Genomic DNA, 112,330 nt, shown 5'->3' with positions numbered 1-112,330 from the left:
GTAGTATTAACAGCATTAATCGTATTTCTATCAAGCGTATTAGTATAATAGAAGTTTTAAATCAAACAAAAATGGAAGGAGAATGAGGGATATGAACAGTGAACAAGTGTTTCAAGTAACAAAAACGGATTTATTAGGATCCTTAGGTGGAGCGGTAATATTAACATCATTTATTCTATTCCTTGCAAGTGTATTAGTATGATATATGTAAATACAACCATTCAAAAAAAATAAAGACTCTAACGTATTAGTAAGTAGTTAATATGTTGGAGTCTTTTTTATTTTCTTCTTATATACCTTCAAGTATTAAAGTTACCTCATTATTTAGCATCCATGGCTAATTAGACGCTGCGGTTGCAACTTGATTCAACGAATAATCAAAAATCAACTGAGTAAAAGCCTGATTGGTGAGGGCTGATTAAAGTTTCACTTTATTTCAAAGAGAAAAAAGTCGAATTTTATATGTAAGAAAAAAAGAGGAATTTGACAGAAAAGATAGAAAATTTTAAAGGTCAGAATTTGTTAGCTTGCTAACTAATTTCTATTTATTTATGTTGGAAGCGTTTTCGGTTGGTTTTAAGTATGGACCATTTAATCTATTTACAGGGGGATGAAGATATTATGAAACAAAAATCTATGGATACGCTAGCTGCACAAATGGAGGACTTTTTTCCAGTACGTGATGTAGATCATTTAGAATTTTACGTAGGGAATGCAAAGCAATCGAGTTATTATCTTGCGAGAGCATTCGGATTCAAAATTGTGGCTTACTCTGGATTAGAAACTGGAAACCGTGAAAAGGTATCTTATGTTCTTGTGCAAAAAAATATGCGTTTTGTTGTGTCTGGAGCTTTAAGTAGTGAAAATCGTATTGCAGAGTTTGTAAAGACTCATGGTGATGGCGTGAAGGATGTGGCACTACTTGTTGATGATGTTGATAAAGCATACTCAGAAGCAGTGAAACGTGGTGCCGTCGCAATTGCTCCACCAGAGGAATTAACAGATGAGGACGGTACATTGAAAAAAGCAGTTATTGGTACGTATGGTGATACAATTCATACGCTTGTAGAGCGTAAAAATTATAAAGGGGCATTTATGCCAGGATTCCAAAAGGTAGAGTTTAATATTCCATTTGAAGAGTCTGGCTTAATTGCTGTCGATCATGTAGTTGGTAATGTTGAAAAAATGGAAGAGTGGGTTAGTTATTACGAGAATGTCATGGGCTTTAAACAAATGATTCATTTTGATGATGATGATATTAGTACAGAGTATTCGGCTTTAATGTCGAAAGTTATGACAAATGGAAGCCGTATTAAGTTTCCTATTAACGAACCAGCAGACGGAAAGAGAAAGTCACAAATTCAAGAGTATCTAGAATTCTATAATGGAGCTGGTGTACAGCATCTTGCTTTATTAACAAGTGATATTGTTAAAACGGTTGAAGCGCTTCGTGCAAATGGGGTGGAGTTTTTAGATACACCTGATACTTATTATGATGAGTTAACTGCACGAGTTGGAAAAATCGATGAAGAAATTGATAAATTAAAAGAATTAAAGATCTTAGTAGATCGTGATGATGAAGGTTACTTACTACAAATCTTTACGAAACCAATTGTAGATCGCCCGACTTTATTTATTGAAATCATTCAACGTAAAGGTTCTCGTGGATTTGGTGAAGGAAACTTTAAAGCGTTATTCGAATCAATTGAAAGAGAACAAGAGCGTCGCGGAAACTTATAAGATTTATATCCACCAGCAAAAGTCCCTTTGCTGGTGGAAATTTCATTTTTATAAGGAGGAATCAGGATGAAATTTGTTACATTTCGTCTTCCTTCAAAAGAAATACGGGCTGGATGGCTTGAAGGTGACAAAGTAATAGATATGAATCTTGCTAGTGAAGGGAAAATCCCTTCTTCTATAATGGCTTTTTTAGAGAAAACGGATGAGTATGTAGAAGTAGTGCGGAATATTAAGAATCCAAATAAGGGTATATATGCTTTAGAAGAAGTACAATTGACAGCTGCTCTTCCTAATCCGAGTAGTATTCGAGATTTTTACGCATTTGAACAACATGTAAAAACAGCTCGTGGACGAAGAGGACTAGATGTTGTGCCTGAATGGTATGATATTCCGGTTTTTTATTTTACTAATCATCGTGCTGTAATTGGTTCCGGTGATTTTGTAATTGGTCCGAAAAAGTCTAAAAAGCTTGATTATGAGTTGGAGATTGCTTGCGTAATAGGAAAAGAAGGGCGAAATATTTCTCGTGAGCAAGCAGAGGAATATATTTTTGGTTATTGTATTATGAACGACTGGAGTGCGAGAGACTTACAAGCAACAGAAATGAAAGTAGGTCTCGGTCCTGCGAAAGGAAAGGACTTTGCAACTTCGTTAGGAGCACATCTTGTTACGAAAGAGGAATTAGATGTTTATCGTAATGGTGATCGATATGATTTAGAAATGACTGCTCATGTAAATGGAAAACTATTATCAAAGGGAAACTTCCAAGATATTTACTATACATTTGCTGAAATGATTGAACGTGCTTCAGAGGACGTGACGTTATATCCAGGAGATGTGATTGGTTCTGGGACAGTAGGAACAGGCTGTATTTTAGAACTTGGTACAGAAGAGTGGCTACAAGATGGAGATGTTGTAGAGCTGTCGATTACTGGTTTAGGTACACTACGTAATACGATCAAAAAAGAAAAGGAAGCGGGTGATGGGCATGTTTTATCGTCACATGGGAGAACTACCTCATAAACGACATGTACAATTTCGTAAAAAAGATGGATCGCTTTATCGTGAACAGGTAATGGGAACGAAAGGATTTTCTGGTACGCAGTCTATTTTGTATCATCACTATATGCCAACAGAAGTAGGTCATTCTGCATTATCGCATTCTTGTCAGTTGCAGTATGAAGAGGATGTTGCCCTTTCTCATCGCCACTTCCGAACGAAAGAAAATAAAAAAAGTGGTGATGCAATAAGTGGACGAAATTTCATACTTGGAAATGAAGATTTGTTAATTGGAGTAGTGAGCCCAACAGAAAAAATGGATTATTTCTATCGTAATGGTGATGGCGACGAAATGTTATTTGTTCATTATGGAACAGGGAAAATTGAAACGATGTTTGGAACGATTCACTATAGAAAAGGCGACTATGTAACGATCCCAATTGGAACGATTTATCGTGTTATTCCAGATGAAGGAGAGACTAAGTTTCTTGTTGTAGAGGCGAATAGCCAAATTACAACGCCGCGTCGTTATCGAAATGAATACGGACAATTGTTAGAGCATAGTCCGTTTTGTGAAAGAGATCTTCGTGGTCCAGAAAAATTAGAGACATATGATGAAAAAGGCGAGTTTGTCGTAATGACAAAATCAAGAGGCTATATGCATAAACATGTTTTAGGACACCACCCGTTAGATGTTGTTGGATGGGATGGCTATTTATATCCGTGGGTATTTAATGTAGAGGATTTTGAACCAATTACAGGGCGCATTCATCAGCCACCGCCAGTACATCAAACATTTGAAGGGCATAATTTTGTTATTTGCTCTTTCGTACCACGTTTATACGATTATCATCCAGAGTCAATTCCGGCACCATATTATCATAGTAATGTTAATAGTGATGAAGTTCTTTACTATGTAGAAGGAAACTTTATGAGTCGCAAAGGTGTGGAAGAAGGTTCTATTACACTTCATCCGAGCGGGATTCCCCATGGGCCGCATCCGGGGAAAACAGAGGCAAGTATCGGGAAGAAAGAGACACTTGAATTAGCTGTTATGATAGACACATTCCGTCCGCTTCGTATTGTAAAACAAGCACATGAAACAGAAGATGAAAAGTATATGTATAGTTGGATTGAACAAGGTTCATATACTGTGAAATAAGTAAAAAAAGGCATGCTCTCAATAAGGGAGCATGCCTTTTTTATGGAATCGACATGTATAATAATACCAAAAAGAGTTGTCGAAAGATATATAGAAAGAATGATAAGGATAGTGCATATTCAGAAGAATTTCTACTTGTTTCGACAAAAGTATTGACTAGGAAAAGCGTAATGAGTAAAATAAAAAGCGAATTAAAAATTTTCAGAAAATTTAAAACTTGGAGGAGTGAAAGATGAAGCAAATTTTTCAAAAGAAGCCAATTGCAAAGTTAATGCAAGAAAGTAAGCAAAAAACGTTAGCAAGAACATTGGGCGCGCTAGATTTAACTATGCTTGGAATCGGAGCAATTGTTGGAACTGGTATTTTTGTTCTAACGGGTGTTGTGGCAGCGAAACATTCTGGGCCAGCTATTATATTATCATTTGCGATTGCCGCGCTAGCTTGTGCCTTTGCTGCATTTTGTTATGCTGAATTTGCTTCTTCAGTTCCTGTCTCGGGCAGTGTGTATACGTATACATACGCGACGATGGGGGAAGTATTCGCATTTTTAATTGGCTGGGACTTAATGCTTGAATATTTACTTGCTACATCTGCTGTAGCAAACGGTTGGTCTGCATATTTTCAATCTTTATTAAAGGGGTTTGGAATCCACATTCCGACTATTCTCTCCTCGGCTCCTGGTACAGGAAAGGGTGGAATAATTGATCTACCTGCAGTTCTAATTATTTTAGTGATGACAGTTCTTTTATCTAGAGGTGTTCGTGAAAGTGCACGAGTAAATAACATTATGGTATTTATTAAAATAGCAGTTGTTCTTATTTTTATTTTTGCTGGTTTTAATTATGTGAAACCTGAAAACTGGACGCCTTTTATGCCATTTGGTTTAGATGGTGTAATGGCTGGAGCGGCCACAGTATTCTTCGCATTTATAGGATTTGATGCAGTTTCAACAGCGGCAGAAGAAGTGAAACGTCCGCAACGTGATTTACCAATTGGTATTATTGCATCGTTATTAATTTGTACAGTTCTTTATATCGTTGTTTCGCTTATTTTGACAGGAATTGTTCCATACGGCCAGCTAAATATATCAGATCCAGTTGCTTTTGCACTGCAATTTATTGGACAAGATGGCTTAGCGGGGGTAATTTCAGTAGGAGCAATTACAGGGATTACAACAGTAATGCTAGTTATGATGTATGGGCAAGTTCGTGTTTCTTATGCGATGAGCCGAGATGGTTTATTACCGAAGCGTCTTGCTAAAGTTCATCCGAAATTTAAAACGCCATTTTTAAATACATGGACAACGGGAATTATTGCGGCACTGATTTCAGGATTAATAGATTTAAATGTTTTAGCACATCTTGTAAACATGGGGACATTGTCAGCATTTGCACTCGTAGCTGTTGCGGTAATTGTAATGAGAAGAACCCATCCAGACTTACCAAGGGCATTTAAGGCTCCGCTTGTACCGTTTTTACCAGCGTTAACAGTGATTTTCTGTTTATACTTAATGCTTCAATTATCGGGGACAGCATGGATTAGTTTTGGGATATGGATGGTTATTGGTATAGCGGTTTACTTCTTATATAGCCGAAAACATAGTGCTTTAAATAATAGTAAAAAAGAAGAAGATGTTGCGAATTTATAAGCGGAAAAAATCCATTCTAATTCTGTTAGAATGGATTTTTTATTTGAAAATTTACATTTTTCTGAACTTATTATAAGATAATTGTTGGCTAACTAAAGGAGTGAAATGATGAAAAATACGTGGCGTGAGTTAAGGGAGATGGACCGTAACGTATGGATCCGATTTATTGGAGAGACGTTAAATGGAATTGCAATGATGATGTTAATGCCTTTTTTTGCATTATATTTAAAAGATAAGGTAGATTCGTTGTTGGAAGTTGGGGTTATTATGGCGCTTTCTCCAATTGCTGCAAGCTTTGGGTCACTTATAGGAGGGAGAATTGCTGACATATATGGAAGAAAGCCGATTATGATATTTTCTATGGCAAGTAATGCATTATTAATGCTCGGTTTTCTATTTATAGAAGGATTTATTCCATATGCAATTTTATCTATTTTTTTAGGATTAAGTAATTCTTTATTTCATCCAGCTGCATCAGCTATGGTCGCAGATGTAACGGCACCAGAAAAAAGAACAGAGGCATATGGTTTATTACGAATGGGACACAATATAGGTGCTGCGATTGGTCCGATAATGGGAGCATCAGTAGTTGTGTTGTCAAAGAATCTTGTGTTTATTATTGCCTCTTCTACAATGCTATTTTATGCGTTACTTGTATTGCTTCTTATTCAAGAGACGATGCCAAAGAGGACAGATAAGGAAGAACATAAAGAAAAGGAATCTGGGGCAGTTTGGAAAATTGTCATGCGAGATAAGGCATTAATGATTTACTTATTAGCAGGTATTATCATTTCGATGGGGTTTTCTCAAACAGAAGGCATGTTGCCACTACATTTTGATAACGAAATGAAGCGTATTTTTGGAGCGAATAATCCATATCCATATTTAATGGCGTTAAACGGACTATTAGTTGTTTTATTCCAATTTCAAATTTCAAAATGGGCTACGGATAAACCAGTCGGGAAGACGATGTTATATGGTGCATGTTTGTTCGGGATTGGATTGTTTTTTATAGGGTGGTTACCGAAGTGGTTTGGAGAGTTTAATACAAATGCTACAGTTATTTTAATAACACTACTGTTCGTTTATGCTATATATACGTTAGGTGAGATGATTATGTCGCCTGTACAGATGACATTTGTAGCAAACTTGGCCCCTGAGCATTTGAGAGGGACTTATATGGGCGCTGCAAGTTTGCAGTGGATTACAGGAAGCGCATTTGGTCCACTTTTGGGAGGTTTTTTATTAGATCGATTACTTGGCCACTTGCTATTTACAATTTTAGCTGTAGGATGTGTAGTTGCAGGTATTGTATATATTTCTTTAGATCGCCTTGTTGAGCAAAGGCAAAAAGATACACTAACCAAGCAATCTTCTTAGTAAATAGGTGACATACACAAAAAAGGGGATTTCTACATATTTTAGGTACATAACTAGATAGGATTACCATTTCATTTTAAAATTCACCTTTGTATAGTAGTGGAATAGAAAAAGTGTAGAAAACCAATAAGTGGTGTCATTTAATTATTTGTGGAAGTTACATTTTATTTCAAATAGGAACTACCTATTTTTATAAAAAGTGCTAAAATAGAAAAATGAAAACAATTGGTTAGGGTGATTTCAGTGACAAAAATTAAATTAGGTTTATTATATGGTGGAAAATCAGCTGAGCATCAAGTTTCGTTACAGACGGCTCTTGCTGCTATTAAAGCGTTAAATCAAGATAAATTCGAGATTCATCCAATTTATATTACAGAACAAGGTCAATGGGTACGTGGTGAGCGTATTGAAGGTGAAATAACAGATGTTGAAGCTTTAAAAATGAGTGGTGCAGAAAATGCGATTTCTCCGTTATCATTAAGTACAGAGATTATTCCATCTGCAGCTTCTGAGGAAAACGCTATTGATGTTATTTTCCCATTACTACATGGACCAAACGGTGAAGATGGAACGGTTCAAGGATTATTAGAATTGATGAATATTCCGTATGTAGGAAATGGTGTTCTAGCATCATCTGCTGGTATGGATAAAGTTGTTATGAAAAACATCTTTGCAGAGGCTGGTTTAAAACAAGCAAAATATGCGTCTTTCATTCGCAGTGCATGGGAAAAAGATCGTCAGGAAGCTTATTCTAAAGTAGAAGATAAGTTAGGATATCCTTGTTTCGTAAAACCAGCAAACCTTGGTTCAAGTGTTGGTATTAATAAGTGTAAAAATCGTGAAGAACTTGAGAATGCATTTGTAGAGGCATTTCAATTTGATCGCAAAATTATTGTAGAAGAAAATATTGTAGGTCGTGAAGTAGAAGTTGGGGTACTAGGTAATGATGAGCCGAAATGTTCAGTTGTAGGTGAAATCGTTCCGAAAAAGGACTTCTATGATTATAAGTCGAAATATATCGATGGTGATACGGCGTTAATTATTCCAGCTGAAATGACAGAAGAAGAATCTGATGTGATTAAGCGTGATGCAATTATTGCGTTCCAATCATTAGATGGTGCAGGCTTAACGCGAGCTGATTTCTTCTTAACGAAAGACGGAGAAGTGTATATTAACGAAGTAAACACTATGCCAGGATTTACACCGTTTAGTATGTTCCCTCTATTATGGCAACATACTGGGTTACCGTATCCAGAGTTAATCGAAGAGTTAATTCGTTTAGCGATTGAACGTCACGAAGAAAAACAAAAAATTAAATATACAATCTAACAAAAAAAGGAGGAAGCACTATTCGTAGGAATAGTGCTTCCTCTATGTAAGGAGCGTTTCTATATGATAAAGCGAATGTTAAAGCAAGTAGAACAGATGGTAAATGGTACTGGATTAGCAGAGCAATATGAGGGAACTATTATTCAAGGCGTGTCTATTGATACGAGAAAAATTGAAAAAGGAAACTTATATGTTCCGATTCAAGGGGAGCGTTTCGATGGACATGCTTTTGTAGATAAAGCAGTTGAAAATGGAGCTGTAGCTACATTGTGGATGAAAGATGTAGCAAATCCACCCGAGAATCTTCCGGTTATTTTTGTAGAAGATACGCTATCTGCACTGCAAATGTTAGCGAAAAACTATCGCGATCAATTGGATGTTAAAGTTGTTGGTGTGACAGGTAGTAACGGTAAAACATCCACGAAAGATATTGTGACAAGTATTCTCGCGACTAAGTTCAAAGTTCAAAAAACAGAAGGAAATTTCAATAACCATATTGGGTTACCTCTCACTATTTTAAACTTAGAAGAAAATACAGAAGTAGCTGTATTAGAAATGGGTATGTCAAGCCGAGGAGAGATTGAATTTTTATCTAAGTTAGCTCGTCCTAATGCAGCTATCATTACGAATATTGGTGAAGCACATTTAATGGATTTAGGATCTCGTGAGGCCATTGCTGAAGCGAAATTAGAAATTGTTACAGGGTTACAAGAAGGTGGCGTGTTCGTATATAATGGAGATGAGCCGTTATTAACGAATCGTGTTCCTGAAATGAATTTAGCAGCGGAAACAGTTACGTTTGGTGATGCAAGAGCCAACGATTACTATCCAACAACTGTAACATTACAGGCAACTGGGACACATTTTAAAATGAATAGAGATGAAAATATTTCATTCTACCTACCGGTGTTAGGAAAACATAATGTGTACAATACACTTGCTTCAATGGCAATTGCGACACATTTTGGTGTGACGTGGGAAGAAATGAAACAAGGTTTAGTAACACTTCAAATGACGGGCATGCGTATGGAGATTGTAAAAACGGATAGTGGATTAACAATTATCAACGATGCTTATAATGCAAGTCCGACGGCTATGGAGGCAGCATTCCATTTAATGAATGGTTTAGATGGATTTACTAAAAAAATCGTTGTGCTTGGTGATATGTTAGAACTTGGAAATCGAGAAGTGCAGTTCCATTATGAGGTAGGTAAATTAATTGATCCAGCAAAAATCTCACATGTATTCACATACGGTAGATTAGGAGCTCAAATTGCTGAAGGAGCAAAAATTAATTTCCCTAATGAACGTGTAAAGGCGTATGATAATAAAGAAGAGTTAGTAAGAGATTTACAAGCAGTAGTCGATGCGAAAGATGTTGTATTAATAAAAGCATCTCGCGGTATGAAATTAGAAGAAGTAATTACGATGTTGAAATAATTGGTGTATATAAATAGGGATGATAGTCACGAAAATAGAAGAAACTTATAATAAGCGCTTACAGTAAATGATAAAAAAATAAAAGTAAAGAAAAAGGCCCTGAATATAAAATAAGGTAACAGTTGGGTTTGCTTTTTACACATACAAAACTTATAATTGATAAAGTGTAATAACGTTTAGAAGTATTTTCGTGAAGAATATACGCCCGGTTATATACGTGAGCATTCAGGAAAAGGGCTTTTCCGCAAATTCGGAAAACGCCTTTTTTTAAATGATAAGTATAGGATAGAAAAGGAGAAGTAACATTGACAACATTTCGAGAATTAGGATTAAGTGAGTCTTTACTGCAATCGGTTGAAAGTATGGGCTTTGAAGAGGCTACGCCGATTCAAGCTGAAACAATTCCACATGCATTGCAAGGTAAGGATATTATTGGGCAAGCGCAAACAGGTACAGGGAAAACAGCAGCATTCGGATTACCACTATTAGATAAAGTGGATACAAATAAAGAAGCAGTTCAAGGTATTGTTATCGCGCCAACGCGTGAATTAGCAATTCAAGTTGGAGAAGAGCTATACAAAATTGGTAAACATAAACGTGTTCGTATTCTACCAATTTATGGTGGTCAAGATATTAACCGCCAAATTCGTGCTCTAAAAAAACACCCACACATTATTGTTGGTACGCCGGGTCGTATTTTAGATCATATTAACCGTAAAACACTTCGCTTACAAAACGTAGAGACTGTTGTTCTTGATGAAGCGGATGAAATGTTAAACATGGGCTTCATTGAAGATATTGAAGCGATTTTAACAGATGTGCCAGAAACACATCAAACATTATTATTCTCAGCGACAATGCCAGATCCAATCCGTCGTATTGCTGAGCGTTTCATGACTGAGCCTCAACACATTAAAGTAAAAGCAAAAGAAGTAACAATGCCAAACATTCAGCAGTTCTATTTAGAAGTGCAAGAAAAGAAAAAGTTTGACGTGTTAACACGCTTACTAGATATTCAATCTCCAGAGCTTGCGATCGTATTCGGTCGTACAAAGCGTCGTGTTGATGAATTATCAGAAGCATTAAACTTACGTGGTTATGCAGCAGAAGGTATTCATGGTGACTTAACACAGGCGAAACGTATGTCTGTATTACGTAAATTTAAAGAAGGTGCTATTGAAGTTCTTGTTGCAACAGACGTTGCTGCACGTGGTCTTGATATTTCAGGCGTAACACACGTATACAACTTCGATATCCCACAAGATCCAGAATCATACGTTCACCGTATCGGTCGTACTGGCCGTGCAGGTAAAAAAGGTATTGCAATGTTATTTGTAACACCACGTGAATCAGGACAATTAAAAAATATCGAGCGTACAACAAAGCGTAAAGTTGATCGTATGGAAGCACCGACACTTGATGAGGCATTAGAAGGTCAACAACGTTTAATCGCTGAAAAACTTCAAAGCACAATCCAAAATGAGAACTTATCATACTACAAGCGTATTGCAGAAGAAATGTTAGAAGAGAATGACTCTGTAACAGTAGTAGCTGCTGCTTTAAAAATGATGACTAAAGAGCCGGATACAACTCCGATCGCTTTAACATCAGAACCACCAGTTGTTTCAAGAGGTGGCGGTTCTAAAAAACGTGGCGGTAACGGAGGCGGATACCGTGATGGTAACCGTAATCGTAGTCGTGACGGACGTGGCGGTGGCGATGGTCGTAACCGTGATGGACGTAATCGTGACGGAAACCGTGATCGCAATCGTGATGGAAACCGTGATCGTAATCGTGATGGTGGTAGTCGTGGTCGTAGAGGTGAAGGTCAAGGTCGCCCAGGATCTTCAAATGGACGCGGCGAAAGAAAACATCATAGCCGTCCACAAGCTTAATAAAAAAGAGAATGCCCTTTGTTGGCATTCTCTTTTTTTATTTCTGTAATTGTGCATACTACATAGTAGTTATGATAGAAAAGGGGCTGTTATATGCTTGTAAGGCTTGGTTACGTTGCGATGAGTGTGCATTTGAAGAATGCATCCCCATCTCAAACGATGACGTACGCACAGTTTCAGAAAATAGATGATCGTGATGCTGCAATTCGTAAACTTGAAAGAATTGCTAATTCCAATTTGGAAAATTGTTTACGTTTATTAAAGCATAATAAGGGACATGACATATCTTTCTTTCGGCTTAGTTCTAAGCTCATTCCTTTAGCGAATCATGAGGAATTGCTAGAGTGGAACTATATTCGTCCTTTAAAAGAAAAATTGAAAGAATTAGGTGAATATGCAATTCATATGAATATGCGAATTGATTTCCATCCAGATCATTTTGTTGTACTAAATTCACCTGAGGAGAGTGTTTTTAAACAATCTGTAAAGACATTGCAGATGCACAAAAAATTATTAAAAGGCATGGGGATTGAACATAAGCAACGATGTGTACTACATGTTGGAGGAGGGTATAAAGATAAAGAACTTGCATTAGAGCGTTTTATAGAGAATTGGTCTAATGTCCCAAGGGGTATTCAAGAAATGATTATATTAGAAAATGATGATACAACTTTTACGTTAGAGGAAACATTATATTTAGGAGAAAAATTAGATATTCCCGTCGTGTTTGATTTGCATCACCATATGATGAATAATGAGCAAGAAGATTGGTATGAAGATTGGGCACGTGTTGTTCATACGTGGGAAACATCTTTGTTACCGGTTAAAATGCATATCTCTAGCCCTAGAGAGGGAAAAGATCCAAGAGCTCATGCAGATTATATTAATGTAGACGCATTTTTATCTTTTTTAAGAAGGATAAAGGGAAGTGTTCCGCAAATTGATTGTATGATTGAGGCGAAGATGAAGGATGAGTCTTTATTTCAATTAATGAGGGATTTAAACGAACAGGTAGATGTAGAAATTATCGATGGTGCAAGCTTTTATATTAAATAAGCTTTGCACCATCGTTTTTTTTTGTTAAAAAGGGAGTTAAAATGCCGCCGGTTATTAAACCTGTTAAATGACTGATCGGATTGGCGGAAGGATTAAAGAAAGTAAATAGCAGTAATAGAAGTATCACAATTGAGAAAATGGCAATTTCTTTTGGTTTTGAAGAGCGGTATCGATTGTACAATAAAAATAATTGTGCGCCTAATAGTCCGAAAATACCACCTGATGCACCTGCGTGAATATATTCAGGAGGCATAATAATATAAGAAGAAATATTTCCGGAAATTCCAGAAAGAAAAAATAGAATAAAAAAAGAAAAGTGTCCGAGTTGCTTTTCGATAGAAGAACCAAGTGCAAACAAAAAAATACTATTAGAAAGAAAATGTTGTAAGTCTACGTGTACCAGAAGGGAAGTTATGACACGCCACCATTCTCCTTTAGCGATATATTCATTAGAGGCTGCCAGTGGGAAGAGGAAAAAGTCGCCTAATATCATCATGACTAAGTGAATAAAAAGTAAGGTGAGAATAGTCGGTTGTAAAGAAATCTGAGTAGATCTTATTAGCATACGGTTACTATCACCCCTTTTGCATCAGAAAGATTCTCTGTTATTCTTATCAATATGAAAGAAGAAAGTTAAATAGAAGAAGGGGATTTTGAAATGATTATAGGGATTGGAATCGATATTATTGAATTAAATCGTATTGAAAAAATGCTAGATGGAAAGCTTAAATTTATGGAACGTATTTTAACAGAAAATGAACGTAATGTTGCTATGGAGCTGAAAGGAAGTCGTCTTACAGAGTTTGTAGCTGGAAGGTTTGCAGCGAAAGAGGCGTATTCAAAAGCTGTAGGTACTGGTATCGGGAAAGAAGTGAGCTTTTTAGATATTGAAGTGGAAAATGATGAAAGAGGTAAGCCGATTCTGATTACAAGTACAGAGTGTGTTGTTCATTTATCAATTAGTCATAGTAAGGAATTTGCTGTTGCTCAAGTTGTTTTAGAAAGCTCGTCACGCTAGTCTGCATATTTTATATCTTTGTCTCATATATTTGAGGTAGCGATAAGGAAGGTACATCTTCCATTCATTTATAGGGGCAAAGGGGCTGAAGTGATGAAAAGGCGTCTGTTTTTAGTTCTTGTCGGTTTGTTGACCGTTTTTGTGTTGGCGGGTTGTGTGGAAAAGAAACAAGATGATGTCGTGAGAGATTTAGAGGCAAAAGTAAAAGGGATGAAAAGTTATCAAGCTGAAGCGAAATTATCTATTAAAACAGGAAATGAGCCTCAGGAGTATAATGTAGAGATTTGGCATAAGGAACCGTCTTTTTATCGTGTGAATTTAAAGAATGCAAAAAAAGATCAGAGCCAAATCATTTTAAGAAATGAAGAAGGTGTATTTGTATTAACGCCAGCACTTAATAAGAGCTTCCGTTTTCAAAGTGATTGGCCGCAAAATAGCAGCCAGGCTTATTTATATGAATCACTTGTAAGAGATATTTTGCAGGATAAGAAAAACCTTACTTTCGAGAAAACAGATAAGTATTATATTTTTAAAACAAAAACAAACTATCAACATCAAAATATGTTGCCGAAACAAGAGATTACGCTGAAGAAGAGCGATTTGACTCCAGTTTCAGTGAAGTTAATGGATAATGATCAAAATGTTCTTGTAAAAGTAGATTTCTCTAAGGTGAAATTCGATGCGAAATTTGATAAAGGTGCATTTGATACGAAACAAAATATGTCTAGAGCGCAGGTAGATGTTCAAACAACAGCGAAAGAAGACAAACCGTTTGCTATTTTGTATCCACTTGATACACCGCAAGGTATGACTCTGCAAGATGAAAAAGAGTTGAAGACAGACAGTGGCAAGCGTGCGATACTCACATACACTGGAAATAAGAAATCCTTTACTTTAATACAAGAAAAGGCAAAAGTTGCAGAGGCTTCATCAGCGGTAAGTGTAAGTGGAGAACCAGTTGATCTTGGGTTTACGATTGGTGCATTGACGAAAGACTCTGTAACGTGGTCGCATAACGGAGTAGAATATATGCTCGTGTCTAAAGGTTTAGAGCCGAAGGAGCTACTAATGGTTGCTCGTTCAGTTACAGCGAAGCAGGTGAAGTAGACTTCTTAGACGTGGTGATATATGTGCACCACGTCTTTTCTTAGTTTGAAGGTGGATTTCATAAAAGAAGCATATAAAAGAATAAGCTTCGCATATCGTGTATAAGGAAGTGTATTTATGGAAGAAGCACCATTTTACCGTGACACTTGGGTGGAAGTGGATTTAGATGCCATTTATAACAACGTTACACATATTAAAGAGTTCATCCCAAGTGATGTAGAGATTTTTGCTGTAGTTAAAGCAAACGCGTATGGGCACGATTATGTACCGGTGGCTAAAACGGCATTAGAAGCGGGTGCAACAAGGTTAGCTGTGGCTTTTTTAGATGAAGCTTTAGTGCTTCGGAGGGCTGGTATTACTGTGCCGATTTTAGTGTTAGGTCCCTCGCCGCCGCGTGATGTAAATGTAGCTGCTGAAAATGATGTAGCGCTAACTGTTTTTCAAAAAGAATGGGTGGACGAAGCAATTAAACTTTGGGATGGTTCATCTGTGATGAAATTCCATATTAACTTTGATAGTGGTATGGGGAGAATTGGAATACGTGAAAGAAAAGAACTGAAAGCATTTTTAAAGAGTTTAGAAGGTGCACCGTTTTTAGAGTTAGAAGGAGTATACACGCATTTTGCAACGGCAGATGAGGTTGAGACTTCGTATTTTGATAAGCAATATAACACGTTCTTAGAGCAGTTAAGTTGGTTGAAAGAATTCGGAGTGGATCCTAAGTTTGTCCATACAGCTAATAGTGCTGCCACGTTACGTTTTCAAGGGATTACATTTAATGCAGTGCGAATTGGGATTGCAATGTATGGATTATCTCCTTCTGTAGAAATACGTCCTTTTTTACCATTTGAATTAGAACCGGCGCTATCACTGCATACGAAAGTAGCTCATATTAAACAGGTGATTAAAGGTGATGGAATTAGTTATAACGTCACTTATCGAACGAAAACTGAAGAATGGATCGCGACTGTAGCGATTGGTTATGCAGATGGATGGCTTAGAAGATTACAAGGATTTGAAGTGCTTATAAATGGTAAAAGGGTACCGATTGTAGGGCGAGTAACAATGGATCAGTTCATGATTCATCTTCCTTGTGAAGTGCCGCTTGGTACGAAAGTTACGCTTATTGGAAGGCAGGGAGATGAGTATATTAGCGCTACAGAGGTTGCGGAATATTCAGGGACTATTAATTATGAAATTATTGCAACGATCAGTTTCCGTGTGCCAAGAATATTTATACGGAATGGTAAGGTTGTAGAGATAATTAATTACTTGAACAATATATAGAAGGTAGTATGATTGCTTCTTGTCATTGGAGTGACTGTTCATTGCTGGATAATAAGCTCTTTTTGATGAGAAGCTTTTTACTTATAATCATTTTTTATATAAGTTACACGTAAGTTTTGAAGAGGAGTTCTATTGTTTTTAGTTAGTTATGAGATAAAAAATTTAAGAAGATGAATGTTTTGTTTATGAATTGGAAAACATAAGCAAGGAATAAGGAAGTCTTTGCAACAGGCTCCATACAATGGTATTATTACAATAGGTGTCATATATATATTTGGGTGTGTAGTTGACGGTGGAGGTGTATTTTTGTGTCCGAATCAAGTGTAACTACTGAAATCGTGGTTCGGTTGCCAAAGCAAATGGTAACGGAATTGGACGGAATTGGAAAACAAGAGAATAAGAATCGCCATGAACTAATTTGCCAGGCAACACAATTGTTATTGCGTCAACATAAGACGAAGAAACGCTACCAACATGAATCAATGCGACGTGGGTATATTGAAATGGGAAAAATTAATCTTGGTATTGCATCTGAAGCTTTCTTAGCGGAGTATGAAGCAGCTCATACAGTAGAACGCTTAGTTAGCGGGGGGTAATATTTTGATTGTAAAACGCGGCGACGTGTATTTTGCAGACCTTTCCCCAGTTGTTGGTTCTGAGCAAGGAGGCGTTCGTCCGGTTCTTGTCATTCAAAATGACATCGGAAATCGTTTTAGTCCAACGGTGATTGTAGCGGCTATTACTGCACAGATTCAAAAAGCGAAATTACCCACTCATGTGGAAATTGATGCGAAAAAGTATGGTTTTGAGAGAGATTCTGTTATTTTACTTGAGCAGATTCGAACAATCGATAAGCAACGCTTAACGGACAAAATCACTCATTTAGATGAAGTGATGATGAGTCGTGTAGATGAAGCGTTACAAATTAGTTTAGGACTAATAGATTTTTAAATCGGCAGTTTAAGTTGCTCTCTTTGAAGGGCAACTTTTTTTTATTATAGAGGAGGTTACGGTTGTATATGGAAATGGTAGATAATCGACAAGCGTTAATGAAAATGTTAGTGAAAGAATTAGGCTTTAGCGAAAAGCAAGTTCGTCATGTTATTCAATTAACAGAAGAAGGTAACACAGTTCCATTTATTGCTCGTTACCGAAAAGAATGGACAGGCTCTTTAGATGAGGTGCAAATTCGTGCGATTTTAGAGAGATGGCAATATATGATGCAACTTGAAGATAGGAAGGAAGAAGTTATTCGTCTTATTGATGAGAAGGGAAAACTGACAGGAGAGCTGAGACAGCAAATTGTTAAAGCTACAAAGTTGCAGGAAGTAGAAGATTTGTATCGCCCATATAAAGAGAAAAGAAGAACGAAAGCGACGATTGCAAAAGAAAAAGGGTTAGAACCGTTAGCTGAATGGTTGTTGTTATATAAGAAAGAAGATCCGGCTAAAAAGGCAGTGGAATTTATTAATGCAGAGAAAGAAGTGCAATCTGCAGAAGAAGCTTTACAAGGTGCACAAGACATTATTGCAGAAATGATTTCAGATGAAGCTACGTATCGTAGTTGGATTCGAAATATTACTTTTAGAAAAGGTATTATGTCTTCGTCTGTAAAAGGTGAAGAAAAAGATGAAAAGAATATATATGAAATGTATTACAGTTATGAAGAACCATTGCAAAAAGTAGTACCACATCGTGTATTAGCAATGAATCGCGGTGAGAAAGAAGATATATTGAGAGTTTCTGTTGTCCCACCAGTAGATGAGATATTAAATTTCTTATATAAGAAAGTAATTCGTGATAACGATTCTAAAAGTGCGCATTATGTACAATTAGCGATTGAAGATGGTTATAAACGATTAATTCAATCTTCAATCGAAAGAGAAATTCGTAAAGAATTAACAGAAATAGCTGAAGAACAAGCGATACATATTTTCTCTGAGAACTTACGTAACTTATTATTACAACCTCCGATGAAAGGGAAAGTCGTGCTAGCGGTAGACCCGGCATATAGAACTGGTTGTAAATTATCTGTAGTAGATGATACGGGGAAAGTACTACATATTGATGTTATTTATCCGCATCCGCCTGTTCGTAAATATGATGACGCAAAAACGAAAGTTCTTTCTATTATAGATAAATATCAAGTTGAAATGATTGCAATTGGTAATGGGACAGCATCTAGAGAAACAGAGGAATTTATAGTAGATGTATTACAAAGTGTGAAACAGGAAGTCTTTTATATTATTGTAAATGAAGCGGGTGCTAGTGTATATTCAGCTTCTGATTTAGCTCGTGAAGAATTCCCGAATTTACAAGTTGAAGAGAGAAGTGCCGTTTCTATTGGAAGACGTCTGCAAGATCCACTGGCTGAACTTGTGAAAATTGATCCTAAATCAGTTGGGGTTGGACAATACCAACATGATGTATCTCAAAAGAGATTGAATGAGTCATTAACATTTGTAGTAGAGACAGCTGTTAACCAAGTTGGGGTTAATGTAAATACGGCTTCGGTTGCATTGTTACAATATGTTTCAGGTTTATCGAAAACTGTTGCGAAAAATATTGTGGCAAAGAGAGAAGAGGATGGGAAATTCACAAAGCGCACGGAATTAAAGAAAATCCCACGTTTAGGTGCAAAGACGTACGAACAATGTATAGGTTTCTTGCGTATATTAGAAGGAGCGAATCCATTAGATCGAACAGGTATTCATCCCGAACAATATAAAAATGTTGAATTGTTATTGAAGAGTTTAGGGTTATCGATAGATGACGTAGGACAACCGCAATTACAAAAGAGATTGGAAGAAGTAGAGATTCCTAAGTTGTCTCAAGAAACGGGGGTTGGGGAGCCGACGTTAGTTGATATTATAGATGCGCTCATTAGCCCAGAACGAGATATGAGGGATGAGTTGCCTAAACCACTTCTGAAAAAAGGGATTTTGAAATTAGAAGATTTAAAACGTGGTATGGAACTAGAAGGAACAGTGCGTAACGTTGTTGATTTTGGTGCTTTTGTTGATGTAGGCGTAAAGCAAGATGGTTTAGTGCATATTTCTAAGCTTAGTAAACAGTTTGTAAAGCATCCGTTAGATGTTGTATCAGTAGGACAAATTGTAAAAGTATGGGTAGATGATATTGATACAAAAAAAGGACGCGTTGCACTATCTATGTTGCCGATTGAATAGTAAGAGAAGAGAGCAGATGAAACTGCTCTTTTTTTATAGAATAAAAAGTGTAATGGATTATGAGTTTTGATGTATTTTGCTATAATAAAACCAGCATTCATTTAGCAATTTAATTTGATACCGGTTTTTTTCGAAATATGCACGTTGCATCTGTTTTTTTAGCCACGTAGGCATAGGAATCCCTCCTTGTTTAATCCTACTCTCAAAAATCTAAAGTGCTATTGATGAGAGGTTGGTGAGTGGATTTCTATTCATGTTGTGTTTTTAGAAACCACGCGTCTTGAATGAGGATGGGTATATGTACTATTTAATATATGTATAAGAAGCGTGAAAAGTGTAAAAATATTTTTTTGTTTAGGAGGAATGAGAATGGGCGAGGGAGAAATTCAACGGCTAGTGGAAGAAGTATCGCTACAATACTTCGGAATGCCGTTTTTACATAAAGCAACGTTCAATAGTAGGCTGCGTACAACTGGTGGGCGTTATTTGTTGAAGAGTCACAATGTTGAACTGAATTATCGATATTACGAAATGTATGGTAAGGAGGAGTTAATCGGAATCATCAAACATGAACTGTGTCATTATCACTTGCATATTACAGGAAGAGGGTATAAGCACAGGGACAGAGATTTTCGTGAGTTGTTAAAGAAAGTTGATGCACCTCGTTTTTGTAAACGAATGATTAATGAAGAGAAGGAAAAAAAGATTTATAAGTATGAATGTATGGAGTGTTTACTTCAATATGTAAGAAGGCATCAAATAAATACAAAAAGATATGTCTGCGGAAAGTGTAAAGGGAAACTCAAACCGATATCGAAAACATCTTGACAGTAAAAACGCAATCCAGTATATTATAAACATGTCACGTTTGAACAAGATGTTGTTAAAAACTTCTTGACTTACAGAAAGAATTTTTATAAGATACAAATTGTCTTCATTATTCCGCAGTAGCTCAGTGGTAGAGCTATCGGCTGTTAACCGATCGGTCGTAGGTTCGAGTCCTACCTGCGGAGCCATACAGAGAAGTACCCAAGTGGCTCAAGGGGCTCCCCTGCTAAGGGAGTAGATCGCTAACGCGGTGCGAGGGTTCGAATCCCTTCTTCTCTGCCATACATATTGGCCCGTTGGTCAAGTGGTTAAGACACCGCCCTTTCACGGCGGTAACACGGGTTCGAATCCCGTACGGGTCACCACTTTGGAGGATTAGCTCAGCTGGGAGAGCACCTGCCTTACAAGCAGGGGGTCGGCGGTTCGATCCCGTCATCCTCCACCATATGAATTTTATATGAATAGTATTATCGCGGGGTGGAGCAGTACGGTAGCTCGTCGGGCTCATAACCCGAAGGTCGCAGGTTCAAATCCTGTCCCCGCAACCAAATGGTCCCGTGGTGTAGTGGTTAACATGCCTGCCTGTCACGCAGGAGATCGCCGGTTCGACCCCGGTCGGGACCGCCATTTTAATAAGGCTCGGTAGCTCAGTCGGTAGAGCAGAGGACTGAAAATCCTCGTGTCGGCGGTTCGATTCCGTCCCGAGCCACCATTTATTTCAATAAAATACGCCGGCTTAGCTCAATTGGTAGAGCAACTGACTTGTAATCAGTAGGTTGGGGGTTCAAGTCCTCTAGCCGGCACCATGTAAGTTTCGGAGGGGTAGCGAAGTGGCTAAACGCGGCGGACTGTAAATCCGCTCCTTCGGGTTCGGCAGTTCGAATCTGCCCCCCTCCACCATTTACATAGGGGCATAGTTTAAAGGTAGAACTGAGGTCTCCAAAACCTCCAGTGTGGGTTCGATTCCTACTGCCCCTGCCAAATATATTTACACAACATGGCGGTTGTGGCGAAGTGGTTAACGCACCGGATTGTGGCTCCGGCATTCGTGGGTTCGATTCCCATCAGTCGCCCCATTTTTATTTTAAAAATTACAAATAATTTAATTGATACTTACATATAATTAAGTAAGAATTCGATGGGCTATAGCCAAGCGGTAAGGCAACGGACTTTGACTCCGTCATGCGCTGGTTCGAATCCAGCTAGCCCAGCCATTTTTGCGGAAGTAGTTCAGTGGTAGAATACAACCTTGCCAAGGTTGGGGTCGCGGGTTCGAATCCCGTCTTCCGCTCCAATAAAATTTAATATGGCGGCATAGCCAAGTGGTAAGGCAGAGGTCTGCAAAACCTTTATCACCGGTTCAAATCCGGTTGCCGCCTTTTCTTTTGTGCCGATGTGGCGGAATTGGCAGACGCGCACGACTCAAAATCGTGTTCCTTCGGGAGTGTCGGTTCGACCCCGACCATCGGTATCATGAACGTCGTAAAAAAACTCTATACAATTAGTATAGAGTTTTTTTGTGTTTTCTTTTCATTACATGACAAAATAAGCACAAAAAGTGTACGGTGAGTAAACTGCGAAACATTAAAAGGATAAAAACAAACATTCAATTTTATCCTTTTAATTGCGGTATTCTATAATATGCCCTTCGAGCACTCTAGAGAGAATTTCTCCACCCGGGTGACATGAAGTTAAATCCGACACCACCAGTAGATATTAGTACATGATCAGCTGTTAATTTCGTAATTTCTAAAAACTTCTTTTCAAACTTTTCTCTGTTGTATTTGTACATAGTTGAGTGGCACGACCACATGTGCGTTGAAGTACTCAACCAGTCCCTTAATTCCTTCAATTCAGGAAACGCCTCAAATTGGATTGGTTCATCTAATTTCATGAATCTTACTTGATAGATAGTTGGGTTTAACTCCTCTCCTATTCCTTTAAAAGCATGTAATTTTTTCTCATTTGAATGTGTCATAATTCCCCCTTTACCTTTTCTTCAAATTTTTTCCTATTTTTATTGTACAACAATAGAAAGTAATTATGGGGATATTATGGAAATCGGTATCTGCAATATAAAAAGACTCTAATAGAAATGTTAGAGTCTTTTTTGTTAAATTATATTATGTGATGCTAAAATTCGTAATAAACTTAGGAATTCATGTATAATATAACTTGTCGAAAGAACAAAATGATAGTGATTTATATTATGTCTGTAATATGAATCAAAAATGAACTTTTTATATTTCTTTTAAAAATGTGTTGAACACACATTATATTTCATATTAATATTTTTATGTAGATTTAAAACGAGAAAGAGAGTGGAAAGTATGGGCCGTAAATGGAACAATATTAAAGACAAAAAAGCATCAAAAGATGCAAATACAAGCCGTATATACGCGAAATTTGGACGTGAAATTTATGTGGCGGCAAAACAAGGCGAGCCAGATCCAGAATCAAATCAAGCGCTTAGAGTCGTATTAGAACGTGCGAAAACATACAATGTACCAAGAACAATTATTGATCGTGCAGTTGAAAAAGCAAAAGGCGGTTCAGAGGAAAATTATGACGAGCTTCGTTATGAAGGATTTGGACCAAATGGAGCTATGGTTATTGTAGATACACTTACAAATAACGTAAACCGTACTGCAGCAGATGTACGAGCTGCATTTAGCAAAAACAGTGGTAACATGGGTGTAAACGGTTCTGTAGCTTACATGTTTGATGCGACAGCTGTTATCGGCCTTGAAGGTAAAACATCAGATGAAGTTCTTGAAATTTTAATGGAAGCAGATGTAGATGCACGTGACATTCTAGACGAAGAAGATGCTGTTATCGTGTATGCTGAACCAGATCAATTCCATTCAGTACAATCTGCACTTAAAGGTGCTGGTGTTGAAGAATTTACAGTTGCAGAATTAACAATGCTTGCACAAAGTGATGTTACACTTCCTGAAGATGCTCAAGTACAATTTGAGAAAATGGTTGATGCATTAGAAGATTTAGAAGATGTACAACAGGTTTACCACAACGTAGACTTAGGAGAGTAATACGATGAAAGCCCCTTTTCGTTTAACGAATAGGGGCTTTTTTTATGAAGTTAATTAAGGTGATGAATTATTAAAGGTATTTTGGTGTAGATAGGGAATATGCTTATAGGGATATATGAAATAACCATTATTTCTAGGAGGCTTAGTATGGAACATAAGACACCAAAGCATATAGTTGCCGTAGCAGGTTATTTAACAAATGAGAAAAATGAAGTGTTATTAACAAAGGTACACTGGCGAGCTGATACGTGGGAAATGCCAGGAGGACAGGTAGAAGAAGGAGAAGCACTCGATCAAGCTGTCTGTAGGGAAATAAAAGAGGAAACAGGGTTAACGGTGAAGCCTATCGGAATTACCGGGGTTTATTATAATGCCTCTATGCACATTCTAGCTGTTGTTTTTAAAGTAGCATATGTGAGTGGCGAAATAAAAATTCAACCTGAAGAAATACAAGAGGCTAAATTTGTTGATTTAAATGAAGAGAACATAGATGAGTATATAACTCGTCCTCATATGAAATCCAGAACGCTTGATGCAATGAGTGCAACACATTGTATTCCGTATGAAACGTGGGAAGTACAGCCATATAATTTAATAGGAAGATTGTAAAGAAAAGAGTAGCTGATTTGAGATACATTCAAATCACTACTCTTTTTTGTATACTGTTTAAGAAAAAGGTCAAAATAATAATAGTGTTAGTATTGATTTATAGAACGTTTGTTCTGTATAATGTATATGTTATATACATTAAGATTACTAGATACTCAAAAGTACATATATTTGTAGATGATATAATTAAAGTATAAAGTGAAAATATAATAGCCTTAAGGCTTACTCTGTTATTGGTTATTCGTGATTGAATATAATCTATAATCTATATTCAATATTTCAGATGAATAGTAGATAAAAAAGGTCTGTGATACAATACTTTTTTACCCCGCTATTTGCCGGGAACGTGATTGGTGAGGGCTGATTAAAGTTTCACTTTATACCTTACAATGATGTAAGGTACGTGTAAGAGAAATCGATGGGATATTTTTTTACAACAATGTATTCTTAAAGTAAGAGTTATATGCTGTGTGGAAAAGAGGTGTTCAAGATGAAAGAACGAGTATTATCTAGGGTGAACTATCATCAAAAAGTTGCATTAAATCCAATGACTAAACTTTTTTATAAAGCCATTATATTATTATTATTGTTAAGTTGTACGTTATTATTCATTGGAAATGTAATGATTGAGAAAAGTGACATTAGTAAATTACATGTACCGGCTAATTTAGAGGTGCCAGAATCATTAACACATGCATTTATTGCGACAGAAGATAAAAGATTTTATCATCATAACGGTTTAGATTATATAGCAATTATTAGGGCCTCTGTTGAGAATATAAAGGCTGGTGGTGTCGTGCAAGGAGGAAGCACGATTACACAGCAGCTATCTAAAAATGCTTTTTTAACTAATGAGCGTACATTTTCTCGTAAGTGGAAAGAGATTTTTTATACGAAAAAAATTGAACGCACATTTACGAAGGATGAAATTTTAAAATTATATGTAAGTAACATTTATTATGGTGAAGGAGCATGGGGAATTGAAAAAGCAGCAAACCTTTACTTCGGTAAAAAGGTGAACCAATTAACGTTGGCGGAAAGTGCAATGATGGCTGCTGTAGTAAAAGCACCTGCTTATTACTCACCTGCCCAAAATTATGATAAAGCAGTAGAGAGACGAAATGTTGTGTTGAGACTAATGGAGAAAGAAGGCTATATAAGCCATGATGAGTATGTTCAAGCAGTTAGTGAGAAATTAGTAATTCGTCATGATATAAAAATAGAGCAGTCGATGTTAAATAGTGCGCGTAAAAAAGCAGTAAGTTAAGAGAAGTTCCTACAGAGGAGCTTCTTTTTTTGAATAAATTGTGACAAATTGTGACACAATATCGTCACAATTATTGTGTTTTTGTAATTTATGTGAGCGTGTTCATTGCGTGACGTATATAAGTGTTGATATTATGTGTATTGTGTACAATGCTGTATACAGAATATGAATTTAAAGAGGAATGTATATGAAATCAAATAAACTCATGGCTCTTGGTATAGTTTTTTCTATCGCAGTATTGATTGTAATTGGAACAATTGCGTATAGCATCATAAATGACAAAAAAGATAAAGGGAATGAGATGTTTGCTTATTCCACGCAACAATCTTTAGGGAAAGATGATGCTCCAGTTAAGGTAGTTGAATTTGGAGACTTTAAATGTCCTGCTTGTCGTACTTGGGATGTAACAGTATTACCTCGATTAAAAGAAGAGTATATTGATAAAGGCAAAGTGCAGTTATATTTTATTAACTTCCCATTTATCGGAAAAGACTCGGATTTAGGTGCAGCAGCTGGTGAAGCAATTTATAAACAAGATAAAGATTCATTCTGGATTTTCTATGATGAGATTTATCAAAATCAAAAGAAAGATACGGAAGAATGGATTACAGAAGATTTGCTTCTTAGCATTGTGAAAGAGAAACTTCCAAAAGTTGATGTAGAGCAATTTAAGAAAGATTTACACAGTAAAGAAATTACAGAAAAAGTACGTAAAGATTCAGATCGTGCTCAAAAATTAAAAGTTCAAGGTGCTCCTTCAGTATATGTAAACGGAAATCTTGCAAACCCTGATTTCGATAGTATGAAGAAGGCCATTGATAAAGAATTGAAAAAGTGATGAGGTCTCTCATCACTTTTTCGACTTTTTTCGATAAAATTCTTGCCTCTATTTTTTTAACATGCTATACTACTTTACATAAGTTATTCTAATATCTTATATGTAATTCATATTTGCGGGTGTAGTTTAGTGGTAAAACAAGAGCCTTCCAAGCTCTGGTCGAGAGTTCGATTCTCTTCACCCGCTCCAAATTTTATTAAATGTTTTTCTATAAATTGTGATCAACGCAGTGTTTCGTTTCCGAGATAAACGAGGCATTGCGTTTTTTAATGTTTGAAAAATATAATTACATGCGAAAATAGAAGTAAATAATAGTATTCCAAAAGTGAATTACTAACCAATAAAGTCGTTACATAAGGGATGATGGATTCATCTGAGGAGGCGATTAAGAGTGGATTTTGAACAATTAAAGCAAGATGTAATTGCGTATAGTAAAACAATTGGCATAGATAAAATAGGCTTTGCGAGTGCTTCTCCTTTTGAGGAATTAAAGCAGCGCTTAATCCAGCAACAACAATTAAATTATCAATCTGGATTTGAAGAGCCTGATATAGAGAAGAGAACGAATCCGCAACTTTTATTACCGGGTGCTAAATCAATTATTGCGATTGCTTTAGCATATCCTTCAAAATTAAAAAATGCACCATTAAGTAAGCGTGGAGAACGCCGTGGAATTTTTTGCCGTGCTTCTTGGGGACAAGATTATCATCTTGTTTTACGAGATCGTTTGCAAAAATTAGAAGCATATTTAATTGAAAAACTTCCAGATATAGAAGTGAAGTCCATGGTTGATACAGGTGAATTAAGTGATCGAGCTGTATCAGAGCGTGCAGGCATTGGCTGGAGTGGGAAAAACTGTGCTATTATTACACCTGAATTCGGTTCGTACGTATACTTAGGGGAAATGATTACAAATGTTCCATTCCCGCCAGATAAGCCGATAGAAGATCAATGCGGGGGCTGTACGAAATGTATCGATATTTGTCCTACAGGTGCTTTAATACAGGGGGGACAGTTAGATTCGAAGAAGTGTATTGCGTTTTTAACACAGACGAAAGGATTCCTACCTGAAGAATATCGCGATAAAATAGGAAATCGTATATATGGATGTGATACGTGTCAGACTGTTTGCCCGAAAAACAAAGGAATGGATTTTCATAATCATCCTGAGATGGAGCCGGATCCTGAGCTAGTTAAACCATTATTAACGCCACTTTTAACAATTAGTAATCGTGATTTTAAAGAGAAATATGGGATTATGTCAGGGTCATGGAGAGGGAAAAAGCCACTGCAAAGAAATGCGATTTTAGCATTAGCACATTTTAAAGAAGCATCGGCAATTCCTGATTTAATTGGTGTTATGAAAGATGACCCAAGACCGGTATTGCGCGGAACGGCAGCATGGGCACTTGGGAAAATTGGGGGAGATGGAGTAGGCGAAGCGATTGAGAAAGCGATGGAACGTGAGAAAGATGAAGAAGTACTTCATGAAATGAATCGCGGGCTTGAATTGTTAGCACAGAAAAAAGAGTAGATAATATTTCCCTTTTTCATATTGTAATATGGGAGGGAAACGAAATGGCTGTAAAAATGAATATTGAAAAGCAAGTACAACAGTTTTTAGCATATATCACAGAGAAACGAACAGACGTGGATGGTATTGCTGAGGATTTACTACAAATGGCACAGAGAAAGAAACAATTGTTTCAAAGGCGTAGTGCACATATAGTGAAAGCAATTGCGGATGTTTCTTTCATTAGACAATTAAATAGTAATGACCATCAAGAAATTGATTATCAAATACATTTTAAATATTTAATTAAGCATAAAGAATTATTTTATATTGAAGAGGAACAATTAAAACGAAGAGTTTGTTTAAATAATAGTCGGATTATAGGCGATTATGATATTGAAGTGTCAGAAGAAATTAGAATGGGTGAGACATTAGAAAGGGAAATTACGAAAGAGAAGTACGGTTCTTATCAGTATAATCGTTTAGAGGCAGTGAAATATGCAGAGCGTTGGTGGGATGACCGAAATCCTATGTATCGTAATTTCCCTGATAATTGTACGAATTTCATTTCTCAATGTCTTCATACTGGAGAAGTACCTATGAACGGATATCCTAATATTCGTAAAGGATGGTGGCAAAGGGAGAATCAGTGGAGTTGGAGCTGGGCTGTTGCACATTCTTTTTATTGGTATTTGTCAGGTGCTACAACAGGACTTCGAGCAGAGGCGGTAGAGAGGCCAGAAGAACTTATTCTTGGAGATGTAATTGCTTATGATTTCGAGGATGACGGAAGATGGAATCATACGACGATTGTAGTAGCAAAAGATGCAGATGGTATGCCGCTTGTAAATGCACATTCAGCAAATAGCCGTCGACGTTATTGGAACTATGAAGACTCTAGTAAATATACACCACAAATGAAATATAAATTCTTTCATATTATTAATGGGTAGAGATTTTTCGCTCAAGTGGTATAATACGTAGTAGACAAAAAACAGAGGTGAATATCGCGTGGGAGTACATGTTGTTTTATATCAGCCAGAAATTCCAGCAAATACAGGAAATATTGCTCGTACTTGTGCAGCAACTGGAACAGAATTACATTTGATTAGACCGCTTGGATTTTCAACGGATGATAAAATGTTAAAGCGTGCCGGATTAGATTATTGGCAGCACGTGAAAATTACGTATTATGATTCAATTGAAGAATTTTATGAAAAAAATAAAGATGGTGAATTCTTCTATTTAACGAAGTATGGCGAGAAAGCTCATACAGCGTTTGACTATAGCAAGCGCGAGAAGGATTACTATTTTGTATTTGGAAGAGAAACAAACGGCTTACCAGCTAATGTAATCGAAGAAAACTTTGATCATTGTTTACGTATTCCAATGACAGATAAAGTACGTTCATTAAATTTATCTAATACAGCAGCAATTTTAATTTATGAAGCATTCCGTCAACAAAATTACCCTGGATTAGATTTAGAAATCGTTTATTAAAAGTCGCCATATGGCGACTTTTTTTTATAAAATAAAAATAATATGTGATCATACGTTTAAAAGAGAGGACATAATCATATAGAATGGGATATATGATTAAAAATAGATAAGACGGGTTGAGATAAATATGAAGGAAGAATATAGTAATCAAAATACCTTTTTAAGTATGATAGATATGGATTTAATTAGACAAGGGTTATTACATGCTATTCAAGATTTAGTATTTATATTGAAAGTTATTGATGATGAAACGTTTAAATATATGTATGTGAATAAAATAGGAATGGATTATGCTAGGTTAAGCGAAGAGTGCTATGGAAAAACTTTTGCAGAAGTATTACCGAAAGATATAGCGGGGATATTGCAAAGGCAATATGAAAAAGTAGTGAGAGAAGCGAAAGCACACACTTTTTGTGATGTAGTCAAATTACCAAAAGGTGAGATACATTATGAATCTTCACTTAATCCTGTCTGCGATGAAGAAGGAATATGTCAATTTGTTATTTGTATTACAAGAGATATTACAGCTCAAATTGAGGAGAAGACAGAGATAGAGGAAAAACAAATGTTATTTAAGTCGTTACTGGAATATAATAATGACTCAATTATATCTATAGATTCTATAGGGAGAGTTACATATGCAAATCCGGCAACGTATGAAATATTTGGATACCGGTATGAGGAATTAAATAATAAATTTATTTTTGAATTTATTAATAAAGAATATGAAAAAGATTTTCAAATTATATTTAAGGGATCGATGCAAGGAAAAGCAAAACAAATTGTTTCAAAGAAATATGTTCATAAAGAAGGGTACGAGCTATATATTTCTTTGAGAACTATCCCGATTATTGTGAACGGTGAAATTGTTGGAGTGTATATTGTTACGAGAGATGTTACAAGGCAAGTATTAAACGAAATGCGAACAGAATATTTAGCTTACTATGACCAGTTAACAGGATTAATGAATAGAATTTCATGTACAAATAAGTTAAATACTTTTTTAAAAGAGAGTATAAATTTTGCGCTTGTATTTATAGATTTAGATGAGTTTCATCGTATTAATGATACATTTGGTCATAAAGAGGGAGATAAAGTATTACAAAAAGTGACAGAATGTTTAAGCAATCTAAAAATAGAAGGTATGCACTTATTTAGAGAACACGATGATCAATTTGTTATGTTGATAGAAAATATAACGAAAGAATGTGTAGAGGAAGTTGCAAAAAGCATACTGAAAAATATTAGTGAATATTTTGTAATTGAGAAAGAAGATGTATATTTAAGTGCGTCAATTGGAATTGTAATGGCTCCAGCAGATGGAGAAGATGAAAAAATACTATTTCAGAGAGTCGATGCTGCCTTAGAAAAAGCAAAAGACAAAGGAAAAGGACATTATCATTTTTATTGTAGTGGATTAGACTGTGAGCGTGAACAAAGGTTTATAATAGAAAACCAGTTACATCGTGCTATAGAAAAAAATGAATTTTTCTTATATTATCAGCCACAAATTAATATTGAGACGAAAAAAATAGCTAGTATGGAATCTTTAATAAGGTGGGAGAATAAGGAATTAGGATTTGTTTCTCCAAACCAATTTATTCCGTTGGCAGAAAGAACAGGATTTATTATTAAGCTCGATGAATGGGTAGTAAATCAAGTGTGTCAGCAACTGCGCGAATGGTTAAATAAAGGATATGAAGTGGTCCCAATTGCAGTTAATATTTCAGCTAGACACTTTCGCTCTATTACATTAATAGAGATGATTACACGGGCTTTAAATAAGTACAATGTACCAGCTCATTTATTAGCGATAGAGGTTACAGAAGGAGCTCTTATACATAAAGATATATCGAAGAGAGTGTTACTACAATTAAAAGAAGAAAATTTAAAGATTCATTTAGATGATTTTGGAACAGGTTATTCATCTTTAAGTTACTTAAAAACATATCCAATTGATACTTTAAAAATTGATCGTTCTTTTATGGAAGGTATACATATAGATGAACGTGATACGAATATTACAGCTGCAATTATTCATTTAGCTCATACTTTAGAATTGAATGTAATTGCAGAGGGAGTAGAAAAAAAGGAGCAAATACAGTTTTTGAAAGAAAAGAATGTGAAGCTTGTACAAGGTTATTATTATAGCCGACCACTATCCAAATATGATATGGAAAATATGTATTATAAATAATGCATAAAAAATGATGTGCTAAAAGCACATCATTTTTTATGTGTACCTGGTTTGTCATTGTAACCGGATGTAAAAATCGCTGTAAGAAATGTGAGTGATACACCTAAAATTAATAATAATTTCATACTAATATCCTCCTTACTTTTTTCGGTTCACGAGTTTTATTTATTACCCAAAATGTATGTAAGGTTCTTAGAAGAAAAGAATTTATTTATAATGAATAGCAGTGTAAAAACGTTAATACCTATATTATACAGAATTTTCTTTGAATTTTGGAGAGAATTTTAGCGTGCTATTATATATTTCGTTTTGATTTAAAGAATGTTTAAGGACATCCTAGCATACCTTTTATAATAATCCGATTGAACAAGGAGATGGGGGAGGAGCTATAATGGATATTCTAAAAAAGATTGAACAGCATCGAGCAGCAGAAGAACGTTTACAATGGGAAGGTACGTTTGCGGAGTATTTGGAGCTTGTGAAAGAAAGACCATGGGTGGCTCAAACAGCACACTCTCGCATTTACAATATGATAAAAGATGCCGGAATTGAAGAAGTTGATGGTAGAAGAAAGTATAACTTCTTTAGTAATCAGCTCTTTGGATTAGAGGATGCTCTAGAACGTCTTGTAGAGGAATATTTTCATCCATCTGCAAAACGATTAGATGTTAGAAAAAGAATTTTATTATTAATGGGTCCTGTTAGTGGAGGGAAATCAACGTTAGTTACGATGTTGAAACGAGGATTAGAAACATATTCAAGAACAGATCGCGGAGCAATTTTTGCAATTAAAGGATGCCCAATGCATGAGGATCCACTGCATTTAATTCCACATCATTTACGAGATGATTTCTTTGATGAGTATGGAGTTAGAATTGAAGGGAATTTATCACCACTAAATGTCATGCGTTTAGAGCAAGAATACGGATCAAGAATTGAGGATGTAGTTGTAGAGCGTATTTTCTTCTCTGAAGATCGCCGTACAGGGATTGGTACATTTAGCCCGTCTGATCCAAAATCACAGGATATTGCAGATTTAACAGGTAGTCTGGACTTTTCTACGATTGCAGAATATGGTTCAGAATCAGATCCCCGTGCGTATCGATTTGATGGAGAATTAAATAAGGCAAACCGAGGAATGATGGAGTTCCAAGAGATGTTAAAATGCGATGAGAAGTTTTTATGGCACTTATTATCGCTTACGCAAGAAGGGAATTTCAAAGCGGGAAGATTTGCGCTTATTTCAGCAGATGAATTAATTGTAGCGCATACGAATGAAACAGAGTATCGCTCATTTATAGCAAATAAGAAAAATGAAGCATTACACTCAAGAATTATTGTAATGCCAGTTCCTTATAATTTACGAGTAAGTGAAGAAGAACATATTTATGAAAAAATGATTCGTGAAAGTGATGTGTCGAATGTTCACATTGCACCACATACACTTCGCGTTGCAGCAATGTTCACTATTTTAACTCGTTTAAAAGATCCGAAGCGTCCGGATATTGATTTAATTAAAAAGATGCGTTTGTATGATGGAGAAACGGTAGAAGGTTATAATGCGATTGATGTAGAAGAATTACAACGCGAATATCAAGATGAAGGTATGAAGGGTATTGATCCTCGTTATGTCATTAACCGAATTTCGTCTACAATCATTCGAAAAGAGGTACCATCTATTAACGCGTTAGATGTACTTAGATCTTTAAAAGATGGGCTGGATCAGCATCCATCGATTAGTAATGAAGACCGTGAACGTTATATGAATTTCATCTCATTAGCGAGAAAAGAATACGATGAAATCGCGAAGAAAGAAGTACAAAAAGCGTTTGTTTATTCATATGAAGAATCAGCTAAGACGCTTATGGATAATTACTTAGATAACGTCGAGGCGTACTGCAATAAATCGAAATTACGTGATCCGTTAACAGGGGAAGAAATGAGTCCAGATGAAAAACTAATGCGCTCAATTGAAGAGCAAATTGGAATTTCAGAAAATGCTAAGAAAGCATTCCGTGAAGAGATTTTAATTCGCATTTCTGCTTATGCCCGTAAAGGAAAACGCTTTGATTATAATTCACATGAACGTCTTCGTGAAGCGATTCAGAAAAAACTATTTGCTGATTTAAAAGATATAGTGAAAATTACAACATCAACGAAAACACCGGACGAAAATCAGCTTAAGAAAATCAATGATGTTGTTGCACGTTTAATTGATGAGCATGGCTATAATTCTTCTTCAGCAAATGAATTACTACGCTATGTAGGTAGCTTGTTAAACCGATAGTTTGATAACAAAACGCTGTCTCTTGTATTTTGCGGGACAGCGTTTTATTATCCGTTCATATGTGTGTAAAGTGTCATACCTTGTCCAAATGTAATAAATTAAGATGCAATTTCATGAATTTATTGTCAATTATTTTTACAATATGCATATGATAGAGTAACCAACCATTCATACGAAAAAAGCCAACACAATACAATATGTTGCAAAGTAAAAATGTGTGCAACAATGCATTGTGTTTCTTTCTTATCAGTGGCTGAATATTTCTTTCTATTATGTGAGTGGCAAAATTTTGTTTAGGATGCTCGGGGTATTGTATGAAAAACGTTATAAATGTTTATGGGATGATTTTCTATGGGCAGTTACCTTTCAAATATTCTAGCTTGCACATTACAGAACAAAATTTGTAGCTTGCTGTTCATACAGGAAGACAATTACAGTAAGGAGGGAAAGGAATGGGCGAAGAAAATCAACCAAATTATACGATTTCACAGGAAAACTGGTCCCTCCATCGCAAAGGATATGACGACCAACAGCGCCATCAAGAAAAAGTACAAGAGGCAATTAAGAATAATTTACCCGATCTTGTAACAGAAGAAAGTATAGTTATGTCTAATGGCAAGGATGTTGTAAAAATACCAATTCGTTCTCTAGATGAATATAAGATTAGATACAATTATGATAAAAATAAACATGTTGGGCAAGGAAACGGTGACAGCAAAGTTGGTGATGTCGTTGCGAGAGATGGATCAGGTGGTCAAAAACAAAAAGGGCCAGGAAAAGGGCAAGGAGCAGGAGATGCAGCTGGGGAAGATTACTATGAAGCTGAAGTCTCTATTTTAGAATTAGAGCAAGCGTTTTTCAGAGAGTTAGAGCTGCCTAATTTAAAGAGAAAAGAAATAGATGAAAACCGGATTGAACATGTTGAATTTAATGACATTAGAAAAACAGGATTATGGGGAAATATCGATAAGAAACGAACAATGATATCCGCATATAAACGAAATGCGATGCGTGGTAAAGCATCTTTCCATCCAATTCATCAAGAAGATTTAAAGTTCCGTACTTGGAATGAAGTATTAAAGCCAGATTCAAAGGCTGTTGTGTTAGCGATGATGGATACGAGTGGATCGATGGGAATGTGGGAGAAGTATATGGCACGTAGTTTCTTTTTCTGGATGACAAGATTTTTACGCACAAAGTATGAAACAGTTGATATTGAATTTATTGCTCATCATACAGAAGCGAAAGTCGTTACAGAAGAAGAATTTTTTTCAAAAGGAGAAAGCGGTGGAACAATCTGCTCCTCCGTATACAAAAAAGCACTCGAGCTAATCGATAATAAATATTCACCAGACCGCTATAATATTTATCCATTCCATTTTTCAGATGGTGATAATTTAACATCAGATAATGCTAGATGTGTAAAGCTTGTGGAAGAATTAATGAAGAAATGTAATATGTTTGGATATGGGGAAGTGAACCAGTATAACCGCCACAGTACACTCATGTCAGCCTATAAAAATATTAAAGATGAAAACTTTAGATACTATATTTTAAAGCAAAAAGCAGACGTATTTCATGCGATGAAAAGCTTTTTTAGAGAAGAATCAGGTGAGAAAATGGCATAACCTCTTTTAAAGAGGTTCTTTTTTTGTAAACTTTTTATTTTTTCAGTTGACAATGATAATGAAAATCATTATCATTTATTCGAGAAATGATTACATTTCGAATTATATATTTCAGAGGAGATGTAAAGTTGAAACAAAATAAAAGAAAACGTATAAATGCAATGATTATAGTGGCGACGTTATCACTTCCGTTTGCTGTTTATTCAACACCTGCTTTAGCGGCAGTAGCAATTGAGACGAATAAAACGGGACAAGGTTTAGAAGATGGTACATATGACGCTGTTATTAAAGCGTATAAAGATAAAACGAATGAAGAGTCTATGGCAGCTGTTTATATAAAGGATCCGAAACTAACAATTGAGAATGGAAAGAAAATTGTAACAGCAACGTTAAGTGATAGTGATTTCTTTCAATACTTGAAAACAGAGGATATTCATACTCCAGGTGTGTTTCATGATGTGAAAGTAATATCAGAAGATAAAAAGAAAAATGGAACGAAAGTGATTCAGTTTGAAGTAGGGGAATTAGGAAAAAGGTATAATATGCGAATGCATATTTATATTCCAACAATGGCCTATGACAATAAGTACCAAGTACAGTTTGAAGTAAATACATTGAATTTAGAGAACAATGTTCCAGAAAAACAAAAGGAAAATAAAGAGGATAAAGTGGATCAACAAGATGAAATTGGAAATGTAATAGTAGATAAGCAACTACAAAGGCATATTAATAAATATAATTTGAATAGAGAAAATCTAGATACCCCAATAACTAAGGAAGATTTATTAAAAGTTAAATCTTTAATAGTCGTTGAAGCTAAAAATAAAGGAATACAAGACGTAAGCGGTCTAGAATATATGACGAACTTAGAAAACTTAAAGTTGGAAGAAGTTAAGTTAAAAAATATAAAATTTATCTCGGAATTGAGACAATTAAAATCATTAAGTATAACCTATGGTGAACTTGAAGATATTGGACCTTTGGCTGAGTTAGAGCATATTGAGTTTTTAACTTTGAGAAACAATAAAATCTCAGATTTAAGCCCATTAAGCCAAATGAAGAAGATTAAAATGCTAGATTTAAATAGTAATTATATAAAAGATATTAAACCATTATTTACAGTGAAATCTTTAAGGACTTTGACTGTGGCAAATAATCAAATTAGTAATGATAACCTTGCTGGAATTGAGCAATTGAAAAATGTAAAAAACTTATCTTTAAGTAACAATGGACTTACGAATATTGAACATATTACATCAATGAAAAAATTAGTAGAGTTAGATCTTGCTAAAAATGAATTAGAAAACATCGAACCTTTATCAAGATTATCTACTGTACAATCACTTAATTTAGAAGAAAACTATATTTCAGATATAACGCCACTTAGTCACTTAACAGACTTATATGATTTAAAGCTAGGTTCAAATGAAATTCGTGATGTTAGACCTGTTCAAGAGCTAGGAAAAAGAATATATATCGATATTCAAAGACAAAAAATCTTTTTAGATAATGTAGAAAAAGATAAGGAAGTTAAAATACCTATCTATAATTTACAAGGAGAGCCACTTGATACTATTCAATTGAAGAGTGAAGATGGGATAGTTAATAATGGTTCTGTTAAATGGGGGACTACTGGTGAAAAAACATACGAATTTACGTTGGATATAAAGCCAGAAGAGAATCGTATTAAGTTTAATGGAACAGTAATTCAAAATGTTGTTGAAAGATTAGACGAAATCAAGGAAACAATAAAAGAGGATAATGAACAAAAGGAAAATGTAATTCTCGATAAAACTTTACAACAACATATTAATAAAGAGAATTTAGGTAGAGAGAATTTAAACGCTTCTATTACAAAAAAAGATTTATTACAGATTAAAAAATTAGAGATACTTAAAGAAAATGGAAATGAGATAAAAAATATAACAGGTTTAGAGTACATGACGAACTTAGAAAAACTCACTTTAGAAGGAGTAGGCCTGAAAAATATTGAGTTCATCTCAAACTTGAAACAATTGAATAATGTGAATGTATCTCATAATCAAATTGAAGATATAACACCACTATCTTCATTGGAAAATTTACAGTGGTTAAATCTTGCGGACAATCATATTAAAGATGTAACGGTTATTGGTTCCATGCTAAACTTATTTAGCTTAAATTTAGCTGGAAATGAGATTCGTGATGTAAGGCCGTTAATACAATTAGGTCAGTGGTTTACAATTGATGTTGGAAGACAAAATATCATTTTAAATGATGCAAAAATAAACGAAGAAATTCAAGTTCCTGTATATGATTTAGAAGGAGAAAGTATTGAAAATATTCAATTGGTAAGTGAGGGAGGGACGTTTAATAACGGAGTAATAAAATGGAGTACCCCAGGTGAAAAGGTGTATAAATTTGATTTAGATTCTGATGAAATTAGCATAAGGTTTAACGGAACAGTTATACAGAATATAGTGGAAAAAGAAGAAGAAAAAGAGCCGGTAAAAGAAATTGAAGAAACAAAAGAAGAAGTGAAAGAACCGGTAAAAGAAGTTGAAGAAGCGAAAGAAGAAGTAAAAGAACCGGTAAAAGAAGCGAAAGAAGAAGTAAAAGAGCCAACAAAAGAAGTTGAAGAAACAAAAGAAGAAGTAAAAGAACAGGTAAAAGAAGTGAAAGAACCAATAAAAGAAGTTGAAGAAATAAAAGAAGAAGTGAAAGAACCGGTAAAAGAAGAAGTGAAAGAACCGGTAAAAGAAGTTGAAGAAACGAAAGAAGAAGAAAAAGAATCAGCAACAGGATTGGATCAAGAGCCAAAAGGGAATAATCAAGTTGTTGAAAAAGAGAGAAGAAAAGCAGATACTTTAAATAAACAACATGCTAATAAGTCTGAGGAAGATAAGAAATCTTTACCATCAACAGGCGGTGAAGCTAGCACATCGACTTTACTTTCTGGAATAACACTTGTTCTTTCCGCACTAAGTATGTTCGTATTTAGAAAGAGATTATTTAAGAAATAAATAACGTTTAATCTTATTATTATATATAATTAATTTTTACTTTTTTGAGAAGACATTATCATGGCAGTTTCATTAGAAACATGCATATGATGATGTCTTTTTGTATGAGAAATAGAGTGAAAAACCCATTCGTATGAAAATAATATTTCATATGAATGGGTTTTATTAATTTACTTTTTTCCTCAGTCATCACGGATTCAGAAGTAATTTGAGGTGCCAATTGTTACATAACTTTTTTTATTTTTTGAGATACTTCTTTCGTTTGCGAATTAACATCTTCTTTTCGCAGCTCTTTAAAGAGCGAAGTAACCATAAGAACGACTACGATAGAAAATGGTAGTGCTGCGATTATAGCTGCGATTTGTAGTGCATTTAATCCTCCAGCTTGTAATAAAATAGCGGCAATTATCGCGATTGTTAATCCCCATATAAGTTTTAAACTATTTTTCGGTGATAAGCTTCCGTTACTCGTTTGCATGGAAACAACAAATGTTGCTGAATCGGCAGAAGTAACGAAAAATGTGGCTACTAAAATTAACCCGATAATCGTTAAAAATGTAGAGAATGGTAGATGTGAAATAACAGCAAATAATCCAATCTCTGTACCATTTTTTGAAATTTCATCAGCTATTCCAAGCGATTGGAACATTTCCATATGAATTGCGGTACCACCAAATACTGCAAACCAAAATGTACAGATAAGAGTTGGGACTAATACAACTCCAAAAATAAATTCTTTTATTGTACGCCCTTTAGAAATACGTGCGATAAATGTGCCGACGAATGGAGACCAAGAAATCCACCATCCCCAATAGAAAATAGTCCAGTTTTCAATCCAAGAAGAAGATTTTTCATTAAATGCTCCTAAATTTAATCCCATACTAGGCAAAGCTCCAATATAAGAACCGAGTGTAGATGTGAAATATTTCATAATAAATACGGTTGGCCCTAAAAGTAAGAAAGAGATGAGTAAAATACCTGCAAGAGAGAAATTCAAGTTACTCAAATATTTAATCCCACGATCTAAGCCAGTTTGTGCACTTGTTAAATATAAAACAGCGAAGATAGCTATAAGTACGAGCTGGGTAAGTAAAGTGTTATGAATGGAAGGGAATAAATAGCTTAATCCTCCAGCAATTTGTTGAGCACCAATCCCAACAGATGGTACAATGCCAAACACTGTGGCTAAAACAGCTAAAATATCAACTGTTTTTCCGATACGAGAATTTTTCGATCGATTAAATAATGGAGTAACTGTAGCCCCGATAGTGCTACCTTTTTGTTTGCGGAATGTGAAATATGCAATTGTTAAAGCGACCATTGCGTATAGTGACCACGGAAAGAGTCCCCAGTGGAAAAATGAATATTGCATAGCGAGTTTGGCGCTTTCTTCTGTACCTGCTTTTCCTGTTAATGGATCTGTAAAATGTGAAATCGGTTCAGCGATTCCATAAAAGAGGAGTCCAATTCCCATTCCTGCCCCAAACAACATGGATAGCCAAGATGGATAATTATATTTTGGCTTTTCTCCATCTTTACCAAGACGAATAGAACCGTACTTAGAAAATGCTAAATAAGCAGCCAAAATAATCATTGTAGTCATAAGTAGAGAGTAAAACCACCCAAATTTATTGAGGATAAATGAGTTTAAAGAAGATGTAACACTTTGTAAATCGTAGCCTTGTATCCAACTTGCTGGGGTAATTCCCCATATAATGAATAATGTTGTTAGCAAGAAGGAGATATAAAATACACTGTTTTCTTTTTTTATCATAGAATCCCACCCTTATTTAATAAAGTTAACAATTATAGTAATCATAACAATTAAGTTTTTAATTGTCAAAAAACTCCCTTTTTTTAACATGAAAGGATGTAATTTGTTTTAGGGAGGTAAAGAGCAATGCGTTCACGATATGTACAAATTATAGGAAGAAATAATATGAAATATTGCATTTTATATTGTTACATCCAGATTTTATGTTAAATTCTTGAATGGAATATTAAAATAGGGGGCAAGGATATGAACAAGAAATCAAAGATCAATAAAGTGATGCTTAGCATTAGTACAATGGCTTTATCGTTAGGCGCACTTCAAACTCATGCAGCAGCGGAAGAAAAAGTACCGTATAACGTGTTGAAAACGAAACCGGTTGGAATTGAAAAGTCGGTAGATGAAGTTGGACATATTTCAAAAGTTGATGAAACTTTATCATTTCAAGAACGTTTAAAAGTAGGAGATTTTTCACAGCGACCAGCATCTATTACGAAGAAAACTGCAGTAAAGCAAGTTAAAGAAAGCTATTCAATGGCTGATTTAAACAAAATGAATGATCAAGAATTGGTTGAAACGTTAGGCAGTATTAAGTGGCACCAAATTACAGACTTATTTCAGTTTAATGAAGATGCAAAGGCTTTTTATAAAGATAAAGGAAAAATGCAAGTCATTATAGATGAATTAGCTCATAGAGGTAGTACATTTACAAAAGATGATTCAAAAGGAATTCAAACGTTTACTGAAGTGTTGCGTTCAGCTTTTTATCTTGCATTTTATAATAGTGAATTAAGCGACTTAAATGAAAGAAGCTTCCAGGATAAATGTTTACCTGCTTTAAAAGCAATCGCAAAAAATCCAAACTTTAAGCTTGGTACAGTTGAACAAGATACAGTCGTATCTGCATACGGTAAATTAATTAGTAATGCTTCAAGCGATGTTGAAACGGTTCAATACGCATCGAATATTTTAAAGCAATACAATGATAATTATACTACTTATGTAAATGATCGAATGAAGGGACAAGCAATATACGATATTATGCAAGGTATTGACTATGATATACAGTCGTACTTAACTGAGGCTCGTAAAGAAGCGAATGAAACGATGTGGTATGGAAAAGTAGATGGGTTTATTAATGAAATAAATCGTATTGCTCTTCTAAATGAAGTAACGTCAGAAAATAAATGGCTCGTTAATAATGGCATTTATTTTGCTAGCCGTTTAGGGAAGTTTCATAGCAATCCAAATAAAGGATTAGAGGTTGTTACACAAGCCATGCATATGTACCCGCGCTTAAGTGAACCTTATTTTGTTGCGGTAGAACAAATTACAACAAATTATAATGGTAAAGATTATAGTGGGAATACAGTAGATTTAGAGAAAATACGTAAAGAAGGAAAAGAGCAATACTTACCAAAAACGTATACATTCGACGATGGATCAATTGTGTTCAAAACAGGAGATAAAGTATCAGAAGAAAAAATTAAGAGACTATATTGGGCTGCGAAGGAAGTAAAGGCACAGTATCACCGTGTAATTGGAAATGACAAAGCGTTAGAGCCAGGAAATGCGGATGATGTATTAACGATCGTAATTTATAATAGTCCAGATGAATATCAGTTAAATAGACAATTGTATGGATATGAAACAAACAACGGTGGAATTTATATTGAAGAGACAGGAACATTCTTTACATATGAGCGTACGCCAGAGCAAAGTATTTATAGTTTAGAAGAGTTATTCCGTCATGAATTTACTCATTATCTGCAAGGGAGATATGAAGTTCCTGGTTTATTTGGAAGAGGAGATATGTATCAAAATGAAAGGCTAACTTGGTTCCAAGAAGGAAATGCAGAGTTTTTCGCAGGATCTACTCGTACGAATAACGTTGTACCAAGAAAGAGTATAATTAGCGGATTATCATCTGATCCTGCAAGCCGTTATACAGCAGAGCGTACACTATTTGCTAAATACGGTTCTTGGGATTTCTATAATTACTCGTTCGCATTGCAGTCTTATTTATATACGCATCAGTTTGAAACATTTGATAAAATTCAAGATTTGATTCGTGCGAATGACGTGAAAAATTATGATGCATATCGTGAAAATCTAAGTAAAGATCCTAAGTTAAATAAAGAGTATCAAGAGTATATGCAGCAGTTAATTGATAATCAAGATACATACACTGTACCAGAAGTAGCTGATGATTATTTAGCTGAACATGCAACGAAGTCATTAGGAGCGGTGAAGAAAGAAATTAGTGATACGTTGCCTATGAAAGATACAAAAATGACAAAACATAATTCTCAATTCTTTAATACATTTACATTAGAAGGTACGTATACAGGTAGTGTCACAAAAGGTGAATCAGAAGATTGGAAAGAAATGAGTAAAAGAGTAAATGAATCTTTAGAACAATTGGCGCAAAAAGAATGGAGTGGCTACAAAACTGTTACAGCATACTTTGTCAATTATCGTGTGAATAGCTCAAATGAATTTGAATATGATGTAGTCTTCCATGGAATCGCAAAAGATGATGGAGAAAATAAAGCTCCAACGGTTAATATAAATGGCCCTTATAATGGTCTTGTAAAAGAGGGAATTCAATTTAAAAGTGATGGCTCAAACGATGAAGATGGAAAAATTGCTTCTTATTTATGGGAATTTGGAGATGGAAGCACAAGTGCAGAAGTGAATCCAGTACATGTATATGAAAGAGAAGGTTCTTATAAAGTATCGTTAAGAGTAAAAGATGATAAGGGAAAAGAGAGCAGAAGCGAAACAACTGTTACGATTAAAGATGGAAGTTTAACAGAATCAGAACCAAATAATCGTCCAGAGGAAGCAAATCGTATCGGGCTAAATAGTACTATAAAAGGTAGTCTTATTGGTGGGGACCACACTGATGTTTATACATTTAATGTAGCATCAGCGAAAGATATCGACATTTCTGTTTTAAATGAGTATGGAATTGGGATGACATGGGTACTTCACCATGAATCAGATATGCAAAATTATGCGGCTTACGGTCAAGCTAATGGGAATCATATAGAAGCAAAATTTAATGCAAAACCAGGTAAGTATTACTTGTATGTATATAAATATGATAATGGCGATGGAACATACGAATTGTCAGTAAAATAAGTGCTTTTCCAATGTATGTTTAACTTTACTTTTTGTGGAAAATAGTATATTATATAGATATATAATATATCGGTTATTTTCTAGGAGGAGCCTGTCACAATAGGTTTCTCCTGTTCTTTTTTAGAGGCCTGTCTTACAGGCTTTTATTTAAAAGGTAAATAACTGAAAATTAAGAACAATGATCTTTGAAAGAGGTGGGGCATACACATAACAAAAAAGGATTGTTTAAGAGAGGGGGATAAGAAATGGCTTTGTTTGGTTATCCACTTGAAACAATTTATTTATATGGATTTATTATTGCTACTATACTCACTGTTATTTATATCTTTTTTGGAGATATATTTGAATCGATATTTAGTTTTGGGGGCGGATCTGTATCCGTTGTTACTTTATTACTTAGTTTTTTCGCCATGTTATGTGGGCTTAGTTATATAGGAGAGTACTTATTCTCCTTTAATAGTATTACTATTTTCGGGGCTGCATTTGCTATATCTTTTATCGGTGTTTTCATCATGAAAATACTAATTTTAAAACCGATTGCAGAAGCAGAACAAAATACGATGCAACGTATGGATGAATTTATCGGTTGCAAAGGAGAAGTCATTACGACAATTCCTACAGAAGGATTTGGTGAAGTATTAATTTCATCCCAATTTGGAAGTAATGCAATCCCAGCTAAAACTGTTGGAAAAAAAGATATTTCGCAAGGAACAGAGGTTATTATCGAGGGAGTCCAAGATGGTGTTTTACTTGTACAAAACATCGCTTATTCTTTAAAGAAACCAAAATTATAAGGGGGAATTTACATGACGATTCCATTAATTATCGGTGGAGTTTTACTCGCAATTTTAATTCTACTCATTTTAGTATTTATTACGAAGTATCGTACGGTTGGTCCGGATGAAGCGTTAATTGTTACAGGGAACTGGCTTGGTGGAGGAAAGAATGTAGTTACCACTGATGATGGAAAGAAGATTAAGATTATTCGCGGGGGCGGTACTTTCGTAGTTCCAATTATGCAAAGAGCAGAGCCTTTAAGCTTATTAAACTATAAATTAGAAGTTGGTACACGTGATACGTATACGAAACAAGGTGTACCGATCACAGTAAACGGTGTTTCTATTATTAAAGTGGGATCAACAATTGAAGAAGTTTCCACAGCAGCTGAACAATATTTAGGAAAAGAAACAGAAGAGTTAAAAATAGAAGCAAAAGAAGTTTTAGAAGGGCATCTCCGTGCTATCTTATCTTCTATGACAGTAGAAGATGCGTATAGTAATAGAGAGCAATTTGCTCAAAAGGTACATGAAGTAGCTTCTACAGATTTAAAGAAGATGGGACTTCGCATTGTTTCTTTCACAATTAAAGAAATAATGGATAAAAACGGATATTTAGATGCGCTTGGTCAGCCGCAAATTGCGACCGTTAAGCGTGATGCAACAATTGCGAACGCAGAGCGTGAAAAAGAAGCACGTATTGAAAAAGCACGTGCTGAAAAAGAGGCAAAAGAAGCAGAATATCAACGTGATGCACAAATCGCTGAAGCTGAAAAACATAAAGAATTAAAAGTACAGTCCTATAAGAGGGAACAAGAACAGGCACGTGCAGACGCTGATCTTTCTTACGAATTACAACAAGCGAAAGCACAACAAGGTGTTACAGAAGAGCAAATGCGCGTTAAAATCATTGAGCGTGAAAAGCAAATTGAGTTAGAAGAAAAAGAAATTGCGCGTCGTGAAAAGCAATATGATGCAGAAGTTAAGAAAAAAGCCGATGCAGATCGCTATGCTGTTGAGCAATCAGCGGAAGCAGAAAAAGTAAAACAAATTAAAAAAGCCGATGCGGATCAATATAAGATTGAAGCAGAAGCGAGAGCACGTGCAGAAGAAGTACGTGTAGAAGGTTTAGCGAAGGCGGAAATTGAAAAAGCACAAGGTCAAGCGAAAGCGGAAGTACAAAAAGCGCAAGGTACAGCAGAGGCAGATGTTATTAGATTAAAAGGTTTAGCAGAAGCAGAAGCGAAACAAAAAATCGCAGAAGCATTTGAATTATATGGTCAAGCGGCAATTATGGATATGGTTCTTAAAATGCTTCCAAGTTATGCGAAGGAACTTGCAAGTCCGCTTAGTAATATTGATAAAATCACAGTTGTCGATACAGGCGGCGGTGGTAAAAATAGCGGGGCCGGAAAAGTTGCGGGTTATGCGACTGATTTAATGGCAACGATGCAAGAAACGTTAAAAGCTTCTTCTGGCATTGACTTAAAAGAGCTATTAGAAGGATTTGCAGGAAAAGGAGCGGTACAACAATTATCAAGCGATAAACCTGTTGTATCTGTAGTAGAAGATGAGAAAAAAGAAGTAGATAAAGAATAGTAAGGTGAAAAGAACCTCTAGTAAGTGAAATACTAGAGGTTCTCCTATGAATTATAATATTTCGAATAATATACATTTTTATACATTGTTTTAATTATTTAATTTATATAGAATGAAAAAGATATGTATCAATTCTTTAGATGTATAAAAAGATAGAGAGTCTCATTGATACATTTAAATCGTATTATTTTTATAGAAAGATTAAATGTTAATTAATTACATTTAAAACGGTATGGAGGGGTAGAAGTATGTTTCAAGGGAAATTAAGGAGTAGTAGTTTAAAAACAAAGTTACTTGTATCATTTATTATTATTTTAATTCTTCCAAGTATTGTAATTGGTTGGACGTCTTATCAACAGGCGAAGACGAATTTTAATGAAACAATTTTAAACTCGGCGAAAGATAATATAAAAATTTTGGATAATGTAATTAATAAGGAATTGGATAGTAAAAAAATAGATGCAACTTATTTTACGAAATTATTTACACAATCAAGTTACCAAGCAGATCAAATTCAAAACATACAAAATAAACTAGAAGAATACAATAAACTGCATCCAGAAATGGAAGCAATCTATACAGGATCTAGTAATGGACAGTTCATTCAATCACCAGCTATTCAGATGCCAGATGGATATAATCCTACAGAAAGAGATTGGTATAAAGAGGCAGTGAAGAAAAGCGGAGAAGTAATTGTAACTGCTCCATATAAGTCAAAAACGACAGGAAATATTGTTATTACACTAGCAAAACAAAACGAGGATAAAAGTGGAGTTCTTGGGATTGACTTAATCATTAATGATATCGTTACTACTTCTAAGATGGTTAATATCGGTAAGGAAGGATATGTAGCGATATTTGATCAAGATAAAAATGTAGTAGCGCACCCGAAAATGAAGCCAGGAGAGAAATTAGAAGAGAAACTTAGTAAAGAATTGTATAAACAGGAAGCTGGGGATTTTCATTATTCATTAGATGGTGAAGATCGCAATATCACTTTTAAAACGAATAAGAAAACTGGATGGAAAATAGCAGGAATTATGCCTTCCAAAGAAATTATCGAAGCGGCTGAACCTATTTTCTATAAAACAATAACTGTTCTTGGAATTTCACTAATAATCGGTGGGATTGTAATTTACTTCATAATTGCGTCTATTATTAAACCGTTAAAACAACTTGTCATATCATCGAAGAAGATTAGTGAAGGTGATTTAACAGAATCAATTACAGTTCATTCTAAAGATGAAATTGGACAGCTAGGAGAAAGTTTTAACGAGATGGCTGCATCGTTACAAAGTGTCATTTCTAATATAAACACTTCAGCAAGTCATGTAGCGGCATCTTCAGAAGAATTAACAGCTAGTATGAAGCAGACAAGCGAAGCAACGGAACAAATTACACAGGCTATAGAGCAAGTATCAAGTGGTGCAGAAATACAAACGAAAGAAGTTGAAGAAGGAGCAACATTGTTAGAAGAAGTTACAGAAGGAATTCAGCGTGTTGCAGATAGTTCTTCATTAGTATCTACAGCCTCTATGTATACGAAGAAAAAAGCTGAAAATGGTGGGAAGTTAGTTGAACAAACTGTGAATCAAATGCAATTAATTCATGAGTCTGTTTCACAGTCAGACAAAATCATTGGTTTGTTAGACGATAAGTCGAAACAAATTGGAGCAATCCTTGAAGTAATTCAACATATTGCAGAACAGACAAATTTATTAGCGTTAAATGCGGCAATTGAGGCTGCGAGAGCTGGAGAGCAAGGTAGAGGATTTGCAATTGTAGCAGATGAAGTGCGAAAGCTAGCGGAACAATCAGGACAGTCTTCTACGGAAATTGGGAAACTAGTGAAAGAGATTCAATTTGATATAAAAGAAACAGTAAGCTCTATGAATCAAGTTGGAGCAGAAGTACAATCAGGACTTGTAGTTGCAAATGAAACGAAGCAAAGCTTTGTCGAAATATTGAAGTCTACAAATGATACAGTTGTACAAATTGATAGCATGGTAGATGTAGCAAAACAAATGACGGTAGATGCAAAACAAGTAAGTGCATCTATTAATGAAATTGCAGCTACGATTGAAGAAAATGCCGCAAGTGTTCAAAATATTGCTGGTTCCTCTGAGGAACAATTAGCTTCAGTAGATGAAATAAATGCAGCAGCAGTCCATTTATCACAAATGGCAGAAGAATTACAAGAGATGATTGGTAAGTTTAAAATATAATAATAAACTGTTAAGAAACGAAGTAGTACTTATGCTTCGTTTCTTTTTTTATGAAGATAAAAAAGAAAGAAATATATAGTAACCGTGTTATGATAATAAAAAACTGTATTTTCTTTAAATTCTATCTTTAATCATGTTAGGGGAATGGTTTTGAAATTTAAAAAATTAAAACTCCAACCGAGAATTACATTAACTATTAGTACACTTATTTTAGTTGTACTTATGCTAACGAGTTATTTATTTTATTACATATTATCTGAAACGGTAGAAGAGCAAATTGGTAAACGGGCTTTGCATGTTGCGAAAACAGTTGCCGCGATACCAGAAATTCAGGAAGCTTTTCAAAAAGAAAATCCAGCTTCTATTATTCAGCCAATCGCAGAAAAAATTCGAATTGATACAGAGGCTGACTTTATTGTAGTTGGAAACAAAGAGGGGATTCGTTATGCGCATCCTGAGCGAGATAAAATAGGAGAAAAAATGGTTGGCGGAGATAATAAAGGCGTTTTATTAGAAGGGAAATCTTATGTTTCTAAAGCTAATGGATCATTAGGCCCTTCGTTGCGTGGGAAAGTCCCAGTCCGTAACCAGGAAAATGAAATTATTGGTGTGGTGTCTGTTGGGTTTTCAATGGCTGATATTCATGGAGCGGTAGAAGTGTATGGAAAGCGTGTATTTTGGATTACAATAATAGGTCTTTTAATTGGAATAATCGGCTCTATATATTTAGCGGCAAGTATAAAAAGAATGATGTTCGGGATGGAACCAGAAGAAATTTCATCTTTATATGAAGAGCATAGTACAGTGATTCAATCTGTACGTGAAGGGATTATTGTAATCGATAAAAATGGCATGATTAGTTTAGTCAATCAAGCAGCTTATGATATTCTTTCGCTAGATAAGCAACAAAATATTATTGGGGAATTTATTTTAAATGTAATTCCTAATTCAACGATACTAGATGTACTTCAAACTGGTGAAGAACAGTTTGATCGTCAATTAAATATAAAAGGACAGGCTGTTATTGCGAACCGTCTACCTATTAAAGTAAAGAATAAAGTAACTGGCGTTGTATCGAGCTTACGTTTGAAATCTGAAATGGATCAGTTAACAGCAGAATTATCTCAGACGAAGCAATATACAGAGGCATTACGAGCGCAAACGCACGAATATAACAATTTATTGTATACGCTTTCAGGTCTTATCCAATTAGAATCATACGAAGATGCTTTAGAGCTTATTCATAAGGAAACAGCGGTATATCAAGATTTTGTTCAATTTATTATGAAGCGGATTCAAAATCCATGGCTAGGTGGAATTTTAATTGGATTTTATAATAGAGCACGTGAGTTGAAGATTGATTTTATGCTAGATAGAGAAAGTGGTTTAGACAAATTAAGTCCACATATTGAGAGTAATTATGTCGTTTCTATTTTAGGAAATTTAATTACGAATGCATTTGAAGCAATTGAAAAAAATGAAGAGAATGATAAGAAAGTAAGGATGTTTGTAACTGATATTGGAGAAGAAATATTAATTGAAGTGGAAGATTCAGGGCAAGGGATTCATGATGAAATAATTACTAGCATATTCTATAAAGGCTTTTCGACGAAAGAAGGAGGAGAGCGAGGGTATGGATTAGCAAAAGTGAAAGAGTTAGTAGAAGATTTAAATGGAAGTATTGCGATTGAAAAAGGGGATTTAGGTGGTGCGTTATTTATTATTGCACTACCGAAAGAGAGAGGCGAATAGTAATGGGTGAGGAGATTGAAGTATTAATTGTAGAAGATGATATTCGGATTGCTGACATTCATCGTCGTTTTACTGAAAAAATTGAGGGATTTAAAGTAATTGGAACGGCAACGACTGGAGAACAAGCGAAAGAATGGCTAGAGCTTGTGAAGCCACAGCTCGTGTTATTAGATGTGTACTTACCTGATATGCAAGGAACGGAACTTGTCACATATATTAGGAATCATTTGCACGATACAGATATTATTATGATTACAGCGGCATCGGAAACAGATGTAGTGAGGCACGCCCTACGGGGCGGAGTAACAGATTATATCGTAAAGCCACTAATGTTTGATCGATTTAAAGCAAGTCTAGAAGGCTATCAAAAAAAGATTATACAGTTAAAGAAGAACAATCAATTATCTACGGAACAAATTGAATATTTATGGTCTCAAAGAGGCGTGAAGGGAGATCAAATAGAATATGCCCCGAAAGGGATAGATCCTTATACTTTAGCGAAAGTAAAAAAGCATATGTTAACAGTTAATGAAGAAGGGATTACAGCAGAAATGTTAAGCTCAATGATTGGAGTAAGCCGATCAACGGCAAGGCGCTATTTAGAGTATTTGATATCTGGGAAGAAAGTCCACGCAGAGCTAATATATGGAAGTGTTGGGAGACCGGAGAGACGGTATTTTCTTGCTTCTTCATAATAAAAAACAGTAGAGGATTTTATTTCTTCTACTGTTTTTTTGCATCTTATATTGGAATAATCCCAATTACAATTCCGGTAATTAACATAACCATTGTCGTTCCAACGGCCCACAATAAAGTGAAGCGTTGATGTTCACCGAAATCAACTTTGGCCATTCCGACCAATAAATAAGTGGAAGCGACAAGAGGACTTAATAAGTGAACGGGTTGCCCAAGTAAGGAAGCGCGTCCCATTTCAGCTGCACTAATTCCGTAAGTAGCAGCAGCTTTCGTCAAAATAGGTAATACCCCGAAGTAAAATGCATCATTAGACATGAAAAATGTGAATGGCATACTGAGAAGTGCTGTAATAATTGGTAGTTGTGGTCCAAGTGCATCTGGTATAAGAGTTACTACACTGTTAGCCATTGCATCTACCATTTTTGTTCCAGATAAAATACCAGTGAAAATACCGGCAGCAAATACGAGAGAAACAACTGCTAATACATTCCCTGCATGAGAAGCAATACGTTCTTTCTGTTGCTCTAAGTTTGGATAGTTAATCATAACAGCAATAGCAAAAGCGACTGTAAATAAAACAGGTAACGGCATAACTTCTAGTATGAGACAAACAAGTAATGCAGCGGTTAATAAAAAGTTAATCCATAGAAGTTTAGGGCGTTTATGCGCTGCAGCTTCAACAGTTGCAGCTTGCTCATCCATTGTTTGCATTTGTTTTAAATACTGTACATCCATAATTCCTAAACGTTTTCTTTCTTTTTTTCCAAGATAGTAGGCAACGAAAACAACCCAAATTGCACCAGCAATCATTCCTGGAATAAGAGGTGTAAATAATTCGGAAGCCTCAAGTCCAAGTGCGCTCATAACACGAGCTGTGGGTCCACCCCAAGGTGTAAGATTTGTTACCCCCGCCCCTAACATAACAACTCCAGCTAATATGAGGGGGTTCATTCCAAGGCGCTTATATAGTGGATACATTGCGGAAACTGTAATCATGTATGTTGTTGTACCATCACCATCTAGAGAAACGATAATAGTCAATATAGCCGTTCCGACAACGATTTTTAAAGGATCTCCTTTTACAAATTTTAAAATCTTACTAATGACAGGATCAAATAAACCGCTATCAATCATAATCCCAAAATATAAAATAGCGAACATAAGCATAATACCAGTAGGTGCTAATTTTTGAATCCCCTCTAACATCATAGGCCCCATATTGGCATAGAATCCGCCAATTACTGCAAAAACACTCGGAATTAATATTAAGGCTACTAGTGCTGACATACGTTTCGTCATAATTAAAAACATAAAGACAAATACCATCGCAAATCCAAGTAGTGCTAACATGTAATTTCCCCCTCAAAAGAATGATTGCGCTTTCAAAATAGAATAAAAATTCAGAAAAAGGTTTTTTATTTATAATAAAAGCAGCTATTCAAATGGTAAATAATTTGAAAAATAACATCATTAGAAGCATAATTTTTATTTTGTTCATTTTGTTCACGGTAGTTAATTTGAATTTTTAAAAAGTAAGCCACTCCTCGTAAGAATGGTAGAATAAGATGAAAATAGTGAAGTGTGAAATAGGGAGTAGATGTTATATGAAAACGAGAATAGAAGAGATTTATAGCTCTTATGAAGGAAAAGTAGAGGAGATTTTTATTAATGAATCTTCTTACGTATATGAATGGGAAAAATTACTGATGATCCGAAAAAATGACGGTGAGCTAAAAAAAATTGCAGTCGGGATTAGTGGAAATATAAGATTGGTAAATGTAGAAGTTGGACAGGAAATTAGTGCGGATACATTATTAGTTAAATTAGAAGATGATTTATTAATTACAGGTTGTGAGTGATGAGAGATGTGTAGAAATAACTACACATCTTTTTTTGTTTCCTATATTACAAAAAGCACATTGTTTTTTCACAAATCTCACACAACCTTTTGGTATTCTTTTCGTGGAGTATACGGTTTCTAGGGAGGAATATTGATGAAAGTAAAATATGTCGTACTTGCTATATGTTTATGTTTCGTATTTACAGTAGTCGGGTGTGGGAAAAAGGAAACAGCAGCTGTTGCCATTGATGAGAAACATGATAAATGTGATATTTGCCAAATTGGGGTAACAGATAATCAATTTGCAACAGAAATTATTTTAGAAAATGGAAAAGCGTTAAAGTTTGATGATATCGGTTGTATGTATAAATGGATGGAGATCAACTCAGATGAAAAGACGAAAGAGAAATTTGTCCGAGATTATGATTCGAAAGATTGGATTTCGTTAGAAGACGCTACTTACGTATATGATAAAACAATAACGACACCGATGGCTTATAATGTCATTTCATTTAAAAATAAAAAAGATGCAGAGAGCTTTGTATCTAACTATAAGGGGAAAGTTCTTTCGTATAAAGAGCTAGCAGAGCATAAATGGGAAATGAATAAAGAGATGATGGGGAAACCGAAAGCAGGAAATCATGGTGGACATCATTAATAGAAAAAGACAACTATGTAGTTGTCTTTTTCTATTATTACTCAGGTGCAAATATAGAAAAGGTGTAAAATTTTTAGCGGAACGGTTACAATGGAATATAGTAACCTAAAGCAATCATTTATGTACTTTTTAGAAATGTATACAAATGCGGTAAAAACGTGCTAAACTAATTGCTTCATAATGTTAATGATGGGGCCATCAGGCGTATCATTTCAATAGGTTGAGAAACATAGTATAAGCTTAAGATAATCCGATTAAAGAAGGAATCTAAAGGGCTTATGGATAAATGTACTCAAGAAGAGTTATTGTATGTGATGGAGGAATGGTTAAGAAAACATTATCTTTCATAGGAGCTGTAGTTGTGAGAAAACAAAAAATTTTATTATGTATTTTATTAGGACTTTTAATGACGGTAGTGGCTTGCGATAAGCAAGAAGAACCAGAATCGAAACCGGTTCATGTGAAAAATGAAAAGAAAAAAGAGAAGCATAAAGAACAGGAAGAATCTAAAGAAGAGAAAAGTATAAATTTAATGGACAAACAGTTGTTACTTTCAGCTACTCTTGGAGACACAGAGACAGCTATGAAGTTGATTCAGGATGGAGCGAATATAAACGTAGAAGGTGACAACGGAGAAACGCCTGTCCTTGCAGCGACGTACCAAAATCATGTAGAGACAGTTAAAGCATTAATTGGTGCAGGTGCTAATATTGAAATTAAAGATGAGAAAAAAAGTAATCCACTTCTTTATGCAAGTAGAGAAGGATATACGGATATTGTAAAAGTATTAATTAATGCAGGAGTTAATACGAAAGAAACGACTAGGTCAGGTGGGACAGCACTTATTTCTGCATCTGAACGTGGCCATGTAGAGGTTGTTAAAGAATTATTAGAGCATACAGATATTGATGTGAATTATAAAAATGAACGTGGTGGAACAGCGCTATTAGAAGCAATTGTATTAGGAAATGGTAGTGAAAACCATAAGAAAGTAATTCAATTGCTTATTGATCACGGTGCAGATGTAAACATGGCTAACAAGGAACATCTGACGCCACTGCAATACGCTGAAAAAAGAGGTTTTAAAGATATTGTAAATATGTTGAGGGTAGCTGGAGCGAATGAAGTAGTACAGCCACAACAACCAGTAGAGTAAAAAACGAAAAATAATCCCATTTAGATAGACAGAATGAAGAAATCAGTTAGTATGATGGATTCAGTAATGTGTATTTGAATGGGATTTTTATTTTGAACATGAAAAATAGATTATGAATGGATGGTATATGGAGTAAATAAGGAGGCAACCTTATTTGGCAATTGTAAAAAATGAAAAAGTAGTTTCTGTTTGTTGCAGTGCCAGAAGTACGCCCGTAGCTGCTGAGGCAAGTGTGGAAACTTTAGCGGAGTTTCAAGGGAACGGATATGGTACTGATGTTGTTACAGCCTGGGCCATATCAATACAAGAGAAAAGGCGCATTCCACTTTATAGTACCGCTTGGGATAACTTTAGTTTGCAAGCAGTGGCAAGCAAACTAAAAATCATTAAATATGGAATGAATTTACATATTGATTGAATTTTAAGTATTGTTTCGTTCTATTTATTTATATTTTAATATCTAGATTAATGTAAAAATGATGTGGTGAATATTAACATTCGATTAACACCTAATTAACAATCTATCAAAACTGACTTAATAAATGCGTAATATAGTAAAGGTAACAAAATAACTAGGGTAGAGAATATTTGAGAACACCCACTTACATATAATGTGCCACTTTCTTAGGTGTGCTCTATTCCCTAGAGTTCAAATAAGGAGAAAGGCGTTCTATGTAAGTAGGTGTTTTTAGTTTGGATAAAAATAGAACAGTTAGGTGGAATAAATGTTTAAAGAACCTTATATTGCGATGATAAAGGGTTGGAAAGGATACAAAGCATACAAAAAATTGCCGAAAACAGTTTTTCTTATGACTGGTTCAATGCTGGAATTACCAGAGCGTGTATATGAATTGCAGAAACATGGACATGATGTATTTCTTCATTGTGATTTTATACAAGGTTTAAATACGAATACAGAGGAAGCGCTTTTGTATATTCAAGATGTTATCGGGGCACAAGGTATTATTTCAACAAAGGGTTCGACAATTCGAAATGCTAATAAAATTGGATTGAAAACAATTCAACGTATTTTTATTGTAGATACTTTATCTCTTACTAAATCAATTGAAAATTGTAAAACGACTAAACCAAATGCAGTAGAGATTATGCCGGGGATTATGCCTTCTATAATTAAACAGCTAGTAGAGGAAATAGAGTTTCCTATTATTGCAGGCGGGTTGATTCAAACGCGAGAAGATGCGGAAATTGCAATTCGTGCAGGAGCAAGTGCGATTTCAACAAGTCATTATGAAGTATGGATACATGAAGAAAAAAGGAGTGCAACTTTGTGATTGAATTGAAAAATGTTTCAAAGGTATATAAAAATGCAGAAGAGACAGCGGTTAAAGGCGTATCGGTTCATATTAAGAAGGGCGAATTTTTTGTTTTAGTTGGACCTTCGGGATGCGGGAAAAGCACATTATTACGAATGATCGCTGGCTTAGAAGAGATTTCTTCGGGAGATTTAATTATTAATGAACGTGTTGCAAATGATCTAGAGCCGAAAGACCGTAATCTATCAATGGTATTTCAAAATTATGCATTATATCCACACTTATCTGTAGAAGAAAATATTTTATTTGGACTTAAGGTAAGAAAAGTACAAAAAGAAGAGCGACAAAAGCGACTAATGGAAGCTATTGAAATGGTAGGACTGAAAGAGTATGTGAAAATGAAACCAGGTCAATTATCAGGCGGACAAAGACAGCGTGTTGCGCTTGCTAGGGCGATCGTGAGTCAAGCACCAATCTGTTTAATGGATGAACCACTTTCGAATTTAGATGCGAAATTACGTGCGCAAATGAGAATTGAAATTAGAGAAATTCAGCAGCGATTAGGAATTACGATGATTTACGTTACCCACGATCAAATAGAAGCGATGACTATGGGAGATCGTATCATGGTTTTAAATAAAGGAAGTATACAGCAAGTTGGAACACCACTTGACATATATAACGAACCAGCAAACGAATTTGTTGCAAGCTTTATAGGTTCTCCTTCTATGAATATAAATGATGGGGAAGTAAATAAAGAAAAAGGTGTATTACATATAGGACAATTGCAAATTCCATTATCTATTAGACAGTTAAAGCAATTACCAGAAGGAACAATTCGCATAGGCATGCGCCCTGAGCATATTGCACTGTCTGAGGAGGGACAAGAAGTGACGTTGCAATCTGTAGAAGTATTAGGGAATGAATCTATATTGAACTTTGCGGTAAATGGAACAACTTGGAGTGCGAAAGTTATCGGACAGTTACTCCTGAACAAAGGTGACAAAGTAAAATTATTATTCTCGCAAGAAAAGTTATGCTTCTTTAACGAAAACACGAATGAACGCTTAAAAGTGGTAGCTGAAGAAGAGTTGAAAGTGGTGGCGAAATAATGATCGAAGTAAGTAAGTTACCAGTTCAAACAAAGGTGTCAAAAAAGAAAAAATTATGGGAGAGAACGAAAGATTTAAGAATAGGATTATTGTTTTTGGCGCCATCTATTTTGCTATTTTCGATTTTTCTGTTCTATCCATTGTTTAGGACGATTTATTATAGTTTTTATTTAACCGATATACATGGAGAAGCTAATCTCTTCGTTGGCTTAGAAAATTATCAATATTTATTCTCTGATCCAGCCTTCTACAAAAGTATAAAATCAACTTTATTATTTGTTTTATATACAGTTCCTACGAGTATTATATTTGCTTTGTTTCTTGCATTGATTGCAAATGGAAAGGTAAGAGGTATTGGGTTATTCCGAGTTCTGTTTTCTTCGACGATGGGAATATCAGTAGCTGCTAGTGCAGTGATTTGGCTATTTTTATTTCATCCAAGTGTAGGATTATTTAATAATATATTAGCCTCTATGAACCTTCCTGCAATCGCATGGTTAACGAGTCCGGACTGGGCACTATTCTCTGTATCAGTTACAACAGTTTGGGTGAATACAGGTTTTGCATTTTTAGTTATATTAGGTGGTTTACAAAATATTGATACGTCTTTATATGAGAGTGCATCTATAGATGGTGCTAGTTATTTATATAAGCTTCGCCGTGTTACATTACCGATGCTATCGCCAACTTTATTCTTTATTGTAACAGTAACATTAATTAGTGCGTTCCAAAGCTTTGGACAAATTGATATTTTAACGCACGGTGGACCAAATGATGCAACGAATTTAATTGTGTACTCGATTTATAAAGAGGCGTTTGTGAATCATCAATTTGGAACAGCAAGTGCACAAGCGATGGTATTATTTGTTTTCATTTTCGTTGCTACATTACTTCAATTTAAGTTTGCTGAGAGAAAGGTGCATTATAAATGATTGTTAAACAGTGGAAACAAAATTTCCTATTATACATGCTACTCATTATTATTGCAGTGATGGTGTTTTTTCCTGTACTGTATGCATTTTTAATAAGCTTTATGACACCAGACGATATTCAAATGAGAAGGTTATTTCCGACCCAGTTTACTTTTGATAATTTCATTAATATTTTTCAAAAAGTACCGCTTTTTACATACTTATATAACAGTTTAATTGTATCGACAGTCGTTATGATTGGACAACTTATCGTATCAAGTTTAGCAGCTTATGCTTTTGTTTTTCTTCAGTTTAAAGGGAGAAACTTAATTTTCTTCCTGTTTATTTCAACGATGCTTATTCCGTGGGAAGCAACGATGGTGCCTAACTTTTTAACGATTCAAAACTTTGGCTGGATCAATAGTTTCGCCGGGATGACAGTGCCGTTTTTTGCAACAGCTTTCGGTATTTTCTTGTTACGCCAACATTTTATGACACTCCCGAATGAACTGAAAGAAGCTGCTTTTATTGAAGGGATTGGAAATATAAGATTTTTATTCAGCGTTGTAATACCGTATTGTAAAACGAGTTTTATTACGCTTGGAGTATATAGCTTTTTAACAACATGGAATATGTATTTATGGCCACTTTTAGTGACCACTGATGAAAAAGTAAGAACAGTGCAAATCGGTGTAAAGCAGCTTCAGTCTCAAGAAGTTGCAACTGATTGGGGAAGTGTAATGGCCGGTGTTACGGTTATCGTTATTCCAACATTGATTTTACTATTTTTAGGACAAAAACAATTACAACAAGGATTAACAAAAGGTGCAATTAAATAACTAAGAGAAGGTGAGCTTAAAATGAGTTTAGTAAAAAAAGGTGCTGCTCTATTAATGGCAGCAACAATGGCATTATCTAGTGCCGCTTGTTCAAATAGTAAAACAGAGGGAAAACCTGAAGCGCAGGCAAAAGTAGCACCAGTTGAAAAAAATGGTGATAAAACTGTAATTCGCTTCTGGCATGCGATGGGTGGAAAAACACAAGGTGTACTAGATGGTCTTGTTGCAGACTATAATAAGTCACAAAATAAATACGAGATAAAGGCAGAGTTCCAAGGGACATATGAAGAGTCTTTAACAAAATTTAGAACGATGTCTGCAACGAAAGAAGCGCCAGCTCTTGTTCAATCGAGTGAAATTACAACGAAATATATGATTGATAGCAAAAAAATCACACCAATTGATAGCTGGATAAAAAAAGATAAGTACGATACGTCAAAATTAGAAAAAGCAATTACAAATTATTATTCAGTTGATGGAAAAATGTATTCTATGCCATTTAATTCATCTACACCAGTATTAATTTATAATAAAGATGCTTTTGCAAAGGCGGGCTTAGATCCAGAGAAAGCTCCGAAAACATATGCGGAATTACAAGAAGCAGCGAAAAAGTTAACGATTAAAGAAGGTGGAAATGTAAAACAATATGGATTCTCCATGCTTAACTATGGTTGGTTCTTTGAAGAATTGTTAGCGACACAAGGTGCTTTATATGTAGATAACGAAAACGGCCGTAAAGATGCTGCAAAGAAGGCGGTATTTAACGGTAAAGAAGGACAGAAAGTATTTGGAATGTTAGATGATTTAAATAAAGCTGGCGCACTTGGAAAGTATGGAGCAAGTTGGGATGATATTCGTGCCGCGTTCCAGTCTGGACAAGTTGCTATGTATTTAGATTCTTCAGCAGGTGTTCGTGATTTAATTGATGCATCTAAGTTTAATGTAGGTGTTTCATATATTCCGTATCCAGAGGATTCGAAACAAAATGGTGTTGTTATTGGTGGAGCATCATTATGGATGACGAATATGGTTTCAGAAGAAACGCAACAAGGTGCTTGGGACTTTATGAAATATTTAACGAAGCCAGACGTACAAGCAAAATGGCATACTGCAACAGGTTATTTCTCAATTAATCCAGATGCATATAATGAGCCATTAGTAAAAGAGCAATATGAAAAATATCCGCAGTTGAAAGTAACAGTAGATCAACTGCAAGCGACGAAGCAAACTCCGGCAACACAAGGTGCTTTAATTAGTGTATTCCCAGAATCAAGAGATGCAGTTGTAAAAGCATTAGAAGCAATGTATGACGGGAAGAATAGTAAAGAAGCGTTAGATGAAGCTGCCAAAGCAACAGATAGAGCAATTAGCATTTCAGCTCGTACGAGTCAAAAATAAGAGAAAGCCGTATCCTTAAAAGGGATACGGCTTTCTCTATAGGGAGATAAGGGATCAAAGAAATGATGAAGTCTTATCTCTTTTATATGAGTAAAGGGTCTAGAGTGAATGTTGTCCTTTTCATTATTTATTTAACTCCATTGCGACTTGTTTACCATTTACGAAAACCTCTACTACCGCTACTACAACTTCCATTACTTTTTTCATCTCTCATCTCTCCTTATTTTTTGTTTCATTTCTTACTCTCAGTATAAGGAAATACAGTAATTACAACTATCGAATTGGATGACAAGAGACTTACATTGTTGTAAGGATAATAGTTTAGTTTGTAATAAAGTGAAACTGTAATCAGTGGGGGGCTTACTGCCCGTTAATGCGGGATTTCAATTCTGAACTTTCTGTCGTTTTGAACTATAATTAGAAAGAGGGGGGATAATATGAAAAGAATTCTTGTTATTAGTGATATTCATGGAGAGATAGAAAAGTTCGAACAGTTATTGGAAGAAGCTCAATATGATGCGAAACAGGATCAATTAATCTTACTGGGAGATTATGTAGATCGTGGTCCAAATGCGCGTGCTGTAATTGAAAAGGTAAGAGAATTGAAAGAAGAGGGAGCACTCATTTTAAAAGGAAATCATGAAGATATGATGATTAAGGCGTTAACGACAAATGAGGAACGTTCATGGAACCATTGGGTAAAAAGAAATGGTGGAGATAAGACATTATATAGCTATGGATTTGTAGAAGAGGATATTGCGGTTAATGAGAAAGACTTCCAAAAACCGATGTTACAATCTCGTGTATTAGAGGAACATATAAAGTTTATTCAAGAATTAGATCATTACATTGAAACAGAAGAGTATATATTTGTACATGCTGGGGTTGAACCGATGAAACGAGTTTCTGAATCTGAACCATATACGTTAATGTGGATCCGTAATGAATTTCATAATGGATATAGTGGTGAAAAGGTTGTTGTATTTGGGCATACGGAAACAAAAACGCTTCATGGTAGTGAGGATTGCGGAGTGTATTTTGGGAGTAATCGTATTATTGGAATTGATGGCGGGGCTGTGTATGGTGGTCAGCTAAATTGTTTGGAGTTGCCGAGTAAAAAGGTATATGTAATAAAAAATTGAAAGAGATAAGAGGAATCTTATTTCTTTCAATTTTTTATTAAGCTAAATTTAAGACAAAGTTTTTATAATAAAACTTCAAAATTTTAGAAGGAAATAGTTAAAAATGAAAATACGTAATGTAACTACATTCTTTTTTTATGAAGAGAAGAAATGTAATAATAAATAGAATTGAACTATTTGATGGAAGGTGAGAGCATGCGATTACTTGTAGTAGAAGATAATGCCTCGTTATTAGAGTCTATCGTACAAATTTTGCGTGATGAATTTGAAGTAGATACGGCAATAAATGGAGAAGATGGATTGTTTTTAGCGCTTCAAAATATATATGATGCAATTTTGCTGGATGTGATGATGCCAGGGATGGACGGATTTGAAGTAATTCAAAAAATACGTGATGAAAAGATTGAAACACCAGTCCTGTTTTTGACAGCGAGAGATTCTTTAGAAGATCGGGTGAAGGGATTGGATTTTGGTGGAGATGACTATATAGTTAAGCCATTCCAGGCCCCTGAATTAAAAGCGAGAATTCGCGCTTTACTACGCAGAAGTGGTAGTTTAACAACCCAGCAAACGATTCGTTATAAAGGGATTGAATTGTTCGGAAAAGATAAAGACGTTCAAGTAGATGGACAAAGTATTAAGTTGACATTGAAACAATATGAGCTACTAGAGTATCTCATTCAAAATAGCGGGAAGATTTTAATGCGTGAACAAATTTTTGATCGTGTTTGGGGATTTGATTCAGATACGACAGTAGCCATTGTGGAAGTGTATGTGCATCATTTGCGTAAAAAATTAGAACCATTCGGTTATCAGAAAGATATTCAAACCGTTCGAGGTATTGGATATATATTAAAAGAACAATGAAAAAGGGAAGTATGTTTCAAAAGACACGCATTCGTTTGACTATAGTGAATTCATTAGTATTTATCCTATTAATAGGTATATTAGGTAGTATTATTTATTCATACACATATAAGCGTATTTATAATGAAGTGGATCAATCTATAAAAATGATGGCTCAGTATAGAGAAAAATTAGATGTTAAAATACCACCAAGAAAACGTATGGAGAATATCCAAATTGGAGATCCGCGAGTAACTAGAATAACTTGGAATGGGAAAATAGTGAAAATAGAGGGCGATAACCGTAAATTCCGTTCTATTTTTGAAGAGAATTTGGAAAAGTTTTCTCCGGAAAAAATAGGGGAGTTACAAGATATCAAAGTACAAGGACGATATTTTAGAGCATTTTCGCTTCAAAAAGATGGAGAAATAGTTCAAATCGTGCGAGATATAACAGCGGAAGAAGGAATGTTAAATACTTTATTTTTAATTCTTATTATAGGTTGTAGCATAGGAAGTTTATGTGCAATAGGAATCGGCTTTTTCTTAGCTGGTAGGGCACTCGTACCTATTCAAAATTCATGGGAGAAACAGCAGCAATTCGTTTCTGATGCATCACATGAACTCAGGACACCACTTGCAGTTATTCAATCAAAAACGGATGTTTTATTCCAGTCACCATCCGCTACGATAGAAGAAAAAGCGATGGATATTTCTACAATTTCAAAAGAATGTAGGCGGTTATCGAAACTCGTTAGTAATTTATTATTGCTAGCACGTTCTGATTCTAATCAAATTGAGATGGATAAGAAAACATTTGAACTTGATAAATTGTTAGAAGAAATAGTAGCTCCATATAAGGAGATTGCTTCTTATCAAGAAAAAGAAATGATGCTAAAAGTAGAACGTGGTGTATCTTTTATGGGGGATAGAGAGCGGATTCATCAAATGATGGTCATACTGTTAGATAATGCGATGAAGTATACAAACGAAGGTGGGCATATTCAAATCGATTGCACGCAAACGAGTAGTTCAATTCGTATACATGTGAAAGATGACGGGATAGGAGTGAAAGAAGAAGATATTCCGAAATTATTTGATCGTTTTTATCAAGGGGATAAAGCAAGAAGTACGTCAGAAGGAGCTGGATTAGGTCTTTCAATCGCAAATTGGATTGTAGAAAAGCATTATGGAAAAATATCAGTAGAGAGCAAATGGGGAGATGGAACTTGCTTTGAAGTGATTTTCCCTAAAAATCAAAAAATATAAGTAAGAAGACGATCTTGTTTTTACAAGGTCGTCTTTTTTAAGGGAAAGTTAAGAAACTATTTATATTATGTATGGCATAAAGAAAGTTCGTTACATGAAGAAGAGACTAGGTGTATGTGAGTGAGTTTTATCAATCATAATGTTATCTCAAGCAGCGATGAGATGTATGTATAGTATTAAAAAAACTAGGGGAATGATGGGAAAGAAAGTATAAGAGGGAGGAATTAATTTTGAAAAAGAAAATGATGACGGTATTCACTATTGGAGTAATGAGTTTAAGTATATTAGGGGGTGCCTCTCCTTCTGAAACACAAAAAGGAAAGACAGATTACACACAGCGCAGTAAAGAACAATTGAACAATGGTAAGATACATGCAGTGCATACAGAAGAAAAAGCAGAGAAACTAGGTATTGAAACGGAAGGAAAAGAACAAATTACACTAGAAAAAGAAATTCATGAAACAGAAGTAGGAAGGGAAGCACAGCAGTTAGGCATATCGATTGAAGGAAAAGATGTTGGGACGCTGTCAGAAGAAATCTATGAAACAAAAGTAAAGCAAGAAGCGTTAAAGCTAGGTATATCTATAGAGAATACATCAATTGTAGATTTAATTACTCAAATTAATGCGATTAAAATTAAAGATGAAGCAGATAAATTAGGTATTTCGACAGATGGACAAGAAATCGAAGACATCGCGGAAGAAATCTACGGAAAGAAAGTAAGAGAAGAAGCAGGAAAGTTAGATATTTCTCAAAAAGGAAAAGAAATTGAAGAGTTAGCACAAGAAGTGTACGAACAAAAAGTACAGGAAGAAGCAAAAAAATATCATATTGATTTGTATGGTAAAGATATATATCAAATATTAAGAGAAATTAATGAACAAATGGTGCTACAAATGGCAGATGAGCTTAATATGGATAAAATGAATATGAATATTCAAGAGTTAGCGGAAAAGATAAAAAAAGATCAGCCTGAAAAAGGAAAAGAACTAAATTTTGTACCGATGATACGAACGGATGCTGACGCATTTTATTCTTATTTAACGAATTAATAAGGGCGTGAAAGCGATAAGAAAATTGAAGTGGTATATATGTACAGCTTTACTAGGTACAGCAATATGGAGTGTATATACAAATGGAATTCCAAAGTATGTAGAGAAGTTAACATTCTCAAATATACAAAGAGGAAAAGAAACGGAGTTTAGTAATAACGATGAAAAAGTCATCTTATCAAATGTTCCATTAATTCAGCAGTTACCAGAATTGGATAGAGGCTGTGAAGTGACAAGCTTAGCGATGATGTTACAATACGCTGGTGTTTCAGTGGATAAGATGACATTAGCAAATGAAATAAAAAAAGTTGATTTTATAGACGATGGTGTGCGCGGGAATCCAAATGAAGGATTTGTAGGTAATATTTATACATTCTCTGAATCAGGATACGGTGTATATCATGGGCCACTTTTTCAGTTAGCGGAAAAATATTTACCTAATAAAGCTGTAGACTTAACAGGGAAGAATATAGAAGAAATTTATAAGAGTGTAAAAGCAGGGAAACCTGTAGTCATGATCACGAATGCAACATTTGCACCATTAGATGAAGATGAATTTACTACATGGGAAACAAATAGTGGAGATGTTTCTATTACGTATAATGAACATTGTGTTGTACTTATTGGGTATGATCAGGAATCTGTATATATTCGAGATCCACTTGAGGATAGCTTAGATGTAAAAGTACCGAGAGAAACCTTTGAACAGGCATGGGCACAAATGGGAAGTCAGGCAATTAGTTATGTAAAGAGCGCTAAATAAATTAGGAAGAAGATTTTTAGTAATATGACTATAAGGTGAAGGATAAAACATTTGAGGATTATAAGAGAAGTTTTATAGAGTAGAAGCTGTTAAGAAATAAGAGAACTTTAGCATATATAATGCTAAAGTTCTCTTGTTTTTATGATTAAAATACTTATAGGGAGTAAATATGTAAAAATGCATAATTGAAGAAAAAATTACATTTTATCATTATATATTGTTTTATATATGTTAATTGTATAAAATGACACAAGTATCCACATTACATAAAGGAGGCTTATTATGCAAAAAGTATTTAACTGGGTTAAATGTATGAGTATCAATAAAAAATTAATCATTTCATTTTTTATTATTTTAACTATACCAGGAATTATTATCGGTGGTGTTTCATATCAAACTGCCAAAACAAATTTTGAACATCAAATGACAGATAAGGCAAAGGAGAATATTTCGATTTTAAATACTGTTATTTCTCAAAATATAGAAGAGAAATTTGTTGATGCGACGTACTTTGCAGACATCTTAACAGAGGATACATATCCAAATGGACAAGAAGAAATAGTAAGAACGAAGTTAGCACAATATATAAAGCTTCATCCAGAAGTAGAAGGTATTTATATTGGAACAGAGACGGGAAAGTTTATAAGAGAACCATTTATTCAAATGGCTGATGGGTATAATCCAACAGATAGATCTTGGTATAAAGAAGCACATGAAAATAAAGGGAAAGTAATTGTTACTGCGCCATATCAGTCAGCATCTACAAAAAATATGGTAGTGACAATTGCGAAAGAAGTAAAAGATGGTAAAGGTGTTATAGGAATTAATTTAAACTTAGATAACATCTTAAAAATTTCCAAAATGATTAACATTGGTGAAAAAGGTTATGCAGTTATTTTAGATCAAAATAAGCAAATTGTTAGTCATCCATCTAGAAAACCAGGTACAAAAGTTACTGATCCTTGGATTAAACCAATTTATGAAGATAAACAAGGAAATGTGTCTTATACAGAACAAGATGATAAAAAGAATTTAATCTTTGCAACAAATGAGAAAACAGGCTGGAAAGTAGTTGGCGTTATGTTCGATGAAGAAATTACCCAAGCTGCAAATCCAGTGTTTTATAAGACTTTAATTGTTATTGCTATCGCTATTGTATTTGGTAGTGTATTAATTTATTTCATTACAAAGTCTATTACAAGGCCATTACGAAAAATAGCTGAATCGGCACATAAAATTAGTAAGGGAGATTTAACAGAGAAAATTACAATCCATTCCAAAGATGATATAGGGAAACTAGGGAATTCATTTAATGAAATGTCTACGTCTTTACAAGATGTTATTACCCAAATTAGCTTTTCAGCAGAACATGTTGCAGCATCGGCAGAAGAGTTGACAGCGAGCGTACAGCAAGCGAATGATGCGACAGATCAAATTACAATTGCAATGGAGCAAGTATCAGGTGGGGCTGAATCACAAAGCCAAGGTGTTGAAGAAGGTGCGGCTACATTACAACAAGTAAATACAGCAATTCAAGATGTAACTGGAAGCGCAGAGTCAATTTCTATTTCCTCATTACATGCGCGAGAAAGAGCTGAAGAGGGAGAAGATTTAGTTGAACAAACCGCAAAACAAATGCAGTCTATTTCTAGGTCGGTATCCGAGTCAGATGCTATTATTAAACTTCTTGATGAGAAATCAAAGCAGGTAGGAGCTATTTCTGAAGCAATTCAAAATATCGCTACTCAAACGAACTTATTAGCTTTAAATGCGGCTATTGAAGCAGCAAGAGCAGGTGAACAGGGACGAGGATTTGCTATTGTAGCAGATGAGGTTAGAAAATTAGCAGAGCAATCAGGAGAGTCATCTGGAGAGATTGCAAATTTAATTGCAGAAATTAAGGCGGATATTGAACATACTGTTAAGGCAATGGATAATGTGAATGGAGAAGTTCAACAAGGCCTTGATGTTGTAACAAAAACGAAAGTAAGTTTTACGGAAATTTTAAGTTCTACTACACATATTGTTTCTCAAGTTAATCAAATGGTAGAAACAACGAAGAGAATTGCGGGAGATGCAAATGAAGTGACAAATGCTATTGATGAAATTGCAGCGGCTGCAGAAGAAAATACAGCTAGTATGCAAAGTGTTGCAGCTTCAACAGAAGAACAAGTTAATTCAATGGAAGAAATTAGTTCTGCTTCGCAAAACTTAGCTGGGATGGCAGAAGAATTACAAGCGATGACTAGTAAATTTAAAGTATAATAACAGCAGATAAGTAAGGTGAAAATAATATCACCTTACTTATTTTTCTATTCAGCAATTAGGGGAGTCATTAACGGGATGAAAAAAAGAAAAAGACTATGGAATTTATGGAAAACGATTACATTGTTAGTTTGTACAGTTGTGATTTTTTCTTTACTTGTGACAGATATATTAATTAGTCACAATGTAGAACGGACAACGGAGGATAACCAAGCAGAGAAAGCAAAAACAATTGCACACATTGTGGCGAATGATTCGATTGTAATCGATGGCTTGATTGGGAAAGCAGATACTTCTGCAATCCAAACGTATACAAATAGGATATTAAAAAACACAGGTGTTCAATTTATTGTAGTTATGGACATGAATGGAATAAGAAAATCACATCCAAATCCTCAAAAAATAGGTCATCATTTTATTGGGGGAGATGAAGGGCCTGCATTGAAAGGAAAGGAACATGTATCACTGGCAGAAGGAACTTTAGGTATTTCAATGCGAGTGTTTGTACCTGTATTTTCTGAAACGGGTGAACAGCTTGGAGCGGTGGCGGTCGGTATTTCAGCAGATAATGTAAAAGAGAGAGTTAAGGAAAGTAGATATATCATTTATATTGGAGTTGGAGTTGGAGTATTAGTCGGAATTATAGGAGCGATATTGCTAGCTAGACATATAAAGAAAAGCTTATTCGGTCTTGAACCTCACAGGATAGCAAAAATTCTTGAAGAAAGAAATACGATGCTACAATCTGTAAAGGAAGGTATTATTGCTGTAGATAAAGAGGCTAGAGTAACGCTAATTAATAATGAAGCGAAACGTCTATTTAAAAAAAGCGGACTTGAAGAAGATTTTATCGGTAAAGATGTTGAGTTGTATATGCCGAATTCACGTATAAAAGAAGTATTGCAAACGGGAGAAGTACAATTAAACGAAGAACAAAATATTTATGGAATTACGATTGTGACGAATCGAGTTCCTTTATATGTAAAAGGAGAAATAGTTGGCGCAATTGCAACATTTCGTGATAAAACAGAGATTCGAAAACTAGCAGAGGAACTAACTGGTATTAGACTATATGCAGAAGCATTACGGGCACAATCTCATGAGTTTATGAATAAGATGCATGTCGTATTAGGGCTTACACATATGAAACAGTATGAAGAATTACAGAAGTATATAAGCGGTATGGTATCAGAGCATCAATATGAAATTGGTGGAGTTATGAAAAGAATAAAAAATCCAGTATTTGCTGGTTTTTTACTAGGTAAGCTCAGCTATGCTAGAGAGAAGAATATCAAATTAATTATAAGTGAAGATTCTCATATGCCGGAAATAGATGATGAAAGTATTACTCATGAACTTATTACGATTGTGGGAAATTTAATTGATAATGCGTTAGAGGCAGTGACGAATTGTGAAAAGAAGCAAGTTGAAGTTGAGATACAATATGGGGATATATTAACTATTACAGTACAAGATACGGGAAAAGGTATACAAGAAAAAGAAATAGAGGCATTATTTACGAAAGGTTATTCAACAAAGGGAGATAACCGCGGTTATGGTTTGTATCTTGTAAAAGAAAGTATACAGCGAATAAATGGGGAAATTGATATACATTCATTAGTAGGAAAGGGAACAACGATAACAATTGAAATACCTAAAGGTAGGGATGAGAGGCAAATATGATTAAAGTTTTAATTGTAGAAGATGACCCGATGGTAGCAATGTTAAATACGCATTATTTAGAGCAAGTAGGAGGGTTTGAACTTGTTCAAGCAGTTAACTCAGTAAAGTCGGCGATAGAAGTATTAGAGAAATCACGAGTGGATTTAGTATTACTTGATATTTTTATGCCTGAAGAGACTGGGTTTGAGCTTTTAATGTATATTCGGAATCAAGAAAAAGAAATCGATATTATAATGATTTCAGCTGTACATGATATGGGGAGTATTAAAAAAGCATTACAATACGGAGTTGTAGATTATTTAATTAAACCATTTACATTCGAACGATTTAAAGAGGCATTAACTATATATCGAGAAAAACTTACTTTCATGAAAGAACAACAAAAGCTTAGTCAATCGGAATTAGATTCGTTAATTTTACAAAAAGAAAAAAGAGAGCCTACTGTCACTAAAGAGCTTCCGAAAGGATTAACGAAGCAAACGTTGCAATTAATTTGGCAGAAGATCGAGTCGTTGAATGGACGAGCGTTTACAACAGATGAAATGGCACAATTAGTTGGAATTTCAAGAGTTTCTATTCGGAAATATGTAATGTTTCTGACTGACATTGGGGTGTTAGAAAACGAAATGATGTACCAACATGTGGGAAGACCTGTAAGTAAATTAAGATGTGTTAATCAAAAGAAAATAGAGTTTTACGTATAAGCGACTTAGTATAAGTCGCTTATACTTTTTTTAATTACAAAATCAATTACAAAACTTACAAAAACTATTTTTACTATTGAAAGCGTTTTAATATTGTTATTAAGAAAACGAGGGGGTGCCATATGGGAATTCAAAAGAATGTGGAAGCGGTATCATTTTCTGAAGGAAATGAAGTACAAAGAGAATCTTTCGCTTCTAAAATTATGAATGTAAAAATCGGTGTTATACCTTTACCGTTATATGTAGTATTGGCTGCTATTATTTATGGGGCATCTGTATATAATAAATTGCCAGCAGATATGATTGGTGGATTTGCAGTTATTATGATCATGGGGATTTTCTTAGGCGATATTGGGATGAGAATTCCAATTTTAAAAAATATCGGCGGTCCAGCAATACTTTCGTTATTTATTCCATCATTACTTGTATTTTTTAACTGGATGAATCCAGCTTCAATGGAAGCTGCGACTATGTTAATGAAAAAATCGAACTTTTTATATTTATATATTTCTTGTTTAGTAGTCGGAAGTATTTTAGGAATGAACCGTAAAGTGTTAGTACAAGGTTTCGTTCGCATGTTTATTCCTTTAGTAGTAGGGACGTTAGCTTCTGTAGCAGTAGGGTTATTGGTCGGTTCATTATTTGGATTTGAAATGAAGCACACATTCTTCTTTATCATCGTACCAATTGTAAGTGGTGGTATCGGGGAAGGGATTTTACCATTGTCGCTAGCTTATAGTGATATTTTAAATGAATCGTCAGCAACGTTTGTATCACAGCTTATTCCAGCAGCTATTATTGGAAATATGTTCGCAATTGTAAGTGCAGGGTATATGAAGCGTTTAGGTGAGAAGAAACCGGAGCTTAGTGGTAACGGTGTATTAGTGAAAACAGACAATCAAGCAGAATTATTAAAAGAACAAAATACAGAGAAGCCAATTGACTTCTCATTAATGGGAGCAGGTTTATTAATTGCGTGTACGTTCTTCATCTTCGGAGGATTTGCTTCTAAGTTCATCGGTATTCCTGGGGCAATCATTATGATTTTTTCAGCAGCACTTGTGAAATACTTTAAATTAATGCCAGCAAAAATGGAGCAAGGAGCATTCCATTTATATAAATTTATTTCGAAGAATTTAACTTGGCCTTTAATGGTTGGATTAGGATTGCTATATATTCCGTTAAAAGACGTAGCAGCAGTTCTTTCAGTAGGATATGTTGTTGTGTGCGCATCGGTTGTTCTTACAATGGTAGCATCAGGTTTTATTGTAGGGAAAGTGATGAAGATGTATCCAGTTGAATCGGCGATTGTAACTGGATGTCATAGCGGTTTAGGTGGAACTGGAGATGTTGCTATTTTATCAGCTTCAAATCGTATGGAATTAATGCCGTTCGCGCAAATTTCTACTCGTTTAGGCGGAGCCGCAATGGTTGTAACAGCGACAATATTATTAAAAATGTTTTCATGATCAAACAAGCTAGCTATATTCATATAGCTAGCTTGTCAAATTAAGGGGAGATTATAAGTATGTTAGCAAATCAAATTAATGAAAGATCATTGTTATTGCATAAAGAATTAGTAGGGAAAATTGAAATTACAAGTAAAGTGGAAGTAAATTCAGCGGATGATTTAAGCCTGACGTATACACCAGGTGTAGCGGAGTCTTGTAAAGCAATTGCGGCAGATGAAGAAACGGTGTATGACTATACAGCACGTGGTAATATGGTGGCAGTTGTTTCAGATGGAACAGCGGTACTTGGTTTAGGAAACATTGGACCGAAAGCGGCTATGCCTGTTATGGAAGGAAAAAGTATTTTATTTAAGAAATTTGCGAATGTAGATGCTTTCCCATTATGTTTAGGCACAACGGATGTAGATGAAATCGTTACCCTTGTAAAAAATTTAGAGCCTACATTTGCAGGGATTAATTTAGAAGATATTGCAGCACCACGTTGTTTTGAAATTGAAAAACGATTAAAAGAAGAGACGAATATTCCTGTATTCCATGATGATCAACATGGAACAGCTATTGTCGTTTTAGCAGCTGTTATTAATGCATTAAAAGTTGTTAGCAAACAAATGGATAATGTGAAAATCGTTATTAACGGTGCGGGTTCGGCAGGAATTGCAATTGGAAAATTATTATTAAAGGCTGGTGCAAAGCACATTACGCTAGTTAGCCTAGAAGGTATTGTTTGTGAAGGTGAAACATGGATGAACGAAGCACAAATTGAAGTTTCAAAAAAGACAAATCGTGAACATGTGCGTGGAACGTTAAAAGAAGCGATTCACCAAGCTGATATTTTTATTGGCGTATCTGCTCCTAACGTATTAACGAAAGAACTTGTACAGACGATGAATGAGAAAGCAATTGTGTTTGCAATGGCGAATCCAATTCCAGAAATCTTCCCTGAGGATGCATTAGAGGCTGGGGCAGCTGTAGTAGGAACTGGGCGCTCGGATTATGCGAATCAAGTAAATAATGTATTGGCGTTTCCCGGAATATTCCGCGGTGCGTTAGATGTGCGCGCAACTGATATTACAGAAGAGATGAAATTAGCGGCAGCATATGGGATCGCTAACATCATTACTGACGAAGAACGTAATGCGAATTATGTAATCCCGAATCCATTAGATAAAAGAGTTGTTCCAAGTGTTGCAGAAGCAGTAGCGAAAGCAGCTATTGATTCGGGCGTGGCGCAAATTACGAAAATACCAAGTTATTAATAGCTAAAAGCAGTGCCTAAAAGGCACTGCTTTTTTGAGATAAGAAATCAAAATAATGAAGAAGTGTAGAATTATTTATGTTTCTTCACTATTTATTTAATTCCATTGCAACTTGTTTACCATTCACTAAAACCTCAGTTACTGCTACGATTACTTCTATCATTTTTTTCATCTCTCATCTCTCCTCGTTTCATTTCTTACTTTAAGTATAAGAGAAGAGAGATAATTCAACTATCGAAGTACATGCCGTAGAAATTACATTGTTGTAAGAAAGTGGTTTATTTTTGTCACTTTACTCAGCAGTGATTACAAACTGATCATAATATTTTTCATTCACATATATATTTAATAACCATAATCCAGATGAAGGTAGTGACATAGTGAGAGGGAGTTCGTTTGCAGTAGAATCGATTGTATTTGAAGTGGTCCAAGTTTGTTTGGAAGTTTCTTTTTGAAAGAGTACTGGTGTCGGAGTTACAGATCCTTGTTTTAGCGCAATAATAGACAATTTTCCAGTTGGTATTTCAGAATCTAGAAAGTACCACATTATTTCATTTTGTTCATTCGCGATAATAGGACTATCAGCCATTGCGATTTTTCCTTCGATGCCTTTTAAAGGTATTTTTCCGTCTATGAATGAGGGGGCTTCTTCCCAATTTACATCTTTTAAAACACTAAGATGAAAGAAGGAAGGTGCGTTCACTTGATTGGATGACGTTGCGACAGCTTCAGTTTTAGATGCTTTTGAATCAGGTTGTGCTGGTGTGCATCCAGTGATGAGGAAGGAGAGAAGTAGCATAGTTCCGATTTTTTTCATGGTGCCACACTCCTAGTTTTTATTGTTAGTGTAATTGTATTTGCTAGAAGGCGGGACAATTCCTTTAAAGTATAAAAAGAGGTCGTAAGTTTTGTACGACCTCTTTTGACATTTTTTATCCCGTAAAAGCCCGATTGGTGTAGGTTAATAATCAGTGGGAGATAGCCCCACTAATTAAAGTTTCACTTTATACTTGTTCAGTTGTATAGGTTGGTTCGGTTTCTTTTTGAGGCATCGTCAAAAAAATAACGGACAGAACGATACATACGCCGCCTAATAATTGATATGTTCCAAAAGATTCATTTAGCCAAGTAATTGAAACGATGGCAGCTACAAGGGGTTCAATGCTAGATAAAATGCTTGTTTCTGTTGCTGCTAAATATTTAAGACTACCGATATATAGAAGGAAAGAAAGGGTACCACTAATAATGATAAGGATAAGCATAGAAAAAGTTTTTAGTGTAAGGGTTTGTGAAAAGTGATTCCACCCGAATGAACGATTATAAATAAGTAGTGCAATTCCTCCGATTAACATCCCCCAACCAATTACTACAGTTGTCCCACATTCTTTAATGAGAGAAGCCGGATGAAGGGTATAAAATGCAAATCCAATTGCTGTTAATAGTCCAAAAATAATAGCTTCTTTAGATAAAACAACATTTTCAATTGAGCCATTTGTAATAATAAAGTATGTTCCTATTAGCGCGGCTATAATTGCGAATAGTTGCATGGAAGCAGGGAATTTTCTTTGTTCAAATGCAACATACATGGTTATAAGAACAGGACCTAGAAATTGAAATAGTGTTGCTGTGACCGCGTTACTAATATGAACTGTTTCGATAAAGGCGTATTGCGCACCAAGCATGCCGAGAATAGAGAAAATAATAAGTTGTATAAAATATCTAGGGTGTTTCCAAATTTGAAATATGTTTTGTTTCTTTATAAGTAAGAAAGACAAAATAAATATTCCTGCGAGCAACAATCGAATTGTTAAAAAATCAATTGAGGATACATTAGTATGTTGAAATAGCCACTGAATCATTGGACCAGATAATCCCCATAATGTAGCCCCTGTAATAATCATAATGAGTCCGATACGTCTACCATTGTTCATTATCATGTTTCTCCTCTCCAGTATTTGATTTTTTATGTGTGACATGATAAAAGGAATTATATATAACTTCTGGTACTGTAAAAAGTATCAGATTTTATTTTTATTAAGGGGTCAGATATTATGTTAGAATTAACGCCTAATTTAAATATGAATAGTAAAAAGGCATTGTATGTGCAATTGTATGAGTATATAAAAAAAGAAATTAAAGATGGATCGATTGTCCCTTTTACGAAATTACCGGCTAAGCGAAAGTTAGCGATACATTTACAAGTAAGTAAAAATACAGTAGAGGCAGCGTACGAACAATTACTTGCAGAAGGTTATATTGAGTCGATATCGAGAAAAGGTTATTTTGTATGCAAGATTGAGCAAATGGTTCATATAGAGGATAGCGGAGAGAGAATAGAAGAAGTACTGTTTCAGGAGAAGAGTTATAAATTTGACTTTACACAAACAGGAATTGATACAAATGCTTTTCCATTCAATATGTATCGGAAAATTGTAAATGAAATATGGCAGCCGCATAATAACGAACTTCTCTTTCTAGGACACCCTCAAGGGGAAGCGAGCTTAAGAGAAGAGATTACGAATTATTTGTATGAATCTAGAGGTGTACGTTGTTCAGCTAGTCAAATTATATTAGGAGCGGGAACACAAATATTAGTGAAACTATTGTTTCAATTGTTAAAGGGAAGCAATTATGCAGTTGAAAACCCAGGGTATCATAGAAAGATGGTTGTTTTTGAAAAGGGGGAAGCAAGAGTCCAAATGTTATCTTTAGATAGAGATGGAATTTGTATTGCAGATTTAGAAAATAGCAATGCGAATGTTGTATTTGTTACACCTTCCCATCAGTTTCCATATGGAATGATTATGCCTATTACGAGAAGGATGCAGCTTTTACAATGGGCAAAGAAAGAAGAGAGCAGGTATATTATTGAAGATGATTACGATAGTGAATTTCGCTATTCTGGAAAGCCTATACCGGCGCTGCAAGGGTTAGATACAGAGGGGAAAGTTATTTATATGGGGACGCTATCTAAAGCATTATTGCCATCGCTACGGATGAGCTATATGGTGTTGCCGAAGAAATTAATTAAAAAGTATCAACAGCAATATTTATTTTATACACAAAGTGTTTCAAGAATGGACCAAGAAGTGATTAGAAGATTTTTAAATGAAGGCTATTGGGAAAAACATATTCATAAAATGCGTGTCGTCTACCGAAAGAAGAGAGATCGACTTGTTTTTGAAATAGAGAAGTATTTCTCTAATCGTGTTGAAGTGATAGGAGAAGATTCGGGATTACACATTTTATTAAAAGTGCATAATGGAATGCGGGAAGAAGAATTAATTCAAGAAGCTGCGAAACATAGTATCAAAATATATCCTGTGTCTACGTACTATAAAGACGGTACGGCGCCTGAGAGTGTAGTTTTACTTGGGTTTGCGATATTATCAGAGGAAGAAATTGCGAAAGCGATTCAATTATTACACACGGCATGGTTTACAAGAAAGTAAAAAACATCCTCCAAACATGAGGATGTTTTTTATTATTTATTTTCATCTAAGAATAAGACCATATGCTCTTCGTCCCAATATTGTCCGTTATATTTTAATGAACGTTCTTGTACACCGAATGTTTTAAAACCTAATGATTCATAAAGTTTTTTCGCTCCATCGTTTCCAACAACAACATCAAGCATAACTTGTTCTACTTCTAAAGATTTAGCAAGCTCAAGACATTCTTTAATAAGTGCTTTTCCTGCTCCAAGTCCGCGTGCTTTTGGAGATACATATACAGAACCGATTTTAGCTTTATGTTCTTGTTTTACATATGGTTTCGTTTCCAGTGTTGCAACCCCGATTAATTTTCCATCTTTAAATGCACCTAGCGTATAGTTTTCATCTTGTGCTAATTTTTGTGCTTTATATTCAATCGCACACTCTTTATTAATAATATCTTCATAAGAAGAGCTGAATGCTTCAGGGTTTTGCTTTAATCCTTCTACGCGAAGTTCTAAGTAAATTTCTGCTTCGTCTTTTGTTAATACATGGATATCCAATTATATCACCCTCCAAATCTTTGCAAATGTACCTTTATTTTATATTGAAATAAGAATAATTTCAAAAGCTTAGCTTATATGAACTGTTTTTATGAACAAAATAACACCAGTAGTGTTTACTACTACTGGTGTTTTCACACGCATATTATTCAAAAGGTAGCTCGATTATAAAGTTTGTTCCCGCTCCTAATTGGCTTGTTACTAGAATAGAACCGTTATGCAATTCTACAATTTCCTTTGCAACAGCTAGCCCGATACCTTTTCCGCCTGTAGCTCGTGTTCTAGATTTATCGACACGATAAAAACGGTCAAATATATGCGGGATATCTTCTTCAGGAATACCTTCACCTTCATCTTGTACACTTATTGTAAAAGAATCTGTTTTTGTAAGTACACGTATCGTAATGGCTGTGTTTTCTGGCGAATGTTGATAAGCGTTGTGTAATAAATTTAACATAACTTGTTCCATACGTCTTTCGTCTATACAAACTTCTAAAACATCTTTGCAATATACATGAAGTTGCATTTGCTTATTTGTTAATGTTGTTTTTGTTTTTTCTACCATTCGTTCTAAAAATGGCTGAAGAAGCACTTTTTGTTTTTTTATAACAAATTGGTGTTGTTCTAATTGTACAAGCATAAATAAATCTTGGACGAGATCGGTTACACTATCCGTTTCATCCTCAATGATTTGTAAGTATTCTTCTCGCTCCTCTTTTGTTAAAGAGTCTCTCTTTGCTACCTTCGCATAACCTTTCATATAGGTCAATGGAGTTAATAGTTCATGAGCGACACTAGCGAGAAATTCATTGCGCTCTTTTTTCATATACGTAAGTTCACTCGATAAATCTTCAATTGTTTTTGCTAAACTTCCGAGTTCATCATTTCGTTTAATACCTAATTGAATTGGCTTGTTTAATTTTGACATTTTTTCTGTCGCTCTCTTCATTTTTACAAGTGGTTCTGTAATAACGCGTGAAAAAACAAAGACAGAAATTGTTGTTAAAATAATTGTTAAAACGCTAATGATAAGAAATTGGTTCATGAGTTTAAGCAACATATTTTCTAGGAAAGATGTTTTTAATAACATATATAGCTTTCCTTGAAACTTTGTTGTGTTAAGTGGGCTTACTGTTGTGATGAACTTTGATTTTTTCCAGTTCCTTTCAACGACTAAGCCGCCGTCAGGGACAGTTTCTGTTTTACAAGTAAGTTGTTTTTGCATATCTTTTGTTACGGGTTCTGAGGTGGAAATAATTTTGCCGTTATGGTCAGTAATAATGATAGCTATATCGGAGTTAGAAATTGATTCCGATTCAACTAAGTGTGCAGCCTCATTCGTAATATCGAACTCAGGGTACACAGGACGTTTAGGATTTTTATTATGTTCAGCGTGTTTCATTTCTTTATAATATTCATCCCGTCTCTCGCGGCTTTTAATTTTTTTACTATAGCGATTACCTTTCTCTAAAAGAGCATCTGTTTCCTCTACAATACGCATTTTTGAAAGGCTTTTATAAAAAGATACGAAAGCAATTGTTTCAATACATAAAGCTAATATTAAAAAGTATGTCCCAATTTTAAGGGAAAGTTTACTCATTTTTTCACCATACCTTATTCATAATAAAGAGTCAGTGGTATACGATTTCCCACTGACCGAAGTAATTATTCACTTTTCCATTTATATCCGACTTTATAGACCGTTTCTAGGTAATCTTCAATCGGAAATCCTTTTTTGCGTAGTTTATCACGGATATTACGAATGTGTGAGTCAATTGTTCTATATTCGATATCTGTTTCATAGCCCCAAATTTTTTCGATTAAATCATCTCGGCTATAAGCACGGTTTGTATTTTGCAAAAATAGCCCGAGTAACGAAAATTCGATAGGAGTTAGCGAGATTTTTTCATCATAAACTGTGACAGTATGTTTCGTTTTATCCCACTCAATACCATTGAAACTAACAAAGCCATCTTTTTTTGTACGGCGTAATATAGCCTCGATTCGTGCGACTAATACATGCTCATCAAATGGTTTTGTAATATAATCATCTGCGCCCATCGTGAGGCCTTTCACCATATCGTAGTTTTGGTTGCGAGCTGTTAACATAATGATAGGAACGTTGGAAATTTGACGAATTTGATAGCAAGTATCCCATCCATCCATATTTGGCATCATAACATCTAATAAAATAATATCGAATTCTTTTTGTTCGATTAATTTTAGTGCTTCAAGGCCAGAGGTAGCTTTCATACAAAAATAGCCGCGAGGGCTTAAGAACAGATCTAATAATCGTAACATACGTTCTTCATCGTCTACTAATAAAATTTTTACCATAATCTTGTGCACCCCAAACTGTTCATTCTACTTGTATAGTTTACATGAAAATAATAAAAAACTCTTTTTATGTGATTGAATGGAGGGCTGATTTTTTCGCTCAGAGTAATTGACATAAAAAATGCACTAGTTTTGCACAACTATTTTTTATAATAGAAAACGTAGCGACACAAAATACCCTATGTTGCGACATAACGTCATGTCATTTTATTTATAAAATGACAATTCCATTCTATTGTGTATGTGAGATAGAGAGGGTTTTCGTATTCACCTCGCATCGGATAAGAAAAATTTCCTATCTCACACTTTTTTTAAAAGGAGATCATACACATGAATTCAAAAGAAGAAATTTCAAAAAAAGAAAAGCAAGATCGTAATACGGTTGTCATGTGCGTTGCCGTATCTATGGTTATTATTATAAGTTGCGTAAATAAAATTTTGGGGATTTTATAATATAAAAAAAGCTGATTGCTTCTTAAGAAGCAATCAGCTTTTTTCGTTGTTAGGGGGAGTATTTCTATATAATAAACCAAGGTAAAATTGCTAATCCAGAAGTTATAATTGCTGTAGTAAATATTAAAAGCATAGCTCGTTTGTTTTGTTTCATGTCACATTCTCCTTTACATATCAAGTACATGCGATCAGTGTGAGATGTGGTTCCCCACTGAGTAAAGTGTCACTTTATATTTTTAGTATAATGAATGGTAAGGATTGGTACGATCGATAAAGGTGACATGAAGATTACATTGTTGTAATGAAAAAAGCATCTTTCTTAATAAAAAGATGCTTTTGGAAAACTATATTGAAGTATTAATCATTTAAGAACAGAACCATATGTTCCTCGTCCCAATATTGACCGTTATGTTTTAATGAACGCTCTTGTACGCCGTAAGTTTGGAAACCTAATGATTCATATAATTTTTTGGCACCGGCGTTACCAACTACAACATCGAGCATAAGTTGTTCTACATGTAATTTATCGGCATTTTCAATAATTGCTTTAATAAGAGCTCGTCCTGCTCCAAGGCCACGCGCTTTTGGGGAAACGAAAACGGAACCGATTTTTGCTTTATGTTCTTGTTTAATAAAAGGCTTTGTTTCTAAAGTAGCAATGCCGATTAAATCATCATCTTTGAAGACCCCTAGAGTATACTTATCCGGATTGCTTAATCGTTTTGCCATAGCAGCTACAGGATCCTCATGTTTCAAAACATCTTCATAGGAAGAGCTAAAAGCTTCCGGGTTCTTCGTTAAACCTTCCATACAAACTTTTAAATATATTTCTGCGTCCTCTGTCGTTAATAAGCGAATTTCCATAGTTGTAACCTCCTTGGTCGATTTCAAATAAAATAAATCCATTACTTTTATAAGATTGTGTATGTGTTTTGTTAGCAGTCTCTTTTAATTTGTAAAAGAATGAAAAGATATATGCTACAATGCTTTGTTTTTTAATATGTAATGAAATTATATATTAACTTTATTAACTATTCAAGTCTTTAATATATTACATTTTCATAACTAAAATAACTCCTCAATTGAGGAGCTATTTTAGTTATTCGATTGATAACCATCAATTCGATGTGGATGTGTGTAAATATTACAAGATTCATTTCTAATAAATCCTACGACTGTAATGCCTAAATCGTGAGCAAGTTGCAATGCTAGTTTTGTTGGGGCAGATTTAGATAGAACAATTTCACATCCGATTTTTGAAACTTTGAGTAAAATTTCGGATGAAATACGTCCGCTAAATGCGATAATTTTTCCTTTAACAGATATATCATTGCGTAAACAATGACCGTATATTTTGTCTAATGCATTATGTCTTCCGATATCCATTCTTGATAGAAGGATATTATTTCGATCACATAGCGCGGTATTGTGAACACCACCAGTTTGGCGAAAGGTAGTGGAAGATTGTTGTAAAGTATTCATTAAGTAAAAACATTCTTCAGGAGTAATTTTTACATGTATATCATGTAAGTCTTTTGCTTTTGCCGCATCGTTTACGAAAATAAAACCTTGTCTACCTTTTCCGCAGCAAGAAGTGATGTATCGTTTATTATATAAAGTTTGATAGAGCAGATTCACTTTTGATGATTTTACATGGACAATTCCGTTATCTTTTTGAACCCATAGTTCTTCAACATCGTTATAGGAAGAAATAATCCCCTCAGAAATTAAAAAACCAATTACCATATCTTCAATATAATTTGGTGTGCATACGACTGTTACATATTCTTCACCATTCAATTTAATAGTAATAGGAGATTCTGTAACAATCTCGTCAAGTTGTTTTGAAAATGTACCAGATTGATAACGTACAATTGTATAAGTCTCTTGCGTAGGCCCCATATTTAATTCCCCTTTTATATGTATTTCTCTCCCACATTTATCATAAAACAATGGGAAAATAAAAACACCTATTAACAAGAAGATCACAGATTATTTTGGTTATTATTGTATATGTACGATATAATAGAACTGTAGAATAGTGATATTTTCAAGCTTTCGTAGTTATACCTTATAACATCTAGAATCGACTTCATAAGAAAGTATTTGGGTAGAGCGTTTCAAAAATATGTACAGTAATGCGGTTTTGAAAACGGATTCATAATTGTGTTGTACAGTTGGTTGTAAGGAGAGGGGAAACTATGGCAGAACAGACAGTCCGTGTAACCGTCGATGGTAAAGAATTTTCTGCATCAGGTGAAAAGACGATACTACAATTATTTAACGAGAGTAATTTGGAACATCCTCAAATTTGTCATGTACCAGAAGTAGATCCAATTCAAACTTGTGATACGTGTATTGTAGAAGTAAATGGAAAGTTATTGCGTGCTTGTTCAACGAAATTAGAGAACGGTATGCATATCGAAAGACAGTCCCAGCGTGCAAAAGAGGCACAGACTGAGGCAATGGATCGAATATTAGAGAATCACCTACTGTATTGTACCGTTTGTGATAACAATAATGGTAACTGTAAAGTCCATAATACAGTACATATGATGGGAATTGAGGAACAGAAATATCCGTATGAGCCAAAAGTAAGTGCGTGTGAAGTGGATATGTCACATCCATTTTATCGATATGATCCAAATCAATGTATTGCTTGTGGGCAGTGTGTAGAAGTATGTCAAAACTTACAAGTGAATGAAACTATATCGATTGATTGGAGCTTAGACCGTCCACGTGTTATATGGGACAATGGTGTAAGTATAAATGACTCATCTTGTGTAAGTTGCGGGCAATGTGTAACAGTATGTCCATGTAATGCGTTGATGGAGAAATCAATGTTAGGTGAAGCTGGATTCATGACTGGATTGAAACCAGATGTGTTAGATCCGATGATCGATTTTGTAAAGGATGTAGAGCCTGGATATAGTAGTATTTTAGCAGTTTCAGAAGTAGAGGCTGCGATGCGTAAGACGAAAGTGAATAGAACAAAAACAGTTTGTACATTTTGTGGTGTAGGTTGTTCATTTGAAGTATGGACGAAAGACCGCCACATTTTGAAAGTACAGCCTGTTTCAGATGCGCCGGTTAACGGTATTTCCACATGCGTAAAAGGCAAATTTGGATGGGATTTTGTAAACAGTGAAGATCGAATTACAAAGCCATTAATTCGCCAAGGAGATATGTTTGTTGAAGCTTCATGGGAAGAGGCTCTTGAAGTTGTTGCATCCAATATGCAGCATATTAAATCAGAATATGGAAGTGATGCATTTGGGTTTATTTCTTCTTCGAAAGTAACGAATGAAGAAAATTATCTTATGCAAAAACTAGCCCGTCAAATATATGGAACGAATAATGTAGACAACTGTTCCCGTTATTGTCAATCTCCAGCAACAGACGGTTTATTTAAAACTGTCGGTATGGGCGGGGACGCTGGAACAGTGAAAGATATTGCGGAAGCTGGCCTTGTCATTATCGTTGGAGCAAATCCAACAGAAGGACATCCTGTACTTGCAACGCGTGTAAAACGTGCTCATAAATTACATGACCAAAAATTAATTGTGGCGGACCTTCGTAAACATGAAATGGCAGAGCGTGCGGATTTATTCATTCATCCGCGCCAAGGAACTGATTATGTATGGCTCGCTGGTATTACGAAATATATTATTGATCAAGATTGGCACGATAAAAAGTTCATAGCTGAAAATGTGAAGAATTTTGATGAATATAGCAAAATGGTAGAAAAGTATACGCTTGATTATACAGAAGAAATTACGGGGATTTCGAAAGAAAATCTGAAAGAAATGGCTCGTATGGTATATGAAGCAGATGGTACTTGTGTACTTTGGGGAATGGGTGTAACGCAAAATACTGGAGGAAGTACAACTTCAGCAGCAATTTCAAATCTATTGCTTGTTACGGGTAATTATCGTCGTCCTGGTGCAGGAGCATATCCATTACGCGGACATAATAACGTACAAGGCGCTTGTGATATGGCAACATTACCAAACTGGCTTCCAGGTTACCAAGCAGTTTCAGATGATGCGCTCCGTGCGAAATTTGAAAAAGCATACGGTACTACAATTCCGAAAGCACCAGGCTTAAATAATATTGCAATGTTACTTGCGGCAGATGAAGGAAAACTGCGTGGTATGTATGTTATGGGTGAAGAAATGGCTTTAGTAGATTCGAATGCCAACCATGTACAACATATTTTAGCGAATTTAGATTTCCTTGTTGTTCAAGATATGTTCTTATCGAAAACAGCTCGTTTTGCTGATGTTATTTTACCGGCAGCACCAAGCTTAGAAAAAGAGGGAACATTTACGAATACAGAGCGCCGTATTCAAAGATTATATGAAGTATTGAAGCCGCTTGGTGATTCAAAGCCAGACTGGTGGATTTTACAAAAAGTAGCTCGTGCACTTGGCGGGGACTGGAATTATGAAAATCCAAGTGAAATCATGGATGAAATTGCATCGCTTGCACCTTTATATTCTCAGGCAACATACGATCGTTTAGAAGGATGGAATAGTTTATGTTGGGGTAGCCATGATGGCAGCGATACACCACTATTATATGTGGACGGATTTAACTTCCCAGATAAACTAGCTCGTCTATCATTAGATGAATGGGTACCACCAGTTGTAGCGCCAGATGAGTATGATTTACTTTTAAATAATGGTCGTATGTTAGAACATTTCCATGAAGGGAATATGACGAATAAATCGGCTGGTATTTTATCTAAAGTATCTGAAGTGTTCGTTGAAATCTCGCCTGAACTTGCCCTAGAGCGCAATGTGAAAGATGGTGGTCTTGTAGAATTAGCATCACCATTTGGGAAAATTAAAGTACAGGCACTTGTTACAGATCGTGTAACGGGGAAAGAGCTATATTTACCGATGCATGCAACGGTAAATGAAGAGGCAATCAATATTTTAACTGGAACGGCGACAGATCTTTATACGTGTACACCAGCGTACAAACAAACGATGGTAAAGATGCGTGTACTACGTGAAAAAGGGAATCGTCCGTTACCATCTTCAAACCCGAGAGATAAAAAGCGTAATCCGCAAAACGGTGTTGAAATCCAGCAAAAATGGCAAAGAAAACAATACGTATCACTTGTGGACTAGGGGGCGGAGAGAGTGGCGAAAGAAATTACTGTAATTAAAAAGAAAGTTGTAACAGAGGAAGAACAGAAACAGCAAGTAGCAGATGAACTTCTAAATGAGCTATCTAATAATCGTGAAGCAGTAGAAGAAACGATGCAGCTTTTAGCACAGTTGCAGAAGGCTGGTATATTAGATGCGGCAATTAGTTTGCTTGCTGCGAAGGAAGATGTTTCAAAAATCGCTGTGGAGCAATTAAATCGTGAACCCGTTAAAAATGCGTTAAATAATATGATGGGGGCAGGAGAAGCGTTATCTTCAGTTGACCCAGAAATAACGAAGCAAATTACGTCAAGTTTAGTTACAGGATTGCAATTTGCAACAGATGAATTAAATAGTGGCAAAAAAACAAAAGTGATGGATTTCTTTAAAGTATTAAAAGATCCAGATATCAATAGAGCTATTACATTCGGTTTTAGCTTCTTGAAAGCATTTGGACAAGGGCTAGAGAAAAAATAGAATAAATGAAAAAGTGATGGGAAGTAGCCATCACTTTTTTCATTATATGTATAAGAGTGTTCATGTTAAGCGGAATATATTATTATTAAAAAGATGGATTAGAACTGGAAATATGGAATCCATCTCAAATACCGTTTTAGAATTTGGAGGAATATATGCAACACCGTAAAAAACTATCTATACCAGGAGTAATGAGACATTCCTTTCAAACAGTTAAATTTGCTTTTTGGAATGTATTAACTTTTCAACTTGCTTATAAATTATTAGCAGCGATTGTGTTTGTTCCGCTATTTGGAATTATTTTTAATAAGTTATTGTATTTTGGTGGTTATGCAAATGCGACAAATGATGAATTATTAGCGTTTTTAAAGACGCCTTATGGCATCTTAGCAATCGTAATTTTATCATTGTTAGCACTGTTTCTTATCTTTACGGAATTTGCGGTGCTTATTATTATTTCGTATTTCGCTCATAAAAGACAGAAGGTGAAATTACGTCCGATTTTATATAAAACGGTAACGTATTTACCTACTCTTTTCACATATTGCTTACCAGGATTTATTTTATATGCTGTCGTATTGTTGCCTCTTTTAAATATGGGATATGAAACGGCATTAATCCCGCAAATTCAAATTCCTAACTTTATTACAGGAGAACTGTTTAAGACAACGATGGGGCAAGTTGGTTATTACACGTTCTTTGCTGTAGTCGCGTATTTGAATCTTCGATGGATTTTCGTTCTACCTATTGTTGTTTTAGAGCAAAAATCATTTCGCGTGGCAGCACGTAAAAGTGCAAATTTAGTAAAGGAAAGCTTTTTTAAAGTACTACTCTTTTTAGTAGGATTTTTTATTTCAATTGGAATTGTATATGTCGTATTTTTGGGAATATATTTATTGTGCCTATGGGGTGTTTATGAATTTACAAACCCGAAAGGAACATTTGCATTATTAGCTGAATCAACGATTTCTGTATTTTTAACGAGCACATTGTATTTATTCAGCTTTATCGTGACGCCATTTTATATTATGGCGATTACGCGATTATACTTACAAAAGGTACCGGTTGAAGATGTTTTATTAGAAGAAGGATTAGATTATTCGAAAACGAAAGCAGATAAATGTTTCTTCCAAAAACATCGTTGGAAATTCATTGGCGTATACATTGTAGGGATTATTACTGCGGGAATGGTCGTTGCCTTCATTGTAACGTTTATTTCAAATTCGTATAAAGAACCGATTATTATGGCGCACCGCGGGTATATATCAAAAGGCGTAGAAAATACGAAAGAAGCTGTGCAAGGTGCTATTGATGCAAAAGCAGACTACGCTGAAATAGATGTATTACAAACGAAAGACGGTGAACTAGCGGTTATACATGATTTGAAGCTGAAACGTCTCGCAAATGCAAATGTGCATGTGTCAGATTTAACGATGGTTGAGTTAAGGCAGCTTACCCTTAGTCAAGATGGACTTTCAGGACAAATAAGTACACTTGATGAAATCATTAAGCTAGCAAATGGCAAAATCAAACTTAATATAGAAGTGAAGCTTCATGGGGGCGAAAAAGACTTTGTAAACAAAGTCTTAAAAACGATTAAAGATAATGAATTTGAGAAGCAATGTGTAATTCAAACGTTACACTATCCGCTTATTAAAGAGTTTAAGCGTGCAAATCCAGATATAAAAGTAGGGTATATATTGTATGCAAGTAGAGCTAACTTAAAGAATGTGAAGGCTGACTTTTACGTAGCAGAAGAATATATGTTAAATAAGAAATTAGTAAAAGAAGCAAGGAAGTTAAACAAACCAATTTACGTATGGACAGTAAATGATATGGAAAATTTAAAGGCATATTATAAGTTAAACGTAGATGGTATCATAACTGATTACCCTGAAGATGCACGTGAAACAATTAAGATGTTAAAAGAGCAAGAAGCGGAAGAAAGTGATCTGTTTGATAAAATTACTGAAACGACAGATGATTTGTTTTTAAAATTATTTATAAGTTACCCAGCTGCTAGCTAAATGCTAGCAGCTATTTTTTTGTGAAAAGAATATATCTCTAAAGTATTAAGTAAAGTAATAACTGTATATGTATACGTTATCGCTTAGTTTTTTACATTGTTACATTATTGTCAAATAATAAATGATTACTGTTTATTTTGAAGAAGTATAATAAAAATTGAGTGAAAGATAATGGAATGTCACGAAACCCCTAATAGAATCAATGTTTTATATATTTACACTATTCTAAATATATAAACTTTAGAAAAATGATATGTTAGCGTTTTCATAACTTTTAAGTTATGCTAGAATAAGGACATAAGTTATTAATTATTACAAAAAGAAAAAAGAATCTCTTTTTTCTGTTAATTATAAGGGGGCATTTCATTATGCGTATTGGGGTACCAGCAGAAATTAAAAACAACGAAAACCGTGTGGCAATGACACCAGCAGGTGTTGTACATTTAATTCGTAACAATCACGAAGTATTCATTCAAAAGGGTGCAGGTTTAGGATCTGGTTTCACAGACGCTCAGTATGTTGAAGCGGGAGCAAAAATTGTTGATACAGCTGAAGAAGCTTGGAACATGGAAATGGTTATGAAAGTTAAAGAACCAATTGAAAGCGAATACAAACACTTCAGTGAAGGCTTAATCTTATTCACATACTTACACTTAGCTCCAGAGCCAGAATTAACAAAAGCGTTAATTGAGAAGAAAGTTGTTGCGATTGCATATGAAACAGTACAATTAGAAAACCGTTCTCTACCATTACTTGCACCTATGAGTGAAGTAGCTGGTCGTATGGCTGCACAAATTGGTGCGCAATTCCTTGAGAAAAACAAAGGCGGTAAAGGTATCTTACTTGCAGGTGTTCCAGGAGTTAAACGTGGTAAAGTAACAATCATCGGTGGTGGACAAGCTGGTACAAATGCTGCTAAAATTGCAGTTGGACTAGGTGCGGATGTAACAATCATCGACTTAAGCGCAGAACGTCTTCGTCAATTAGATGACATTTTCGGAAACCAAGTAAAAACTTTAATGTCTAATCCTTACAATATTGCAGAAGCTGTAAAAGAGTCTGATCTTGTAATCGGTGCAGTATTAATCCCAGGTGCAAAAGCTCCAAAACTTGTAACAGAAGAAATGATTAAATCAATGGAACCAGGTTCTGTTGTTGTAGATATCGCGATTGACCAAGGTGGTATTTTCGAAACAACTGACCGTATTACAACTCATGATAACCCAACTTACGAAAAACACGGCGTTGTTCATTATGCAGTTGCAAACATGCCAGGTGCGGTTCCACGTACATCAACTCTTGCATTAACAAACGTAACAGTACCATATGCAGTACAAATTGCTAACAAAGGCTACAAAGAAGCTTGCCTAGGCAACTCTGCATTACTAAAAGGTATTAACACATTAGATGGCTATGTAACATTTGAAGCAGTTGCAGAAGCTCACGGTGTAGAGTACAAAGGTGCTAAAGAATTATTAGAAGCAGAAACAGTATCTTGCTAATAGAAGCATTATACAAAACAAAATCGAACAATATATAATACAACATGATAAGAGCTAAGAGATAATACCTCTTAGCTCTTCTTAGTAAAAGGGGGCATACATCGTGGCCAACCTATTTAAAAAGAAATCCGTTACGCAATTGTTAGGGGAAAGTAAAAGTAAAACTTTGACGAAAACGCTAGGGGCATTTGACCTAACAATGCTAGGGATTGGTGCGATAATTGGTACAGGAGTTCTAGTATTAACTGGATTAGTAGCAGCAAGAGATGCTGGTCCAGCAGTTATTTTTTCATTTATGATTGCAGCAATTGTTTGTGGATTTGCAGCATTATGTTATGCAGAAGTTGCATCTACACTTCCTGTTTCAGGTAGTGTGTACACATATTCGTATGCAACAATTGGTGAGTTTGTTGCTCATTTAATGGGATGGACATTGTTATCCGTATATGTCGTAACGACTGCCGCAGTAGCTGGCGGATGGACGGGTTATTTCAATAATTTAGTGAGTGGACTGGGACTTGAAATTCCGAAAGCGTTGCTAACAATTCCAGCGCAAGGTGGTATGGTAAACTTACCAGCAGTTATCGTTACGTTAGTGATAACTTGGTTATTATCACGAGGTACGAAAGAAAGTAAGCGTGTGAATAACATAATGGTATTAATTAAAATTGGTATTGTTGTTTTATTCATTGCAGTTGGTGTATTCTACGTGAAACCAGAAAACTGGATACCATTTGCACCTTACGGTTTAAGTGGAGTGTTCGCAGGGGGAGCAGCAGTATTCTTTGCTTTCTTAGGATTTGATGCATTAGCAACTTCTGCTGAAGAAGTAAAAAATCCGCAACGTGATCTACCAATTGGTATTATTGCTTCGTTAGTTATTTGTACAATCATTTATGTTGTAGTTTGTCTCGTTATGACGGGTATGGTTTCTTATAAAGAGCTAGATGTACCGGAAGCGATGGCATATGTGTTAGAGGTTGTAGGACAAGATAAAGTGGCTGGTGTAATTGCTATTGGAGCTGTAATCGGTATTATGGCTGTAATTTTCGCTTACATTTATGCGACAACACGTGTATTCTTCGCAATGAGTCGTGACGGTTTATTACCAAAATCTTTTGCGAAAATTAACAAGAAGACTGAAGCGCCAACATTTTCAGTTTGGTTAACAGGAATTGGTAGTGCTTTAATTGCTGGATTTATCGATTTAAAAGAATTGTCGAATTTAGCGAATATTGGAGCGTTATTAACATTCGCCATGGTTGGTGTAACTGTTATCATTCTTCGTAAAACGCATCCGAAATTACAACGTGGATTTATGGTACCACTTGTACCGATCTTACCGATTATTTCAATTGCATGTTGTCTATTCTTAATGGTAAATTTACCGTTAACAACATGGATATACTTTGGTATTTGGTTAGCGATTGGAGTAGTTGTATACTTTGTTTATTCGAAAAAGCATAGTCATTTAAAAGACGATGGAAGTTCGCAGGATAATTTAGATCAAGCTAATTAAAGGGATATAAACACAGTAAGCCTTGTGCGTCTAGGGAGCGCGCAAGGCTTTTTCTTTTGTTGAAATAAAGGGAACATATATTACTTTGTTGAATTTTTATGTCGGAATATGAAAAAAGGGTGTGCGAATTGTACATCCTTTTTTGTATGAGAATATAGAGGATGCGGAAAATATGTATATGCCTTACTAAAATGTGAACGGAATGTTCATAAAAAAAATTCAGATTTCATTGACACATATGAGTAGGCGCTCATATAATAAGAGTATAAGATATATGAATGATTGTTCATATGTTCAATTAAAGAGGTGAGCTATTATGGCTGGAAATAAAGTAGAAACACCACAAGAGACATGTTCTCAAACGATAATTCATGAAGAAGTTGTAGAGCAAGTAAAACAAACAATTCCAACTGATGAAAGTTTAAGTAAAGTAGCAGAACTATTTAAAGTATTAGGTGACCGTACACGTACGAGAATATTACATGCGCTATTTGAAGCTGAAATGTGCGTTTGTGATTTAGCTTATTTATTAGGAATGACACAATCATCTATTTCGCATCAGCTTCGTGTGTTAAAGCAAGCGAAACTTGTGAAGAATCGTAAAGAAGGAAAGGTTGTTTATTATTCGTTAGCTGACCAGCACGTAATTCATATCTTCGAGCAAGCGTTTGAACACGTAAACGAAGAAGAATAAAAAGAACGCGAGGAGGGAGAACGATGGCTGAAGCGTTAGTGAAAAAGAAACTGATGTTAGAAGGTTTAGATTGTGCGAATTGTGCAATGAAAATTGAAAAAGGTGTTGGGAATATAGAAGGAGTAAATTCTTGCTCTGTAAACTTCGCAACAAAGACAATGATCTTAGAAACAGCACAAAATAAAGAAAACGAAGTTGTTACGGAAGCAAAACAATTCGTTACAAAATTAGAACCGCATATTAAAGTGCAAGAAGAGCAAAAAAATAAAATTGCTAAAGAAGTATTTATATTAGAAGGTTTAGATTGCGCGAACTGTGCAATGAAAATTGAAAATAAAGTGAAGGAAATGCCAGCTGTCTCAGAAGCAACTGTTGATTTCGTATCGAAGAAACTACGAGTAGAAGTTGCGAATAAAAGAGAACTAGAAGCAACTGTAGCAAATATAACAAATGTCGTTCAAAAGTTAGAGCCAGATGTGAAAGTTGTTCGTGAAGAGAAGAACGGTCATGACCACGGACATAGTCACGATCATGGTGAAGCAAACGTGAAAAAGATGGTAGGGAGATTAGTGGTCGGCGGAATTTTGACAGCAATTGCTGCATTAGCGAGCTTACCACAAATGGTAACAATTCCGTTATTCGTCCTTGCTTATTTATTAATAGGTGGAGATATCGTTTGGAGAGCGGTAAGAAACATGACTCGCGGCCAAGTATTTGATGAAAACTTCTTAATGGCAATTGCAACTGTAGGAGCCTTTGCAATTCAGCAATATTCAGAAGCCGTAGCAGTAATGCTATTTTATCAAGTAGGAGAACTATTCCAAAGCATTGCGGTAAACCGCTCTCGAAAATCAATTACTTCATTAATGGATATTCGTCCTGATTATGCGAATGTAAAGATTGGGAATGAAACGAAACAAGTATCACCAGAAGATGTACAAATTGGCGATTATATTATCGTTAAGCCAGGTGAGAAAGTACCATTAGACGGAAAAGTAATTGAAGGAACATCAATGGTAGATACTTCAGCATTAACTGGTGAATCTGTACCACGTGAAGTTGAAGTTGGAAATGATGTATTAAGTGGCTTTGTGAACCAAAACGGTGTATTAACAATTGAAGTTACAAAAGAGTTTGGTGAATCAACTGTATCGAAAATTTTAGATTTAGTTCAAAATGCAAGCAGTAAAAAAGCACCAACAGAAAACTTTATTACGAAGTTTGCGCGTTACTACACTCCAGTTGTAGTTATTACAGCGGCGATCATGGCGTTTATTCCACCGCTTATTTTAGAAGGGGCTACATTCTCTGAGTGGATTTATAGAGCTTTAGTGTTCTTAGTAATCTCTTGTCCATGTGCGTTAGTTGTATCCATTCCTCTTGGATTCTTTGGAGGTATCGGTGGTGCATCTAAAAGTGGTGTGTTAGTAAAAGGTAGTAACTATTTAGAAGCTTTAAATGATGTAAAATATATTGTTTTTGACAAAACAGGAACATTAACAAAAGGTGTTTTCAAAGTTACAAAAATGGAACCGAGCGAAGGTACTACAAGCGAAGAGTTATTAGAGTATGCGGCATTTGCTGAAGTGTATTCTAACCATCCAATTGCCCAATCTATTCGAAAGGCATATGGAAAATCAATTGATGAAAAAATAATCGATGATTATAACGAAATTTCTGGTCACGGTACAGTCGTAAAAGTACAAGGAAAAGAAATTTTTGCAGGTAATGCAAAATTAATGAGAAAAGAAAATATTGAATTTAAACAACCAGAAACAGTAGGTACATTAGTTCACGTTGCTGTAGATGGAAAATATGCAGGTTATATTGTTATTTCTGATGAGGTAAAAGAGGATTCGAAACAAGCGATTCAAAAGTTAAAAGAACTAGGTATTAAAAAGACAGTAATGTTAACTGGTGATGCAAAAACAGTTGGTGAAGCTGTCGGTAAAGAATTAGGCTTAGATGAAGTTCATGCGGAATTACTACCGCAACAAAAAGTAGAAGAGATTGAAAAAATTGATGCAGCGAAGCATGGAAAAGAAAAAATTGCCTTCGTTGGTGACGGTATTAACGATACACCAGTATTAGCCCGTGCAGACGTTGGTATTGCGATGGGTGGTTTAGGATCAGATGCAGCAATTGAAGCGGCAGACATCGTTATTATGACTGATGAGCCTTCAAAAATTGCGACAGCTGTAAAAATTGCAAAACGCACAAGAAGTATAGTGTGGCAAAATATCATCTTTGCTTTAGGTGTAAAAGGGATCGTTCTATTACTTGGTGCCTTTGGTATTGCAACAATGTGGGAAGCTGTTTTCTCAGATGTTGGTGTGACACTACTTGCAGTGTTAAATGCAATGCGTGTATTACGAGTGAAAGGTTTATAAAAAAGAGGACGCAACCTGCGTCCTCTTTTTTATTGGTTATTTTGTTGAAATTGATTTAATAAAATAATATCAAATATTATTTTACTTTTAAATAATATAATATTAAAATTTACAAATAAAAAACATTCGTCGTATTATTTTAATATATTTTTTACAAATATCCATATAGTATTGAAAAAACAGAGAAGGAGAAACTTCTCTGTTTACTTTTGTATGTTTTTTTCAACTTGTTCTCGAACAGTTTGAATGTAATTCATTTTATGATCCCAACATTCTTGGCTTAAATCGACAGGATACTCTTCGGGATTTAAAGTTCGCATGTATTCTTCCCAAAATAGAGCGAGACTCTGTTCATTATATTGTTGAATATCTAATATACTTGGTAGTTCATATGTTCTTTCACCGTTAACGAAAATGTCTTTATGGAGTTCACGGGCTTCAAAGTTTGTTACAAATTTACTTATATATGTGTGAACTGGATGGAACATTTTTAAGCGCTCTTCTTTTCCAGGTTCTTCAGAATCTAACGCAATATAATCGCCTTCTGCATGATCGTTAACCCGATTGATAATACGATAAATTCGTTTCAGTCCTGGAGTGGTAATTTTTTCAGGATTAGATGAAATTTTAATCGTATCATTTAATTTTCCGTCAGTATCTTCAATTGCAACTAGTTTGTAAACAGCCCCTAATGCAGGTTGCTCAAAGGACGTAATTAATTTCGTCCCAACACCCCATACGTCAATTTTTGCCCCTTGAGATTTAAGGTGCATAATTGTGTATTCATCTAAATCGCTAGAAGCGATAATTTTTGTATTTGTAAACCCTGATTCATCTAGTAGTTTTCGTGCCTTTTTCGATAAATAAGCCATATCACCACTATCAAGACGTATACCATAGAAATCAATACGATCCCCAAATTCTTTTGCAACACGAATTGCATTTGGAACACCAGATTTCAATGTGTCATATGTATCAACGAGAAAGACGCACTTCTTATGAGTTTCAGCGTATTTCTTAAACGCAACGTATTCATCGCGATATGCTTGAACGAAAGAGTGAGCGTGTGTGCCAGCTACAGGGATCCCGAAGCGTTTCCCAGCACGAACGTTGCTTGTAGAGGAGAAACCACCAATAAAGGCAGCGCGTGTCCCCCAAAGGGCGGCATCGAACTCATGGGCACGTCTTGTGCCGAACTCTAAAAGCTCATCATTACTTGCAGCATGTTTCATACGAGCAGCTTTTGTTGCAATTAATGTTTGGTAATTCACAATATTTAAGAGGGCGGTTTCAATAATTTGTGCTTCACCCAGTGGTGCATCAACACGTAATAAAGGCTCGTTATTAAATACAACTTCACCTTCTTGCATACTGCGAATCGTCCCAGTGAATTTCATATTTTGTAAATAATGAAGGAATTCTTCTTCAAATTTTAATTCTGCTAAATAAGCGATATCGCTTTCAGTAAAACTGAAATTTTCTATGTACTCTACAATTTTCTCAAGGCCAGCAAAAACAGCGTAGCCGTTCTCAAATGGAAGCTTTCGAAAATATAAATCAAAAACAGAACGGCGATTATGAATACCATCTTTCCAATATGTATAAGCCATGTTGATTTGATATAGGTCTGTATGTAAGGCATAACTATCGTCTTTATAATGAGTCATCGCGAGAACACCTCCATAATTTGGTTATAGTATACCAATTTTTCACCATTCGTAGCAAAGAAGAGATATTGAAGTGAAGTCAAGAGAGAAAAAAATGAAATTATGCATATTTTTTAGAAAATTTATATTTATCAATTTATATTTCTCCAGATTTTATGTATTATTAGAGTAATGGGGTAATGAGAATGGAGGAGGACAATGCAACAAACATTAGAAAAAATAGGCAAACAAGTCTTTTACAAACGGCTTCAGCAAAAAATGACACAAGAAGAATTATGTCAGGGCATTTGTTCTGTCTCATACTTAAGTAAGATTGAAAATGGAAAGATCGAAGCATCAGAAGAAATTCTACAATTGCTCTGCACAAGACTAGAAATTGCCGTGACGGATTTGAGAGATGTAGAAGAAGATGTGAAGGGGAAGCTGGATGAATGGTTAAATGCACTAGTTCATTTAGACAAGCAACAAGTAGAACGTATATATGAAGAGTTGCAAGGTGAAATGAAGCATGTGTTGGATTTTGAAATTATAAATTATTATAAACTGCTGTATACACGTTATTTAATTATGAAAAGGGATTTTCCTGCTGTCGAAAAAGAGTTAGAGAGCTTAAAGAAGATGTACAAAAAGTATTCACCATTCCAAAAATTATTATATACGTATAGCAAAGGGTTATATTATTTTTTACAACATAGATATAAGAAGGCATTGGAGTATTTGACTCGAACAGAAGTAATGGCAAAGGAACAAGGTTATCATGAGAATGGAATATATTTCAATTTGGCTCTTGTTTATAATGAATTAGAAGTTGAACATATGACTTTACATTTTGCTAATGTAGCAATGGAAGGATTTAAGAATGAATATAAATTCCGTTATGTGATAAATTGCCAGTTACTTATTGCGTTGAGTTATATACAAAAAAAACAATATAATGAAGCACTATCTATTTATAATAATATTTTGAGGGAAGCAAATTCTTTTGCTGATAAAGAAAGTATAACAGCTATTGCTTTAAATAATTTAGGCTTCTTGTACTATAACTTAAAAGATTATTCAAAAGCAAAAGATTATTATTTACAATGCCTAAAGTACAAAAAGGAAGAGGATTTAAATTATATTGATGCAGTGTATGAGATCGCTTTGCAGTGTATTGAATTAAAAGAATTTGAAGAAGCGAAAGATTGGATTAATAAAGGAATAGATGTTGCCAAGAGGGATGAAAAGTATAAAAGTATGCTATATATACTTTCAATGCTTAAGAATAAATACTTTGAAACGAAAGATGTTTATAAAAGATTTTTAGAAGTTGAGGCAATCCCATTTTTTAGAGGCGAAGAAAATAAAAAGGAATTAAAAATGGTGTATTTAGAACTAGCAGGATATCACGAGGAATTACTAGAATTTAAGGAAAGTAATAACTACTATAAATTAGCAATTAATTTATTAGAAGAAAAGGGAGGAAAATAATATGAAAAAAATAATTATTGGTGCTTTGGCTTTGGTAGCTGTATTAGTGGTATTGGAACCGCAATATGCTTGGACATCGGATATTTATGGTCAAGGAGAAAAAGTAGTAGAATTAATAAATTCTTAACAGAAACCCCTTTCCAATCGGAAAGGGGTTTTTCAATATTTGTTCCTCAAAATTCTACAAAACTTGAGAAAATAATTATTTGAATTTTTAGTATATTAATAGTGGAAACATAATGCTAATATGAAACTACTCTTTTTCAAAAAAATTTTTTATTAGGGGGAAGGTTCATGAAAAAGAAAAGTTTAGCGTTAGTGTTAGCGACAGGAATGGCAGTTACAACGTTTGGAGGGACAGGCTCTGCATTTGCGGATTCTAAAAATGTACTCTCTACGAAGAAGTACAATGAGACAGTACAGTCACCTGAGTTTATTTCTGGTGATCTAACTGGAGCGACTGGTAAGAAAGCAGAATCTGTTGTGTTTGATTACTTAAACGCAGCAAAAGGTGATTACAAGCTAGGGGAAAAGAGTGCGCAAGATTCTTTCAAAGTGAAACAAGTGAAGAAAGATGCTGTAACTGATTCAACAGTAGTACGTATGCAACAAGTTTACGAAGGAGTACCTGTATGGGGTTCTACTCAAGTAGCTCACGTAAGTAAAGACGGTTCTTTAAAAGTATTGTCTGGAACAGTTGCACCTGATTTAGACAAAAAGGAAAAGTTAAAAAATAAAAATAAGATTGAAGGCGCAAAAGCAATTGAAATCGCGCAGCAAGATTTAGGGGTAACACCGAAATATGAGGTAGAACCAAAAGCGGACTTATATGTATATCAAAATGGTGAAGAAACAACATATGCATATGTTGTAAATCTAAATTTCTTAGATCCAAGTCCAGGAAACTACTACTATTTCATTGAAGCAGACAGCGGTAAAGTATTAAATAAATATAATAAATTGGATCATGTAGCAAATGAAGATAAATCACCAATTAAGCAAGAGGCTCCTAAACAGGATGCGAAAGCAGTAGTAAAACCTGTAACAGGAACAAATAAAGTAGGAACTGGTAAAGGTGTATTAGGAGATACGAAATCACTCAATACAACATTATCTGGCTCATCTTACTACTTACAAGATAATACGCGCGGAGCAACGATTTTCACATATGATGCGAAAAATCGTACTACATTGCCAGGAACTTTATGGGTAGATGCAGATAATGTTTTCAATGCAGCGTATGATGCAGCGGCAGTAGATGCTCATTACTATGCAGGTAAAACATATGATTATTATAAAGCTACATTTAATAGAAACTCTATTAATGATGCAGGGGCACCGTTAAAATCAACAGTTCATTACGGAAGTAAGTATAATAATGCATTCTGGAACGGCTCACAAATGGTATACGGAGATGGAGATGGTGTAACATTCACTTCATTATCTGGTGGAATTGACGTAATTGGTCACGAATTAACGCATGCTGTTACGGAAAATAGCTCGGACTTAATTTATCAAAATGAATCAGGAGCGTTAAATGAAGCGATTTCTGATATCTTTGGTACTTTAGTAGAATTCTATGATAACCGTAACCCAGATTGGGAGATTGGTGAAGATATTTACACGCCTGGTAAAGCGGGAGATGCGCTTCGCTCTATGAGTGATCCAGCGAAATATGGTGACCCAGACCATTATTCTAAGCGTTACACTGGTACTAGTGATAACGGTGGGGTTCATACAAACAGTGGTATCATTAATAAACAAGCTTATTTATTAGCAAATGGTGGTACGCATTCGGGTGTAACTGTAACGGGCATTGGTAAAGATAAGTTAGGTGCAATTTATTACCGTGCAAACACACAATATTTCACGCAATCTACTACATTTAGCCAAGCTCGTGCTGGTGCAGTACAAGCTGCAGCTGATTTATATGGTGCGACTTCTGCGGAAGTAGCGGCAGTTAAGCAATCGTTTAGTGCTGTTGGTATTAACTAAGGATTTAAAGGATAGCTATTAATAAAATACCTCAAAAATAAAGAAGGAGCATAGGCTCCTTCTTTATTTTTTTCTCCATTTTTTCCACAAATAATATAATCCGATACAACCTGCGATTGTCACAATCCACTTCGCTTCATTTGTTCCGTTCATGACTTGGTATGCCGAATATACTTCAATCAATAATGCCGGTATTTTACCTATTGTACTGGCAATACTGAAGGAGAGTAATGACATTTTCCCTAGAGCTGCAAATAAAGTCACGATACTTGATGGGATGAAAGGTATCAATCGAAACGATAGAACGAGTAGAAAGGCCTCTCTACCTTGTACATAAAGAAGACGCTCTACCTTTGGGTACTTATTTACTTTATCGTGAGTGAACTTTTGAAGGCCTATGCGGTAAATATAAAACGAGATAATAGCCCCTAAGGCCTCACCTGCGATTGAAATGATTGTGCCATTTGTTACACCGAAGAGCTGTATATTAATGGCGGTTAAAAAGATGCTAGGAATAACGCCTAAAAGACTAATGATGATGTTAATTAAGATACTAAGTGGAATTGCGATTGAATAGTATTCTGTTAAGAAATTTTGAATCGTTTCAGCCATTGTTTAAAATCCTTTATCTTTTTTTGCATTACACCATATTTCGTTTGTATAGGCAAGGGTAAATTTACATAATGTAGAAAAACGTTGATAAGAAGGGGTCTTTATACCTTATGTGGGTATTAGGTATATAAAAACAGGGGTATTTTAAAATGTTTTGAAAAACACTATAAAAACCTTTGTATGAAAGAGTTTTATAGTTATATTATCATTGTTTTTATATGGGAAATAATCATAAAATATAGGGGGTATATATTATAAAAGTCGAAAAATAGAGGATTGATGAAATTGCGCGGGTAAATATGGAAAAATAGATAAAAAAATGAAAACTGATAGATTTTTTCGTTGTGAAATTGACTTTTAGTGAAGTTGCGATAATAATCATGAAAGAGGTGATATGATGAAACGAATAAGTAGTCTTTTCTTGAGTGGTTTATTGGCACTAATGCTGATCTTAAGTGGATGTGCAGGAAAAGAACAAAAAACAGAGAAACAAACAGGGAATCAATCGACATCAGTAGAAAAAATTAGTGATAATATTTTAGATGAAATGGAAGGGCCACCTAAAAATGGTCATACGATTGAAAGACATGTAGGCAAATCAGAAGAAGATTTGAAGAATCGCTTGAAGACAGATAAAGTATCAGCAGCAAGTACATACTATGACAAGGAAACAGCAACGAAAGCTGTAAAAGATAGTTTGAAGCAGCATGATAAGGAAATTCAAGACTGGTTAAAAAATTCTAAAGAGGCTCGTCTCGTATTAAATACAACACATTCATTCCCGGTTGGAAAAACGGTAATAAAGAAAAATATGAGTGTAAAAGACAAGTTGGTAAAAACTGTTACTGTTTTAGCAAGAGATAAGTCAGGAGAATTAGGGTTTAAGATTATTACTTCTTATCCATCTGATAAATAAGAAGGGGGAGTACATTATGTATACGACATTACAATACTTTCTTAAATCGTACTGTACGTTAAGTATTCATGAGGATGAAATAGTAAGCGTGATGGAAGAGTTTATTGAACAAGAAGACGAAGAAATCGTTTTGAAATTACGTGATGAATTAATAAATATGAAGAAAAAGAACGTGTGGGAAGAGGCGTGTGTATTAGCTGCGAAGGAAGGGAATCGTATGTGGTCTTTAGAAGAAACGAAAGACCATCTTGAAACTTTTTTACTATTACTGCAAAAGAAAAAGGCGTGATTAAATCACGCCTTTTTCTTTATGCTATTCGGTTGATATTATCTATTCTTTTGGAGCGCTTTTATATACGCTTTTTGAAATTTGTCCATTTGATATTACTGCCCCGTTTTGTGTTACTTTTTTATACGTAACCGCTGTGATTTTATCACTAGTCCTACTAATTACTTGGGAAGAAACTTCAACATTTTTACCAGTATTTGTACCGAAAATGCGTGTAGTAATACTACCTCCATTTGAAAATGCTTGAATATAAATATGATTGCCCGTATTATTTTTAAATTTTAAATCTGGACCATAATCTGCTACTGCTGCATCTTGCCCAAGTGGTAAATAATTTACCGGCATAGAATGATTGCTTCGAGAAACAATGCCTAAATCTGCCCTTAAAGCTGCGCTGTATAAAGTACTACTGACTTGGCAAACTCCTCCGCCTGCACTTTGTATTACTTTACCTTGTGAATATACTGCTGCAGATTTATAACCATGTGCAGCATCAGTTACGCCAACGCGGCCATTAAAACTAAATGTTTCATCAGGTGCGACAATAACCCCACTTAAAGTATTGGCTGACTTATTTACGTTAAATGATTGATTTCCGTTACGGCCGGCCATTGGAGTAGAATATTCAGCGATGACTTCTTTAATACCCATTTTCTGTATGTCTTCTGTAGAACGTTCTGGTTTTATAAATGTAACTGGCAATGTAACATCTGATTTACCAGTAGTAATAGCTTCGTTTGTTAAATCGTTTAGTTTCCCTTTATCAATTTTTTCTCCGTTTTGGCTTTGACTAACATTTACTGTTGAGCCTTCAATACTCAATTCTGCATTAACAGGATTTTTTAATGTTTCATTATATTTATCTTTTATAAAGGTTTCATAAGCTGTTGCATTTAATTGTGGTGTTAATTTATAGTCACGTTTTAATTCACCGTTTTCAGCTTGCTTACGCATTTTGTAACGATCCATTACGTTTCCTTCTTGTTCTTTGAAGATTTTGTCAATAATATCTTTCTCTTTATAATTTATCCCTAAATCTTTCCATGTGTAAGTTTGTTTATCGTTTTGGAATATGTAGGTAAGGGATTTTTGATCTAACTCAGTTACCTTTTGATTAATAATTGCTTGAATATCTTTCCTATTTTTTCCTTCGAGAGAAATACCTTCAAATGTAGTATTTGGTAATGCAGTAGTATTTAATTGATTATTTAATTTGGATACATATTGATATCCCCCAACACCGCCTACACAAAGTAATATGCCCCCAGCAATTGCAGAACCAATCAGTATTTTACTTAGCTTCATTTATTTCCCCCCAGAAATTTATGTATAAATATATGTATTACATTTTTTGTATAAAAATGATGAAAATAACATTATGTACGTACTAGTATACTATTATTTTCACTGTGTGTGTAATGTTTTCATAAAAAATGTTACATAGCTGTAATAATTGTCACTTCTTGTCACAATGTGTATGAAAAATATGTTGAAAAATATAATAAAAAGGCTGTCTAGAAAGATCTAGCAGCCTTTTTATTATATTTTTTTATGTTCATTTTTATTCGTAACACCGAGATGTTTTTGAAGGGTAGTTGAAATAGTGTCGACGCTTTTTTCATTTGGAACGTAATAATAAATACCACCTATATATTTATCTGTACCTTCTACTTGCATTTTTTCCATCTTTAAATTTGAATCCATTGAATTTTTTGTAATTGTCATCATATCATCAAACGTTAAATTGGTTTTTAAATCCTTATCGACAGCGTCTAGTAGGCCACCGATTTTATTAATGGAATTAAGAGATAGTGCCTTTTCAGCAATGGCCTCTAATACAAGCTGTTGTCGTTGGCCACGCATATAATCACTATCGATATGACGAGTTCTAGCTAGCGCCAATGCTTCTTCTCCATTTAAATGTTGACGTCCTTTTTTAAGATGAATTGCATCTGCTTCATCTTTACTATTTTGCTCTGTGAACTCAACTGGAACGTCTACAGTAATACCACCAAGAGAATCAACAATTTTAATAAAGGATTTAAAGTTGAATTTTACATAGTAATCAACTGGAACATCTAAAAAGTTCTCTACCGTATCAATTGTGCTGTCTACACCACCGAATACGTGCGCATGTGTAATTTTATCGTATTTATCACGTGATTTAATGTAGACGCGTGAGTCACGTGGAATGCTTACAAGTTTAACGGATTTATCGTTTTTATTAATTGTTGCAAGTAATAACGCATCTGTTCGAGTCGCTTTTCCATAACCTTTTTCCCTAATTTCACTTTCATCAACACCCATAATAAGTACGGAAATGTTGTCGGTCATAGGTTTAACAGCTTTTTCACGTTTACTGGACTTATCTCCTCGACCTAGTTCAGCATAAGCATTATTTAAGACGGACTTTGCTTTACTGTATATATGGAAGGAGTAGCCTCCTGCTCCAAGTGCTACAATTAGTAATGGAATAAGAAGGAACCAAAGTAGGCGTTTTTTCTTTGAGCGTCCTTTTTTGGCTCGCGTATTGTTGTTCGTGTCGGATTTCATCATTTTTTCTCCTTTAAAACTATCAAAGTGTATACATTTAGAAGTGTATTCAAACACATAAAAAATATTTTACGCTAAATAAAAGCGATTGTACATGTATAAAAAATAGATGTCTTGATTATTTATAAGACACCTATTCGTTATTGTATACAAAAGATAGAGATAAGAAAATGATAAAATTTTACCTAATTACAACATAATGCTTACGATAATTGCAGATAAAATGCTAACGAGAGTAGCTCCATATAGTAATTTAAGGCCAAACCTCGCAACAACGTTTCCTTGTTCCTCGTTTAGTCCTTTTACCGCACCTGAAATAATACCAATGGAAGAGAAATTGGCAAAAGACACAAGGAAAACAGAAATAATACCAACTGTACGGGGGGAAAGGCTATTAGAAATTTTACTGAGGTCCATCATTGCAACAAATTCATTTGTTACAAGCTTCGTTGCCATAATGCTGCCAGCTGCGACAATTTCAGAACTTGGTACACCGATAAGGAATGCGATAGGTGCAAATATATAGCCGATTAATTGTTGGAACGTAATACCGAATATAATGAGGAACAGGTCATTAATACAACTAATTAATGCGACGAATCCGATGAGCATAGCGCCGACAACAATGGCTACACGAAAACCATCAAGAATGTATTCTCCAAGCATTTCAAAAAAGCTCTGTTTTTCACCTTTGATTTCTAAAATATCTTCGTCATCTTTAACGTCGTAAGGGTTAATGATGAGTACGATAATAAAACCGCTAAATAAATTGAGAACGAGTGCAGTTACTACATATTTAGGTTCAATCATTGTCATATAGGCACCTACGATAGACATAGATACGGTTGACATAGCAGAGGCACAAAGTGTATAAAGACGGTGTTTTGGAATTTGAGCTAATTGCTTTTTCACTGTAATAAAAACTTCTGATTGGCCGACAATGGCAGAGGCAATAGCGTTGTAAGATTCTAATTTCCCAAGACCATTTATTTTACTAAGAAAGTACCCGATCCAATGAATAAAAAATGGTAGTATTTTGAAATGTTGTAATATGCCAATTAAAACAGAAATAAAGACGATTGGTAATAATACATTAAGGAAAAATGGCATTTCACCTTTATTTGCAAGACCACCAAATACGAAATTTATTCCATTAGCAGCATACTCGAGTAGCTTGGTAAACAAACTGGAAATGATTCTAATTAGTATGAGGCCGACTTCTGTATTTAGTAGTAAATAGGTTAAAATTAACTGTATAATAAGCATGATAAAAATTGGTTTAAATTTAATATGCTTCTTATTATTGCTAGCAATATAAGCGAGCAAGAAAACAACAATTAGTCCGACGAAAAAAGTAATGAATTTCATGATAAGCCCCCTAAAAGAGATATTCTGCTATATATGTTTTTCATTTCAAGAGAGAATATGCATCTTTGGTAAAGAAAGGAATAGAGAGAGTATGAATATATGTAGAGTGCATCACGTTGCAATTATTTGTTCGAATTATGAGACGTCAAAGTATTTTTATACTAGAATATTAGGATTTAAAGAACTGAATGAAGTATATAGAAAGGAACGAGATTCTTATAAATTAGATTTATGTGTAGGAGAAGAGTATCAAATCGAATTATTTTCATTTCCAAATCCGCCTGAGCGCAAAAGTTTTCCAGAAGCAGCAGGTCTTAGACATTTAGCATTTGCTGTTACAAATATAGAAGAAGCTGTGAAGCATTTAAATCAATGTGGTGTTGAGACAGAATCGATCTGTATTGATGAAATAACGGAGAAGAAATTCGTCTTTTTCCAAGATCCCGATGGTTTACCTTTAGAATTGTATGAGGTTTGAAAATTGGTGGATTTTATATAGAGTTGCTTTCCAATAATTGAAGAAACTAAAGTGAAACTTCTTTTTAAAAGGAGGTGTAACTTTAGCTAAGAAAGCTAAAGGACATATGTGGATATTTTAAAATTATTGATGGTAGTCATTCTTATTGGGTTAACAGCATTTTTTGTGGCTGTTGAGTTTGCAATTATTAAGGTACGTAGCAGTCGTATTGATCAACTCGTTAGCGAAAAAAGACGAGGTGCACTGTCAGCTAAAAAGGTAACTTCAAATTTAGATGAATATTTATCGGCCTGTCAGCTAGGTATTACAATTACTGCTTTAGGGCTCGGGTGGTTAGGGGAACCAACTATTAAACATTTACTCGAGCCGTTGTTTTTAAAATTACAATTCTCACCTGCAATTTCCAGTACAGTTTCATTTATTATTGCCTTTGCAGTAATTACATTTTTACATGTTGTCATTGGGGAACTTGCTCCAAAGACATTTGCTATACAAAAAGCAGAACAAGTTAGCTTATTGTTATCGAAACCACTTATTTATTTTTACCGAGTTATGTATCCGTTTATTTGGGCTTTGAATGGTTCAGCGAGGGTTGTAACTGGTTTATTCGGATTACATCCAGCTTCTGAACATGAAGTAGCTCATTCAGAAGAAGAATTAAGGTTAATCTTATCTGAGAGCTATGAGAGCGGAGAGATTAACCAAAGGGAATTTAAATATGTAAATAATATTTTTGAATTTGATAATAGAGTAGCAAAAGAAATTATGGTACCTCGTACGGAAGTTGTAGGCTTATATGAGGACGAACCATTTGAAACACATATTAAAGTAATCGCACAAGAAAAGTACACGAGATATCCTGTATTTGGTGAAGATAAAGATGAAATTATTGGGATGGTTAATGTAAAAGATTTATTTATTCGTTATATGGATGGGAATCGGGACGAGGAGTGCTCGATTATGCCATATACAAGGCCAGTTATTGAAGTGCTAGAAAATATTCCAATTCATGATTTACTATTACAAATGCAAAGAAAACACATTCCATTAGCTGTATTGTATGATGAATATGGTGGTACAGCAGGGATTGTTACACTAGAAGATATTTTAGAAGAAATTGTTGGAGAAATTCGAGATGAATACGATGAAGATGAGAATCCACCTATAGAGCATGTAAGTGAAGGTTATAAAATCGTAGAGGGAAAAGTGCTTATTAGTGAAGTAAATGATTTGCTTGGCATACATTTAATTGCTGATGATGTAGATACAATTGGTGGCTGGATTATGGTACAAAAACAAATCGTTGCTGAAGGAGATGTTATTGAGAAACACGGTTTTTATTTTAAAGTCCTTGAAAAGGATATGCATCAAATTAAACGAGTGGAAATAAGGAAAGTAGAAGAATGATTTTCTATAAACTTTAATAAAAAGGATATACAGAAAAATAAATGTTTGCGCTTTCAAAAAAGGTGCTATATAGTGAAGGTGGATACTGAAAAATTCTTCTGAATGATACTCGTGTTTTTAGAGGGCGGATTTTTTGGATAAGGATTTAGAATGAAAAAGTATAGGTGATAAAAATGATAGCAACGAAGGATATACGTATAGAAAAAGATTTTTTAGGTGAAAAAGAAGTACCAAATGCAGCTTATTATGGTGTACAAACATTACGTGCCGTAGAAAACTTCCCAATTACAGGATATCGCATTCATCCATCACTCATTACAGCAATGGCAATCGTGAAAAAAGCGGCGGCACTTGCGAATATAGATACTGGTTATTTAGCTAAAGACATTGGACATGAAATTGCAGAAGCAGCGCAAGAAATTGTTGATGGAAAGTTTCATGATCAATTTATCGTGGATCCTATTCAAGGCGGAGCCGGAACTTCTATTAATATGAATACAAATGAAGTAATTGCGAATAGAGCGTTAGAACGTATGGGGTATGAAAAAGGGGCGTATGCGAAAATTAGTCCAAACACTCATGTGAACATGGCCCAATCAACGAACGATGCGTTTCCAACAGGGATTCATATTGCAACTCTTATGATGTTAGAAGAGCTTCTTATTACAATGGAAGCACTTCATTCTGCTTTTCGTAAAAAAGCAAAAGAGTTTGATCACGTTATTAAAATGGGACGCACACATTTACAAGATGCAGTTCCAATTCGCCTTGGACAAGAATTTGAAGCGTATAGCCGAGTGCTTGAGCGTGATATAAAAAGAATTAAACAGTCTCGTCAACATTTATATGAAGTGAATATGGGGGCGACAGCTGTTGGTACAGGATTAAATGCAAATCCTACGTATATTGAACAAGTGGTAAAACATTTAAGAACGTTTAGTGGATTCCCACTTGTTGGTGCAGAGCATTTAGTTGATGCAACGCAAAATACAGATGCATACACAGAAGTATCTGCAGCACTTAAAGTATGTATGATGAACATGTCTAAAATTGCAAACGATCTTCGTATTATGGCGTCTGGTCCACGTGTTGGGTTAGCTGAAATTCAATTGCCAGCACGTCAGCCGGGTTCATCGATTATGCCAGGTAAAGTAAATCCAGTTATGGCAGAAGTGATTAACCAAGTCGCATTCCAAGTAATCGGAAACGATCATACAATTTGCTTAGCATCAGAAGCAGGACAATTAGAGTTAAACGTAATGGAGCCTGTGCTTGTATTTAATTTAATTCAATCTATAAGTATTATGAATAATGGATTCCGTGTATTCCGTGAATATTGTATTGAAGGAATTACAGCAAATGAAGAATTGCTGAAGCAATATGTTGAGAAAAGTGTTGGAATTATTACAGCAGTTAATCCTCATATTGGTTATGAAGCAGCATCTCGTATTGCACGTGAAGCAATTGAAACAGGAAAATCTGTTAGGGAGTTATGTTTAGAACATGGTGTACTGACAGAAGAGGAATTGGATATTATTTTAGATCCATTCGAAATGACTCACCCTGAAATTGCTGGAGCTTCTTTATTAAAAAATAAAAAAATGTAATGTGAAAAACACCGATCCATTTGGATCGGTGTTTTATTTTTAAAAGATATTAAATACAGCGTTTAATTGAAGTAAGCTAATAACAGCTAAGAAGATTAAACTGTATTTCATTGCTGTTTTAAATAGAGCAGATTCTTTCCCAACTAGTCCAACTGCGGCACAAGCAACTGCTACAGATTGTGGTGAAACCATTTTTGCCATTGTACCACCTACTACGTTTAAGGCAACGAGTGTAGAAGGAACGATGTTTAACTGGTCTGCTGTTACTGCTTGAAGTGGTGCGAATAAAGAACCACTTGAAACTACTGAACCTGTAATGAATACGCCAATCCATCCTAAGATTGGAGAAAGAACTGGGAATGCATTACCAGTAGAAGAGAATGCAAGTCCAAGTGTAGATGACATACCAGAGTAGTTCTCTACGTAAGCTAAAGCGATAACGCTACAAATTGTATATACTGGAGCTTTTAATTCTTTCATTGTTTCAATCATTAATTCTTTAACCATTTTACCTTTTACGCGGTAAACGATAAGTGAAACGATAATTGCTAGTACAATCGCAGTAGTTGTAGAAGAGAATACATCGAATTTGAAAACAGCTGCGAAAGGTGTATCAGCTTTTGTAATTGGTGTAGTTTTCATAACAGCATTATGAAGACCAGGGAACTGAATGTTAAATACTAAGTTCGCTAACGCACCATCTGGAGCAAATAAAGCTTTAATCGGTTTTAAGTTAAAGATTGTTACAAATGCAGTTAAGAATACGAATGGAGACCAAGCATATAAAATTTGATTGAATGTATGTGATACTTTAGTTTCTTGTTTTTCTTCTTTAGTAGAAGATTTTGGTTGCCAAACACGTAAGAATAATGCAAGAGCAATCATACTTACAACGGCTGCGAAAATATTAGTAAGTTCTGCACCTAAGAAGTAAGTTACAGCGAATTGAGTAATTGCGAAAGAAACACCACTTACAAGAATACCTTGCCAAGTTTCTTTAATACCTTTAATTCCATCGACCATTGAAACAAGTAAGAAAGGTAAGATGATACTAATGAAAGGTAAAATAAGAACAGTTTGACGACCGATAGTTAATGCGTCAAGTTCAGTTAATTGTGCTGGTACTGTAACTGGAATACCCATAGCACCCATAGCACCACCAGCGATATTAGCTACTAAACAAATACCTGCTGCTTTTAATGGGTTAAATCCCATACCTACAAGTAGTGCAGCTGTAATAGCAACTGGAACCCCTAGACCAGCTGCGCCTTCTAAGAAAGCACCGAAAGAATAAGCGATTAATAATACTTGTAAACGTTGATCATTTGTAATGCTTGAAATACTATCGCGAATAATATTGAATTGCTCTGTTTTAACAGTTAATTTGTAAAGGAAAATTGCGGCGATAACGATAGTACAAATTGGATAAAATCCAGATAAAACACCGAATCCGGCAGATGCTACAGCTACTGTTGCTGGCATTTTATAAACAAATATTGCAAGGATAATAGCGACAATCACACTATAAAGACCAGCCATGTAACTTTTCATTTTGAATCCCATTAAACAAATGATGAAACAAAAGATTGGAAGTGCTGCGATTAGTGCAGATAGCCAAATATTGTTTAATGGGTCATAAATTTGTGTCCAAGTACTCATAATAATGACAACTCCTATCTATTATATGTGAAGAAATTCACATTATTTGTGAAACTATTCACAATCAACTTACATGCTTAGTATATTCTCCTTCAACACTATTGTCAACGTAAAAAAGTATAATTATTCCATAATAGTGTTAAAAGAAAAGCTTTGTTCATAAAGTAGACAAAAAACACACTCAAATGAATTTAAGTGTGCTGTATAAGTTATTTGCATATTATTTTGCTTATTCAGATGGCATGTTCCTTATAGGCGTATATTAGATGCATCTTTTATATCGAGTATAAAGTTTGATATATGAACTGATCTGTCCTGTTTGATCTAGTGAGGGAGGAATGGTGAGTAGATTTAATAGGAAGTTTGGCACAACAGTCCAACCGCTTGCAATACGAATAAAAAATTAGAAACAAATTTTTAATACCACATCATCTCTTTTTACTGAAAATTCCTTTTAGCGTAACAAAGAGGTTAAGTATAGTTCAGCTACATTACGATAGGTTATCAATTATAGACGGTATTTTACAATACCGTTACTGTGCATTTCAATGAGGTGAAAATATAACAAAAAGCCTGATAAAACAACGTTTGCAAGCAAAGTATTCGTAGGCCATTATTTTGCTTTTTCGTTATATCATATAGTATAATATTCAAAATCAACAAGGATTTTTTCCTGAATTTTTGTTGATGAAAATGGAAAAATTTTTCGGCTTTATAGGTTGATAAAGTTATGTCGTAACAGGAAATATAAGAACAGATATATAAATAAATAAAAAGAACATAAAAACGCAAATAAAAACGAAAATGAGGGGAACTTTATGAGCCAAAATCAATTCGAATGTCGTATTTCAGAAGAAGATGTACAAATGTTAAGAGCGTTAGCTCACCCACTTCGTCTACGTCTAGTAATGGAACTTATGCAAAGAGGAACATGTAATGTAACACAACTACAGGAAGTATTAGAAATTCCGCAATCAACGGTTTCACAACATTTAACGAAGTTAAAGCAAAATAAAGTAGTGCGCTTTGAAAGACGAGGATTAGAAGTGTATTACCAAATCCATAATGATAAAGTAAGTGCGGTAGTAAAAACATTATTTTCTTAAAATTTGAATATTATGGAAAAAGACGTGTAGAATATACGTCTTTTTTTATTTGTCAGAAAGGTAGCGAGAGAGTAAATATTAGCATGTGAGGAAGAAATGACTATCAATCAACATGCTGCTTTACGGAATATATTCTAAAAGGAAAAGAAAAAATAGAAAGGAGTGTAGTAAGCAAAAGGAGGGATATTAGTATGGATGTGAAACGTGTGAAACAAATCTTATCTTCTTCAAGTAGAATTGACGTTACATATGAGGGCGTACCAGTATGGATTGAGAGCTGTGATGAGCAGAAGGGGAGTGCTCAAGTGTATGATGTATCTAATCCTGGTGAGAGCGTTCATGTGGACGTGACAGCTTTAGAGGAGAAATAATAAAAAAGACGCTTCTAATTTTAGAAGCGTCTTTTTTTGTATTATTCCATCATACTCGCAACTTTTTTAGAGAAGAGAAGGAGTACAAGTCCTAAGACGATAACGATAATACCGATACTTGCAAATACTTCAAGGTATCCTAATGATTGTGTAAAGGAAGCAAGTTTACCTGCTAACCAGTTAGCCATACCCGTACCAGCTAACCATACCCCCATTAGTAATGATGCTAATTTTACAGGAGCGATTGCACTTACCATTGATAGACCGATTGGTGATAAGAATAACTCACCAATTGTGTGGAAGAGATAAGTGATAACGATGAATAATAAATTCGCTTTTACAGTTATATCTGCTTCACTACTTCCAGTTTTTAGAACTGCTAATGTTAAAACAAGATAACCTATACCTAGTAAAATCATACCAAATGCCATTTTTGTTGGCACGTTTAAATCACCGCGTTTTGTTTTAGAAAGTTTTAACCATAGCATAGATACAAATGGTGCAAGTAGTACGATGAATGCTGGATTAACGGATTGGAACCAAGATGTTGGAACTTCCCAACCGAAAATTGTACGATCTACAAATTTATTTGTATAAAGTGTTAAAGAACTACCAGCTTGTTCAAATCCTGCCCAGAAGAATACTACGAAACAAGTTAAAATTACAATTGCCCAAGTACGATTTTTCTCTTGTTTTGTTAAAGGTTTCTTTTCGATTACAGGTTGATCTTTTGATTTTTTACCAACAACTGTTGTTCCTGCTTTACCAAGGTAACGAGGAGCTAATAAGTTGAAAACAATTTGTCCAATAATCATACCGATACAAGCTGCTAAGAATCCGTATTTATATCCCATTACAATAACGCCATTAGCGCTTGTTTTAAAGAAATCTTCTGCTAAAAATCCACAAATAAGTGGAGCAAAGAAAGCACCTACGTTAATACCCATATAGAAGATAGTAAATGCACTGTCACGACGTGAATCATTTTCGCCATACAATTCACCTAACAGTGTAGAAATATTTGGTTTGAAGAATCCATTACCAATAACTAATAGTATTAATCCAAGGAATAGTCCTGTTTTTGTATTCATTGAGAATAGTACAAAATTGCCGATTGCCATAATGATTCCGCCGAGAGTAATGGCATGACGTCTTGTGATATAATGATCCGTTAGCCATCCGCCTATAATTGGCATGAAATATACTGCCGCTGTAAAAGTACCATATAATTGCACTGCGACTGCCTTATCAAATCCTAACCCGCCACTAACAGCAGCAGTTGTTAAATAAAGAACTAAAAGGCCACGCATTCCATAATAACTAAATCTTTCCCACATTTCTGTTAAGAACAACAAGTACAACCCTGGTGGATGTTTTTTTGGTGATTGTTGCTCTCCAGCTTTTTCTAATTTTAAAGCTGCATCCATTTTTGTTTCCCCCTAATCCTGTATAACGGATATTTATGTAATCATTTTAATTTACAAAATATTTAGAAGTCAATAGAATTATATGGAAATAGAAAGAAAATTTCTAAAAAAGTTCTATTTTTCTTCAACCGTTACTGTATTTTGCCCTGAAAACGAGATGATAAGCGTTTTCAAATGTAATAATTGAATTCTAAAAGAAAATAAAATAGTGATTAATCAGAAAATTTAGATTAAAAAATCTATTCTGATATAAAGAAAATATATTCTATTTACTTTTATAATATAACATATTGGGAATAAAAATACAAAATGAAATAATGTGACACTTCAGTGAAATGAAAAAACCAGCTCCATCAAAGAGAGAGCTGGTTAGAATAAAATTATTTAACAAAGCGTTTTTCGATATCATCTAATAGTAGGTTAGCAGCCATTACACCGCCAGCTGTATTCCAAATAACGTCATCAACTTTGTATGCTTTACCATTTTTCACTGCATTTAAATTTTTAAATAGCGGATCATTGATATATTCTTTTTCTAATTCAGAGCCTTTTTTCTCATTTCCTTTATCGAATGTGAAGTAGAATAATACGTCGCCATCCATTGCAGAAATACGTTCTTTAGATACGTTACGCTCTGCAAAGTCGTCTTTATTTTGATCGCCAGGGCGTTTAAATCCAAGCTCTTTTAAAATAACACCAGAGAATGTATCACCATGATAAATACGAACATCACCAGGCATGAAACGAACCATAGAGATTTCTTGATTTACTTTATCACCAAGTTTGCCTTTTAAATCTTTCATACGTGATTCGTAATCAGCTACAACTTTTTGACCTTCTTTTTCTTTATTTAATGCTTTTGCATAAAATTTGAAGTTATCTTTCCATTCCCCACGTAATGTTTCTGAGAACACAGTAGGTGCAATTGCTTTTAGTTGTTCGTACACTTTTTCGTGACGCATTTTGTTACCGATAATTAAGTCTGGTTTTAAAGAAGCAATTGTTTCAACGTTAACTTGTCCTTCATCACCAACAACTTTTACATCTTTCATTTTATCCTTAATATGTGGATACCATGGGTCACCCGTCCAAGACTTTACAGCACCAACTGGTTTCACACCTAATTCAAGTAAAGCTTCAGTTCCTTCATTTGTTAAGATAACTACACGTTTTGGATTAGCAGGAACCTCTGTTTTACCCATTGCATGTTCTACAGTAACCACTTCTTTTTTATTATCTTCTTTTGTAGATTCTTCTTTGTTATTTGATTTTCCACAAGC

The 112,330-nt window shown here is 34.9% G+C and carries 91 protein-coding genes, 16 tRNA genes and 1 pseudogene (1 of these 108 only partly in view); 88 read left to right on the top strand and 20 right to left on the bottom strand.

Annotated elements, in window-relative coordinates:
* Positions 1-91 precede the first annotated feature (91 nt).
* From BUA87_RS24225 to uvsE, 10 genes are all read left to right on the top strand, one after another.
* A complete protein-coding gene (locus BUA87_RS24225; RefSeq protein ID WP_001083691.1) occupies positions 92-202 on the top strand; it encodes a DUF3948 family protein in 111 nt (36 codons plus the stop codon).
* Positions 203-621: 419 nt separating this feature from the next.
* Positions 622-1,740 (top strand): 4-hydroxyphenylpyruvate dioxygenase, encoded by a 1,119-nt coding sequence (hppD, locus tag BUA87_RS24220; protein WP_000810920.1) that lies wholly within the window; start codon positions 622-624, stop codon positions 1,738-1,740.
* Positions 1,741-1,806: 66 nt separating this feature from the next.
* Positions 1,807-2,763, top strand: coding sequence for a fumarylacetoacetate hydrolase family protein (locus BUA87_RS24215; protein ID WP_000673993.1), 957 nt, complete (start codon positions 1,807-1,809; stop codon positions 2,761-2,763).
* The gene (locus BUA87_RS24210; protein ID WP_014481934.1) at positions 2,729-3,901 is read left to right on the top strand and encodes a homogentisate 1,2-dioxygenase; all 1,173 of its coding nucleotides are present in this window, start codon (positions 2,729-2,731) and stop codon (positions 3,899-3,901) included. The genes BUA87_RS24215 and BUA87_RS24210 overlap by 35 nt, the downstream gene beginning before the upstream one ends.
* Before the next feature lie 232 nt (positions 3,902-4,133).
* On the top strand, positions 4,134-5,549 hold the full coding sequence (locus BUA87_RS24200) for a branched-chain amino acid transporter BcaP (RefSeq protein WP_000809361.1): 1,416 nt from the start codon (positions 4,134-4,136) through the stop codon (positions 5,547-5,549).
* Between the two features lie 108 nt (positions 5,550-5,657).
* Positions 5,658-6,929: an MDR family MFS transporter gene (locus tag BUA87_RS24195; RefSeq protein WP_000799720.1), complete on the top strand. Its 1,272-nt coding sequence runs from the start codon at positions 5,658-5,660 to the stop codon at positions 6,927-6,929.
* A gap of 243 nt (positions 6,930-7,172) precedes the next feature.
* Positions 7,173-8,258, top strand: coding sequence for a D-alanine--D-alanine ligase (locus BUA87_RS24190; RefSeq protein ID WP_071713815.1), 1,086 nt, complete (start codon positions 7,173-7,175; stop codon positions 8,256-8,258).
* A 63-nt stretch (positions 8,259-8,321) separates the two neighbouring features.
* Positions 8,322-9,698, top strand: a complete 1,377-nt coding sequence (murF, locus tag BUA87_RS24185) for a UDP-N-acetylmuramoyl-tripeptide--D-alanyl-D-alanine ligase (RefSeq protein WP_072941033.1) — start codon at positions 8,322-8,324, stop codon at positions 9,696-9,698.
* A 305-nt stretch (positions 9,699-10,003) separates the two neighbouring features.
* Positions 10,004-11,593: a degradosome RNA helicase CshA gene (locus BUA87_RS24180; RefSeq protein WP_000206602.1), complete on the top strand. Its 1,590-nt coding sequence runs from the start codon at positions 10,004-10,006 to the stop codon at positions 11,591-11,593.
* 93 nt (positions 11,594-11,686) lie between these two features.
* Positions 11,687-12,649 (top strand): UV DNA damage repair endonuclease UvsE, encoded by a 963-nt coding sequence (uvsE, locus tag BUA87_RS24175; protein WP_000961144.1) that lies wholly within the window; start codon positions 11,687-11,689, stop codon positions 12,647-12,649.
* Here the strand turns inward: uvsE and BUA87_RS24170 are convergent.
* Positions 12,642-13,214: a rhomboid family intramembrane serine protease gene (locus BUA87_RS24170; protein ID WP_000908526.1), complete on the bottom strand. Its 573-nt coding sequence runs from the start codon at positions 13,212-13,214 to the stop codon at positions 12,642-12,644. The two genes, uvsE and BUA87_RS24170, sit on opposite strands and share 8 nt — an antisense overlap.
* A 93-nt stretch (positions 13,215-13,307) precedes the next feature.
* Between BUA87_RS24170 and acpS the strand changes: the two genes are divergently transcribed.
* From acpS to BUA87_RS24140, 6 genes are all read left to right on the top strand, one after another.
* Complete coding sequence (gene acpS / locus BUA87_RS24165; RefSeq protein ID WP_071713817.1) at positions 13,308-13,667, top strand: holo-ACP synthase; 360 nt, start codon at positions 13,308-13,310, stop codon at positions 13,665-13,667.
* A 156-nt stretch (positions 13,668-13,823) separates the two neighbouring features.
* The gene (locus tag BUA87_RS24160; protein WP_002094231.1) at positions 13,824-14,774 is read left to right on the top strand and encodes a LolA family protein; all 951 of its coding nucleotides are present in this window, start codon (positions 13,824-13,826) and stop codon (positions 14,772-14,774) included.
* Positions 14,775-14,891: 117 nt separating this feature from the next.
* Positions 14,892-16,061, top strand: a complete 1,170-nt coding sequence (alr, locus tag BUA87_RS24155) for an alanine racemase (protein ID WP_000390593.1) — start codon at positions 14,892-14,894, stop codon at positions 16,059-16,061.
* A gap of 308 nt (positions 16,062-16,369) precedes the next feature.
* Positions 16,370-16,657 (top strand): antitoxin EndoAI, encoded by a 288-nt coding sequence (locus BUA87_RS24150; protein WP_000004570.1) that lies wholly within the window; start codon positions 16,370-16,372, stop codon positions 16,655-16,657.
* A gap of 4 nt (positions 16,658-16,661) precedes the next feature.
* Positions 16,662-17,012, top strand: a complete 351-nt coding sequence (gene ndoA, locus BUA87_RS24145; protein WP_000635965.1) for a type II toxin-antitoxin system endoribonuclease NdoA — start codon at positions 16,662-16,664, stop codon at positions 17,010-17,012.
* A gap of 68 nt (positions 17,013-17,080) precedes the next feature.
* Entirely contained in the window at positions 17,081-19,249 is a 2,169-nt protein-coding gene (locus tag BUA87_RS24140) for a Tex family protein (RefSeq protein ID WP_071713819.1), read from the top strand.
* Positions 19,250-19,306: 57 nt separating this feature from the next.
* Here BUA87_RS24140 and cmpA read toward each other — a convergent pair whose 3' ends face one another.
* The gene (cmpA, locus tag BUA87_RS30580) at positions 19,307-19,423 is read right to left on the bottom strand and encodes a cortex morphogenetic protein CmpA (protein WP_001143640.1); all 117 of its coding nucleotides are present in this window, start codon (positions 19,421-19,423) and stop codon (positions 19,307-19,309) included.
* Positions 19,424-19,618: 195 nt separating this feature from the next.
* Here cmpA and BUA87_RS24135 point away from each other — a divergent pair, with 195 nt between their 5' ends.
* The 16 genes from BUA87_RS24135 (at position 19,619) to BUA87_RS24060 (ending at position 21,548) form a co-directional block, all read left to right on the top strand.
* Positions 19,619-20,077, top strand: a complete 459-nt coding sequence (locus BUA87_RS24135; protein WP_071713820.1) for a SprT family protein — start codon at positions 19,619-19,621, stop codon at positions 20,075-20,077.
* Between the two features lie 113 nt (positions 20,078-20,190).
* Positions 20,191-20,265 (top strand) — tRNA-Asn (locus tag BUA87_RS24130).
* Positions 20,266-20,268: 3 nt separating this feature from the next.
* Positions 20,269-20,359, top strand: a tRNA-Ser gene (locus BUA87_RS24125).
* Between the two features lie 8 nt (positions 20,360-20,367).
* A tRNA-Glu gene (locus tag BUA87_RS24120) sits at positions 20,368-20,442 on the top strand.
* A gap of 4 nt (positions 20,443-20,446) precedes the next feature.
* A tRNA-Val gene (locus BUA87_RS24115) sits at positions 20,447-20,522 on the top strand.
* Positions 20,523-20,548: 26 nt separating this feature from the next.
* Positions 20,549-20,625, top strand: a tRNA-Met gene (locus BUA87_RS24110).
* Positions 20,626-20,628: 3 nt separating this feature from the next.
* Positions 20,629-20,704 (top strand) — tRNA-Asp (locus tag BUA87_RS24105).
* A 9-nt stretch (positions 20,705-20,713) separates the two neighbouring features.
* Positions 20,714-20,789, top strand: a tRNA-Phe gene (locus BUA87_RS24100).
* Positions 20,790-20,807: 18 nt separating this feature from the next.
* Positions 20,808-20,883 (top strand) — tRNA-Thr (locus BUA87_RS24095).
* 10 nt (positions 20,884-20,893) lie between these two features.
* Positions 20,894-20,977, top strand: a tRNA-Tyr gene (locus BUA87_RS24090).
* Between the two features lie 7 nt (positions 20,978-20,984).
* Positions 20,985-21,058 (top strand) — tRNA-Trp (locus BUA87_RS24085).
* A 19-nt stretch (positions 21,059-21,077) separates the two neighbouring features.
* Positions 21,078-21,153, top strand: a tRNA-His gene (locus BUA87_RS24080).
* Positions 21,154-21,216: 63 nt separating this feature from the next.
* Positions 21,217-21,291 (top strand) — tRNA-Gln (locus BUA87_RS24075).
* Between the two features lie 5 nt (positions 21,292-21,296).
* Positions 21,297-21,371 (top strand) — tRNA-Gly (locus BUA87_RS24070).
* A 14-nt stretch (positions 21,372-21,385) separates the two neighbouring features.
* Positions 21,386-21,456: transfer RNA gene (locus BUA87_RS24065), tRNA-Cys, on the top strand.
* A 10-nt stretch (positions 21,457-21,466) separates the two neighbouring features.
* Positions 21,467-21,548 (top strand) — tRNA-Leu (locus tag BUA87_RS24060).
* A gap of 186 nt (positions 21,549-21,734) precedes the next feature.
* On the opposite strand, the gene BUA87_RS24055 is transcribed toward BUA87_RS24060, so the two are convergent.
* Positions 21,735-22,055, bottom strand: coding sequence for a DUF3884 family protein (locus BUA87_RS24055; RefSeq protein WP_000149819.1), 321 nt, complete (start codon positions 22,053-22,055; stop codon positions 21,735-21,737).
* A 352-nt stretch (positions 22,056-22,407) separates the two neighbouring features.
* Between BUA87_RS24055 and BUA87_RS24050 the strand changes: the two genes are divergently transcribed.
* The 12 genes from BUA87_RS24050 to BUA87_RS23995 all read left to right on the top strand — a co-directional run bounded on the left by BUA87_RS24050 (position 22,408) and on the right by BUA87_RS23995 (position 37,968).
* A complete protein-coding gene (locus tag BUA87_RS24050) occupies positions 22,408-23,127 on the top strand; it encodes a YebC/PmpR family DNA-binding transcriptional regulator (RefSeq protein WP_072941031.1) in 720 nt (239 codons plus the stop codon).
* Positions 23,128-23,274: 147 nt separating this feature from the next.
* Positions 23,275-23,736 (top strand): NUDIX hydrolase, encoded by a 462-nt coding sequence (locus BUA87_RS24045; protein ID WP_072941029.1) that lies wholly within the window; start codon positions 23,275-23,277, stop codon positions 23,734-23,736.
* 490 nt (positions 23,737-24,226) lie between these two features.
* On the top strand, positions 24,227-25,003 hold the full coding sequence (locus BUA87_RS24040) for a transglycosylase domain-containing protein (RefSeq protein ID WP_000664716.1): 777 nt from the start codon (positions 24,227-24,229) through the stop codon (positions 25,001-25,003).
* Positions 25,004-25,190: 187 nt separating this feature from the next.
* Positions 25,191-25,841, top strand: a complete 651-nt coding sequence (locus BUA87_RS24035) for a DsbA family protein (RefSeq protein WP_000841308.1) — start codon at positions 25,191-25,193, stop codon at positions 25,839-25,841.
* 115 nt (positions 25,842-25,956) lie between these two features.
* Positions 25,957-26,030: transfer RNA gene (locus BUA87_RS24030), tRNA-Gly, on the top strand.
* A 202-nt stretch (positions 26,031-26,232) separates the two neighbouring features.
* Positions 26,233-27,375: a tRNA epoxyqueuosine(34) reductase QueG gene (queG, locus tag BUA87_RS24025; RefSeq protein ID WP_000345209.1), complete on the top strand. Its 1,143-nt coding sequence runs from the start codon at positions 26,233-26,235 to the stop codon at positions 27,373-27,375.
* Between the two features lie 44 nt (positions 27,376-27,419).
* Entirely contained in the window at positions 27,420-28,307 is an 888-nt protein-coding gene (locus tag BUA87_RS24020) for an amidase domain-containing protein (protein WP_000279322.1), read from the top strand.
* A 58-nt stretch (positions 28,308-28,365) separates the two neighbouring features.
* Positions 28,366-28,854 (top strand): tRNA (uridine(34)/cytosine(34)/5-carboxymethylaminomethyluridine(34)-2'-O)-methyltransferase TrmL, encoded by a 489-nt coding sequence (trmL, locus tag BUA87_RS24015; RefSeq protein WP_000538147.1) that lies wholly within the window; start codon positions 28,366-28,368, stop codon positions 28,852-28,854.
* A gap of 127 nt (positions 28,855-28,981) precedes the next feature.
* A complete protein-coding gene (locus tag BUA87_RS24010; protein WP_072941027.1) occupies positions 28,982-31,051 on the top strand; it encodes a sensor domain-containing protein in 2,070 nt (689 codons plus the stop codon).
* Between the two features lie 391 nt (positions 31,052-31,442).
* Complete coding sequence (locus tag BUA87_RS24005; protein WP_000353273.1) at positions 31,443-33,338, top strand: PrkA family serine protein kinase; 1,896 nt, start codon at positions 31,443-31,445, stop codon at positions 33,336-33,338.
* Positions 33,339-33,790: 452 nt separating this feature from the next.
* Positions 33,791-34,966 carry a sporulation protein YhbH gene (gene yhbH, locus BUA87_RS24000; RefSeq protein WP_000503516.1) on the top strand — a complete coding sequence of 392 codons (1,176 nt, stop codon included), beginning with the start codon at positions 33,791-33,793 and terminating at the stop codon, positions 34,964-34,966.
* Positions 34,967-35,094: 128 nt separating this feature from the next.
* The gene (locus tag BUA87_RS23995) at positions 35,095-37,968 is read left to right on the top strand and encodes an NEAT domain-containing protein (RefSeq protein ID WP_072941025.1); all 2,874 of its coding nucleotides are present in this window, start codon (positions 35,095-35,097) and stop codon (positions 37,966-37,968) included.
* 223 nt (positions 37,969-38,191) lie between these two features.
* On the opposite strand, the gene opuD is transcribed toward BUA87_RS23995, so the two are convergent.
* Positions 38,192-39,742: a glycine betaine transporter OpuD gene (gene opuD / locus BUA87_RS23990; RefSeq protein WP_071714233.1), complete on the bottom strand. Its 1,551-nt coding sequence runs from the start codon at positions 39,740-39,742 to the stop codon at positions 38,192-38,194.
* 246 nt (positions 39,743-39,988) lie between these two features.
* Here opuD and colA point away from each other — a divergent pair, with 246 nt between their 5' ends.
* The 6 genes from colA (at position 39,989) to BUA87_RS23960 (ending at position 49,933) form a co-directional block, all read left to right on the top strand.
* The gene (gene colA, locus BUA87_RS23985; protein WP_071714234.1) at positions 39,989-42,886 is read left to right on the top strand and encodes a collagenase ColA; all 2,898 of its coding nucleotides are present in this window, start codon (positions 39,989-39,991) and stop codon (positions 42,884-42,886) included.
* 245 nt (positions 42,887-43,131) lie between these two features.
* A complete protein-coding gene (locus BUA87_RS23980) occupies positions 43,132-43,680 on the top strand; it encodes an NfeD family protein (protein ID WP_001173146.1) in 549 nt (182 codons plus the stop codon).
* A 12-nt stretch (positions 43,681-43,692) separates the two neighbouring features.
* Positions 43,693-45,261 carry a flotillin family protein gene (locus BUA87_RS23975; RefSeq protein ID WP_000154998.1) on the top strand — a complete coding sequence of 523 codons (1,569 nt, stop codon included), beginning with the start codon at positions 43,693-43,695 and terminating at the stop codon, positions 45,259-45,261.
* A gap of 248 nt (positions 45,262-45,509) precedes the next feature.
* Positions 45,510-47,486 (top strand): methyl-accepting chemotaxis protein, encoded by a 1,977-nt coding sequence (locus BUA87_RS23970; protein ID WP_000486195.1) that lies wholly within the window; start codon positions 45,510-45,512, stop codon positions 47,484-47,486.
* A 144-nt stretch (positions 47,487-47,630) separates the two neighbouring features.
* Positions 47,631-49,238: an ATP-binding protein gene (locus BUA87_RS23965; protein WP_003269387.1), complete on the top strand. Its 1,608-nt coding sequence runs from the start codon at positions 47,631-47,633 to the stop codon at positions 49,236-49,238.
* A 2-nt stretch (positions 49,239-49,240) separates the two neighbouring features.
* A complete protein-coding gene (locus tag BUA87_RS23960; protein ID WP_000503468.1) occupies positions 49,241-49,933 on the top strand; it encodes a response regulator in 693 nt (230 codons plus the stop codon).
* A gap of 46 nt (positions 49,934-49,979) precedes the next feature.
* Here BUA87_RS23960 and BUA87_RS23955 read toward each other — a convergent pair whose 3' ends face one another.
* A complete protein-coding gene (locus tag BUA87_RS23955; RefSeq protein WP_053565293.1) occupies positions 49,980-51,284 on the bottom strand; it encodes a CitMHS family transporter in 1,305 nt (434 codons plus the stop codon).
* 254 nt (positions 51,285-51,538) lie between these two features.
* Here BUA87_RS23955 and BUA87_RS23950 point away from each other — a divergent pair, with 254 nt between their 5' ends.
* The 19 genes and pseudogenes from BUA87_RS23950 (at position 51,539) to BUA87_RS23860 (ending at position 71,573) form a co-directional block, all read left to right on the top strand.
* Entirely contained in the window at positions 51,539-51,793 is a 255-nt protein-coding gene (locus tag BUA87_RS23950; protein ID WP_000857376.1) for a hypothetical protein, read from the top strand.
* A 135-nt stretch (positions 51,794-51,928) separates the two neighbouring features.
* The gene (locus BUA87_RS23945) at positions 51,929-52,432 is read left to right on the top strand and encodes a nitrous oxide reductase accessory protein NosL (protein WP_000865665.1); all 504 of its coding nucleotides are present in this window, start codon (positions 51,929-51,931) and stop codon (positions 52,430-52,432) included.
* A 286-nt stretch (positions 52,433-52,718) separates the two neighbouring features.
* Complete coding sequence (locus tag BUA87_RS23940; RefSeq protein ID WP_000287336.1) at positions 52,719-53,588, top strand: ankyrin repeat domain-containing protein; 870 nt, start codon at positions 52,719-52,721, stop codon at positions 53,586-53,588.
* 142 nt (positions 53,589-53,730) lie between these two features.
* A pseudogene (locus BUA87_RS23935) lies at positions 53,731-54,006 on the top strand (GNAT family N-acetyltransferase); the annotation flags it as partial.
* Positions 54,007-54,313: 307 nt separating this feature from the next.
* Positions 54,314-54,880, top strand: a complete 567-nt coding sequence (locus BUA87_RS23930) for a glycerol-3-phosphate responsive antiterminator (protein ID WP_072941019.1) — start codon at positions 54,314-54,316, stop codon at positions 54,878-54,880.
* Positions 54,877-55,974, top strand: a complete 1,098-nt coding sequence (ugpC, locus tag BUA87_RS23925) for an ABC transporter ATP-binding protein (protein WP_000571387.1) — start codon at positions 54,877-54,879, stop codon at positions 55,972-55,974. Before BUA87_RS23930 ends, ugpC begins: the two co-directional genes overlap by 4 nt.
* Complete coding sequence (locus BUA87_RS23920) at positions 55,974-56,906, top strand: carbohydrate ABC transporter permease (protein WP_000573797.1); 933 nt, start codon at positions 55,974-55,976, stop codon at positions 56,904-56,906. The genes ugpC and BUA87_RS23920 overlap by 1 nt, the downstream gene beginning before the upstream one ends.
* The gene (locus BUA87_RS23915; protein WP_072941016.1) at positions 56,903-57,724 is read left to right on the top strand and encodes a carbohydrate ABC transporter permease; all 822 of its coding nucleotides are present in this window, start codon (positions 56,903-56,905) and stop codon (positions 57,722-57,724) included. The genes BUA87_RS23920 and BUA87_RS23915 overlap by 4 nt, the downstream gene beginning before the upstream one ends.
* Positions 57,725-57,745: 21 nt before the next feature.
* The gene (locus BUA87_RS23910) at positions 57,746-59,122 is read left to right on the top strand and encodes an ABC transporter substrate-binding protein (protein WP_000060580.1); all 1,377 of its coding nucleotides are present in this window, start codon (positions 57,746-57,748) and stop codon (positions 59,120-59,122) included.
* A gap of 437 nt (positions 59,123-59,559) precedes the next feature.
* A complete protein-coding gene (locus tag BUA87_RS23905) occupies positions 59,560-60,264 on the top strand; it encodes a metallophosphoesterase family protein (RefSeq protein ID WP_000821970.1) in 705 nt (234 codons plus the stop codon).
* A gap of 195 nt (positions 60,265-60,459) precedes the next feature.
* Entirely contained in the window at positions 60,460-61,131 is a 672-nt protein-coding gene (locus BUA87_RS23900; protein ID WP_001238623.1) for a response regulator transcription factor, read from the top strand.
* On the top strand, positions 61,128-62,378 hold the full coding sequence (locus BUA87_RS23895; protein WP_080017751.1) for a sensor histidine kinase: 1,251 nt from the start codon (positions 61,128-61,130) through the stop codon (positions 62,376-62,378). Before BUA87_RS23900 ends, BUA87_RS23895 begins: the two co-directional genes overlap by 4 nt.
* A gap of 230 nt (positions 62,379-62,608) precedes the next feature.
* Entirely contained in the window at positions 62,609-63,430 is an 822-nt protein-coding gene (locus BUA87_RS23890) for a transporter (protein WP_072941014.1), read from the top strand.
* 7 nt (positions 63,431-63,437) lie between these two features.
* Positions 63,438-64,193, top strand: coding sequence for a C39 family peptidase (locus BUA87_RS23885; protein WP_071714237.1), 756 nt, complete (start codon positions 63,438-63,440; stop codon positions 64,191-64,193).
* Between the two features lie 282 nt (positions 64,194-64,475).
* The gene (locus BUA87_RS23880) at positions 64,476-66,458 is read left to right on the top strand and encodes a methyl-accepting chemotaxis protein (RefSeq protein ID WP_071714238.1); all 1,983 of its coding nucleotides are present in this window, start codon (positions 64,476-64,478) and stop codon (positions 66,456-66,458) included.
* Between the two features lie 78 nt (positions 66,459-66,536).
* Positions 66,537-68,141, top strand: a complete 1,605-nt coding sequence (locus tag BUA87_RS23875; protein WP_065229735.1) for a sensor histidine kinase — start codon at positions 66,537-66,539, stop codon at positions 68,139-68,141.
* Positions 68,138-68,845 (top strand): response regulator, encoded by a 708-nt coding sequence (locus BUA87_RS23870; protein ID WP_000598688.1) that lies wholly within the window; start codon positions 68,138-68,140, stop codon positions 68,843-68,845. The genes BUA87_RS23875 and BUA87_RS23870 overlap by 4 nt, the downstream gene beginning before the upstream one ends.
* 122 nt (positions 68,846-68,967) lie before the next feature.
* Entirely contained in the window at positions 68,968-70,314 is a 1,347-nt protein-coding gene (locus BUA87_RS23865; protein ID WP_000512721.1) for a 2-hydroxycarboxylate transporter family protein, read from the top strand.
* 59 nt (positions 70,315-70,373) lie between these two features.
* Positions 70,374-71,573 carry an NAD(P)-dependent malic enzyme gene (locus BUA87_RS23860; protein WP_000880781.1) on the top strand — a complete coding sequence of 400 codons (1,200 nt, stop codon included), beginning with the start codon at positions 70,374-70,376 and terminating at the stop codon, positions 71,571-71,573.
* A gap of 292 nt (positions 71,574-71,865) precedes the next feature.
* On the opposite strand, the gene BUA87_RS23855 is transcribed toward BUA87_RS23860, so the two are convergent.
* Complete coding sequence (locus BUA87_RS23855) at positions 71,866-72,390, bottom strand: DUF4871 domain-containing protein (protein ID WP_000719680.1); 525 nt, start codon at positions 72,388-72,390, stop codon at positions 71,866-71,868.
* Between the two features lie 187 nt (positions 72,391-72,577).
* A complete protein-coding gene (locus BUA87_RS23850) occupies positions 72,578-73,504 on the bottom strand; it encodes a DMT family transporter (RefSeq protein WP_001059049.1) in 927 nt (308 codons plus the stop codon).
* A gap of 120 nt (positions 73,505-73,624) precedes the next feature.
* Between BUA87_RS23850 and BUA87_RS23845 the strand changes: the two genes are divergently transcribed.
* Complete coding sequence (locus BUA87_RS23845) at positions 73,625-75,025, top strand: MocR-like pyridoxine biosynthesis transcription factor PdxR (protein ID WP_000891880.1); 1,401 nt, start codon at positions 73,625-73,627, stop codon at positions 75,023-75,025.
* A gap of 32 nt (positions 75,026-75,057) precedes the next feature.
* Here the strand turns inward: BUA87_RS23845 and BUA87_RS23840 are convergent, their stop codons facing one another.
* The 3 genes from BUA87_RS23840 to BUA87_RS23830 form a co-directional block, all read right to left on the bottom strand.
* Positions 75,058-75,570 (bottom strand): GNAT family N-acetyltransferase, encoded by a 513-nt coding sequence (locus BUA87_RS23840; protein WP_000351212.1) that lies wholly within the window; start codon positions 75,568-75,570, stop codon positions 75,058-75,060.
* A 145-nt stretch (positions 75,571-75,715) separates the two neighbouring features.
* A complete protein-coding gene (locus BUA87_RS23835) occupies positions 75,716-77,170 on the bottom strand; it encodes a HAMP domain-containing sensor histidine kinase (protein WP_000041025.1) in 1,455 nt (484 codons plus the stop codon).
* Positions 77,171-77,235: 65 nt separating this feature from the next.
* Positions 77,236-77,907 carry a response regulator transcription factor gene (locus BUA87_RS23830; protein ID WP_000238956.1) on the bottom strand — a complete coding sequence of 224 codons (672 nt, stop codon included), beginning with the start codon at positions 77,905-77,907 and terminating at the stop codon, positions 77,236-77,238.
* A 330-nt stretch (positions 77,908-78,237) separates the two neighbouring features.
* Here BUA87_RS23830 and BUA87_RS31975 point away from each other — a divergent pair, with 330 nt between their 5' ends.
* Positions 78,238-78,360, top strand: a complete 123-nt coding sequence (locus BUA87_RS31975; protein ID WP_001085006.1) for a hypothetical protein — start codon at positions 78,238-78,240, stop codon at positions 78,358-78,360.
* A gap of 357 nt (positions 78,361-78,717) precedes the next feature.
* On the opposite strand, the gene BUA87_RS23825 is transcribed toward BUA87_RS31975, so the two are convergent.
* Together BUA87_RS23825 and fdhD are read right to left on the bottom strand one after the other, a co-directional pair.
* Positions 78,718-79,224: a GNAT family N-acetyltransferase gene (locus tag BUA87_RS23825; protein WP_000405868.1), complete on the bottom strand. Its 507-nt coding sequence runs from the start codon at positions 79,222-79,224 to the stop codon at positions 78,718-78,720.
* Positions 79,225-79,455: 231 nt separating this feature from the next.
* Positions 79,456-80,262 carry a formate dehydrogenase accessory sulfurtransferase FdhD gene (gene fdhD, locus BUA87_RS23820; protein ID WP_000529236.1) on the bottom strand — a complete coding sequence of 269 codons (807 nt, stop codon included), beginning with the start codon at positions 80,260-80,262 and terminating at the stop codon, positions 79,456-79,458.
* A 299-nt stretch (positions 80,263-80,561) separates the two neighbouring features.
* On the opposite strand from fdhD, the gene fdhF reads away from it, so the two are divergent.
* The 7 genes from fdhF to BUA87_RS23785 all read left to right on the top strand — a co-directional run bounded on the left by fdhF (position 80,562) and on the right by BUA87_RS23785 (position 92,125).
* Positions 80,562-83,498, top strand: coding sequence for a formate dehydrogenase subunit alpha (fdhF, locus tag BUA87_RS23815; RefSeq protein ID WP_000840668.1), 2,937 nt, complete (start codon positions 80,562-80,564; stop codon positions 83,496-83,498).
* A gap of 12 nt (positions 83,499-83,510) precedes the next feature.
* Positions 83,511-83,993: a helical membrane plugin domain-containing protein gene (locus tag BUA87_RS23810; protein WP_001040540.1), complete on the top strand. Its 483-nt coding sequence runs from the start codon at positions 83,511-83,513 to the stop codon at positions 83,991-83,993.
* A 155-nt stretch (positions 83,994-84,148) separates the two neighbouring features.
* The gene (locus tag BUA87_RS23805; protein WP_001164721.1) at positions 84,149-86,020 is read left to right on the top strand and encodes a glycerophosphodiester phosphodiesterase; all 1,872 of its coding nucleotides are present in this window, start codon (positions 84,149-84,151) and stop codon (positions 86,018-86,020) included.
* Positions 86,021-86,388: 368 nt separating this feature from the next.
* On the top strand, positions 86,389-87,522 hold the full coding sequence (gene ald / locus BUA87_RS23800) for an alanine dehydrogenase (RefSeq protein ID WP_001219741.1): 1,134 nt from the start codon (positions 86,389-86,391) through the stop codon (positions 87,520-87,522).
* A 103-nt stretch (positions 87,523-87,625) separates the two neighbouring features.
* On the top strand, positions 87,626-89,041 hold the full coding sequence (locus tag BUA87_RS23795; protein WP_001284896.1) for an amino acid permease: 1,416 nt from the start codon (positions 87,626-87,628) through the stop codon (positions 89,039-89,041).
* Positions 89,042-89,357: 316 nt separating this feature from the next.
* Positions 89,358-89,735: an ArsR/SmtB family transcription factor gene (locus BUA87_RS23790; RefSeq protein ID WP_000918378.1), complete on the top strand. Its 378-nt coding sequence runs from the start codon at positions 89,358-89,360 to the stop codon at positions 89,733-89,735.
* A 23-nt stretch (positions 89,736-89,758) separates the two neighbouring features.
* Positions 89,759-92,125 carry a heavy metal translocating P-type ATPase gene (locus tag BUA87_RS23785; RefSeq protein ID WP_072941012.1) on the top strand — a complete coding sequence of 789 codons (2,367 nt, stop codon included), beginning with the start codon at positions 89,759-89,761 and terminating at the stop codon, positions 92,123-92,125.
* Positions 92,126-92,328: 203 nt separating this feature from the next.
* On the opposite strand, the gene BUA87_RS23780 is transcribed toward BUA87_RS23785, so the two are convergent.
* Positions 92,329-93,792 carry a nicotinate phosphoribosyltransferase gene (locus BUA87_RS23780; protein WP_000150177.1) on the bottom strand — a complete coding sequence of 488 codons (1,464 nt, stop codon included), beginning with the start codon at positions 93,790-93,792 and terminating at the stop codon, positions 92,329-92,331.
* Between the two features lie 198 nt (positions 93,793-93,990).
* Here BUA87_RS23780 and BUA87_RS23775 point away from each other — a divergent pair, with 198 nt between their 5' ends.
* The 3 genes from BUA87_RS23775 (at position 93,991) to BUA87_RS23770 (ending at position 97,257) form a co-directional block, all read left to right on the top strand.
* Positions 93,991-95,262 (top strand): helix-turn-helix domain-containing protein, encoded by a 1,272-nt coding sequence (locus BUA87_RS23775; protein ID WP_053565271.1) that lies wholly within the window; start codon positions 93,991-93,993, stop codon positions 95,260-95,262.
* A gap of 1 nt (position 95,263) precedes the next feature.
* Positions 95,264-95,389, top strand: coding sequence for an NprX family peptide pheromone (locus BUA87_RS31055; RefSeq protein WP_000720172.1), 126 nt, complete (start codon positions 95,264-95,266; stop codon positions 95,387-95,389).
* Between the two features lie 167 nt (positions 95,390-95,556).
* On the top strand, positions 95,557-97,257 hold the full coding sequence (locus BUA87_RS23770) for a M4 family metallopeptidase (protein ID WP_000730376.1): 1,701 nt from the start codon (positions 95,557-95,559) through the stop codon (positions 97,255-97,257).
* 63 nt (positions 97,258-97,320) lie between these two features.
* Here BUA87_RS23770 and BUA87_RS23765 read toward each other — a convergent pair whose 3' ends face one another.
* Positions 97,321-97,869 carry a TVP38/TMEM64 family protein gene (locus tag BUA87_RS23765; RefSeq protein ID WP_000852231.1) on the bottom strand — a complete coding sequence of 183 codons (549 nt, stop codon included), beginning with the start codon at positions 97,867-97,869 and terminating at the stop codon, positions 97,321-97,323.
* Between the two features lie 397 nt (positions 97,870-98,266).
* Between BUA87_RS23765 and BUA87_RS23760 the strand changes: the two genes are divergently transcribed.
* Positions 98,267-98,785, top strand: a complete 519-nt coding sequence (locus tag BUA87_RS23760) for an RNase A-like domain-containing lipoprotein (RefSeq protein ID WP_000822706.1) — start codon at positions 98,267-98,269, stop codon at positions 98,783-98,785.
* A 16-nt stretch (positions 98,786-98,801) separates the two neighbouring features.
* On the top strand, positions 98,802-99,074 hold the full coding sequence (locus tag BUA87_RS23755; RefSeq protein ID WP_000288806.1) for a hypothetical protein: 273 nt from the start codon (positions 98,802-98,804) through the stop codon (positions 99,072-99,074).
* Between the two features lie 42 nt (positions 99,075-99,116).
* Here BUA87_RS23755 and BUA87_RS23750 read toward each other — a convergent pair whose 3' ends face one another.
* From BUA87_RS23750 to BUA87_RS23740, 3 genes are all read right to left on the bottom strand, one after another.
* Positions 99,117-100,379: a VanW family protein gene (locus tag BUA87_RS23750; protein ID WP_000777370.1), complete on the bottom strand. Its 1,263-nt coding sequence runs from the start codon at positions 100,377-100,379 to the stop codon at positions 99,117-99,119.
* Positions 100,380-100,613: 234 nt separating this feature from the next.
* Positions 100,614-101,630, bottom strand: coding sequence for an LCP family protein (locus tag BUA87_RS23745; protein ID WP_069354945.1), 1,017 nt, complete (start codon positions 101,628-101,630; stop codon positions 100,614-100,616).
* A 186-nt stretch (positions 101,631-101,816) separates the two neighbouring features.
* Positions 101,817-102,995 carry a NupC/NupG family nucleoside CNT transporter gene (locus BUA87_RS23740; protein WP_000668876.1) on the bottom strand — a complete coding sequence of 393 codons (1,179 nt, stop codon included), beginning with the start codon at positions 102,993-102,995 and terminating at the stop codon, positions 101,817-101,819.
* 91 nt (positions 102,996-103,086) lie between these two features.
* Here BUA87_RS23740 and BUA87_RS23735 point away from each other — a divergent pair, with 91 nt between their 5' ends.
* The 3 genes from BUA87_RS23735 (at position 103,087) to aspA (ending at position 106,487) form a co-directional block, all read left to right on the top strand.
* Complete coding sequence (locus BUA87_RS23735; RefSeq protein WP_072941009.1) at positions 103,087-103,473, top strand: SMU1112c/YaeR family gloxylase I-like metalloprotein; 387 nt, start codon at positions 103,087-103,089, stop codon at positions 103,471-103,473.
* Between the two features lie 108 nt (positions 103,474-103,581).
* Entirely contained in the window at positions 103,582-104,880 is a 1,299-nt protein-coding gene (locus BUA87_RS23730) for a hemolysin family protein (protein WP_072941006.1), read from the top strand.
* 173 nt (positions 104,881-105,053) lie between these two features.
* Positions 105,054-106,487, top strand: coding sequence for an aspartate ammonia-lyase (gene aspA / locus BUA87_RS23725; protein ID WP_000562125.1), 1,434 nt, complete (start codon positions 105,054-105,056; stop codon positions 106,485-106,487).
* Positions 106,488-106,526: 39 nt separating this feature from the next.
* Here aspA and BUA87_RS23720 read toward each other — a convergent pair whose 3' ends face one another.
* Positions 106,527-108,146, bottom strand: coding sequence for an L-lactate permease (locus BUA87_RS23720; protein WP_000109093.1), 1,620 nt, complete (start codon positions 108,144-108,146; stop codon positions 106,527-106,529).
* Between the two features lie 818 nt (positions 108,147-108,964).
* Here BUA87_RS23720 and BUA87_RS23715 point away from each other — a divergent pair.
* Entirely contained in the window at positions 108,965-109,252 is a 288-nt protein-coding gene (locus BUA87_RS23715; protein ID WP_000081428.1) for an ArsR/SmtB family transcription factor, read from the top strand.
* Positions 109,253-109,443: 191 nt separating this feature from the next.
* Entirely contained in the window at positions 109,444-109,623 is a 180-nt protein-coding gene (locus BUA87_RS23710) for an acid-soluble spore protein H (protein ID WP_000382679.1), read from the top strand.
* A gap of 41 nt (positions 109,624-109,664) precedes the next feature.
* Here the strand turns inward: BUA87_RS23710 and BUA87_RS23705 are convergent, their stop codons facing one another.
* Positions 109,665-111,050, bottom strand: a complete 1,386-nt coding sequence (locus BUA87_RS23705; protein ID WP_071714244.1) for a peptide MFS transporter — start codon at positions 111,048-111,050, stop codon at positions 109,665-109,667.
* A gap of 380 nt (positions 111,051-111,430) precedes the next feature.
* A protein-coding gene (locus BUA87_RS23700) for an ABC transporter substrate-binding protein (protein ID WP_001010277.1) crosses the window boundary here: on the bottom strand, positions 111,431-112,330 show its 3' portion. Its footprint extends 69 nt past the window's final position; the window shows 900 of its 969 coding nt (coding positions 70-969); its start codon lies beyond the right edge, outside the window; its stop codon occupies positions 111,431-111,433.

This window comes from Bacillus sp. bc15, assembly GCF_900142585.1.
Taxonomy (GTDB): Bacteria; Bacillota; Bacilli; order Bacillales; family Bacillaceae_G; genus Bacillus_A; species Bacillus_A cereus.
Note: the sequence above shows the minus strand (reverse complement) of the source record. Positions and strands in the feature narration are given on the sequence as shown.

Excerpts from the sequence above, each read along its gene's own strand:
- BUA87_RS23975 (WP_000154998.1), top strand. The coding sequence starts at position 43,693 with ATGACGATTCCATTAATTATCGGTGGAGTTTTACTCGCAATTTTAATT.
- uvsE (WP_000961144.1), top strand. The coding sequence starts at position 11,687 with ATGCTTGTAAGGCTTGGTTACGTTGCGATGAGTGTGCATTTGAAGAAT.
- BUA87_RS24010 (WP_072941027.1), top strand. The coding sequence starts at position 28,982 with ATGAAGGAAGAATATAGTAATCAAAATACCTTTTTAAGTATGATAGAT.
- BUA87_RS24135 (WP_071713820.1), top strand. The coding sequence starts at position 19,619 with ATGGGCGAGGGAGAAATTCAACGGCTAGTGGAAGAAGTATCGCTACAA.
- BUA87_RS23775 (WP_053565271.1), top strand. The coding sequence starts at position 93,991 with ATGCAACAAACATTAGAAAAAATAGGCAAACAAGTCTTTTACAAACGG.
- BUA87_RS23770 (WP_000730376.1), top strand. The coding sequence starts at position 95,557 with ATGAAAAAGAAAAGTTTAGCGTTAGTGTTAGCGACAGGAATGGCAGTT.
- BUA87_RS24225 (WP_001083691.1), top strand. The coding sequence starts at position 92 with ATGAACAGTGAACAAGTGTTTCAAGTAACAAAAACGGATTTATTAGGA.
- BUA87_RS24020 (WP_000279322.1), top strand. The coding sequence starts at position 27,420 with ATGGCTGTAAAAATGAATATTGAAAAGCAAGTACAACAGTTTTTAGCA.
- BUA87_RS23910 (WP_000060580.1), top strand. The coding sequence starts at position 57,746 with ATGAGTTTAGTAAAAAAAGGTGCTGCTCTATTAATGGCAGCAACAATG.
- BUA87_RS24045 (WP_072941029.1), top strand. The coding sequence starts at position 23,275 with ATGGAACATAAGACACCAAAGCATATAGTTGCCGTAGCAGGTTATTTA.
- BUA87_RS23740 (WP_000668876.1), bottom strand. The coding sequence starts at position 102,995 with ATGAAATTCATTACTTTTTTCGTCGGACTAATTGTTGTTTTCTTGCTC.
- BUA87_RS24215 (WP_000673993.1), top strand. The coding sequence starts at position 1,807 with ATGAAATTTGTTACATTTCGTCTTCCTTCAAAAGAAATACGGGCTGGA.
- BUA87_RS23705 (WP_071714244.1), bottom strand. The coding sequence starts at position 111,050 with ATGGATGCAGCTTTAAAATTAGAAAAAGCTGGAGAGCAACAATCACCA.
- alr (WP_000390593.1), top strand. The coding sequence starts at position 14,892 with ATGGAAGAAGCACCATTTTACCGTGACACTTGGGTGGAAGTGGATTTA.
- BUA87_RS23720 (WP_000109093.1), bottom strand. The coding sequence starts at position 108,146 with ATGAGTACTTGGACACAAATTTATGACCCATTAAACAATATTTGGCTA.
- BUA87_RS23835 (WP_000041025.1), bottom strand. The coding sequence starts at position 77,170 with ATGAGTAAACTTTCCCTTAAAATTGGGACATACTTTTTAATATTAGCT.
- BUA87_RS24210 (WP_014481934.1), top strand. The coding sequence starts at position 2,729 with ATGTTTTATCGTCACATGGGAGAACTACCTCATAAACGACATGTACAA.
- BUA87_RS23960 (WP_000503468.1), top strand. The coding sequence starts at position 49,241 with ATGGGTGAGGAGATTGAAGTATTAATTGTAGAAGATGATATTCGGATT.
- BUA87_RS23900 (WP_001238623.1), top strand. The coding sequence starts at position 60,460 with ATGCGATTACTTGTAGTAGAAGATAATGCCTCGTTATTAGAGTCTATC.
- BUA87_RS23970 (WP_000486195.1), top strand. The coding sequence starts at position 45,510 with ATGTTTCAAGGGAAATTAAGGAGTAGTAGTTTAAAAACAAAGTTACTT.
- BUA87_RS23785 (WP_072941012.1), top strand. The coding sequence starts at position 89,759 with ATGGCTGAAGCGTTAGTGAAAAAGAAACTGATGTTAGAAGGTTTAGAT.
- BUA87_RS24195 (WP_000799720.1), top strand. The coding sequence starts at position 5,658 with ATGAAAAATACGTGGCGTGAGTTAAGGGAGATGGACCGTAACGTATGG.
- cmpA (WP_001143640.1), bottom strand. The coding sequence starts at position 19,423 with ATGCCTACGTGGCTAAAAAAACAGATGCAACGTGCATATTTCGAAAAA.
- aspA (WP_000562125.1), top strand. The coding sequence starts at position 105,054 with ATGATAGCAACGAAGGATATACGTATAGAAAAAGATTTTTTAGGTGAA.
- BUA87_RS23765 (WP_000852231.1), bottom strand. The coding sequence starts at position 97,869 with ATGGCTGAAACGATTCAAAATTTCTTAACAGAATACTATTCAATCGCA.
- BUA87_RS23980 (WP_001173146.1), top strand. The coding sequence starts at position 43,132 with ATGGCTTTGTTTGGTTATCCACTTGAAACAATTTATTTATATGGATTT.
- BUA87_RS31055 (WP_000720172.1), top strand. The coding sequence starts at position 95,264 with ATGAAAAAAATAATTATTGGTGCTTTGGCTTTGGTAGCTGTATTAGTG.
- BUA87_RS23870 (WP_000598688.1), top strand. The coding sequence starts at position 68,138 with ATGATTAAAGTTTTAATTGTAGAAGATGACCCGATGGTAGCAATGTTA.
- BUA87_RS23745 (WP_069354945.1), bottom strand. The coding sequence starts at position 101,630 with ATGATGAAATCCGACACGAACAACAATACGCGAGCCAAAAAAGGACGC.
- BUA87_RS24035 (WP_000841308.1), top strand. The coding sequence starts at position 25,191 with ATGAAATCAAATAAACTCATGGCTCTTGGTATAGTTTTTTCTATCGCA.
- BUA87_RS24040 (WP_000664716.1), top strand. The coding sequence starts at position 24,227 with ATGAAAGAACGAGTATTATCTAGGGTGAACTATCATCAAAAAGTTGCA.
- BUA87_RS23830 (WP_000238956.1), bottom strand. The coding sequence starts at position 77,907 with ATGGTAAAAATTTTATTAGTAGACGATGAAGAACGTATGTTACGATTA.
- BUA87_RS23920 (WP_000573797.1), top strand. The coding sequence starts at position 55,974 with ATGATCGAAGTAAGTAAGTTACCAGTTCAAACAAAGGTGTCAAAAAAG.
- BUA87_RS23915 (WP_072941016.1), top strand. The coding sequence starts at position 56,903 with ATGATTGTTAAACAGTGGAAACAAAATTTCCTATTATACATGCTACTC.
- BUA87_RS24005 (WP_000353273.1), top strand. The coding sequence starts at position 31,443 with ATGGATATTCTAAAAAAGATTGAACAGCATCGAGCAGCAGAAGAACGT.
- BUA87_RS23750 (WP_000777370.1), bottom strand. The coding sequence starts at position 100,379 with ATGAAGCTAAGTAAAATACTGATTGGTTCTGCAATTGCTGGGGGCATA.
- fdhD (WP_000529236.1), bottom strand. The coding sequence starts at position 80,262 with ATGGGGCCTACGCAAGAGACTTATACAATTGTACGTTATCAATCTGGT.
- acpS (WP_071713817.1), top strand. The coding sequence starts at position 13,308 with ATGATTATAGGGATTGGAATCGATATTATTGAATTAAATCGTATTGAA.
- BUA87_RS23855 (WP_000719680.1), bottom strand. The coding sequence starts at position 72,390 with ATGAAAAAAATCGGAACTATGCTACTTCTCTCCTTCCTCATCACTGGA.
- BUA87_RS23825 (WP_000405868.1), bottom strand. The coding sequence starts at position 79,224 with ATGGAAATTCGCTTATTAACGACAGAGGACGCAGAAATATATTTAAAA.
- colA (WP_071714234.1), top strand. The coding sequence starts at position 39,989 with ATGAACAAGAAATCAAAGATCAATAAAGTGATGCTTAGCATTAGTACA.
- BUA87_RS23880 (WP_071714238.1), top strand. The coding sequence starts at position 64,476 with ATGCAAAAAGTATTTAACTGGGTTAAATGTATGAGTATCAATAAAAAA.
- BUA87_RS23895 (WP_080017751.1), top strand. The coding sequence starts at position 61,128 with ATGAAAAAGGGAAGTATGTTTCAAAAGACACGCATTCGTTTGACTATA.
- BUA87_RS23755 (WP_000288806.1), top strand. The coding sequence starts at position 98,802 with ATGTATACGACATTACAATACTTTCTTAAATCGTACTGTACGTTAAGT.
- BUA87_RS24140 (WP_071713819.1), top strand. The coding sequence starts at position 17,081 with ATGGAAATGGTAGATAATCGACAAGCGTTAATGAAAATGTTAGTGAAA.
- hppD (WP_000810920.1), top strand. The coding sequence starts at position 622 with ATGAAACAAAAATCTATGGATACGCTAGCTGCACAAATGGAGGACTTT.
- BUA87_RS23945 (WP_000865665.1), top strand. The coding sequence starts at position 51,929 with ATGAAAGTAAAATATGTCGTACTTGCTATATGTTTATGTTTCGTATTT.
- BUA87_RS23710 (WP_000382679.1), top strand. The coding sequence starts at position 109,444 with ATGGATGTGAAACGTGTGAAACAAATCTTATCTTCTTCAAGTAGAATT.
- fdhF (WP_000840668.1), top strand. The coding sequence starts at position 80,562 with ATGGCAGAACAGACAGTCCGTGTAACCGTCGATGGTAAAGAATTTTCT.
- yhbH (WP_000503516.1), top strand. The coding sequence starts at position 33,791 with ATGGGCGAAGAAAATCAACCAAATTATACGATTTCACAGGAAAACTGG.
- BUA87_RS23955 (WP_053565293.1), bottom strand. The coding sequence starts at position 51,284 with ATGTTAGCACTACTTGGATTTGCGATGGTATTTGTCTTTATGTTTTTA.
- BUA87_RS23860 (WP_000880781.1), top strand. The coding sequence starts at position 70,374 with ATGTTAGCAAATCAAATTAATGAAAGATCATTGTTATTGCATAAAGAA.
- murF (WP_072941033.1), top strand. The coding sequence starts at position 8,322 with ATGATAAAGCGAATGTTAAAGCAAGTAGAACAGATGGTAAATGGTACT.
- BUA87_RS23735 (WP_072941009.1), top strand. The coding sequence starts at position 103,087 with ATGAATATATGTAGAGTGCATCACGTTGCAATTATTTGTTCGAATTAT.
- ald (WP_001219741.1), top strand. The coding sequence starts at position 86,389 with ATGCGTATTGGGGTACCAGCAGAAATTAAAAACAACGAAAACCGTGTG.
- BUA87_RS23940 (WP_000287336.1), top strand. The coding sequence starts at position 52,719 with ATGTACTCAAGAAGAGTTATTGTATGTGATGGAGGAATGGTTAAGAAA.
- BUA87_RS23845 (WP_000891880.1), top strand. The coding sequence starts at position 73,625 with ATGTTAGAATTAACGCCTAATTTAAATATGAATAGTAAAAAGGCATTG.
- BUA87_RS24055 (WP_000149819.1), bottom strand. The coding sequence starts at position 22,055 with ATGACACATTCAAATGAGAAAAAATTACATGCTTTTAAAGGAATAGGA.
- BUA87_RS31975 (WP_001085006.1), top strand. The coding sequence starts at position 78,238 with ATGAATTCAAAAGAAGAAATTTCAAAAAAAGAAAAGCAAGATCGTAAT.
- BUA87_RS23790 (WP_000918378.1), top strand. The coding sequence starts at position 89,358 with ATGGCTGGAAATAAAGTAGAAACACCACAAGAGACATGTTCTCAAACG.
- BUA87_RS23760 (WP_000822706.1), top strand. The coding sequence starts at position 98,267 with ATGAAACGAATAAGTAGTCTTTTCTTGAGTGGTTTATTGGCACTAATG.
- BUA87_RS23865 (WP_000512721.1), top strand. The coding sequence starts at position 68,968 with ATGGGAATTCAAAAGAATGTGGAAGCGGTATCATTTTCTGAAGGAAAT.
- BUA87_RS23930 (WP_072941019.1), top strand. The coding sequence starts at position 54,314 with ATGTTTAAAGAACCTTATATTGCGATGATAAAGGGTTGGAAAGGATAC.
- BUA87_RS24050 (WP_072941031.1), top strand. The coding sequence starts at position 22,408 with ATGGGCCGTAAATGGAACAATATTAAAGACAAAAAAGCATCAAAAGAT.
- BUA87_RS24170 (WP_000908526.1), bottom strand. The coding sequence starts at position 13,214 with ATGCTAATAAGATCTACTCAGATTTCTTTACAACCGACTATTCTCACC.
- BUA87_RS23875 (WP_065229735.1), top strand. The coding sequence starts at position 66,537 with ATGAAAAAAAGAAAAAGACTATGGAATTTATGGAAAACGATTACATTG.
- opuD (WP_071714233.1), bottom strand. The coding sequence starts at position 39,742 with ATGATAAAAAAAGAAAACAGTGTATTTTATATCTCCTTCTTGCTAACA.
- BUA87_RS23850 (WP_001059049.1), bottom strand. The coding sequence starts at position 73,504 with ATGAACAATGGTAGACGTATCGGACTCATTATGATTATTACAGGGGCT.
- BUA87_RS23905 (WP_000821970.1), top strand. The coding sequence starts at position 59,560 with ATGAAAAGAATTCTTGTTATTAGTGATATTCATGGAGAGATAGAAAAG.
- BUA87_RS24200 (WP_000809361.1), top strand. The coding sequence starts at position 4,134 with ATGAAGCAAATTTTTCAAAAGAAGCCAATTGCAAAGTTAATGCAAGAA.
- BUA87_RS23805 (WP_001164721.1), top strand. The coding sequence starts at position 84,149 with ATGCAACACCGTAAAAAACTATCTATACCAGGAGTAATGAGACATTCC.
- BUA87_RS23715 (WP_000081428.1), top strand. The coding sequence starts at position 108,965 with ATGAGCCAAAATCAATTCGAATGTCGTATTTCAGAAGAAGATGTACAA.
- BUA87_RS23950 (WP_000857376.1), top strand. The coding sequence starts at position 51,539 with ATGAAAACGAGAATAGAAGAGATTTATAGCTCTTATGAAGGAAAAGTA.
- BUA87_RS23780 (WP_000150177.1), bottom strand. The coding sequence starts at position 93,792 with ATGACTCATTATAAAGACGATAGTTATGCCTTACATACAGACCTATAT.
- BUA87_RS23965 (WP_003269387.1), top strand. The coding sequence starts at position 47,631 with ATGGTTTTGAAATTTAAAAAATTAAAACTCCAACCGAGAATTACATTA.